Annotated in this window: 96 protein-coding genes, 1 pseudogene and 1 riboswitch (2 of these 98 cut by a window edge); of the genes and pseudogenes, 56 read left to right on the forward strand and 41 right to left on the reverse strand. The window is 55.7% G+C overall.

All coding sequences use genetic code 11. The features are described 5' to 3' along the window. The 9 genes from GOW48_RS12220 to GOW48_RS12260 form a co-directional block, all read right to left on the reverse strand. Positions 1-888, reverse strand: partial view of an ABC transporter permease gene (locus tag GOW48_RS12220; RefSeq protein WP_170754127.1) — the 5' portion only. 366 nt of this gene lie to the left of the window's left edge; 888 of the gene's 1254 nt are visible here — the first part of the coding sequence; it begins with the start codon at positions 886-888; its stop codon lies off the left edge, out of view. Next, positions 885-1805 carry an ABC transporter permease gene (locus GOW48_RS12225; protein ID WP_170355122.1) on the reverse strand — a complete coding sequence of 307 codons (921 nt, stop codon included), beginning with the start codon at positions 1803-1805 and terminating at the stop codon, positions 885-887. Before GOW48_RS12225 ends, GOW48_RS12220 begins: the two co-directional genes overlap by 4 nt. Before the next feature lie 10 nt (positions 1806-1815). Continuing rightward, positions 1816-2928, reverse strand: coding sequence for an ABC transporter ATP-binding protein (locus tag GOW48_RS12230; protein ID WP_170754128.1), 1113 nt, complete (start codon positions 2926-2928; stop codon positions 1816-1818). A gap of 115 nt (positions 2929-3043) precedes the next feature. After that, a complete protein-coding gene (locus tag GOW48_RS12235; protein WP_170355124.1) occupies positions 3044-4168 on the reverse strand; it encodes an extracellular solute-binding protein in 1125 nt (374 codons plus the stop codon). Positions 4169-4482: 314 nt separating this feature from the next. Beyond that, complete coding sequence (locus GOW48_RS12240) at positions 4483-5571, reverse strand: ABC transporter ATP-binding protein (RefSeq protein WP_170355125.1); 1089 nt, start codon at positions 5569-5571, stop codon at positions 4483-4485. A gap of 3 nt (positions 5572-5574) precedes the next feature. Next, a complete protein-coding gene (locus GOW48_RS12245; RefSeq protein ID WP_170754130.1) occupies positions 5575-7230 on the reverse strand; it encodes an alpha-glucosidase in 1656 nt (551 codons plus the stop codon). Positions 7231-7239: 9 nt separating this feature from the next. Further along, positions 7240-8388, reverse strand: coding sequence for a carbohydrate ABC transporter permease (locus tag GOW48_RS12250; RefSeq protein ID WP_170754132.1), 1149 nt, complete (start codon positions 8386-8388; stop codon positions 7240-7242). 4 nt (positions 8389-8392) lie between these two features. Further along, positions 8393-9400 (reverse strand): carbohydrate ABC transporter permease, encoded by a 1008-nt coding sequence (locus tag GOW48_RS12255; RefSeq protein WP_170754134.1) that lies wholly within the window; start codon positions 9398-9400, stop codon positions 8393-8395. Between the two features lie 63 nt (positions 9401-9463). Next, the gene (locus tag GOW48_RS12260; protein WP_170754137.1) at positions 9464-10732 is read right to left on the reverse strand and encodes an ABC transporter substrate-binding protein; all 1269 of its coding nucleotides are present in this window, start codon (positions 10730-10732) and stop codon (positions 9464-9466) included. A 214-nt stretch (positions 10733-10946) separates the two neighbouring features. Here GOW48_RS12260 and GOW48_RS12265 point away from each other — a divergent pair, with 214 nt between their 5' ends. From GOW48_RS12265 to GOW48_RS12290, 7 genes and pseudogenes are all read left to right on the forward strand, one after another. Continuing rightward, entirely contained in the window at positions 10947-11978 is a 1032-nt protein-coding gene (locus GOW48_RS12265; protein ID WP_170754139.1) for a LacI family DNA-binding transcriptional regulator, read from the forward strand. Positions 11979-11980: 2 nt separating this feature from the next. Then, positions 11981-13282 (forward strand): annotated as a pseudogene (locus GOW48_RS22440) (GH1 family beta-glucosidase); the annotation flags it as partial. Positions 13283-13324: 42 nt separating this feature from the next. After that, a complete protein-coding gene (locus tag GOW48_RS22445; RefSeq protein ID WP_234899487.1) occupies positions 13325-14314 on the forward strand; it encodes a glucokinase in 990 nt (329 codons plus the stop codon). Between the two features lie 26 nt (positions 14315-14340). Next, positions 14341-15267 carry a carbohydrate kinase family protein gene (locus GOW48_RS12275; protein WP_170754143.1) on the forward strand — a complete coding sequence of 309 codons (927 nt, stop codon included), beginning with the start codon at positions 14341-14343 and terminating at the stop codon, positions 15265-15267. A 15-nt stretch (positions 15268-15282) separates the two neighbouring features. Further along, positions 15283-15948 carry a D-lyxose/D-mannose family sugar isomerase gene (locus GOW48_RS12280; protein WP_170754145.1) on the forward strand — a complete coding sequence of 222 codons (666 nt, stop codon included), beginning with the start codon at positions 15283-15285 and terminating at the stop codon, positions 15946-15948. Between the two features lie 96 nt (positions 15949-16044). After that, the gene (locus tag GOW48_RS12285; protein ID WP_170355134.1) at positions 16045-16290 is read left to right on the forward strand and encodes a hypothetical protein; all 246 of its coding nucleotides are present in this window, start codon (positions 16045-16047) and stop codon (positions 16288-16290) included. Positions 16291-16300: 10 nt separating this feature from the next. Further along, a complete protein-coding gene (locus GOW48_RS12290; RefSeq protein ID WP_170355135.1) occupies positions 16301-16771 on the forward strand; it encodes a phage holin family protein in 471 nt (156 codons plus the stop codon). Here GOW48_RS12290 and GOW48_RS12295 read toward each other — a convergent pair whose 3' ends face one another. The 9 genes from GOW48_RS12295 to GOW48_RS12335 form a co-directional block, all read right to left on the reverse strand. Next, on the reverse strand, positions 16772-17941 hold the full coding sequence (locus GOW48_RS12295) for an acetate/propionate family kinase (RefSeq protein WP_170754147.1): 1170 nt from the start codon (positions 17939-17941) through the stop codon (positions 16772-16774). Continuing rightward, a complete protein-coding gene (locus GOW48_RS12300; RefSeq protein WP_170754149.1) occupies positions 17934-19328 on the reverse strand; it encodes a bifunctional enoyl-CoA hydratase/phosphate acetyltransferase in 1395 nt (464 codons plus the stop codon). Before GOW48_RS12300 ends, GOW48_RS12295 begins: the two co-directional genes overlap by 8 nt. 6 nt (positions 19329-19334) lie before the next feature. Then, the gene (locus tag GOW48_RS12305; protein WP_170754151.1) at positions 19335-21749 is read right to left on the reverse strand and encodes a DUF3141 domain-containing protein; all 2415 of its coding nucleotides are present in this window, start codon (positions 21747-21749) and stop codon (positions 19335-19337) included. A gap of 11 nt (positions 21750-21760) precedes the next feature. Next, on the reverse strand, positions 21761-22561 hold the full coding sequence (fabI, locus tag GOW48_RS12310) for an enoyl-ACP reductase FabI (RefSeq protein ID WP_414478931.1): 801 nt from the start codon (positions 22559-22561) through the stop codon (positions 21761-21763). Between the two features lie 131 nt (positions 22562-22692). Next, on the reverse strand, positions 22693-24021 hold the full coding sequence (glnT, locus tag GOW48_RS12315; protein ID WP_170754155.1) for a type III glutamate--ammonia ligase: 1329 nt from the start codon (positions 24019-24021) through the stop codon (positions 22693-22695). 71 nt (positions 24022-24092) lie between these two features. Further along, a complete protein-coding gene (locus tag GOW48_RS12320) occupies positions 24093-25421 on the reverse strand; it encodes an FMN-binding glutamate synthase family protein (protein ID WP_170754157.1) in 1329 nt (442 codons plus the stop codon). An 11-nt stretch (positions 25422-25432) separates the two neighbouring features. Continuing rightward, the gene (locus GOW48_RS12325) at positions 25433-26116 is read right to left on the reverse strand and encodes a GltB/FmdC/FwdC-like GXGXG domain-containing protein (protein ID WP_170754159.1); all 684 of its coding nucleotides are present in this window, start codon (positions 26114-26116) and stop codon (positions 25433-25435) included. Position 26117: 1 nt separating this feature from the next. Next, a complete protein-coding gene (locus tag GOW48_RS12330; protein ID WP_170754161.1) occupies positions 26118-27011 on the reverse strand; it encodes a class II glutamine amidotransferase in 894 nt (297 codons plus the stop codon). A 181-nt stretch (positions 27012-27192) separates the two neighbouring features. Beyond that, positions 27193-27840: a helix-turn-helix domain-containing protein gene (locus GOW48_RS12335; RefSeq protein ID WP_331251812.1), complete on the reverse strand. Its 648-nt coding sequence runs from the start codon at positions 27838-27840 to the stop codon at positions 27193-27195. A gap of 126 nt (positions 27841-27966) precedes the next feature. Further along, positions 27967-28170: riboswitch (cobalamin riboswitch) on the forward strand. Between the two features lie 102 nt (positions 28171-28272). Here GOW48_RS12335 and GOW48_RS12340 point away from each other — a divergent pair. From GOW48_RS12340 to GOW48_RS12410, 15 genes are all read left to right on the forward strand, one after another. Further along, positions 28273-28629, forward strand: a complete 357-nt coding sequence (locus GOW48_RS12340) for a DUF1636 family protein (RefSeq protein WP_170754165.1) — start codon at positions 28273-28275, stop codon at positions 28627-28629. Continuing rightward, positions 28629-29432: an ABC transporter ATP-binding protein gene (locus GOW48_RS12345; protein WP_234899475.1), complete on the forward strand. Its 804-nt coding sequence runs from the start codon at positions 28629-28631 to the stop codon at positions 29430-29432. The genes GOW48_RS12340 and GOW48_RS12345 overlap by 1 nt, the downstream gene beginning before the upstream one ends. Continuing rightward, positions 29429-30376, forward strand: a complete 948-nt coding sequence (locus tag GOW48_RS12350) for an ABC transporter substrate-binding protein (RefSeq protein ID WP_170754170.1) — start codon at positions 29429-29431, stop codon at positions 30374-30376. The genes GOW48_RS12345 and GOW48_RS12350 overlap by 4 nt, the downstream gene beginning before the upstream one ends. A 1-nt stretch (position 30377) precedes the next feature. Beyond that, positions 30378-31391 (forward strand): FecCD family ABC transporter permease, encoded by a 1014-nt coding sequence (locus GOW48_RS12355; RefSeq protein ID WP_170754172.1) that lies wholly within the window; start codon positions 30378-30380, stop codon positions 31389-31391. A gap of 192 nt (positions 31392-31583) precedes the next feature. After that, on the forward strand, positions 31584-32099 hold the full coding sequence (gene napF / locus GOW48_RS12360) for a ferredoxin-type protein NapF (RefSeq protein ID WP_170355148.1): 516 nt from the start codon (positions 31584-31586) through the stop codon (positions 32097-32099). Then, the gene (locus GOW48_RS12365) at positions 32096-32389 is read left to right on the forward strand and encodes a chaperone NapD (RefSeq protein WP_170355149.1); all 294 of its coding nucleotides are present in this window, start codon (positions 32096-32098) and stop codon (positions 32387-32389) included. The genes napF and GOW48_RS12365 overlap by 4 nt, the downstream gene beginning before the upstream one ends. Further along, a complete protein-coding gene (napA, locus tag GOW48_RS12370; RefSeq protein WP_170754174.1) occupies positions 32386-34878 on the forward strand; it encodes a nitrate reductase catalytic subunit NapA in 2493 nt (830 codons plus the stop codon). The genes GOW48_RS12365 and napA overlap by 4 nt, the downstream gene beginning before the upstream one ends. A gap of 27 nt (positions 34879-34905) precedes the next feature. After that, positions 34906-35724 carry a ferredoxin-type protein NapG gene (gene napG, locus GOW48_RS12375; protein WP_170754176.1) on the forward strand — a complete coding sequence of 273 codons (819 nt, stop codon included), beginning with the start codon at positions 34906-34908 and terminating at the stop codon, positions 35722-35724. Beyond that, positions 35721-36638 carry a quinol dehydrogenase ferredoxin subunit NapH gene (napH, locus tag GOW48_RS12380; RefSeq protein WP_170754178.1) on the forward strand — a complete coding sequence of 306 codons (918 nt, stop codon included), beginning with the start codon at positions 35721-35723 and terminating at the stop codon, positions 36636-36638. The genes napG and napH overlap by 4 nt, the downstream gene beginning before the upstream one ends. A 12-nt stretch (positions 36639-36650) precedes the next feature. Further along, entirely contained in the window at positions 36651-37088 is a 438-nt protein-coding gene (locus GOW48_RS12385; RefSeq protein WP_170754180.1) for a nitrate reductase cytochrome c-type subunit, read from the forward strand. Positions 37089-37117: 29 nt separating this feature from the next. Then, entirely contained in the window at positions 37118-37819 is a 702-nt protein-coding gene (locus GOW48_RS12390; protein ID WP_170754182.1) for a NapC/NirT family cytochrome c, read from the forward strand. Positions 37820-37832: 13 nt separating this feature from the next. Further along, positions 37833-38090, forward strand: coding sequence for a hypothetical protein (locus GOW48_RS12395; RefSeq protein ID WP_170754184.1), 258 nt, complete (start codon positions 37833-37835; stop codon positions 38088-38090). 105 nt (positions 38091-38195) lie between these two features. Then, positions 38196-41729 (forward strand): AAA family ATPase, encoded by a 3534-nt coding sequence (locus GOW48_RS12400; RefSeq protein ID WP_170754186.1) that lies wholly within the window; start codon positions 38196-38198, stop codon positions 41727-41729. A gap of 28 nt (positions 41730-41757) precedes the next feature. Further along, entirely contained in the window at positions 41758-42015 is a 258-nt protein-coding gene (locus GOW48_RS12405; RefSeq protein ID WP_170754188.1) for a DUF4242 domain-containing protein, read from the forward strand. A 77-nt stretch (positions 42016-42092) separates the two neighbouring features. Then, positions 42093-43508 (forward strand): FAD-binding oxidoreductase, encoded by a 1416-nt coding sequence (locus GOW48_RS12410; protein WP_170754190.1) that lies wholly within the window; start codon positions 42093-42095, stop codon positions 43506-43508. Between the two features lie 9 nt (positions 43509-43517). Here the strand turns inward: GOW48_RS12410 and GOW48_RS12415 are convergent, their stop codons facing one another. Together GOW48_RS12415 and GOW48_RS12420 are read right to left on the reverse strand one after the other, a co-directional pair. Beyond that, entirely contained in the window at positions 43518-44249 is a 732-nt protein-coding gene (locus tag GOW48_RS12415) for a response regulator transcription factor (protein WP_170754192.1), read from the reverse strand. Further along, entirely contained in the window at positions 44246-45436 is a 1191-nt protein-coding gene (locus GOW48_RS12420; RefSeq protein WP_170754194.1) for a GAF domain-containing sensor histidine kinase, read from the reverse strand. Before GOW48_RS12420 ends, GOW48_RS12415 begins: the two co-directional genes overlap by 4 nt. A 214-nt stretch (positions 45437-45650) precedes the next feature. Between GOW48_RS12420 and GOW48_RS12425 the strand changes: the two genes are divergently transcribed. Genes GOW48_RS12425 through GOW48_RS12445 form a run of 5 tightly spaced genes read left to right on the forward strand, consistent with a single transcriptional unit; the run spans position 45651 to position 50946 of the window. Then, on the forward strand, positions 45651-46664 hold the full coding sequence (locus GOW48_RS12425) for an ABC transporter substrate-binding protein (RefSeq protein ID WP_170754197.1): 1014 nt from the start codon (positions 45651-45653) through the stop codon (positions 46662-46664). A gap of 4 nt (positions 46665-46668) precedes the next feature. After that, positions 46669-48141, forward strand: a complete 1473-nt coding sequence (locus GOW48_RS12430) for a sugar ABC transporter ATP-binding protein (protein WP_170754199.1) — start codon at positions 46669-46671, stop codon at positions 48139-48141. Next, positions 48138-49064 carry an ABC transporter permease gene (locus GOW48_RS12435; protein ID WP_170754201.1) on the forward strand — a complete coding sequence of 309 codons (927 nt, stop codon included), beginning with the start codon at positions 48138-48140 and terminating at the stop codon, positions 49062-49064. The genes GOW48_RS12430 and GOW48_RS12435 overlap by 4 nt, the downstream gene beginning before the upstream one ends. Then, the gene (locus GOW48_RS12440) at positions 49061-50038 is read left to right on the forward strand and encodes an ABC transporter permease (protein ID WP_234899476.1); all 978 of its coding nucleotides are present in this window, start codon (positions 49061-49063) and stop codon (positions 50036-50038) included. Before GOW48_RS12435 ends, GOW48_RS12440 begins: the two co-directional genes overlap by 4 nt. Then, the gene (locus GOW48_RS12445; RefSeq protein ID WP_170754203.1) at positions 50035-50946 is read left to right on the forward strand and encodes an SMP-30/gluconolactonase/LRE family protein; all 912 of its coding nucleotides are present in this window, start codon (positions 50035-50037) and stop codon (positions 50944-50946) included. Before GOW48_RS12440 ends, GOW48_RS12445 begins: the two co-directional genes overlap by 4 nt. On the opposite strand, the gene GOW48_RS12450 is transcribed toward GOW48_RS12445, so the two are convergent. Next, positions 50943-53645: a DUF6493 family protein gene (locus tag GOW48_RS12450; protein WP_170754205.1), complete on the reverse strand. Its 2703-nt coding sequence runs from the start codon at positions 53643-53645 to the stop codon at positions 50943-50945. The two genes, GOW48_RS12445 and GOW48_RS12450, sit on opposite strands and share 4 nt — an antisense overlap. Further along, a complete protein-coding gene (locus GOW48_RS12455) occupies positions 53642-54898 on the reverse strand; it encodes an SWIM zinc finger family protein (RefSeq protein ID WP_170754207.1) in 1257 nt (418 codons plus the stop codon). Before GOW48_RS12455 ends, GOW48_RS12450 begins: the two co-directional genes overlap by 4 nt. 249 nt (positions 54899-55147) lie before the next feature. On the opposite strand from GOW48_RS12455, the gene GOW48_RS12460 reads away from it, so the two are divergent. The 3 genes from GOW48_RS12460 to GOW48_RS12470 all read left to right on the forward strand — a co-directional run bounded on the left by GOW48_RS12460 (position 55148) and on the right by GOW48_RS12470 (position 59237). Further along, positions 55148-56011, forward strand: a complete 864-nt coding sequence (locus GOW48_RS12460; protein WP_170754209.1) for a LysR substrate-binding domain-containing protein — start codon at positions 55148-55150, stop codon at positions 56009-56011. 143 nt (positions 56012-56154) lie between these two features. Beyond that, positions 56155-57921: a type I secretion system permease/ATPase gene (locus GOW48_RS12465; RefSeq protein WP_170754211.1), complete on the forward strand. Its 1767-nt coding sequence runs from the start codon at positions 56155-56157 to the stop codon at positions 57919-57921. Then, positions 57921-59237, forward strand: a complete 1317-nt coding sequence (locus tag GOW48_RS12470) for an HlyD family type I secretion periplasmic adaptor subunit (protein ID WP_170754213.1) — start codon at positions 57921-57923, stop codon at positions 59235-59237. The genes GOW48_RS12465 and GOW48_RS12470 overlap by 1 nt, the downstream gene beginning before the upstream one ends. A gap of 13 nt (positions 59238-59250) precedes the next feature. Here GOW48_RS12470 and GOW48_RS12475 read toward each other — a convergent pair whose 3' ends face one another. Further along, entirely contained in the window at positions 59251-61293 is a 2043-nt protein-coding gene (locus GOW48_RS12475) for a dockerin type I domain-containing protein (RefSeq protein ID WP_170754214.1), read from the reverse strand. Between the two features lie 155 nt (positions 61294-61448). Here GOW48_RS12475 and GOW48_RS12480 point away from each other — a divergent pair, with 155 nt between their 5' ends. The 5 genes from GOW48_RS12480 to GOW48_RS12500 are packed head-to-tail and all read left to right on the forward strand — an operon-like array spanning position 61449 to position 70972. After that, positions 61449-65321 carry a beta strand repeat-containing protein gene (locus GOW48_RS12480; RefSeq protein ID WP_234899477.1) on the forward strand — a complete coding sequence of 1291 codons (3873 nt, stop codon included), beginning with the start codon at positions 61449-61451 and terminating at the stop codon, positions 65319-65321. 59 nt (positions 65322-65380) lie between these two features. Then, the gene (locus GOW48_RS12485; protein ID WP_170754216.1) at positions 65381-66187 is read left to right on the forward strand and encodes a SapC family protein; all 807 of its coding nucleotides are present in this window, start codon (positions 65381-65383) and stop codon (positions 66185-66187) included. Between the two features lie 6 nt (positions 66188-66193). Continuing rightward, positions 66194-67534, forward strand: coding sequence for a TolC family protein (locus GOW48_RS12490; protein ID WP_170754218.1), 1341 nt, complete (start codon positions 66194-66196; stop codon positions 67532-67534). Then, entirely contained in the window at positions 67531-69678 is a 2148-nt protein-coding gene (locus GOW48_RS12495) for a type I secretion system permease/ATPase (RefSeq protein WP_170754220.1), read from the forward strand. The genes GOW48_RS12490 and GOW48_RS12495 overlap by 4 nt, the downstream gene beginning before the upstream one ends. Further along, the gene (locus tag GOW48_RS12500) at positions 69662-70972 is read left to right on the forward strand and encodes an HlyD family type I secretion periplasmic adaptor subunit (RefSeq protein WP_170754222.1); all 1311 of its coding nucleotides are present in this window, start codon (positions 69662-69664) and stop codon (positions 70970-70972) included. The genes GOW48_RS12495 and GOW48_RS12500 overlap by 17 nt, the downstream gene beginning before the upstream one ends. An 86-nt stretch (positions 70973-71058) precedes the next feature. Here the strand turns inward: GOW48_RS12500 and GOW48_RS12505 are convergent, their stop codons facing one another. The 3 genes from GOW48_RS12505 to GOW48_RS12515 all read right to left on the reverse strand — a co-directional run bounded on the left by GOW48_RS12505 (position 71059) and on the right by GOW48_RS12515 (position 75272). After that, complete coding sequence (locus GOW48_RS12505) at positions 71059-71760, reverse strand: response regulator transcription factor (protein WP_170355175.1); 702 nt, start codon at positions 71758-71760, stop codon at positions 71059-71061. Next, positions 71760-73625 carry a PAS-domain containing protein gene (locus GOW48_RS12510; protein WP_414478917.1) on the reverse strand — a complete coding sequence of 622 codons (1866 nt, stop codon included), beginning with the start codon at positions 73623-73625 and terminating at the stop codon, positions 71760-71762. Before GOW48_RS12510 ends, GOW48_RS12505 begins: the two co-directional genes overlap by 1 nt. A gap of 114 nt (positions 73626-73739) precedes the next feature. Beyond that, on the reverse strand, positions 73740-75272 hold the full coding sequence (locus GOW48_RS12515; RefSeq protein ID WP_170754226.1) for an alkaline phosphatase family protein: 1533 nt from the start codon (positions 75270-75272) through the stop codon (positions 73740-73742). Between the two features lie 241 nt (positions 75273-75513). Between GOW48_RS12515 and GOW48_RS12520 the strand changes: the two genes are divergently transcribed. From GOW48_RS12520 to GOW48_RS12535, 4 genes are read left to right on the forward strand one after another with little or no spacing between them, the layout of a single operon-like run. Continuing rightward, positions 75514-76638, forward strand: coding sequence for an ABC transporter permease (locus tag GOW48_RS12520; RefSeq protein ID WP_170355178.1), 1125 nt, complete (start codon positions 75514-75516; stop codon positions 76636-76638). A gap of 1 nt (position 76639) precedes the next feature. Further along, on the forward strand, positions 76640-77455 hold the full coding sequence (locus tag GOW48_RS12525) for an ABC transporter ATP-binding protein (RefSeq protein ID WP_170355179.1): 816 nt from the start codon (positions 76640-76642) through the stop codon (positions 77453-77455). Positions 77456-77459: 4 nt separating this feature from the next. Then, positions 77460-78776: an MlaD family protein gene (locus GOW48_RS12530; protein WP_170724616.1), complete on the forward strand. Its 1317-nt coding sequence runs from the start codon at positions 77460-77462 to the stop codon at positions 78774-78776. After that, a complete protein-coding gene (locus tag GOW48_RS12535) occupies positions 78773-79423 on the forward strand; it encodes an ABC-type transport auxiliary lipoprotein family protein (protein ID WP_170754228.1) in 651 nt (216 codons plus the stop codon). The genes GOW48_RS12530 and GOW48_RS12535 overlap by 4 nt, the downstream gene beginning before the upstream one ends. Positions 79424-79464: 41 nt before the next feature. Here GOW48_RS12535 and GOW48_RS12540 read toward each other — a convergent pair whose 3' ends face one another. From GOW48_RS12540 to GOW48_RS12550, 3 genes are all read right to left on the reverse strand, one after another. Next, entirely contained in the window at positions 79465-81402 is a 1938-nt protein-coding gene (locus tag GOW48_RS12540; protein ID WP_170754230.1) for a vWA domain-containing protein, read from the reverse strand. Beyond that, on the reverse strand, positions 81399-81938 hold the full coding sequence (locus GOW48_RS12545) for an RNA polymerase sigma factor (protein ID WP_170754232.1): 540 nt from the start codon (positions 81936-81938) through the stop codon (positions 81399-81401). The genes GOW48_RS12540 and GOW48_RS12545 overlap by 4 nt, the downstream gene beginning before the upstream one ends. A 61-nt stretch (positions 81939-81999) precedes the next feature. Continuing rightward, positions 82000-83475: an FMN-binding glutamate synthase family protein gene (locus tag GOW48_RS12550; protein WP_331251811.1), complete on the reverse strand. Its 1476-nt coding sequence runs from the start codon at positions 83473-83475 to the stop codon at positions 82000-82002. Positions 83476-83811: 336 nt separating this feature from the next. On the opposite strand from GOW48_RS12550, the gene GOW48_RS12555 reads away from it, so the two are divergent. Beyond that, positions 83812-84180, forward strand: a complete 369-nt coding sequence (locus GOW48_RS12555; protein ID WP_170754413.1) for a fluoride efflux transporter FluC — start codon at positions 83812-83814, stop codon at positions 84178-84180. Further along, a complete protein-coding gene (locus GOW48_RS12560) occupies positions 84177-84542 on the forward strand; it encodes a fluoride efflux transporter FluC (protein ID WP_170754236.1) in 366 nt (121 codons plus the stop codon). The genes GOW48_RS12555 and GOW48_RS12560 overlap by 4 nt, the downstream gene beginning before the upstream one ends. Before the next feature lie 32 nt (positions 84543-84574). On the opposite strand, the gene GOW48_RS12565 is transcribed toward GOW48_RS12560, so the two are convergent. From GOW48_RS12565 to GOW48_RS12580, 4 genes are read right to left on the reverse strand one after another with little or no spacing between them, the layout of a single operon-like run. Then, a complete protein-coding gene (locus GOW48_RS12565) occupies positions 84575-84901 on the reverse strand; it encodes a cytochrome o ubiquinol oxidase subunit IV (protein WP_234899478.1) in 327 nt (108 codons plus the stop codon). Continuing rightward, entirely contained in the window at positions 84894-85526 is a 633-nt protein-coding gene (locus tag GOW48_RS12570; protein WP_170754238.1) for a cytochrome c oxidase subunit 3, read from the reverse strand. Before GOW48_RS12570 ends, GOW48_RS12565 begins: the two co-directional genes overlap by 8 nt. After that, the gene (locus tag GOW48_RS12575; protein WP_170754240.1) at positions 85523-87613 is read right to left on the reverse strand and encodes a cbb3-type cytochrome c oxidase subunit I; all 2091 of its coding nucleotides are present in this window, start codon (positions 87611-87613) and stop codon (positions 85523-85525) included. The genes GOW48_RS12570 and GOW48_RS12575 overlap by 4 nt, the downstream gene beginning before the upstream one ends. Next, entirely contained in the window at positions 87610-88572 is a 963-nt protein-coding gene (locus GOW48_RS12580) for a ubiquinol oxidase subunit II (RefSeq protein WP_170754242.1), read from the reverse strand. The genes GOW48_RS12575 and GOW48_RS12580 overlap by 4 nt, the downstream gene beginning before the upstream one ends. 170 nt (positions 88573-88742) lie before the next feature. On the opposite strand from GOW48_RS12580, the gene GOW48_RS12585 reads away from it, so the two are divergent. The 7 genes from GOW48_RS12585 (at position 88743) to GOW48_RS12615 (ending at position 98213) form a co-directional block, all read left to right on the forward strand. Then, positions 88743-89978, forward strand: coding sequence for a lytic murein transglycosylase (locus tag GOW48_RS12585; protein ID WP_170754245.1), 1236 nt, complete (start codon positions 88743-88745; stop codon positions 89976-89978). Between the two features lie 401 nt (positions 89979-90379). After that, positions 90380-92008 carry a peptide ABC transporter substrate-binding protein gene (locus GOW48_RS12590; protein WP_170754247.1) on the forward strand — a complete coding sequence of 543 codons (1629 nt, stop codon included), beginning with the start codon at positions 90380-90382 and terminating at the stop codon, positions 92006-92008. 67 nt (positions 92009-92075) lie between these two features. Beyond that, on the forward strand, positions 92076-92999 hold the full coding sequence (gene oppB, locus GOW48_RS12595; protein ID WP_170754249.1) for an oligopeptide ABC transporter permease OppB: 924 nt from the start codon (positions 92076-92078) through the stop codon (positions 92997-92999). Between the two features lie 10 nt (positions 93000-93009). Then, positions 93010-93939 carry an ABC transporter permease subunit gene (locus tag GOW48_RS12600; protein WP_170355192.1) on the forward strand — a complete coding sequence of 310 codons (930 nt, stop codon included), beginning with the start codon at positions 93010-93012 and terminating at the stop codon, positions 93937-93939. Position 93940: 1 nt separating this feature from the next. Next, entirely contained in the window at positions 93941-95746 is a 1806-nt protein-coding gene (locus GOW48_RS12605; protein WP_170754251.1) for an ABC transporter ATP-binding protein, read from the forward strand. A 307-nt stretch (positions 95747-96053) separates the two neighbouring features. After that, positions 96054-96947, forward strand: a complete 894-nt coding sequence (gene galU / locus GOW48_RS12610; RefSeq protein ID WP_170355194.1) for a UTP--glucose-1-phosphate uridylyltransferase GalU — start codon at positions 96054-96056, stop codon at positions 96945-96947. A 189-nt stretch (positions 96948-97136) separates the two neighbouring features. Then, complete coding sequence (locus GOW48_RS12615; protein ID WP_170754253.1) at positions 97137-98213, forward strand: DUF2793 domain-containing protein; 1077 nt, start codon at positions 97137-97139, stop codon at positions 98211-98213. Between the two features lie 23 nt (positions 98214-98236). On the opposite strand, the gene fcl is transcribed toward GOW48_RS12615, so the two are convergent. Further along, positions 98237-99214, reverse strand: a complete 978-nt coding sequence (fcl, locus tag GOW48_RS12620; RefSeq protein WP_170754255.1) for a GDP-L-fucose synthase — start codon at positions 99212-99214, stop codon at positions 98237-98239. Positions 99215-99224: 10 nt separating this feature from the next. After that, positions 99225-100349 (reverse strand): GDP-mannose 4,6-dehydratase, encoded by a 1125-nt coding sequence (gene gmd / locus GOW48_RS12625; RefSeq protein ID WP_170754257.1) that lies wholly within the window; start codon positions 100347-100349, stop codon positions 99225-99227. 158 nt (positions 100350-100507) lie between these two features. On the opposite strand from gmd, the gene GOW48_RS12630 reads away from it, so the two are divergent. After that, positions 100508-101812, forward strand: coding sequence for a UDP-glucose dehydrogenase family protein (locus GOW48_RS12630; RefSeq protein WP_170754259.1), 1305 nt, complete (start codon positions 100508-100510; stop codon positions 101810-101812). Positions 101813-101820: 8 nt separating this feature from the next. Here GOW48_RS12630 and GOW48_RS12635 read toward each other — a convergent pair whose 3' ends face one another. Next, on the reverse strand, positions 101821-102705 hold the full coding sequence (locus GOW48_RS12635; protein ID WP_170754260.1) for a phytanoyl-CoA dioxygenase family protein: 885 nt from the start codon (positions 102703-102705) through the stop codon (positions 101821-101823). Positions 102706-102809: 104 nt separating this feature from the next. Between GOW48_RS12635 and GOW48_RS12640 the strand changes: the two genes are divergently transcribed. Next, positions 102810-103700: a LysR family transcriptional regulator gene (locus GOW48_RS12640; RefSeq protein ID WP_170754263.1), complete on the forward strand. Its 891-nt coding sequence runs from the start codon at positions 102810-102812 to the stop codon at positions 103698-103700. Here the strand turns inward: GOW48_RS12640 and GOW48_RS12645 are convergent. Genes GOW48_RS12645 through GOW48_RS12655 form a run of 3 tightly spaced genes read right to left on the reverse strand, consistent with a single transcriptional unit; the run spans position 103673 to position 106119 of the window. Then, positions 103673-104755: a helix-turn-helix domain-containing protein gene (locus tag GOW48_RS12645; RefSeq protein WP_462362597.1), complete on the reverse strand. Its 1083-nt coding sequence runs from the start codon at positions 104753-104755 to the stop codon at positions 103673-103675. The two genes, GOW48_RS12640 and GOW48_RS12645, sit on opposite strands and share 28 nt — an antisense overlap. A 48-nt stretch (positions 104756-104803) precedes the next feature. Next, positions 104804-105550 (reverse strand): anti-sigma factor, encoded by a 747-nt coding sequence (locus GOW48_RS12650; RefSeq protein ID WP_170754267.1) that lies wholly within the window; start codon positions 105548-105550, stop codon positions 104804-104806. Then, positions 105547-106119 carry an RNA polymerase sigma factor gene (locus GOW48_RS12655; protein ID WP_331251810.1) on the reverse strand — a complete coding sequence of 191 codons (573 nt, stop codon included), beginning with the start codon at positions 106117-106119 and terminating at the stop codon, positions 105547-105549. The genes GOW48_RS12650 and GOW48_RS12655 overlap by 4 nt, the downstream gene beginning before the upstream one ends. A gap of 48 nt (positions 106120-106167) precedes the next feature. Here GOW48_RS12655 and GOW48_RS12660 point away from each other — a divergent pair, with 48 nt between their 5' ends. From GOW48_RS12660 to GOW48_RS12670, 3 genes are all read left to right on the forward strand, one after another. After that, on the forward strand, positions 106168-107115 hold the full coding sequence (locus GOW48_RS12660; protein ID WP_170754268.1) for a c-type cytochrome: 948 nt from the start codon (positions 106168-106170) through the stop codon (positions 107113-107115). Between the two features lie 75 nt (positions 107116-107190). After that, positions 107191-108213, forward strand: coding sequence for an Ldh family oxidoreductase (locus GOW48_RS12665; protein ID WP_170754271.1), 1023 nt, complete (start codon positions 107191-107193; stop codon positions 108211-108213). A gap of 65 nt (positions 108214-108278) precedes the next feature. After that, a complete protein-coding gene (locus tag GOW48_RS12670) occupies positions 108279-110438 on the forward strand; it encodes a Tex family protein (RefSeq protein ID WP_170754273.1) in 2160 nt (719 codons plus the stop codon). Between the two features lie 80 nt (positions 110439-110518). Here the strand turns inward: GOW48_RS12670 and GOW48_RS12675 are convergent, their stop codons facing one another. Then, positions 110519-111361, reverse strand: coding sequence for a cytochrome P460 family protein (locus GOW48_RS12675; RefSeq protein WP_170754275.1), 843 nt, complete (start codon positions 111359-111361; stop codon positions 110519-110521). Between the two features lie 165 nt (positions 111362-111526). Then, positions 111527-112108 (reverse strand): YceI family protein, encoded by a 582-nt coding sequence (locus tag GOW48_RS12680; protein ID WP_170754277.1) that lies wholly within the window; start codon positions 112106-112108, stop codon positions 111527-111529. An 85-nt stretch (positions 112109-112193) separates the two neighbouring features. On the opposite strand from GOW48_RS12680, the gene GOW48_RS12685 reads away from it, so the two are divergent. The 3 genes from GOW48_RS12685 to GOW48_RS12695 form a co-directional block, all read left to right on the forward strand. Further along, on the forward strand, positions 112194-112928 hold the full coding sequence (locus GOW48_RS12685) for an endonuclease/exonuclease/phosphatase family protein (protein ID WP_170754279.1): 735 nt from the start codon (positions 112194-112196) through the stop codon (positions 112926-112928). Between the two features lie 201 nt (positions 112929-113129). Further along, a complete protein-coding gene (locus tag GOW48_RS12690; RefSeq protein ID WP_234899480.1) occupies positions 113130-113750 on the forward strand; it encodes a CDP-alcohol phosphatidyltransferase family protein in 621 nt (206 codons plus the stop codon). Beyond that, positions 113747-115343, forward strand: partial view of a sulfatase-like hydrolase/transferase gene (locus GOW48_RS12695; RefSeq protein ID WP_170754283.1) — the 5' portion only. It continues 17 nt past the right edge of the window; 1597 of the gene's 1614 nt are visible here — the first part of the coding sequence; it begins with the start codon at positions 113747-113749; its stop codon lies off the right edge, out of view. The genes GOW48_RS12690 and GOW48_RS12695 overlap by 4 nt, the downstream gene beginning before the upstream one ends.

A 115343-nucleotide genomic window follows, 5' to 3' on the forward strand; every position in this document is an offset into this window, starting at 1 on the left:
GCCCGCGAAGAAGCTGGGCAACTTGATCTTGCCCGCCAATTCCTCGACCGTGGCGTTCTTGCGCGCGGCGGCCACCAGCTCTTGCCGTTTCAGCTTGGCTTCATTCAGTAGAGCAAAGAACACAGTTAGCGCCACGATGATGAAGGCCAAAGCCGAGATCGAAGGCGTGATGCCGTACCGCACCTTTTGCGCCAGTTCGATGGTCAGCGTCGGGTATTCGCCAAAGGTGAAAGTGGTCGTGTTGTAGTTCTCGAACGACGCGAGGAATGCCAGCACTGCGGCGCTTGCAATCGCGGGTCGCATGAAGGGCAGCAGGATCTTGCGGAATGCCTGCGCATGGGTCGCACCAAGGTCCAGCGCGGCCTCGGTCAAGGCCACGTCGTATCGCTGCAGACGCGCCACCAGCACCAGCATGCAGTAACTGGCGATAAAGGTGGACTGGCCAATCACCGTCAGGAAGATGCCGTTCGACAACACACTATCCGCGCCCAGCCCGAGCATCCGGTTGATCCGGTCCCAGAACACCAGTGTCGAAATCCCCAGCACAACGCCGGGGATCAGGATCGGCGCGATGATGATAGTGTAATAAGTCGCGCGCAGCTTGGGCCAGATTTGGGTCAGCATCAGCGCCCCCGCCAGCCCCATCGCAACCGACAAAACCACCGTACCGGCCCCGATTATTAGCGAGTTCTTGATGCCGTTCAGGATACGCTGATCCTGAAACAGTTCTCCGAACCACTGGAAGGTCAGGCATTCCCACGGGGTCATCCGTGGGAATGCGGACGAGTTGAAGGCTGTGACTGACATGATCACCAGCGGGCCCAGCAGATACAGGAAGAAGATCGCCAGATAGACCCAGATGCTGATACGCAGGAAGGACAGGTTCATTTCCCGATATCCCCCATATTCACCTTGAACAGGCGCATCACGGCCAGCACGAACAGGATACAGGTCACCAGCAGCACGATGGCGTAGGCGGCCCCCTGCGGCCAGTCATTATTATCGTTGAACTGCTGATAGATCAGCTGCGTGAACCACAGCGAGGACGGCCCGCCCAGAATCTGCGGCGCGGCCAGCGCGCCAGCCGACAACATGAACACCATCGTACAGCCCGAGCTGATCCCCGGCTTGGCGTAAGGAATAACTACCCGCCAGTGAATACGCCACCAGGGCGCACCCAGATCCCGCGCGGCCTCGATCTGATTGTGGTCCAGACTTTCGATCACGTTATAGATCGGGAAAATCATCAGCAGGATGTAGGCATAGCCAAGCCCTGCATAGAGCGCGATATCGTTGCGGATAAAGTCAAACGGCGTATCCCAGATGCCCAGCCCCATGAACAAGGTATTCAGCACACCTGTCTCGCCAAAGATAATCCGCAAAGCAAAGGCACGCAGGATTTCGTTAATCCAGTAGGGGATGATCAGCATGATCGCAAAGATGCGGATGTGGCTGCCTTTGGACTGACCCAGATAATAGGCGATCGGGTAGCACAGGATCAGGTTGAAGATCGTCACACAGACCGCAGCCAGCAAAGTGCGGAAAAACACGCGCAGATCAACTGCGTTATAGTCCTGACTGCCGCCTTCGGGGCCGTAGATCAGGTATTTGTAGTTCTCCAGCGTATAGACATCCTTTGGCCCGCCAATCTCGGGCGGAGGCAGGTTGGGCCGGAATGAGAAATCCAGCATCGACAACTGAGGGAGGATGATCAGGCCGATGGTCCAGAAGATCACCAGACCCAGAATCGCCAGCCCCATGCCTGTGCCATTGCGGTTGAAGAATTCTTTCAGGAAACGGGGCATGTGATTTCCCCTATTCCGCAGCCAGCTCACCTGCCGGAACCAGAACCGCGTTGCGGGTCTCGTATTCCAGCCGGATGGTCTGGCCTGTGTGATCCTCGAAGGATTGCCCGACATTGGGCAGGGATACCTTGATCTCTTTACCACCGTCGCCTTCGGTGAAAATGTTGAAGACGTTGCCTTCGAATTCTTCGTGCTTCACACGTGCCGTAACGCAATGGTCGCCCGGGGCGTCATCGGAAGCGATAGCAAAGGCTTCGGGTCGGACGAACATCATTGCCTCATCTCCTTCGCGCATCTTGCCCTGATTTGCAGTGGAGATCCGCGCCACCAGATCGCCGGTGCGATTGGTCGAGATCACGGCTTCAGTCCCCATGACCCGCCTGATCTTGCCTCGGAACACGTTGTTTTCCCCAACGAACGAGGCCGCAAAAGCCGTGTTTGGGTCATTGTAAATCGTCTTGCCGTCAGCAATCTGGTCGATCACACCCGCCCGCATCACGGCGATGTTGTCGGACATGGTCAGCGCCTCGCCTTGATCGTGGGTGATGTAAATAAAAGTAATCCCCACACGTTGCTGAATCTCGCGCAGTTCGGTGCGCATATGCTGGCGCAGCTTCAGGTCCAGCGCCGAGAGCGGCTCGTCCAGCAGCAATACGTCGGGTTCGGCGCACAGGGCGCGCGCGATGGCCACACGCTGACGCTGGCCGCCTGAGAGTTCACTAGGCAGTTTGTCGCCCTGCCCCGGCAAGGCGATCATGTCCAGCAACTCATCCGCGCGTTTGCGGCGCTCTCTGGCACTGGCTCCTTTGATTTCCATTGAGAAGGTGATGTTCTCCCAGACCTTCATCAGCGGAAACAGTGCGAGGTTCTGGAAGATCAGTGCAGTGGGCCGTTTGTTCGGGCCGATCCCGCGCATGTCGTTGCCACCGATCAGAACCTTGCCTTCGCTGGGATCAAGAAAGCCGGAAACAGCCCGCAAGATCGTCGTCTTGCCGCAGCCCGAGGGGCCAAGGAACGAAAAGAAATCCCCCCCGTTGATGTTCACATTAGCATCCCGCACGGCGACGAAATCGCCGAACCGAATCCACAGGTTTTCCAGATCTACACCGACCCCTGCACTCATTTTAGGTATCTCCGTCTGGTGCGGATGGGGACCACACCGATATAGTGTCCGTCACGCCAAAGCGCACGGATGGATGGCCCCCCGCGACATCGCGGAGGGCGTCGTTTCAAAGCGATCAGGCGCTTTTGAACTTGTTGACGAACTCAGTCCGGGTTTCGGCGTACCACGGTGCCTCAGCCGGCCACGGGTTGAGGTTGGCCAGCGAGTCGCCCGGATAAGCCTCGGCAAAGTTCTTCTTGTAGGTGTCGCCCGAATATTGATCGGCACCCAGAACTGGCGAGTTATAGCCGTGGCTGTCGATCGCCACACCAGCCGGCTTCGCCTGATAGGCAAAGTCGATGAAGGCGTAGATCTGATCGATATTCGTCGCACCGGTCGGAATCGACATACCGTCAACCCAGGCCATCGCACCTTCAACAGGGGCTTGGTAGTGTACAGGCTCGCCTGCCGATTTCAACGCCAGCGGTGGGCCGTCCCAAGTCTGACCAACCACAACACCTTCGTTCAGCAGACCGTTTTTCTGAGTATCCGCGTCATTCCAGATCAGCTTGATCCGGTTCTTGCGCTCGATGCACCAGTCGGCGATCTGGCCCCAAACCTTGCGCATGGTGTCTTCGTCACCATAAGCGGCCCAGACCGAACCCGGCTCCATCTCACCCGAACGTTCCATGTAAAGACCTGCGCCCAGCATCATCGAATGCGCGCGACCCATGGTTTTGCCCGCGTTCTCCTCGGACCATACATCGCCATAAGACGGCGCATCGCCTTCGGGCAGCCATAGATCGGTGCGATAGGCAATGCCCTCGGTGCCCCAGATATGCGGCAGCCAATGCACGCCCGCGTCACCAAAGTTCCACGCATCCGTGCCAATCGCAGCCATCGCCGGGTTCACCAGATCAATCGGCACCTTATTCATGTCGAAGGGCTGCAACAGCTCCAGCGGTTCCCACTGCAAGGACCGGTTGTTGGTGGGCGAGACGATGTCAAAGCCCTGGCCTTTGGTGGCCTTCATCTTGTTGATGATCTCTTCGTTCGAACCAATACCAGTATAGTTGACCTTGATTCCGGTCAGAGTTTCAAACTCCTGCAGGAAGGACGGCGGCAGGTAGTCCGACCACATCAGGATGTTGATTTCACCCGACGAGGCCAGCGCGCTTTTGCTATAAAGCGGGGCAGCCAGCGCCGCCGCACCAGCGCCTTTCAGGACTGTCCGCCGGGACAGGGTCTTGAATTCAGTCATAGTTGTATCTCCCGTTTTCATTAGTTTTTTGTTTTTGTGTTTACACGCTAGACCTTTGCGAGACCTCTGTCAGTCCAAAAGTGACAGTTATCAGTTTTCATAGGTCCAGTTTGCGCTGCTCTCTTGCACGATCCTGTGCGCAATTCAGCAAATGCACGGCTCTGGCCCGAAAAACATCAAAATTGCAGAAACGTTAAAAATATGCCGCTTGATCCACATGCCGATAAATGAGGCAAAACGGAGCAGACCCGCTTACATGTCGAGTGAAGCAGGCAAAACCAGATATGAGAGTGCTTTAGTGATTTCCAGAAGAATCAGGATGTTGCGCGCATGCTTTTGCCATCATGGAACAAGTGAACTTTCTCAGGGCTAGCCGAGACTCCGACTGTTTGCCCTCTTTTGCCGCGTTGAATCCCTTGCAATTTGGCAATGACGGCTTCGGCGCCTTTACGACTCTCGAAATACAGCAAAGTCACCTCGCCCAATGCTTCTGTGAAATCGACAACGCCTTCGAACGCAGGGTTTTCATCGGTGGGTACAAAGTCTTCGGGCCGGATGCCGACATTGACCTGCTTGCCAATGTCTTGCTCTTGGGTCGCGATACTGCTTGTAACCGTTCCGCCTGAATCCAGATCAACCACCGTCTCGGAACCAGTTTGCACGATGACACCTGGCAACAGGTTCATCGCCGGAGAGCCTATGAACTGCGCGACAAACTCATTGTCGGGTGTTTCATACAACTCCAACGGAGTACCAACCTGTGCGATACCCTTGTTGGCCAGAACAACAATCCGAGTGGCCAGTGTCATGGCCTCAACTTGATCGTGGGTCACGTAGATCATTGTGCTGTCGGGCATCGCCTCTTTCAGGCGCGCAATTTCAATGCGCGTCGCAACACGCAGGGCCGCGTCGAGGTTCGAAAGCGGTTCGTCGAACAGATAGACCTTGGGATCGCGCACAATGGCCCGCCCAATGGCAACCCGCTGACGCTGCCCCCCGGACAGAGCCTTGGGCAAACGGTCCAGAAACGGTTCAAGCTGAAGTATACGCGCGGCGCGTTCGACAGCGGCATCCACATCCGCCGCAGGCATTTTGGCGATCTTGAGGGCAAAGGCCATATTCTCGCGCACGGTCATGTGGGGATAAAGCGCATAGCTTTGGAACACCATCGCAATGCCGCGCTGCGCCGGGGGCACATCGTTCATCACCTGCCCTTCGATCTCAAGCGTCCCGCCCGAGATCTTCTCCAGCCCTGCAATCATACGTAGCAAGGTGGACTTACCGCAGCCCGAAGGGCCGACGAAAACGATCAGCTCGCCCCGGTCAATGTCCAGATTGATGTTCTTCAGAACATCCACATGACCATATGTCTTGGCCACGTCCGTGAGTTTGAGTTCAGACATAACCTACCCCTTGTCCCGCGCCAGCAGACAGAATTGCGCAGCGTCGAGGGACAATGCCCCTTCCCCGTCGACGCTGCCCAACTCCTCCCCGATTATGTACCATTTTCCGTCCGGCAGAGTGACCTCAGCCGGGTCCGAGCCCAGGTTGAAGGCGCAGAAAACCTGCTCGGTCGGCGCGTCGCGCAGAAAAGTCAGAACAGGACCGATTTGGGTCATCTGCATCTGCTCCCCGGACATCAGTGCCGGATGCGCATGCCGCAGCGCAATTGCGCGACGATAGTGGCGCAGCATCGAGTTCGGGTCCTGTTCCAGCCTGTCTACCGCGCGCTCGGCTTGCAGCGGGCTGACGGGCAGCCAAGGACGACCGGCGCTAAATCCCGATTGCTCGTCCTGCGCGGTCCAGACCATCGGCGTGCGGCATCCGTCGCGGCCTTTGAATTCTGGCCAGAACTCGATGCCGTAGGGATCTTGCAGGTCTTCGAATGCCACATCGGCCTCGGGCAGGCCCAGTTCCTCACCCTGATACAGGCAGGCAGAGCCGCGAAGGCACATCATCAGAACCGCGTGCTGTCGAACGGCCTCGTCGCTTAATCCCCAACGTGTCGCGTGTCGCTGAACGTCGTGGTTCGAGAAGGCCCAGCAAGGCCACGCATCACCGGCCTTGTCCTCTAACTGATCGAAAACCTGTTTGGCATAAGTCGCCGTCAGCGCGCGTTTTTCCAGAAACTCAAAGGCATAGCACATGTGCATCCGCTTATCGCCGGTGGTGTATTCTCCCATGATCTCAAGCCCGCGCTGCGCGTCGCCGACCTCTCCCAGACAGGCGCGGCCTTCATATTCATCAGTCAGCGCGCGCAGCCGTTCGAGGAAGGCGATATTCTCAGGCTGGCTTTTGGAGAAAAGGTGATCCTGATGGTTGTAGGGGTTCACCATCGGCGCAATCGAGGCGTTGCGTTGATCCATCGGCAGGTCGGGGTTGTCGCGCAGCTGCTTGTCGTGGAAGTAAAAGTTGATCGTGTCCAGCCGGAACCCATCTACGCCCAAATCCAGCCAGAACCTAGCCACATCCAACAAGGCGTCCTGAACCGCTGGGCAATGGAAATTCAAGTCGGGCTGCGAAGTCAGGAAGTTGTGCAGATAATACTGCAACCGCCGCGAATCCCACTGCCAGGCCGAGCCTCCGAAGATCGACAACCAGTTGTTTGGCGGCGTTCCGTCCGGTTTCGGGTCCGCCCAGACATACCAATCGGACTTTTCGCTTTCGCGGTTGGACCTGCTCTCGCTAAACCACGGGTGCTGATCCGAGGTATGCGACAACACAAGATCGATCATCACTTTCAGCCCAAGCCCATGCGACTGATCCAGAAGCTCTTTGAAATCCGCCATCGTTCCGAACATCGGATCGACATCGCGGTAATCGCTGACATCATATCCGAAGTCCTTCATCGGAGATTTGAAGAACGGCGAAATCCAGATCGCATCGACCCCAAGCGAGGCGATATAGCCCAGACGCTGAGTAATCCCTTTCAGGTCGCCAATTCCGTCGCCGTTGCTGTCCTGAAAGCTGCGGGGATAGATCTGATAGATCACACCGCCACGCCACCAATCGGACGCTGCTTGGGTTGCCTTCGTTGTGTCCACAGTGTTCTGCACGTTCATCAGAAGCCTCTATTTGACGGATCCGGCCAGCAGGCCTCGGACCAGATATTTTTGCATTGCGAAGAAAACGATCAGCGGCACGGCGATCGATACGAACGCCGCCGTGGCCAGAATTTCCCAGTTGCCGCCCCGCGTGCCCAGCAACTCGACAATCTGGTTGGTCATGACGGTGGTCTGACCCGACGCGTCGATCAAAAAGACCTTGGCGACCAGCAGATCATTCCAAGTCCACAGGAACTGGAAGATCGCGAAAGAGGCCAGCGCCGGGAAACTCAGCGGAAGGATCAGTTTGGTGAAGATCTGAAACTCGGTCGCTCCGTCGACCCGCGCGTTTTCGATCAGGTCTCGGGGAAGGCCAGCCATGTAGTTGCGCAGCAGGTAGATTGCCAGAGGCATCCCGAACCCGGTATGGGCCATCCAAACCCCAAGATAGCCTTTCCCGATCCCGATATTGAGGTGGAATTTCAAAAGTGGGATCAGCGCCAGTTGCAACGGCACCACCAACAATCCAACTACGGCAGCAATCAGCAGGGCGCGGCCGGGGAAATCCATCCACGCCAACGCATAGGCCGCAAAGGCGGCCACCAAGATCGGAATGATCGTCGCAGGGATGGTCACAGTCAAAGTATTGAAGAACGCCCGCCCCATGCTGTCAGAGGAATCTTCGGCCAACAAAACCTTGTGGTAATTGGCCAACGTGAACTCGGGCGGCAATTCTGCGGTCACGAATACACGGGCGCCCCGGCTGCCGGTAAATTCTTCCGAATTCTCCATCCGGTAGTTGCCTTGCGCGTCCACGGTAATCGTACCACCCCGGCGCAGCTCAGCAGTGTCACCCGGAACAAATGCGTCCACGGCCCGAGAGCTGACACCCCATTGAGAGATCGTAGCCGTTGTGCCCGCGTCAAACAGGTTGCCTTCAATCACGTAAACCCCGTTTTCCAGAACCTGTGTGTCCGGCGCGGTGGACCGCAAAGTCAGGTTCTGTTCGGACGGGAAAAGCGATTTCCACCAGCCGCTTGTGGCAATTTGATCGGCCGTGCGAAAAGACGAGATCAACAGCCCAAGTGTTGGCACAACCCAAAGCACGACCAGAAATATGACCGAGGCATGGACGACCCAGCGCAGCGCCGGTTTGGTTCCTGCAATATCGCTCATGGCCTCACTCCATCTCTTTGCGCGCGTTGCGCACGTTCCAGATCAGGATCGGAGTGACCAGCAGCATAATCACCATGGCCGAGGCCGACCCCACACCCCAGTCATTGGCGCGGAACAGCTTGTCATACATGTAGTTGGCGAGAACCTGTGTCTCCCACTGGCCGTTGGTCATGGCAAAGACGATGTCAAAGACCTTGAGCACGGTGATGGTGATCGTGGTCCAAACGACCAGAATGGTGGTCTTGATCTGCGGCACCTTGATACGGAAGAAAATCTGGAACGGGTTGGCGCCATCCAGAATGGCGGCCTCGACGGTTTCCTCGGGGATGCCACGCAAGGCCGCGGACAGGATCACCATGGCAAAACCGGTTTGTATCCAGATCAGGACGACCATCAGGAAGAAACTGTTCCAGAACGGGATGGTCAGCCAAGTTTGCGGCTCGGTCCCGCCAAAGAAGATATAAAGCGCGTTCAGCATCCCGATCTGATCCTGCTCGGCTGGGCGAGTGTCATAGACCAGTTTCCAGATCACCGATGCACCCACAAAAGAAATCGCCATCGGCATGAAGATCAGCGACTTGGCGATATTGCCCCAACGAATGCGGTCGGTCAGTTGCGCAACCAAAAGACCCAAAGCGGTGGACATCGCTGGCACGATGATCAACCAGAACATGTTGTTGCGCATGGCTTCCCAGAATTTGGGCTCATTCGCCATCTGGATGTAGTTTTCCAGGCCCACCCATTCATAGCCCCCACCGGGCACCCGATCCGTAAGGGACAAGCGCAGCGTTTCAACCACCGGATAGGCCAGATACAGGCCCAACGCCGCCAACGCCGGGAACAGAAACAACCACGGACGGATCATGTTAGCGCGGTTGATATTGCGCCCTGCATTCGGGCCGCGCGCCGGGAACAGCACTTTGTCCAGAAATTGGTTGGAGAGGTAGAAATAGCCCACACACCCTGACACGCCGATGGCGATGGTCAGCAGGCCCTGTAATGCCGGATGCATGCCGCGTCTCCCTTGCGACGGTGGCAGGCAACCCGAACCAGCGGGTTGCCCGATCAGGAACGCTTAGTCCAGCGCGTCCCAGGAGGATTGGATTTCGTTGGCAACCTCTTCCGCCGAGGTCCCGCCAGCATAGTCGACCATGCCGGTCCAGAACGTCCCCGCGCCAACGCCGCCGGGCATTAGGTCAGACCCGTCAAACCGGAAGGTGGTTGCTCCCAGAAGGATGTCGTTCATCTTCTTCAACGTCGGATCCGAGAACAGCGAGGTATCAACGCCCTTATGCGGCGTCAGGAACCCGGTTAGCTGCATCCAGGTCTCGTGCGCTTCGGGGGTCTGCAGATACTCGATCAAAGCATGAGCGCCGGGGCTGTCATTGGTGATCGCCCAAAGCGTGCCCGCACCCAGAACCGGGCTGCCCAAGTCCTTGCTTTCATAGGCCGGGAAGTAGAAGAAATCCGCATCGTCACCCACGACCGTACCTTCCGGGAAGAATGCCGGGATGAACGAGGCCTGGCGGTGCAGATAGCATTGCGGCGGAGAGCTGAACATGCCTTTGGGACTGTCGCGGAAATCGGTTGTGGCCACGGCCCCTGCCCCACCGGCGACATAGTCGTCGTTGCGGGCGAAGGCTCCGAATTCCTCGATCGCTGCGATGACTTTGGGGTCATTGAATTTCATCTCATTGGCGACCCAGGCGTCATAATCCGCGGGCGATTGTGTACGCAGCATCATGTCCTCAACCCAGTCGGTCGCGGGCCAGCCGGTCGCCCCGCCAGACCCCAGACCGATGCACCAAGGCGTCTCGCCATCTGCCACAATCTGGTCCGTCAGAGCTTTGAGTTCCTCCATCGTGGTCGGCACTTCGTACCCGGCGTCCTCGAAGTTCTCGGGAACATACCAGACCAGCGATTTCACATCGACCTTGTAGAAAAATCCGTAAAGATTGTCTGCGCCGTCCGGGCCTCCGTAAGTCCCCAGATCGACCCAGGATTGGCCTGCAGCGTAATTGTCGCGAACCCAATCGGATGTGCCATCTGCCAAAGGCGTCAAGAATCCGGATTTGGCCATATCCGCTGCCAGACCGGGCTGCGGGAACACCGCAACGTTGGGGGCAGATCCTGCTTCCGCGTCGATGCGGATCTGCTGTTCGAAACTATCCGAGCCGACATAGGCGTACTCATGCCCAGTCGCAGCAGCAAAGCCGTCCAGCACTTTTTCGACATTTTCCTGATCCGGCCCCAACCAGGGGCCAAACACCGTGACCTTGTCGGCATGCGCCGCGCCCGCCATCAGGGCGAACGTTGCCGCGCCTGCGTAAAGCGAGTGTTTCATGAATTCTCCTCCCAACTCTGTTGCGCCCGTGAGACTCAGTTTTCAAAGCGCTTTGAATGACGGGTTTTATCCGCTAACATTCAAGTTCTGTCAATATTGGGTTTGAAATTCGTCAAAAAATTAATAAACACACGGCGTGTAGAAACAGGTTGACCCAATAGGAAAACCCACTCACAACAGTTTTGCCACCAATTTGAAGGCGCTTTGAAGCGAAATGAACCTAAAGCAGCTCTCAGAAATCCTTGGTCTTTCGCAGACAACGGTCAGTCGCGCGCTGAACGGATACCCCGAGGTGAACGAGGCCACGCGAGAGCGGGTTCAGGCTGCAGCGACCAAACACGGCTATCGCCCGAACAGCCGCGCCAAAGGGCTGGCCACGGGCCGTTCAATGGTGATCGGGCATGTGATTCCCAGCTCATCGCAACATGAAATGGTGAACCCGATCTTCGGGGATTTTGTTGCGGGGGCCGCCCGGACCTATGGCGCGCATGGCTATGACATGATGTTCACCAATGCCGACGATACCTCGATCGAACGCACCTATCGGGACTTGTTCCAACGCGGCGCTGTCGACGGGGTCGTTCTGCAAGGCCCCAAGGTCAACGAACACCGGATCGAGGTTCTGACTCGGATGGCGGTTCCGTTCATCGTCCATGGCCGCTCGACCGGAATCGAGGTGCCCTATGACTGGGTCGATGTGAACAACAAGAGCTCATTCCTGAGGGCGACCCGGTTTCTGATTGATCTGGGGCACAAACGTATCGCGCTGATCAATGGGTTAGAGGATATGGATTTCGCCCAACGTCGCCGCGAAGGATATCTGCAGGCTCTGCAAGAAGCTGATCTGACGCCCGAACCCGCCCTGATGCGCAGCGCCGAGATGACCGAGGTTTACGGCCATCACGAAGCCTGCGACATGCTGCAACTGGACACCCCCCCGACGGCCATATTGGTCTCGTCAATGATTTCTGCCATCGGGGTGCGGCGCGCTTTGAATGAGGCTGGGCTGAAAATGGGTCGCGATGTGTCCGTCATCGCGCATGATGACGACCTGTCCTATCTCAAGAATGGACAAGACGTGCCGATCTTTACCGCAACGCGATCCTCGGTCCGGCAGGCTGGGGAAATCGCCGCCGAAATGCTGATCGACCGGATCAAATCGCCGGACGACCCGGTTAAAACTAGATTGCTGGAGGCCGAACTGGTAGTTGGCGGCTCGACCGGCCCCGCTCCTGACAGGTTCTGAACATGAAGTATACCCGTGCTGATTTCCCCAAAGATTTCCTCTTTGGTGTCGCAACCTCTGCCTATCAGATCGAAGGCCACGCGCAGGGTGGCGCAGGTCAAACCCATTGGGACACGTTTGCGAACACGCCCGGCAATGTGGTGCGGGGCGAAAACGGAGACCTCGCTTGCGATCACCTCAACCGTTTCGATCAGGACTTTGATCTGGTGCGCGAAGCCGGTTTTGATTGCTATCGCTTTTCAACCAGCTGGGCCCGGGTTCTGCCCGAAGGACGTGGGGCCGTGAACCAAGCCGGGTTGGACTATTACGACCGGCTTGCCGATTCGCTGCTGGAACGCTGCATTCGCCCCTGTGCGACGCTCTATCATTGGGAACTACCCTCGCCGCTGGCGGATTTGGGCGGGTGGCGCAACCGGGATATTGCTGGGTGGTTCGCCGATTTCACCGAGGTCATCATGGGCCGCATCGGCGACAGGATGTTCAGTGTTGCCCCCATCAACGAACCCTGGTGCGTAAGCTGGCTGAGCCATTTCGACGGCCACCACGCCCCCGGCCTGCGCGATATCCGCGCGACGGCTCGCGCGATGCATCATGTTCTGCTGGCGCATGGCCGTGCGACCGAGGCGATGCGCGGTCTGGGCATGTCCAATCTGGGCGCGGTGTTCAATCTGGAATGGGCCGAACCCGCCGATGACAGCCCCGAGGCGCGCAAGGCGGCCGACTTGTATGACGGAATCTACAACCGGTTCTTTCTGGGCGGCGTGTTCAACAAAGCCTATCCGCAAAATGTTCTGGACGGGTTGGAACCCTATCTGCCAACCGGGTGGCAGGATGATTTCGACACAATCGGCGCGCCGGTCGACTGGTGCGGACTGAACTACTACACCCGCAAACTGATCTCGCCCGCCGACACCGCCTGGCCCAGCCTGCAAGAGGTCCCTGGCCCCCTGCCCAAAACTCAAATGGGGTGGGAGATTGAGCCTTCTGCCCTGACACGTTTCCTTACTCGGGCCGCTCGAGAATATACCGGCGATCTGCCGATCTATGTGACCGAAAATGGCATGGCCAGCTCTGAGCGCCAGCAGGATGAGGACCGGATCGACTACCTCAACCAGCATTGGGCCGCTGTGAAAGACGCGTTGGATCAGGGCGCGCCGGTCAAGGGCTATTTCATCTGGTCCCTGCTGGACAATTACGAATGGGCCCTAGGCTACGAAAAACGCTTTGGTCTGGTTGATGTGGATTTCGATACGATGGAGCGGACACCCAAAACGTCCTTTGAGGCGGTGAAAACTGCCCTCGCCGGTGCACAAGTTTCTGTCCCCCTGGCACAACCCGCCGGAGCCATGCATGAACACTGGAATCTGGTTGCCGATATCGGCGGGACCAACACCCGGTTGGGAGTTATCTCAAACGGGAAACTCACCGATCTGCGCAAATACCCAACGGGTCAGCTGCCGCAACTGCTCGAGGCGTTTCATAGTCTGCGCGACGAGATTGGCACCGATCCACGCGCTGTTGTCGCCGCCGGGGCCGGCCCGGTGCGAGATGGTACGATCCGACTGACCAACGCGCAGCTTGATTTGTCCGAGGACGACATCGGTCGTGCGACCGGCGCGCAGCATACCTTCGTGATCAATGACTTCACCGCAGCGGCGTGGTCTGTGGCCGAAATCGGTGCCGGTGACGTCGAAGTGTTGCAGGGTGCGGAAACCCCACCGGTCGGCACCCGCTTGGTCGTTGGGCCGGGCACCGGCCTCGGGGTTGGGTCGTTGCTCTATTCCGAGGGGCACTATCATACGGCATCCGGCGAAGGCGGCCATGTGGGCCTGTCCCCGCGCCACGCAGACGAGGTTGAAGTATTTCTCGCCGCCCGCCAGGTCGCGCCCGAGTGTTTCTTTGACGACTCGCTGACCCTTGAAGCCGAGATGTTCCTGAGCGGCACCGGCCTGCCCATCCTCTACCAAGCCATCCAACTCGCGGCCGGTCAAACCAACGCAGAAACCCGTCCTGCAAAGGATATCCTGCAAGACGCGCTGGCTCAAACAGACCCTCATGCGGTACGCGCGGCCCATATGTTTACCACACACTTGGGGGCCGTCATGGGCGATATGGCTGTGACCATGATGCCTGCGGGCGGTGTTTTTCTGGTAGGCGGCGTGGCTGAAAAGAACCGTTGGCTGTTCAAGGACGCCTTCCGAGACGCCTTCAACGCAGGGGGGCGGTTTAGTGAGTTGCGCCGGTCGATGAACCTTTATGTCTCCGAACAGGATGAATTTGGCATTGTTGGCGCTAACAATTTCTGCAAAAGTGCGCTCGCGCGTCGGATGGCCTGACGCGGCCAAACCGGAAAGGTCCCCGAATGATCTTGTGCTGCGGTGAAGCGCTGATCGACATGATCCCCGCCCCTACCACCGACGGTGGGCAGGGTTTTGTCCCCCATTCCGGCGGGGCGATTTTCAATACCGCCATCGCGTTGGGTCGTTTGGGCGCATCAGTTGGAATGCTCACTGGTTTGTCCCGCGATATGTTCGGCGATCAGCTTGTCGACGCCTTAACCAACAGCCAAGTAGATCAGACGCATGTCATTCGCTCGGATCGTCCCACGACTTTGGCATTCGTACAGTTGAAAAACGGCCACGCGACCTACTCGTTTAACGACGAAAACTCGGCGGGCAGAACGCTGATGCCCAAAGACATGCCGCCGCAGTTGGCCGGTGTTACGGCCCTTTATTTTGGCGGGATAAGTCTTGCTTGCGAACCCTGCGCTGATGCCTACGCTTCGGTTCTGGAGCAGCATTGTTCTGACCGCGCCGTGATGCTGGACCCTAACATCAGGCCAGGCTTCATCAGGGATGAGTCACGGTATCGAACGCGGTTGAACCGGATGATCTCGCAGTCGGATATTGTAAAAGTATCGGACGAGGATCTTGATTGGATTCTTCCCGGACAAAAAGGTACCGCTGACAAAGCCCGGCGATTGCTACAAGACGGACCTACCGCCGTGATTGTAACAAAAGGCAGCGATGGGGCTACGGGCTATTTGGCAGACGGAACAGAAATATCGACACCCTCCAACCCGGTCGAAGTTGTCGATACGGTCGGCGCTGGCGACACGTTCAATGCAGGCGTTCTTGCAGAGTTGCAGAAATCCGGCCACTTGACCAAGTCAGCCGTACGCCATCTTACAACTGATGCGCTAGGCGCGGCCCTCATCAAAGGGGCACAGGTTGCTGCGATCACTGTATCCCGCGCAGGTGCAAACCCACCCTGGGCGCATGAGCTTTGAGCTGAAGAGGCACAGATGAAACGATCTGAAATTAATTCCATCAAATCCGAAGCAGAGGCATTCATTCACTCTTTCGGCGCTGTATTGCCTCCGTTCGCCAGGTGGGCGCCTGACCGTATACGCAGCGATGATGCGCAAGGGATTCGAGACCGTGGTCTAGGCTGGGATATCACCGATTACGGGCAAGGCCGGTTTGATGAGCTTGGATTATTCCTTTTCACCTTGCGCAACGGCGACGTGACCGATCTGAATAAAGGCCGGGGGATGCTCTATGCCGAAAAGCTGTTGGTCTCCCGCGACAAACAGCTTTCGCCGATGCATCGCCACATCATCAAGGCCGAAGACATCATCAACCGCGGCGGCGGCGATCTTGTGATGGAGATTTATGCGTCGGACCCGGATGGCGGTATTGACCGTGACAACCCTGTCGTCGTCCCCAGCGACAGTTGTCCTGTAACCATCAAACCCGGAGAGCTATTGCGCCTGCAACCGGGAGAAAGCGTTACGCTAATGCCCGGGATATGGCACGCCTTCTGGGCGGAAAAGGGCGACTGCTTGATCGGCGAGGTCTCCACAGTTAACGACGACCGCACGGACAATGTATTCGAAGACCCTATCCCGCGTTTTGCAACGATCGAAGAAGATGTTGCGCCTGACTTCTTGCTGGTATCGGACTACTAGCCACATAAGTCCGTTTTACTAAACGGAAAAACTCGGTATCATTCTCAGGCGCACTGCAAAACTGTGATAGTATGTCAGCGGTGAAAGGGCCCGAGGATGGTAACAAAAGCCGAGTTGGAAGCAGAAGTTGCGGAGCTCCGTCGACAACTGGAAGATAGGTCCCAGACTGAAAACCCTGCCAAAAGCGAAAGCGTAACCGAACAGATTTCGGACACACTGGATCAATGGACCTCGCAGATTGACGAGGTGCTGACGGAATTTGAGGATATCCCTCATAAGAAATCGATTATGTTTGCCATCGGAATCTTCGCGGTTGGCTACCTGATGGGCCGTTCCCGGTAGGAGACCACACATGAGCCGCATTTCCCGAAACATTTCGATCATCCTGCGCGCCGAACGCCTGATTGCGCAACGGCAGGTTGCTGTCGCAGCGAAACGAACCGGCATCTACGCCGCGGCAGGATTTGCCATCGGTCTGGCTGTAGTGATGCTGAACATAGCCGGTTTCTTCTGGCTTTCGGCGACGCTGACCAAACCTGTGGCTGCTCTTATTCTGGCCGGGCTCAATCTGGTACTCGCCGTCTTGCTGGCATTGATCGCGAACTCGATGACTGCGTCGACGGATACAACCGCAGCCGTCGAGCTGCGCGATATGGCCCTGCAAGACATTGAGGTTGAAATAAAAGAAAACCTAACCGAAGCGCGAAATGTTGTCTCGGGCGTCCGGCGCGATCCAATAGGCGCGCTGACGCCAGAAATCGTCAGTGCGCTGTTGGGTTCCGCGCTCAAGTACGCTCGGAACCGCAAAACGAAAGCAGATTGATTACATCATCGCTGCAGCGGCCCGCGCGATCACCATCTCTTCATTCGTTGGGATCGACAGAATTCGGACTCGGCTGAAATCGGTCGACAGAACTGTACCGCCATCTGCATTGCGTGCGTGGTCCATATCAATTCCGATCCACCGCATCCCATCACATACCATTTGCCGAATTGGGGCTGAGTTTTCGCCAACACCACCGGTAAAGACCAGTGCATCAATCCCCTCCAGCGCGGCCGACAACGCGCCCAACTCCCGACGGATGCGGAACACGTAATAGTCAATGGCTTTGCGCGCATCGGGCGTATCCGCGGCCAGCAGAGTCCGCATGTCTGAAGAAATACCTGAAAGACCCAACAGTCCTGACTTGCGATACAGGACTTCAGCGATTTCATCGGCAGACATGCCGTCTTGCTGCATCATGTAAAGCACAACACCGGGGTCCAGTTGCCCGCTGCGCGTCCCCATAGGCAAACCATCCAACGCCGAGAACCCCATAGTCGATGCAATGGCACGCCCTCCGGACACCGCGCACATTGAAGCACCGTTGCCTAAATGCGCGATAACCACCCGGCCATCGTAAAGACCCGGTGCGATCTCTTTCAGCTTTTGTGAAATGTAGTCATAGCTAAGTCCGTGAAAGCCGTACCGACGCACACCTTTGTCGTAATAGCTTTGCGGCAGCGCGAAGGTGTCATTGACCCACGGGTGCGTACGATGGAAGGCGGTATCGAAACAAGCGACCTGCGTCGTGTTGGGGAAAGCCGCGCTGGCGGCACGAATGCCCGCAAGGCTGTATGGTTGGTGCAGCGGCGCAAAGGGGATAAAGCTGCTGAGAGTATCAATAACAGCGTCGTCGATGCGAACAGGCTCGGAATATACGGTGCCCCCATGCACCACGCGATGCCCGATCGCACGGACATGAATGTCAGGCAGATATTCCTGCGCCAGCTCCAGAAACGCATGGATTGCTTCGTCATGGCTTTTGGTATTGCTCAAAGGCCGGTCTATCGACCGCCCACCAGCGGATTGCGCCAGTAGACGCGGCGCGTCGCCCAAACGTTCAATCTGTCCACGCCACCGCATACTGGGGCGATTGTCATCCACCAGTTCATACAGCGCAAACTTGAGCGAAGAAGAGCCGGCGTTCAACGCCAGAACATGGTTAGCCATGGATTTTGCCTTTGGTTGCATTGGCGTGCAGCGCTGCCACCGCACAAGATACCAGGCGCGACGCGTCGTCGTCTGACCGGGACGTCAGGATAATGGGCGCTGCTGCCCCCAGAACGATGCCAGCGGCCTCGGCATGAGAGATGAAAGTAAGCTGTTTCGCCACCATATTTCCGGCCTCGATATTCGGAGCGACCAGAATATCCGCAGCGCCGCCGACCTCGGACGTAATACCTTTGGTCCGTGCCGCGTTCAGGTCAACCGCGTTGTCCATCGCCAGAGGGCCGTCGACCAAACCGCCTGTGATCTGACCCCGTTCGGCCATCTTGGACAGCAGCGCTGCGTCTACTGATGAGGGCATATGAGGGTTTATCGTTTCAACCGCCGACAACACCCCAACTTTCGGGGTTTCGATCCCTATCGAGTGCGCCAGATGAATTGCGTTCTGGACGATATCTGCCTTGGTCTCGAGGTCAGGCGCGATATTAACTGCGGCATCCGTTACCATGATCGGCCGCGACATGCCCGGTACGTCCATCACGAATACATGCGACAGTCGCCGCCCGGTCCGCAGCCCCTTTTCCCGACGCAGAACCGCGTGCAACAGCTCATCAGTATGCAGATACCCCTTCATCAAGGTTTCCGCCTTTCCTTCGACCACCAGGTCTACTGCCTTATGCGCAGCTACCCCATGGCTGGCGGCTTCGACGATCTCGATACCTGTCAAATCGGCACCCAGTTCGGCTGCAGCGGCTTCGATCTTGCCTCGGTTCCCCACAAGTATGGGCGTGATGATGTTGTTGGCATGGCCCAGCAAGGCACCGCCAAGCGAATTGGCATCCTCGGGGGCGACAACCGCTGTTGGCATCGGATCAAGCGGGCGCGCCTTTTCCAACAGCGCGTCGAAATGGCGATGGCGCTGAACAACAAGACCCGGAACTTCGACCGAGTCGAACTGCATGTGTTGGGCGGGTGGTGTTACCTGAACACTTCCGCTGAGGACCAGAATATTGTCCCCAACGCGGTGCACTTCGGTTGTGCAGATCAGATCGCCGTCTTCCAGCTTTTCCGCGACAGTAACAAAGGCCGTCAGCTCATCCCCCGCCAAGACCGGAACATGAAAGCTCAGATCTGCACGTCGGGTCTGCGTCCCTGCGCCCGGCAGAATATTTCCCAACACCGCCGCCACCAGGCCCGCAGGCCACAACGCAGGTGCGACCGCTTCGGGCCGACCGTCGCCATCACCATCATAAGCCGCCAGATGCAACGGATTATGATCACCTGATGCCGAGGCAAACGCGTACAGGTCGTCGACTGTACACAGTCGGGTCAATTGCGCCTCATCGCCAACTTCCAGTTGCGAAAACGTTCGATTTTCGAGGATTTTCATTCTGTATCAACTCTGCTTGATTTCAGCAGGCCGCTTTGCTGGTCTGCGAGTCTTTGATGTCCGAAGTGCTGCTGTCTTAGGCTCTGGCGCAGGCAGGTCAAGCACTTGTCGCAAGTCTCGAACCATAGCTATCAGCTCGGTTGTAGGTTGCGGAATATCTCCAACAATCCTCTCGATCAGATCAACAGCTTTGCTGCGCTCTTCCTCGGCGGGTAATAGATCAGACAAACTGTCGAGGGCGCCTTGTTCGTCAAACGTCGTTATGATCGTCTGTTCGTGCAAAAGGCGGCGACGCTGTTCAACCGTCAGGTCTTTGAACGGATCCTCGTGTTTAAACACATGAGCCCAACGATCCAATATTTCCGAGCGAAAACTTTGATTGCTGTAGGCCAGCAGGATCAACATGCGGACGACAGCTTCGGCGACGCCCCCTTGTTTCATATGGGCCAAAGCGGCCTGCACTTCGGGAAGGGCCTTCAGTCCTTCAGGGTCTGGCAAGGTTCGATGGGCCGCATTTTTTCGCCCAAACCACGTCGCCACCGGGCCGCCCCACATTGAAAAGAACGCGGCTTCGTACCAGGCATCGCGCAGGTCCCGGCCCAAGTCCATCATCTGCTCGATCCAGTCCCCTGTCAGTTTCTCCAATTGCAAAAAGGGATTGTCCTGCGCAGCAACCAAGCGGTTTTCCTTGGCCAAGTCAGCGGCCATTTTCACGGGCAACATCGCAGGCTGAGAGGAAGACGCCAACGCACGTTGCTGCCGCAAAGGATGAAGATCTTGCAAAGCCTGACCCGTGGTCGGCGTAACCGCAGATTGCACGAAAGGGCGGCCAAAGGTTTCGTAGATATTTGCCTGAGTTTCCGACATATGCGCTACAGCAGCAAAACAGGTCTCGTCCTGCTGCCCGTCATCCAGCGCTGCCACATCTTTCAGTGTCCGCTCCAAAAAGCGGACTTCGAATTTCTTGTCGAGCCCCTCGCCCTCGACGTTTTCGATCTTCATCTCATAAAGCCCCGGCGCCATGGCTTCGACCGTTTCAAGGGTCGAGGCAAGCTCGGTATGCTCTTTCCGCGCGACTTTGGACGATACGAAAATACCCAGATGCCCGACTTCGTCGTGCAACATGTAAACGATCCGCTGACCGCGCAGGCGGATTTCTTCTTCGTCGGTATAGGTTGCGGCAATCCAGTTCAGCGCCTGTTGAGGCGGTGTGATATTGTCACCCTGGCTGGCGAAAACAAATATCGGGCCCTTCACTGCCTTGATGTCGATTGGCACACCGGGCTCCAGCTGCGCCGTGTTCTTGACCAAACGATTGCCCACAAACAGCTGCTCGACGATCCAGTGGATTTCGGCTTCGTTCAAAATGAAGTAACCACCCCACCAGCGTTCAAAGTCCAGAAACCGCTGGCGGCCGCCTTCGGGATCACGATAGAGATCAAAGTACTTTCCAAAGTAATTCCGGCTGGGGTTCAGCTGTTCGAAATTCATCACCAGATTGGCACCGTCAAACTTGCCAGCACCCAGATCGGACCAAAACATCGGCTGCCATGTGCCGCCCAGAACTCCGGCATTGTACCGCATCGGGTTTTCCCCGACTTCGCCTGACCAAGGGGCAATCGGCGCTCCGTTCAGCACAAGCGGGCCCGTCAAATCGGGGTTGCAGGCCGCCATGATCAACGTGGCCCAACCGCCCTGACAGTTACCCGTGACAACAGGTTGAGGACTGTTGGGATGGCGGGCGCTTACCGTTCTGACAAATCCGGCCTCAGCATGCATGACATCGGCTAGGGTCTGGCCCGGCACCGGGTCACGACCAAAGCTGACAAAATAAACCGGGTGCCCCTTGGATAGCGCTACCCCGACCTGACTGTCGGTTTTAAATCCGCCTATTCCTCCACCATGGCCCGCCCTTGGATCAATGATCACATACGGGCGTTTGGTGTTGTCGATTTTGACACCTTCAGGCGGCACGATCTGCAACAGCTGATAGTTGCAAGGCCGCTTGAGCTGCGCGCCATCCACCACAACTTCGTAATCGTAAACCAATACGGGTGGGCACCCAGCAGCTTCGTGTTCAAGGAAAATATCGCCGCGCTCACGCAGCACATCCATTGTCAAAGCGACCCGCTGGCTTGCGTCCTTCAGGTAATCCGCCCAATCCTTCGCAATGAATGATGAGCCAGCAATTCGCGCAGACGCGTCTGCAAGGCCCTGAAGCAGGTTTCGCGTACGCTCGGAGTGATCCGCCGCGATTTTACTGGACTGCAGCGCAGCTGACTTTGACAACAAATTCCATTTGACCTGCGATTGTTCCAGCGCATTTTCAACGGCACTATAGGTTCTGTCATTTGCGACGGCTGCATCGCGGGCCATATCGGACCCGAACTGCAGAGACTTGGAATGTGTATTCGGTATCATGAGGGCATCCTTTAACCGACGATACTGTATCCGCCGTCGATGGGATGGACCCCACCGGTGACGTTGAATGCTTCGCGACTGGCAAGAAAAGCGGCATAGGCACCAACATCCTCGATCGTCGCCAAATGGTGCGTGGGTGCTCGGGCGGCGGCATCTGACAGCAGGGCATCGAATTCAGCCAGCCCAGAGGCAGCCCGTGTTTGTAACGGGCCAGGCGACAATGCGTGAACCGAGATACCCTTTGGCCCCAGCTCCGCAGCAGCATATCGAACAGCAGCTTCAAGCGCCGCTTTGACCGGGCCCATGATACTGTAATTTTCAACGACCCGGCTGGCACCCAGAAACGAGACCGTCATGCAGGTGCCGCCACGATCCATCAATGGTTCTGACAGACGGATCATACGCAAAAAAGAATGGACCGAGATATCCATGGCCAATGCAAACCCCTCGGCCGAGCTGTCCACAACGCGACCATGCAAATCATCACGCGGAGCAAACGCGATCGAATGCACCAGTGTATCCAGCCGACCCCACCGCGCGCCAATCTCATCAAGCAGCGCCTGCGTCTGATCTGGTTTTCGGACATCCAGCGGCATAACGATTTTTGCCCCGACCTGATCCGCGAGGCCTCGCACATGCGGTTCGGCCTTGTCATTGAGATAGGTCAATGCGACCTCGGCCCCTTGCGCATGCAGGGCGCGGGCACAACCCCAGGCAATCGACTGATCATTGGCCACGCCAATAATCAGCGCTTTCGTTCCATCCAGGCGGAACATGGTGCCGATCCTCTCGTTTTTTCTGCGCTGCAGCATAGGCGATTCCACCCAAAACCACAAAGTTTACGCTACGGCATAGCGTCCAAAACCGCCCATGCCGCAGCGCCGCATAACAAGAGAATGTAACAACCGCACAAGAGGTGTGCTGAATATCGGCGGGTTGCCAATCAGATGTCTAAAGTGTGCTCTTTCTCCCAGCGTGAGAAATGGCTGACGAAGGAATTCCATTCCTGATGCTTCATCTTCAGGTAGGCGCTGGAAAATTCGTGCCCCATCGCCGCCTTCAGCCCCGCGTCACTGTCATAGGCGCGCAGCGCGTCCAGCATGTTCAGCGGCAGTTTCGGTGCGTCGGTTACGGTGTGACCCTCAGCATACATGTCGATATCATGACGCGGGCCGGGATCGGCTTTGGAGCGCAACCCGGACAGCCCCGCCGCGATGATCACCGCTTGCAGCAAATAGGGGTTCGCAGCCCCGTCCGCCAAACGCAGCTCGAACCGGCCCGGACCGGGCACGCGCACCATATGGGTGCGGTTGTTGCCCGTCCACGTCACGGTATTGGGTGCCCAGGTCGCGCCCGACATGGTGCGCGGGGCATTGATGCGTTTGTAGCTGTTCACCGTGGGGTTGGTGATCGCAGCCAACGCGCTGGCATGTTTCATTATCCCGCCGAGGAAATGTTTGCCCTTTTCGCTAAGGCCCACTTCTCCGGTCGGGCCGTCACCTTCACCCGCGAATACGTTGGTCTTGGCATCAGCCCCCGGTGCATCCCAGACCGAGATATGGGCGTGACAGCCATTACCTGTCAGTCCCTCGACCGGTTTGGGCATGAAGGTAGCGCGAAACCCGTGTTTCTCGGCCACGGATTTAGTCATGAACTTGAAGAACGAATGCTTGTCGGCGGTGCGCAGAACGTCGTCGAATTCCCAGTTCATCTCGAACTGGCCATTGGCGTCCTCGTGGTCGTTTTGATACGGGCCCCAGCCCAGATCCAGCATGTAATCGCAAATCTCACGCACAACGTCATAGCGGCGCATCACCGCCTGCTGGTCATAGCAGGGTTTGGCGGCGGTATCGAACGGGTCGCTGATCTGTTCGCCATCGGGGGTCAACAGAAAGAACTCGGCCTCGACCCCGGTTTTGACATGCAGCCCTTCGGCGGCGGCCTCGTCGATCAGACGGCGCAGAACGTTGCGCGGGGCTTGGGCCACGTCTTCACCCTCCATCACACAGTCTGCCGCAACCCACGCAACTTCGGGCTTCCAAGGCAGCTGAATGACCGAGGACGGATCGGGCACCGCCAACATGTCAGGGTGCGCCGGGGTCATGTCCAGATAAGTGGCGAACCCGGCAAAGCCTGCGCCTTCGATCTGCATCTCGGCGATGGCTTGTGCAGGGACCAGTTTGGCCCGTTGTCCACCGAACAGATCGGTGAACGAGATCATGAAGTATTTGACGCCTTTTTCCTTGGCGAAAGCAGCCAGATCTGTCGTCATGGTCGGCTTTCCTTTCCCTGTTGAACCCAAAAGAAAAGGCGCGGCCCCGGTCAGGGTCGCGCCCGCTTGTCTCAGAACCCCGGCTTGCCCGGATACCAGTCTGTCCCCGCCAGAGGCACGCGCGCCATGGCGGCGGCCTCCATCGTCAGAGCACACAGGTCTTCGGGCTCCAGATTGTGCAGATCGTTGTGGCCGCAGGCGCGCGCGATGGTCTGCGCCTCAAGCGTCATGACCTTGAGGTAGTTGCGCAGACGCCGCCCGGCCTCGACCGGGTCAAGGCGCGCCGCCAGTTCCGGGTCTTGCGTGGTGATACCCGCCGGATCGCGGCCTTCGTGCCAATCGTCATAGGCCCCGGTGGTGGTGCCCAGCTTCTGATACTCGGCCTCCCATTTCGGGTCATTGTCCCCCAGCGCGATCAAAGCCGCCGTGCCGATGGCCACCGCATCCGCGCCCAAAGCCATCGCCTTGGCCACATCCGCGCCATTGCGAATACCGCCCGAGATCACCAGTTGCACCTCGCGATGCACACCCAGATCTTGCAATGCCTGCACGGCGGGGCGGATACAGGCCAGCGTCGGGATACCCACATGTTCGATGAAGACATCCTGCGTGGCCGCGGTGCCGCCCTGCATCCCGTCCATCACCACCACATCAGCCCCGGCTTTCACCGCCAGCGCCGTGTCGTAATAGGGTCGCGTCGCGCCGACCTTCACATAGATCGGTACTTGCCAGCCGGTGATTTCGCGCAACTCTAAGATCTTGATCTCAAGGTCATCCGGGCCCGTCCAATCCGGGTGCCGACAGGCCGAGCGCTGGTCGATCCCTTTGGGCAGGGTCCGCATCTCGGCCACGCGGTCGCTGATTTTCTGACCCAAAAGCATCCCGCCGCCGCCGGGTTTGGCGCCCTGACCCACCACAATCTCGATTGCATCAGCCTTGCGCAGATCGTCGGGGTTCATGCCATAGCGCGAGGGCAGATACTGATAGACCAGCTTGCTGGAATGACCGCGTTCTTCAGGTGTCATGCCGCCGTCGCCCGTAGTGGTCGAGGTGCCCGCAGCGGACGCGCCGCGACCCAGCGCCTCTTTCGCGGGGCCTGACAGCGCACCAAAGCTCATGCCCGCGATGGTGATCGGGATATCCAGTTGGATCGGGTTCTTGGCAAAGCGCGTGCCCAGCGTGACCGAGGTGTCACAGCGTTCGCGATAACCTTCCAGCGGATAACGACTGACCGAGGCCCCCAGAAACAGCAGGTCGTCGAAATGCGGCACCTTGCGTTTCGCGCCGCCACCGCGAATGTCATAAATGCCCGTAGCCGCCGCCCGCCGGATTTCCGCGTTGACCGGGTTGGAAAACGTCTCAGACTGTATCGGCATCGTGCGTGGTGTGTGATCGTCCATAACGGTCTTCCTCAGTATTCTGCCGCGTTGTCGACATCGAAATTATACAGCTGGCGGGCCGAGCCATAGCGTTTGAACTCTTCGGGTTTGGCATCTGCGCCTGCGCGCTCCAGCAGGTCCGCCAGCAGGGTCAGGTGTTCGGGGCGCATCTCTTTCTCGATGCAATCCGCGCCCAGACTTCTGACCGAGCCGCGCACGAACAGCCGCGCCTCGTACAGGGAATCCCCCAGCGCGTCGCCCGCATCCCCGCAGACCACCAGCGTCCCCGCCTGCGCCATGAAGGCGGACATGTGGCCGATATTGCCATGCACCACAATGTCGATCCCCTTCATGGAAATCCCGCAGCGCGAGCTGGCATTGCCCTTGATCACCAGCAACCCGCCATGGCCGGTTGCCCCGGCATATTGGCTAGCATCGCCTTCGACGATCACCGTGCCCGACATCATATTCTCGGCCACGCCCGGCCCGACCGAGCCTTCGACCCGAACGGTCGCCTGCTGGTTCATCCCCGCGCAGTAATAGCCGGTTGAGCCTTTGACCGTGACCTCAATCGGAGCATCCAGTCCGACGGCGATGGCATGGCTGCCCTTGGGATTCTGAACCTGCCACTGGGTCTGGTTTGTCTCGGTGCTTTGGGCCTGAAGGGCGGCGTTCAGCCCGCGCAGGCCCTGTTCTGCAACGTCATAGCTCTGCATGTCAGTGGCTCCAGAAATAGACGGTGGCGGGTTCGGGTTCCCAGACGCGGGCGTCCTCGATCCCCGGCAGTTTGACCAAGGCGCGGTACTCGCTGCCAAAGGCCACATATTGATCGGTCTCGGCCATTACCGCCGGTTTGCAGGCGATGGGGTCGCGAACCACGCCGAACCCATCCTTGGTGCCGACCACAAAGGTAAAGAACCCATCAAGGTCGTGCAGGCTGCTTTCCAGCGCTTCGCCCAGAGTGGCCCCGTTCTGCATTTTCCATGTCAGATAGGCCGCGCCGACCTCGGTATCGTTCATGGATTCGATCCGCACGCCTTCGCGCATCAGTTTGCGGCGCAGCGCATTGTGGTTGGACAGCGATCCGTTGTGCACCAAGCACTGATCCGCGCCGGTGTTGAACGGATGCGCCCCTTCTGTGGTGACAGCGGATTCAGTGGCCATGCGTGTATGGCCAATCCCGTGGCTGCCGGACATCGAGGTCAATTGGAACCGCTCCGCCACCTCCCGAGGCAATCCAACTTCTTTGTAAATTTCGATCGCATCGCCGTCGGACATGATCCGCAGGCCAGGGCGCAATTCCCTCAGGGCCTGCCGCGCAGCGCTGACTTTGTCGTTGGCCATGCTCAGAACCGCATGAGTGTCATTGCGACCCAAGCTGACGGGGCTGGTCAAGACATCGGCCAAATCTTCGGCCAAAGTCTGAAAATCCGCGTCCGGATTGTCGGATTGCACGGTGAGCTTCGCCTGATCTCCGACAGGTCCATAAATCGCGATCCCGGCGCTGTCCGGGCCGCGATCTGTCATTGTGATCAGCATATCTGTCAGCATCGCGCCCAATTGAGGCTCGAGCGTTTTGTCCTTCAAAAAAAGGCCGACAATTCCACACATGCGTCAGCTTCTCCTGTGTTGAGTTGGGCAGACGCTAACACCTGAACTTCAGGTTATCAACAAAGGGAAATTAATATTCATAAGGGGAATATTTTCGGCTATCTATTTCTCCCGCATTCAAAAATCACGGAGAGCAACCCCGCAAAACCTCAGCAGCGGTTTATCAATCGCCGAATCGTGACTAACGCGTCTGCGGATATGAGATGATCGACAGGTAGCGGGCTGGCAGTTTGCGCAGCACCTCGGGTCCATGCGGTGCGTCCGCATCAAAGAACAACGTATCACCCGGCTCCAGCAGGTAAATTTGATCGCCGTGTCTGTAATCGACTTCGCCTTCAAGCATGTAGAGCATTTCAATCCCGTCATGCTGGAACGTCGGGAAAGTGTCGGACTCTTCCGTCAGCGTGATCAGATAGGGTTCGACCACAACACCACTGGCATTAGACCCCATATGACCCAAAAGGCTGTATTGATGGCCTGCGCGTGTCCCGGCTCTCTCTGTTTCAACGCCCTTTCCCGCTTTGGTGTGGGTTGCGTTTCGGGTTTCTTCATATCTGCGGAAAAATGCAGTGATCGGTGTGCTCAGAGCATTGGCCAGCGATTGTAGCGTCGTCAATGAAGGCGATGTGTAGCCGTTTTCGATTTTTGACAGCATACTGATGGATAACCCGGTCAGCCCCGACAATTCCGCAATTGTCACGCCCTGCTGCAACCTCAACGCGCGGATTTCACGACCGATCGCCGTTTCGAGGTTCTTTTCACCGGGGTCCCTGACCTTGTGGGGATCCTGAGAAAACTGAGGTTTGGACCTATCGTTTGATGCTTTCACCAACCTATCCTTAACGCCTTTCGCTTCGTCGTTATCGCCTGCAATTTTCTTGAAGGGAAACATATTTTCAAAACTACATTCCTGCGCAACCTCCGGTGATTTGTGTTGACCGGCGATCTGATCTCGGGCAGTGACGCATTTGATGGTTCCCTGGGGCATGCTCCAGCGGTGAAAAGGGAATACGGTGAGGTTTAAGTGCCAAGTCCGTAACTGCCCCCGCAACTGTAGGCGGTGAGCGAAGCCAATATCCCACTGACATGAATAATGTCGGGAAGGGTGGCCAAGCCTCGACCCGCAAGTCAGGAGACCTGCCATCGCAACCGAAACCAACCCGGGGCGGGGCGTCCTGGAAGGAGGCTTGATGGTACCTCGTACGCCTTTATGCGCGACCGCGTTTCAGTACGGCCCCAGCGGCCGTGGAACAGACGCTTGATGGCCGAGCCCACTGATCATTTTGTTCTGATCTGCGCGACCTGTCAGGGTTTGGAGGCAGCGCAGCACATTGCGGATGCCTTGTGCCCTGAATTGCCTGCGGGTTTCGCAGTGCGCACAGTAGACTGTATGGCTGGATGCGATCACCCGGTCACTGTCGGATTTCAGGCCCTAGGAAAAGCCCAATACCTGTTTGGTGATATCGGCACCGAGCAAGAGCTGAATGCTCTTGCCCAATTCGCCGCGCAATACCTGGGCAGCGCAACTGGTTGGACAAAGGCCACAGACAGGCCGGCGCCTCTGATAACCAAGACATTGGCGCGCATGCCGGCGTTGGCTGTTCGAGGAGCTCGATGATGACCAGACCCTTCCTGCAGGCGCGTGGTGTAGCCTACTATTCTTTTCACGGTGACGTTCTGTTGCAAGACATCTCGTTCGACCTTGAAGAGGGGTCGGTTCTGGCCATTGCCGGTCCGAATGGCGCTGGCAAAACCACTCTGCTGAACTTACTTTGTGGCGCTGAAGCTCTGTCCGAAGGCGACGTTCTGGTGCAAGAGCAGAGCTTGAAGACACTGTCAGCGACGGAGCGCGCCCGAAAAATTGCCGTCGTCAGTCAGCAGGAATATCCCGATGGGCGCTTGCATCTGCGTGACTATGTGGCACTTGGGCAAATTCCAATTCGCTCGGACCGCTCCTCTGAAGATCACGCAAACGACTTGACGCGAATTCTGGACCTGACCGGCCTTTTGGAGCTTGCCGACAAGCGCATGGCAGTGTTGTCGGGTGGCGAACGTCAGCGCGCCCATATCGCGCGTGCGCTGGCACAGAACCCTACTCTTCTGTTTTTGGACGAGCCGACGAACCATTTGGATCCCGACGCCAAAGGGCGGATGTTGTCGCTGGTCGCTGGACTGGGGATAACCGTCATAATGATTGTCCATGACATTGTCATGATCCCCGAATTCGCCACCCATGTCGCGTTGATGAAATCTACCCGGCTGACCGGGTTTGGCCCTGTTTCCGAGGTCCTGACGACTCAACATGTGCGCGACACGTTCGGCGTCGACTACTTGTTCTTTCAGCACGACGGTCGGATGATCCCCGCGCTGGACATACGAAAAACCACTGTTTCCCAACCCTCCAGGAGATTTCCAAAATGAAACATATCTTGTCCGTGGCTCTGGTTATGGCCATGGCGGGCGGTGTTGCTGCGCATGAAGTGACCGTAGACAATTGTGGTGAACCGCTGGTGTTTGAAACCCAGCCCGAACGGTTGGTCGTACATGACATGAACATGACCGACATGGCCTTTGCGCTGGGTCTGCAAGACAAAATCGTCGGCCTCACGGGCATCACCGGCTGGTACAAAACCAGTCCTGAATTCGACACACTACGTGGAGATATCCCCGAACTGGCCCCGAAATATCCCTCGGTGGAAAATATTGTCGCGGTAGAACCCGATCTGTTCTTCGCCGGCTGGTACTATGGAATGCGTCCCGGTGGTGATGTAACGCCAGAAACACTTGCCCCGTTCGGGATCAAAACCATGATCCTGACTGAAAGCTGCGTTCATCTGCATAAAGACCGCCCCGAGGCCAGCATGGACCTTTTGTTTGACGACATTCTGCGGCTGGGCAAAGTCATGCATGTCGAAGACAAGGCCGAAGCGCTTGTATCTGGTTGGAAGGATGAACTGACCGCAATCGAGGCAAAAACCGCAGACTTACCGAAACCTCGAGTGTTTCTGTTGGATGGCCCAGCGGACGCTCCGTTCACTGCTGGGAAATACGCAATCCCCAACGCAATGATAGCAGCGGCGGGTGGTCTCAATGTTACCCGTGATATGGACACAAGCTGGGGTCGCACGTCATGGGAAACCGTGGCAGCCGCGAACCCTGAATTTTTAGTGCTGTTGGATTATCAAACCGGAAACGGAGCGGCGGATACGTTCAGGTTTCTGCAAGAACACCCTGTTATGTCACAAACCGACGCGGTCAAAAACGAGCGCTGGATCGGTTTGCGGTACGAAGAATTGACCCCTGGGCCGGCAAACATTCAGGCCATCGCAAAATTGGCAGCAGCCATGCGCACGGGCCTGAACTGATTTGGGCCGTCTGGGGCTGACACTTTTGATCGGGGTGGTCATTCTGGCCGCCCTTCTTCTGGTTTCGACAATATACGGAACCACATCCATTCCTCTGTCCGATACGGTCTCAGCTATTATGCTCGGCGCTGGTTTGGTCGAGGGAGACATGTCACCCCTTCACCGTATCGTCTTCGACCTGCGCCTGCCCCGCGCGCTTTTTGCCGCCGTGATCGGCGCTGGCCTCGGAGTTGTTGGAGTTGTGCTGCAAACGACTACCCGAAACGATCTGGCCGACCCGTTCCTGTTCGGTCTTTCCTCTGGTGCGGCGGCGGGGGCGGTGTTCGTCATTACGGTGACTGGTGACATACTGGGGTTCTGGACTTTGCCGATAGCAGCATTTTGTGGGGGTCTCGTGGCCTCAGGCATTGTGCTGGCTCTTGTCCACGGGCTGCGAACCAGTGCACCGGAAAAGCTCATCCTGGCTGGGCTTGCCGTGTCGTTTCTGTTCTCGGCGTTGACTAATTACCTGATTTTCGCAGGTGACAACCGTGCTGCGCATTCTGTCATCTTCTGGATGCTGGGCGGATTGGGTCTGGCGCGTTGGGAAACCTTTCCGCTCGTCTGCGCGGGTTTGGTCCTGATTCTGGCCTATTCACTATATCGCAGCCGTTGGCTGGACGCCTTGTTGACCGGTGACATGACGGCGTCGACACTGGGTGTCCCGGTCCAGTCACTGCGGTTCAAGATGTTCTTTGTTGCCGCTTTGGCTACGGCTGTATTTGTCTCAGTCGCCGGGGTGATCGGGTTCGTCGGGCTGATGGTTCCGCATATCGCGCGCGGAATTGCCGGACCACTGCACACCCACTTAATCCCTGCGGCCGCGGTGGTCGGCGCTGTTCTGCTGACCGGGTCCGATATCCTCAGCAGGCTGCTGCTGGCCCCGCAAGAACTGCCGGTCGGCATAGTGACCACCTCGTTAGGGTCCGTTTTCGTGTTCATTTTGTTGCTGAGAACTGCAAACGCGAAACGGTAGGTCACACGGAGCCTGTTCACTCATTCTTGGGCTGCAAACTGTGGTCACCTGTCAAATTCCGACATTCATTTAAAATATATCCTAGATCAACCTTAAGAGTGCCCAAAAAATGATCTAAATCAAAACCGGCTCGGTTCAAAAACGCTAAGCGGAAATTAGCAAACAAAAGAAACGACGAGAGCCAGGTCTAAAATGGACCAAGTGACGACCCGTCGCGCTTTCCTGCGCGCCCGATTTCAAGAAGAGGACGGCAAAATAGCCCGGCCTCCGGGATCGGTCGGCCAGGTCTTTTATGATCAATGCACAAAATGCCGAGACTGCGTCGTGGCTTGCCCCGAAGGCGTTCTTTCAATCGCGGCAGATGGATTTCCCGCGTTCACTCCAACCGAAAATCCCTGCACGTTTTGCGGCGCGTGCGCCGAAGCCTGCCCAACACCGGCGCTTGATATCAGCCGATTGGCCCTGTGGCCATGGCGCGCGTCGCTTGAAAAGCAAGCATGCCTATCCATGAACGGCGTCAGCTGTCGCATCTGTCAGGACAATTGCGAGCAGAACGCAATCCGATTTTCGCTCCAAACCCAAGGGCGCGCGGAACCCGCTTTGAATGTTGACGCGTGCAATGGATGCGGATTGTGCGAGGCGCTTTGTCCTGCTGACGCACTTACACTGAAGCATAACCCTCAACCTCAAATGGAAGCGATACAATGAACATCTGCGGTTGCCTTGCCCATGTCGCGCCGGACTATGCTGCCAATGCGGCGCAATCCATGGCCGCAACTCCGGGCGTCGAACTCCACGCCCAGACCGAAGACGGCCGTTTCGTCGTCGTTGTCGAAGATACCCCTGAACGCCTTGCGTCCGAGACCATCATGGATCTGCACCAGATCCCAGGGGTCGTGTCTCTGACGTTGACCTATCACCATTTCGAGGACCTCGCAGAGACCCGCCCGCGTCCCGATGCCCCAAGCCAAACCACCAGCCGGAGGCTCACGCTATGACACATTCTGAATCACGCCGGACATTCCTCAAGGCCACTGCGGCCACAGCCACAGCCTCGGCCGCCGGTATTCCGCTGGCCACAGGCGCAGCCGACGCTCAGGCGGCAACGCCGGATATCCGCTGGGACAAAGCCGCGTGCCGGTTCTGCGGAACGGGCTGTTCCGTTCTGGTTGGCACCAAGGAAGGCCGCGTTGTGGCCACTCAGGGCGACCCGGACGCGCCGGTGAACCGCGGCCTGAACTGTATCAAGGGCTATTTCCTGTCCAAGATCATGTATGGCAAAGACCGCCTGACCACTCCGTTGCTGCGCAAAACCAATGGTGAATACGACAAGAATGGCGAGTTCGAACCGGTCAGCTGGGACGAAGCCTTTGATGTCATGGCCGCCAAGTGGAAAGAGGCGCTGGCCAAGAAAGGCCCGACCAGCGTGGGCATGTTCGGCTCGGGTCAGTGGACGGTCTGGGAAGGCTATGCCGCCGCCAAACTGATGAAAGCTGGCTTCCGCTCGAATAATATCGACCCCAACGCGCGCCATTGTATGGCTTCGGCTGTTGTTGGGTTCATGCGGACCTTTGGCATAGATGAGCCGATGGGCTGCTATGACGATTTCGAGCACGCAGATACATTCGTTCTGTGGGGTTCCAATATGGCCGAAATGCACCCCATCCTGTGGTCGCGCCTGACAGACACGCGTCTGACCAAACCGGGCTGCGAAGTTCATGTCCTGTCAACATTTGAACATCGTTCTTTCGAATTGGCGGACAATGGCATCGTGTTCAATCCACAGACAGATCTGGCGATCCTGAACTATATCGCAAACTACATCATTCAGAATGGTGCGGTGAACGAAGACTTCGTCAAAAAGCACGTAAACATCACCAAGACGGCAACCGATATCGGTTACGGCCTGCGCGACGAAAACCAACTTCAGCAAGACGCGGAAAACCCGAACTCGGGCAAAATGGAACCCATCAGCTTCGAAGAATATGCCAAAGCTGTTGAGCCATACACTTTGGAATATGTATCTGAACTCTCGGGTGTTCCCGCTGACAAGCTTGAGAAACTTGCGAAGCAATATGCAGATCCAAACCGGAAAGTCATGAGCCTTTGGACCATGGGTTTCAACCAGCATACGCGTGGTTCGTGGGTGAATTCGCTGATGTACAACGTCCACCTTTTGGTTGGCAAGATTTCCGAACCCGGCAACTCGCCCTTCTCGCTGACCGGCCAACCATCTGCCTGCGGCACCGCCCGAGAGGTTGGCACATTTGCCCACCGCCTGCCCGCGGACATGGTTGTCGCGAATGACGAGCACCGCGAGATTTGTGAAACCGCATGGAAAATTCCCGAAGGTACAATCCCGCCAAAACCGGGCTTCCACGCTGTTTTGCAACACCGAATGCTGAAAGACGGGGTGCTGAACGCGTATTGGGTTCAATGCAACAACAACATGCAAGCCGCCCCGAATATCAATGAGGAAGGGTACCCCGGTTATCGCAATCCTGAAAACTTCATCACAGTTTCAGACCCTTATCCAACCGTCACCGCAGTTTCAGCTGACCTGATCCTGCCAACGGCTATGTGGGTCGAGAAAGAAGGCGCATATGGCAACGCCGAACGCCGCACTCAGTTCTGGCATCAACAGGTTAAAGCGCCGGGCGAGGCTAAGTCCGACCTTTGGCAGCTGATGGAATTCTCGAAACGCTTCACCGTAGAAGAAGTTTGGGGCGAAGAGCTGCTGGCCAAGATGCCAGAGCATCGCGGCAAGACGATGTTCGAGGTTCTGTTCCAGAACGGGAATGTTGACAAATACCCGCTTTCTGAAACCGCCGAAGGTTTCGACAATGACGAAGCAGAGCATTTTGGGTTCTACGTGCAGAAAGGATTGTTCGAAGAATACGCCGAATTCGGGCGCGGTCATGGGCACGATCTGGCACCGTTCGAAATGTACCATCAGGCACGCGGTATGCGTTGGCCGGTCGTGGACGGCAAAGAAACGCTTTATCGTTTCCGCGAAGGCTATGACCCCTATGTACCCGAAGGGGCCGACGTGAAATTCTATGGTCACAAGGACGGCAAGGCCAAAATTATCTTCGCGCCTTACGAACCTGCTGCTGAAGAGCCGGACAATGAATACGATTTGTGGCTTTGCACCGGCCGGGTCCTGGAACACTGGCATTCGGGTTCGATGACCCGTCGGGTTCCGGAATTGCACCGCGCCTTCCCGTCAGCTGTTGTTTTCATGCACCCCGACGACGCCCGGGATCGCGGTCTGCGGCGCGGTCAGGAAATTGTTTTGTCCACTCGCAGGGGCGAGGTGACCAGCCGGGTCGAAACCCGCGGGCGCAACAAGGTGCCACGTGGGCTGGTCTTCATGCCTTGGTTTGACGAGCACCAGTTGACCAACAAGCTGACGCTGGATGCAACCTGCCCGCTGTCGAAGGAAACCGACTACAAGAAATGCGCCTGCAAGGTTGAGCGCGCGTAAGAGACTGGCAAGGCAAAGGTAAGTCTCATGTCTGGTGTTGGCTCTCCCCTCTCGCCGCAGCGGCGCCGGTTCCTTCAGGACTCGGCGCGCGCCGCAGGCGGCTGCGTGGCGGCCGGGTCCATGTTGGCCTGGCTGGCACGCGACGCGCGGGCGTTACCAGCCGAGGCATTGCGTCCCCCCGGAGCCTTGCCGGAACAAAACTTCCTGTCCGCCTGTATCCGTTGTGGCCTTTGCGTGCGGGATTGCCCCTATGACACGCTGAAACTTGCCGAGCTTGGCGTCGATGCCGTCGCCACCGGCACACCCTATTTCACCGCTCGTGACGTGCCCTGCGAGATGTGTGACGACATTCCCTGTGTCGCCGCCTGCCCCACTGGGGCGCTGGACCCCTCGCTGGACAACATCGACGACGCCGACATGGGGGTGGCCGTTCTGGTCGATCAGGAAAACTGCTTGAACTTCCTGGGGCTGCGGTGCGACGTCTGCTACCGCGTCTGCCCCGTGATTGACGAGGCAATCACGCTTGAGACCGCGCACAACACCCGTTCGGGTCACCACGCGCTGTTCCTCCCTACCGTACACGGCGACCGCTGCACCGGTTGTGGAATGTGCGAGAAAAGCTGCGTTCTACCGGAAGCCGCGATCAAGGTTCTGCCTACCCGGCTGGCACGCGGTAGCAGTGCCGACCACTATCGCAAAGGCTGGGAAGAAAAAGCCGCCAAAGGCGCGCCTGTGGTCGAAGGTATCATCGACCTGCCCGACCGCCTGCCCGGACCGGGTACCGATAATCTGGTCACGCCGGGCGGCTTTGCGCCGGAGTACAATTTGCCGGGGGCCGGACAATGAGCACCCGCACCCATATGCCTGTCGGACAGGAAGCCATCGAAGTCAAAGGCTGGATCGGCGCGCACAAATACCTGCTGCTGCGCCGTGCCTCTCAACTGTTCTTTCTGGTTCTGTTTCTGCTGGGCCCGTGGTTTGGCATCTGGATCGTTCAGGGCACGCTGGCCGGGTCGCTGACCCTTGGCGTGCTGCCGCTGACCGACCCTCTTGTGCTACTGCAAAGCGTGGTTGCCGGGCACTGGCCCGAGCTTACCGCCCTGATCGGAGGCCTGATAGTTCTGGTCGTCTACGCGCTGATCGGCGGGCGCGTCTATTGTTCCTGGGTCTGCCCGATCAACCCCGTAACCGATGCCGCCCATTGGCTGCACCGCAAGCTGGATCTGCCGAAAGGCTGGCAACCCAAACGCGGTACCCGGCTGTGGATCCTAGCTACGGTGCTGATCGTCTCGGGTCTGACCGGCGTCATCGCATGGGAGCTGATCAACCCGATCACCATGCTGCATCGCGGGCTGATTTTCGGCGCGGGCTTTGTCTGGGCGATGATCGTTGCGATCTTCTTCTTCGACCTGTTCGTGTCACGCCACGGATGGTGCGGGCACCTGTGCCCGGTCGGAGCATTCTATGGCCTGATCGGCAGCAAAGCGATGTTGCGTGTCAGCGCGCACAATCGCGCAGTCTGTGACGACTGCATGGATTGCTTTGCCGTTTGCCCGGAAAACCACGTCATCTCACCCGCGTTACGCGGCAAAACCGGCACCACACCGCTGATCCTGTCGCCCGACTGCACGAATTGCGGCCGCTGTATCGATGTCTGCGCGGTCGATGTCTTCAAGTTTACTCACCGGTTCGACGACCAGGTCGCCGCGCCTTTCGATCCCGTTCCCGCGCCCGAGAGGCGCGCAGCCAGACCTACCTAAGGGAGTGCCAAGATGAACAAGCCAATCCTGACCGGCGTCACCGCCCTGATCCCCGTTTTACTTCTGAGTAGTTTCGCCTTTGCCCAATCCGCGCAAGTCGAAGCCCTGCGCGGGGCCGAGGTTGATGAACCCGTTCCACTCGATCAGGTCCACCGCACTATCGAAGGGCGTATGCAGAGGAATTACCGACAGCAACCTCCGCTGATCCCGCATTCAATCGACCAGTACCAGATTGATCTGCGGACCAACCAATGCCTGTCCTGCCACGACTGGACAAAGGCCGGTGAGCGCAACGCACCCACTTTATCGATGACGCACTACCTGGATCGCGAAGGACGTGAACTGGATCAAATCGCCGGTACTCGGTACTTCTGCAATCAGTGTCATGTTCCGCAGGCAGACACGCCCGCGCTCGTCGACAATGTTTTTGAACCTTCTTCCGGAAACTGATCCAACGCTTGACTGAAAGGAGCACCGACATGGCAGACTCCCCCGAAAAACGCGGCTGGATAGGCCGCATCTGGAACGCGATCTGGACACCGGCCGTCATGTTCAGCTCGGGTTTTCTGGTGCTGGCAGGTTTTCTGGCTGGCATCCTGTTCTGGGGCGGGTTCCACTGGACCCTGGAACTGACCAACACCGAGGAATTCTGCACCTCGTGTCACACGATGGAGACCAATCTGGGCGAATACCGCGAAACGGTTCACTATAACAACCACTCGGGCGTCCGGGCTATTTGTTCGGATTGTCACGTTCCCCATGAATGGAACCACAAAATCAAGGCCAAGATCATGGCTGTCAAAGACGTTTATCACGAGTTGGCTGGCACAATCAGTACGCCTGAAAAATACGAAGACCATCGTCTGAGTATGGCCTCGGCTGTGTGGAAAAAGATGAAGGCATCGGACAGTCGCGAATGCCGCAACTGCCATAATTTCGACTACATGGACTTCACTATTCAGGAAACCCGCGCCGCGTCCGAACACCAAAGGGCGATCGACAACAACATGACATGCATCGACTGCCATCAGGGCATCGCACACAGCCTGCCACCCGGATACCTGGAACAATACCAAGAGGTGACGGAAACTCTGGCGAGCAAAGCGTCTGGAACGCTGCAAGATCAGGTTGCTGATAGCAGCGCAGAAATCCGGTCATTCCTGACCAAGCAGGCCGACTGAGAAAGGGCACGATATGCTTGAACTTCTGGGAACAATCGGCGCCAACATTATCAGCCTGCCGGGCATCTTGGGCCTTGCGCTGGGTATGATGACCCGCAACCTGATGCTAGGCGCGGTTATAGGCGGTGTCGTCGGTGTGCTTGAAACGCTTATCTTCGCACACTGGTCCTTTGCCAATATCCAGACCATCGAATTGGTTATCGCAGTCGTCGTCGGCTTCTGCGCCGGAGCACTTGGATCGGCGATCCGCATCAAAGGTGCGACTGTCTAACCAAACGGTATCGGCGACGCGAACCTTCGCGTCGCCTACGCGCTTCCCGTTGCGCGCCTGAACGCTCAACTTGATCCAAATCCGTTTCCACCGCATGATCCTGCAATGGGTTTTGAAGTCGGAACATGGCTGCAAGAACTTGGGTTGGGTCAGTACACTGATGCGTTTCGGCAAAACGACGTCGACGCGCGTGCGCTGCCTCTGCTTACGAATGACGACCTCAAGGAAATAGGGGTGTCATTGGGCCACAGGAAAATCCTGCTGGCTGCCATTCAGGAATTCGATCAACAAGACCATGTCTATTCTTCGGCTACTTCTTTGCTTCCGGATCAAGCGGTCAAAAACGATGAGGCCGAACGCCGGCATCTGACGGTGTTCTTCGCTGATCTTGTCGGCTCGACAGAACTGACGAACCAATTGGACCCCGAAGACATGCGCCTGCTGTTGCAAACCTATCAGGACGCAGTTGCAGGTGCGGTATCACGCTATGGTGGCTTTGTCGCCAAGTATCTTGGCGATGGATTGCTGGTCTTTTTTGGTTGGCCGCGTGCATTCGAAGACCACGCCTTGCGCGCGGTTAAGGCCGGTTTAGAGGCTATCTCCCGGGTTCAAAAGCTCCGGACGCCTTCCGGTCAACCGCTGGCCGCACGTATAGGCATCGCAAGTGGCGATGTAGTTGTTGGCGATACAATCGGCGAAAACACACATGAAGAAGGCGCGATGACGGGCCCAATCCTCAACCTTGCTGCTCGGTTGCAGGAAAAAGCCCCGCCGAACACGGTTGTTCTGACCCAAGAGGATTCGCAAGCGATGCTACATCGTATTTTCGAATTCTCGTCGCTTGGGCGCGTCGACCTTAAGGGATTTGAAGACCCCCGAGAGCTCTTGCAGGTGGTTAGTGAAAGGCAAGCTGAAAGCCGGTTTAAAGCAGCACATCGTGATGACGGATCAAACCAGCTTGTTGGGCGCAGTTCCGAAAAGGGTATCCTGCAACAAACCTGGCTTCGCGCCCGCGCAGGACAGGGTGAAGTCATTCTGCTGACCGGAGAAGCGGGCATAGGAAAATCACGCCTGACAGAAGAATTTCTGAACGACGTTACGAATGCAGGTCAGGCTGATATCATCAGACTGAATTGCTCGCCATATCTAACCAGTAGTCCGTTCCATCCTGTAACCGAGCGAATATCGCAGGATGCAGGAGTGGAGCCAGGCTTCGACGACGACCAGGTGTTGCGCCACGTCCGGGCCATGCTCGAAGCGCGGCAAGGCATCGACTTGGATCAGGTTCTTCCCGTTTTTGCAGCCTTGGTCGCCCCAGCAAGCGCATTGGCTCGGGATATTCTGGACCTGTCTCCGCAGGAACAGCGCGACATAACCGTGCAAACGTTGATAAAAACGGTGCAGGCGCGGTCGCAGGTTAAACCGGTCGTTCTGTGCGTCGAGGATGCGCATTGGATCGACCCGTCGACGAACGCCTTGCTTGATCGGTTCCGGGCGATCTGCGCAGATTTGCCGCTGATGATCCTGATCACGCACCGCCCTGGCTGGGAACTACAGCGCGACGCCGGTGATGCGCACGTCCAGACCTTGCACCTGCGTCGTTTCAACTTTGAACAGGTTGAAAACCTGATCCGAAACATATCGGGCCATTCACCAGACGCGTCATTGGTTCGCCTGATCATGGAAAAAACCGACGGCGTGCCTCTATTCGTCGAAGAACTTACCAGCGCATATATGGAAGCCGGAGAGGAAAATCTGGCCGTTCCGTCTTCGTTGAAGGGCGCATTGATGGCCAGGCTCGACGCCGTGTCGCCAGAGGCAAAGCAAATGGCGTTGACAGGCGCGGTCATCGGTCGCGAGTTTGCGCTGGACCTTCTGGCGGAGGCAATTGATCTGGAAAGACCGAACCTGCAGTCGGGGCTGGCAGAACTGGTGGAAACGGGACTTGTTTTCGAAAGCGGACACAGCCGCGGCCAATTTGTTTTCCGGCATGCCCTGATCCGCGATACCGCATACCAATCCATGCTGTCTGCGACCCGAAGAACCCAACACGCAAACGTAGCCAAGGCCCTGACACGTCTGCGATCGGCCGAGATTGCGCGCCGACCTGAATTGGTCGCAAGGCATTTGACCGAAGCGGAAGACTGGCAGATTGCGTTCACGCAATGGAAATTGGCAACAGAAATGGCCCTTGCCCGGTCTGCCAGTCAAGAAGCGATGGCCAACGCGACCGAGGCACTTCATGCTGCAGAGAACCTTGGAACGCAAAACAGCGCCGAAACAATCACGGCGATGGTTCTGGTTGGGCGCAGCTACGACAGCCTTGGGGATCTGCCTCAAGGGATTGCCAAGCTCAAACAAGCCTCCGACGCGGCCCGAACACTGGGACATGCCGAACTGTCCGCAGACATCGCGCAGCACTTCGCGGATTCGTGCATGATGTCCAGCCAACGTCACAATGAGGCGATCTCATTGTGTCTTGAGGCACTGAATGGTCTGCCCGAAGACGACGAAAGACGCCAGTGCCAGTTGATGAGCCAACTCGCTCGGGCCTATATGTTTATCGGTCAGTTTAGTGAAGGGGCGGAGTACGGCCACCGCGCCATGAAACTGGCGGCAAATCTCGGTGACTACAAATCGCAGTTCTCAGTCATGATGATGCGTTTTGGTGCCCCGTTTGTGGCTCGGCAGGATGAAGAGGCGCGAAATTGGCGGCAAAACCTGCAAGCCATGCACGACGTCGCCGAAAAACTGGGCACGATTGACCAAGGGCGCGACCGGACCCTCAGCCTGTTTGTTGGGGCCGAGATGGCTGACAGGGTTATGCTTGACCGCTCGCTCAAGCTGCTGACAGAGGTCTCGCAAAAGGACAATCACCTGCAGCTTTACTGGGTTCAAATCCACGCGCGCGCGATGGTTGCCATCATGGAAGGCGCTTGGCAACAAGCCGAAGCATTCGCGACTGAGGCTGTAAAGATCGGCCGAAAAACCCACGGTAAACACATCGAAGGTGTTTTCGGTGTGCAGATGTTCACGATCCGACGCGAACAGAACCGGCTTCACGAGGTCGCTGCGGTGATCAAGAAACTGATGGAGGAAGACCCCGACGACATCACTTGGAAACCTGGCTTTGGTCTTATCGCCGCCGAGTTGGGCTATTCCGACCCGGCCGAACGGATTCTCGACGAATTGGCGGCAAACCGGTTCGACCTACCGGCAGATGCCATGTATTCAACTACGCTGTCATATCTTGCGGATATTTGTGTCGCGGTTGGCAGGCAAGACCATGCGCAAACGCTGTTTGACCTGCTTTTGCCCTACGAGGACCTGACGATCACTGCTGGTGCCACCACCGTTTGCACCGGGGCGGCCGCACGCCGGCTAGGCAATCTGGCAACCTTGCTGGGCGATCGCGACATCGCGGAACATATGCTGACCAAAGCAATCGAGATCGACACAAACATGGCCAGCCCACCTTGGATCGCGCACAGCAAGGCTTCATACGCGTCTGCTTTGCGAAAATTCGGGCATAAGCAGAACCTCGAACATGCGTTTCACCTAGAGGCCGAAGCGTTGGCAATCGCACAGAATTTGGGTATGATTTCCCTTATGTCTAAGCTTGAAGGAACGGTCACTTAGTTCATAAACGCATACCCTGGGGGTGCATATGCCAAGATATATTATAGAACGCCATTTCGCCGAACAGCTGAATATCACGGACGACGGCAAAGCGCACATCAAGGAAATCAACGATGAGGAGGGGGTCGAATGGATCTTCTCGTTCCTTAGTGCCGATAAACGCAAAACCTATTGTCTTTACGAAGCGCCTGACGAGGAAAGCCTGAGAAAAGCAGCCGCGCGCCTGAACATTCCGGTAGATGTTATAACTCCGGTAGATCGGATAGATCCGGGAGTTTTCGCGTAAGACGCAATAATTGAAACTCCAATTTCTATCAGAGGCAAGTGGCAAGAGACCTTCCATTATTAAGGAAGGCATCGATTATGTTCGACGTAAAAACTCTGCATGGGACTTCGGCCCAAGTTGACCAGTCTTCACTGGATGATCTTAGTGCGGCTTTACGCGGTGGCGTGTATTGCGAAGGTACTGCGGAATACGACGCAGCACGCACAACCTGGAACAGTATCGTGGATCGCCATCCTGGATTCGTCATTCAGGCTTTGGGTGCAAGCGACGTACAAAAGGCAGTGAATTTTGTAAGGGACGCTGGTCTGGTCATGTCAGTTCGATCGGGCGGACATCAGATCGCCGGTCACGCTGTTGCTGACGATGCGGTTATGCTGGACTTGTCCCAGATGCGATCGGTCCACGTAGACCCGATGGCCAGAACCGCTCGAGTCGCACCTGGCGCCTTGCTGGGCGACGTTGACCGCGAGACGCAGGCCCACGGCTTGGCCGTTCCGCTCGGGATCAACTCGACAACCGGTACAGCCGGATTGACCCTGGGTGGAGGTTTCGGCTGGACCACACGCAAGTTTGGCATGACTATCGACAACCTTCTTTCAGCCGAGGTGGTCACAGCGGAAGGTATGATCGTCACTGCATCACCGTCCAGCCACCCCGATCTATTTTGGGCAATCCGTGGTGGCGGGGGGAATTTCGGCATCGTCACCTCGTTTGAATTCCAACTGCATCCTCTCGGTCCTCAGGTCCTATCCGGACTGATTGTTCACCCTATCGAAGCCGCGCCAAGCTTGTTGGCCGAGTATGTGCAAATAGCGGATTCTGCACCCGATGAATTGACAGTCTGGAGCGTGATGCGCAAAGCGCCCCCTCTGCCCTTCCTGCCCGACGAATGGCACGGGCGGGAAGTTCTGATCTTTGCCGCCTGCTATGCCGGCCCCATGGGAGATGGCGAGGACGCCATGAAGGAACTACGCGGGTTGGGCTCTCCGATTGTGGATGTCATTTCGCCCCACGCCTTTGTGGACTGGCAGGCGGCGTTTGACCCGCTTTTGACACCGGGTGCACGGAACTACTGGAAAAGTCACGATTTCAGCACGTTGTCATCAGATGCGATAACGGGGTTGCTGAATGGTATCTCCAGCTTGCCCGACCCGGCATGCGAGGTGTTTATTGCGCATGTGGGCGGTGCCATGGCCCGCGTGTCTTCCGACGCCACCGCATATCCGGAACGGTCCGCGCATTTCATCATGAACGTCCATACCCGGTGGGAGGACCCGCAAAAAGACGACGAATGCATTGCATGGGCACGCGCGCTCTATGATCGTATGACGCCCCATGCCACCGGCAGCGCCTATGTCAATTTCATGCCCGAAGATGAGGCCGATCACATGGCCGGTGCCTACGGTGAAAACGGGATGAGGCTGGCCAAAGTCAAGGCGCAGTATGATCCGGAAAATCTGTTCCGGCTTAACCACAATATTCTGCCCGCCTGACGCGTGGCGCTATACGTGAAAAGACGATCGGGCCAACCAGGTGCTGAGGTCTTTCTCTGCTGCTACGATGGCTTCGTTGTTCAGAATCTGAGACGTCATTGCTTTTGATACGGCGCGTACACGTTTGTTGATCGCGACATCGCCGGTATCAATCAGCAAATCGTTCACATCCAGTTTTTCGTATATCGAAAGCAGTCGGTTTTGTATCGTCCGCAGCGCCAGTTTACGACGGGCAGCAATCGCCTTATCCGGCAAGCCAAGCGCAAGATCGGTCAGAATGGCTAGTTCAACCTCGGTCAGGGCTTCACCGGACCGGCTCTGATCCCTTTGAATCTGATGGATCTCGCGATCCACCATGATCTGGGCTTCAAGCAACACCGCCCGCAGAGCCAGATGCATCCGGGATGGGCTGGCCGTCTTTAGGACATAACCATAAGCCGCCTTTTTCGGCACAATCCGGGCAATGCCACGCAGGTAAGCCTCATCCGAATAGTTCGACCAGAATAGAATACGCGTGTCAGGTCGTTCTGACCAAATGGTGCGCGCGGCCTCGATACCATTGCGCTCTTTCATGCGCAGGTCCATGACAATAGCTTCAACGGCGTCCTGACGGGCCTGAATTTCTCCGTCCCGGCCATTTGTCGCCAGACTCACTTCCGACGCCTCGGGCAAAGCTTCTTGAACCAATTCCTTCAAGTAATTGGCATGCATCGCGTCGTCTTCGACCAACAGAACTTTCATGCACTCACCTTTCTGTTGGGGCATTCGGACACCGGAAGACAAACGCTGATTTCAGTGCCTTCAGAACACCGTATGTCAAACTGCGCGGCGATCAATCTGGCGCGTGTGCGCATATGGGTCAGACCTCCAGACGCCTTTTTTGTCTCGAGTGCGGAGGCGCTTGCGCCATTGTCCCTGATCCGCAAGTGAAGCCCTTCGCGACATTCGATCTCGACCAAGATCGAAGAAGCATCCGCATGACGTACAGCATTGTTGATGGCTTCTTGTGCAATCCGAAACAAAGCGATCCGCTTGGTTTGTGGCAGGTCATCTATAAGACCATCAGAAAAATCACGCACGTCGATCTCGATGTCCTGATCGGCGCCTACCGCGCGCTCTAAATGAGTCCGGACGGCGTGTTGAAAGCCAAACAGTTCCAACAACGATGGAATAGACGTGTCGATTATTTCTCGCAGACCCTGGATGCAGATCTGCAAATTGCCGCGTAGCGCTTCGATGTCTTTAACTGTCTTACAGCGCTCCAACTCACGACTGATACGAGTCATGTCGGCCAAAGTCTGATCATGCAAGTCCATGCCGATCCGTTGGCGCTCCAGTTCCAACGCATCTGTCAGGCTAAGTGCACCTAGACGCAACCCTTCCTCACGGGCTTGTAGTTCCGCACGCATGATCGCTTCGCGCCGTGTTTGTTCATTTGCACGCAAGGCATAGAAATATGGGGCAAGGATATCTGCGATATTGCGGACTTGTTCCAAGGCCTGTTCATCGTAGAAATCCGGCTTTCGGGAAGAACAGTTCAGTGCCCCGATCGTACGGCCAAGCACCTTCATCGCAACATTCACACGGCTGCGCATTTCATGCCTGATGATGGGTCCGCAATCAGCGCCTTCGAAGACGTATCGCGGGTCCTCTAAGGCATTTCCAGTGAGTAGACTGTCACATTCGCCGCGCAATATATCGCGTACCGGAGATACCTCTACAGGAGCCCGCGTACGGCTCCAACTCGTGCGAAGACCTACTTCGTAGCTTGTGTTCCAGTATCCTTTGTCGTCGATGAGACAAACATCCAAATGATCGACCTGCAGAATGCGGTCAATCTCGGACTTGACCGAGCGCAGCGCGGATTTGATGTCCAGGTTTCCCGCCAGGTGGTTGGAAATTCTAAGGTAGTAGGCAAGATCAGCCATCGACGCACTTTCGGTAAATTGGCCGGCACACCAGAGTATAGAAGTCTGCCCCGATCCTGTCATGCGGATTACCGCAACAGTTTTGCGGGAACCCGCAAGCTTTGCGCGCATCCTACTCTTAACCTTTCGGACCTGCCGGGGAATCTTTTCGACATCGTCCCGGAGGAGCGGGCGCGGTATTTGTGCGGCGGATCGGCCGCCGAGGGAGGAAAGAATGACACTCAAGGCCATTATGCTCGGCGCAGCCGCCGGGATCACGGTATTCGCAACCACTAACGTCGTGGCGGACACATCGGACAAGCGCATCGCCTTGTCCAACAACTATGCCGGTAATTCATGGCGCCAAGCGATGCTGGAAAGCTGGCAAAAAGTCGGAGAGGCCGCGGTTGCAGACGGTAAAGTTGCTTCCGCTGATGCCTTTACGACGTCCGAAAACCAGGCCACCGAGCAGGCTGCGCAAATTCAAAACATGATCCTGCAGGGGTATGATGCGATCGTGATCAACGCGGCCTCGCCCACAGCGATCAACGGCGCCGTCAAAGCTGCCTGTGACGCCGGAATTACCGTTGTATCCTTTGACGGTATCGTACAGGAACCCTGCGCATGGCGCATCGCCGTCGATTTCCAACAAATGGGTCGCGAACAGGTCAAATACTTGGCTGAACGCTATCCCGAAGGCGGTAACCTGCTTGAAATCAGGGGCTTGGCAGGCGTTTTCGTGGACGATGAAATCAGCGCCGGCATCCATGACGAAGTGAAGAACTCCAACTTTGAAATCGTGGGTTCGGTCCATGGCGATTGGGCTCAAGATGTGGCTCAGAAAGCCGTTGCGGGTATTTTGCCCAGCCTGCCCGAGATTGTCGGTGTCGTGACCCAAGGCGGTGACGGCTATGGAGCTGCACAAGCCATCGGAGCCACCGACCGGGCAATGCCAACCATCGTCATGGGTAACCGGCAGGATGAGCTGCAGTGGTGGTCAGATGAAAAAGCCGCGAACGGTTATGAAACGACTTCGCTGTCGATTGCACCCGGTGTCAGCACCCTGGCTTTCTGGGTGGCGCAGCAGGTTCTGGACGGAAATGAGGTGCCCAAGGACCTTACCGTTCCCTTCCTGGCTATTTCACAGGACGAACTCGAAGACGCGTTGAAAACCACGCCGAAGGGTTCGGTTGCGAATGTCGAATACTCCTTGGAAGATGCCAAGGCCGTGATCGCTTCGTCCAAGTAAATCGATGACAGACATGCAAACGATATCCGGCGCACCTGATGCGCCGGTTGTCGCGCTGGACGCGGCCCATATGTCATTTGGGCCAGTTCAGGCGCTTCGGGCCGCGTCGATCGAGATCAAGGCCGGGGAATGTGTTGGTCTTGTTGGCCACAATGGCGCCGGGAAATCAACGCTGGCTAATGTGATCAACGGGCGGTTAACCCCAACAGAAGGTGCGGTTCAGTATCGGGTCTCGGACCCCGCCCATAAAAACAGTGAAAACGCGCAGGCGTCCGGAGTGCGTAGCGTGTTTCAGGAACTATCGCTTTGTCCAAATCTGACGGTCCTGGAAAACCTGCGGATCCCGTATCGCAATATGCCGCGCAAAGGCTGGCGCAAAATCGCGTCGCAGAAAATGTCGGACGCGCTGGACCTTGTCTTTCCCGGCCATGGCATTCGCCCTCGCGCCACAGTTGGCGATCTTAGTATTGCCGAACGCCAAATGGTCGAAATCGCCATCGCTTTCGCCGACCGCGACAGCGAGCCCAGTCTGGTTATTCTGGACGAACCAACCTCGTCGCTGGATGCGGCAATCGCTCAGCAGTTGCTGGACCATATCAAGCGTTACTGCTCCGAGGGCGGAGCGGTTCTGTTCATTTCGCACATGATGGGCGAAATTTTCGACGTCTCAACCCGCATCGTGATCATGAAAGACGGTCAGATCGTGGATGACAACCCGGCACAGGCGTTTACCCGTCAATCCATCGTTGACGCAATGGGGCATGTCGCACCAGATGACGACGCGCAGGGCAGCGCGCGATCCGAACGGGAGCTGGGACCGGTCCTTGTCAGCTCTGCTATAGGGCTGAACGCGCGCCGGGGCGAGATTGTGGGTTTGGCCGGTCTGGCCGGGCATGGGCAAGCCGAAGCGCTGGCTCAGATCTTCTTTGACCATTCCTCCGTCTGGAAATCAGGCAAGCGCCCCGAGGTTGTTTTCGTGGCCGGTGATCGCGCCCGAGACGGTGTGATGCCCCTATGGTCCATTTTGCGGAACCTATCTTTGACGACCTTGCCAGAGTTCAGCAAGCGCTGGATGGTAGACCGACCGGCCGAGTCGGGGCTGGTTCAGAAATGGAAAGACAGGATCGGAATTCGAACAAACAACCTGCTGAACCCGATACTATCTTTGTCCGGCGGCAATCAGCAAAAGGTCCTGTTTGCCCGTGCCCTTGCATCCTCGGCCCCTTTGGTCGTGATGGACGATCCGATGCGCGGCGTGGATATCGGAACGAAAAAAGAAGTCTATCAAATGATTCAGAACGAAGCCGCCAAAGGCCGCAGCTTTCTTTGGTACTCGACCGAGACCGACGAAATCCTGGAATGTGACCGGGTCTTTGTGTTTCGCGCTGGCGAAATCGCTGCAGAACTGGTCGGTGATGAGATCAGCGAAGAAAACATCCTGCATGCCTCATTCGAAATGCAGGAGGCAGTGAAATGAGCGGCGATCGTCTACGCCTGGCCCTGCCGGTTTTGTCGCTTGTTGTATTGTTGGGGGCCGTCTTCTATCTGCAGCCCCGCGCGATGAGCTATTTTGGTCTGAACCTGCTGTTCAATCTTGCCATACCAGTGGCTTTGGCCACTATCTCCCAGATGATGATCATCATGGTCAACGACATCGACCTTTCCATCGGGACGTTTGTCAGCTTTTGCGCCTGCGTTACGGCGACATTTGTCCATGACACCCCTGTTATTGGCTATATGATCCTGGCCGCAGCCATCTTGGCTTACGCGCTGCTGGGCGCATTGATCCAATTGCGCGGATTGCCCGCCATCGTTGTTACACTGGGCATGTCCTTTGTCTGGGGAGGCCTAGCGGTCTTGATCCTGCCATCCCCCGGTGGAGCGTCGCCGGAATGGCTGAAAACACTAATGAGCCTGAAGACTCCGCTGGTTCCGATCGCCGTTGTTGCACCACTGGTCATTGCATTGGCCGTGCACTTTTTGATCAAGCGATCTTGGGTCGGAGTGATCCTACAGGGTGTCGGCGGAAATGACCGTGCAATGGAACGTGCAGGATGGTCGTTGGTGCGGTTGCGAGCCTCGGCCTACGGGCTGGCGGGGCTGTTTGGCGTACTTGCAGGGATGTCTCTGGTCGGGCTGACAACCGCCGCGGATGCCAATATCGCGCTGCGTTATACGCTGTTGTCGATAGCTGGCGTGATTCTCGGCGGCGGAGAATTCGTCGGCGGTCGCATTTCTCCTTTCGGGGCCGTGATTGGTGCTTTGACTTTAACGCTGGCCGCCAGTTTCCTGTCGTTTCTGCGCCTGTCACCGGACTGGCAGATTGGCGCGCAGGGCGCGATCCTGATCCTTGTTCTTGCCGTTCGGCTTGTCTTCATCCGCAAAGGGGCCGTTGCATGACCAACAACGCATCAGAACCGATGACCGCTGCAACTCCTGTCCGCGCGTTACTGAGCAAACCCTGGATTTGGGCATTTCTTGCGGCTGCCATTACCTTCGGCGCCACCAGTCTGATCGCCGGATCCGGGGCCGGATCGTTGTTTTACGCCGCCCTGACCTTTGCGTCTTTTTCGGCCATTGTAGGCATTGGTCAGATGTTGGTTATCACTTTGGGGCCCGGCAACGTGGACCTGTCCATTCCAGCTTCGATGACCTTGGCAGCCACGCTTGCCTTGAAATTCATGGACAGTGAAACCGCGATGATCTTGCCCGGGCTGCTGGTCGCAATCGGGGTTGGTATCGGCTGCGGGGTCATTAACTTTGGCCTGATACTGTTGCTGCGTATCCCGCCCATTATCGCCACGCTTTCAGCCTCGTTCCTGTACCAGTCGCTTGCGATCTGGTCGAACCGGGGCCTGCGGATCAAACCGCCCGAACCGTTGGCAGAATTCGCAACCGGTGGCGCACTTGGTATTCCGAACATCGCCGTAGTCGGCATCCTGTTGGCCATCCTCGCATGGGTCGTGTTAGAGCGCGCAATTGCCGGCCGCTGGATTTCCGCAATCGGTCAAAACCTGCGCGCCGCCCGTCTCAGCGGAGTGCCCGTCAACGCGGTACGTTTTGGCGTCTACGTGAACTCAGCCGTCTGCGCTGCACTTGCGGGGTTTTTACTCGCCAGTTTCTCGGGCGGGGCCAACCTGAACATGGGAACCGAATACATGTTGATGTCGATTGCCGTGGTCGTGATCGGAGGATCATCCATCGGTGGCGGCAATTCAAATGTGCCCGGTATCTGGGGTGCCGCTCTCTTTATGTTTTTGATCGTCTCAATGCTGAACTCGTACGGGCTAGGGGCCGGAATTCGGTTGATCCTGACCGGTGTCGTTATCGTCGGGGTCGTCGCATTGGCCAGTCGCAAAGGATACGATGTATGACCCTTTCGCAGACATATGAAATTATACGCCCGGAATTTCGCGATCTGATCCACACTAATGTAGGGCTTTCCCGAATATCTGCGGGACATATATGGACTGAAGGTCCTGTTTGGTTTCCTGCTCATAATCTGCTGCTGTTTTCAGACATTCCGAACGCGCGGATATGTCAGTGGACACCCGACGGAGGGGTAAGTGTTTACCGGCAGCATTCGGACTATGCCAACGGCAACACCCGCGATCCGATGGGTCGTCTGGTAACCTGCCATCACGGAACCAGATCGGTGATCAGGACCGAGCACGACGGCAGCAGGTCTGTGATTGCAGATCGCCACGCGGGGAAACGCCTGAACTCTCCCAACGACGTGGTCGTGCGACAGGATGGTTCCATTTGGTTCTCGGATCCAACCTATGGCATACTGTCAGACTTGGAAGGGTACAAAGCCGAGCCCGAACAGGACGGCAGTTTCGTGTATCGTGTCGATCCCAATTCGTTTGAAATCACTGCGGTGACGAAAAGCTTTGTCCAACCAAACGGGCTGGCATTTTCAAAGGATGAAACCCGTCTTTTCATCGCGGAGTCCGGCAGCAGCCACGATCCATCTGTACCGTCTGTTCTTCGCGTTTTTGATGTGGGTGAAGATGGCACTCTTGCGAACGGCGCTGAGTTTTGTGAGATTGATAACGGCCTTCCTGATGGGCTGCGTGTAGATCGACACGACAATATCTGGTGCTCGGCAGCGGACGGGGTTCATGTATTTTCTCCTGACGGTGATCTGCTAGGAAAAATCAGAGTGCCCGAAACCGTTGCCAACCTGACTTTTGGTGGCGCGCGGGGAAATGTTCTGTTCATCACCGCATCGACGTCCGTCTACTCGATCTTTGTCAATTCGGCCGGAGCCAGACCCTAGTCTATAGGGCCTATAAAACCGACCAGCTTTTTGGCGAACTTACCTGTTTTGCCCGCAACCTTGATGTTGTTGAGGGCGACGACGGTGTCTGTGTTCTCAAGACCCGTGCCGCTCGCGGTACACAATTCGTGCAGCAACTCAAGCAACCCACCCAAATCTCGTGGCACATCGTCGGGCAGGTCCACCAACATCCAGGACAAGGCCCGTCTGACCGCCTTGCCATGCTGAGCGGACACACCTGCCACCTCGGCCAAACGCTTGGTCCATCGCCGCAGCGGCAACGCTGCGAAAAAGACAAGCTGACGGGCGGCGGTAGCGAATTCGGTCGGACTGAACATCCTCTGCGCGATGATCGTCGCAAGCGCATCAACCGAGCTTGTTCCGATCCCTTCATCGGCGCTAGCCAAATACCAAGCCAACATTGCGTGAGACATCGGACCGGTGTTTAGTCCAGGTCTGAAGAAAGGGTCCAAAAACATCAGACAGAAATGGTTGGTTAACTTCTGGTCGAGTTCCAACTCGAAGATACCAGACAGAAAAAACAGCTCTGATTGCGAGGGTCTAAGTAAACCGACCCACGGGCTTGGGTGAGTGAACCAACTGACACCTGGATCACCAAGATATGTGTGCGCAAGCTTTGCCGGCACAGCAAAACCCAATTCTCGGGGTAAATGCTTGGGTATCTCAGGCGAAATGTCCACCCGCGGCATAGGCCAGAAAAATTCGTCGATCCGACGAATTTCGGCGTGGAACGTATAAATTGCTGGTACACCCGCTCCGGGAATGGAGTTTCCGACTAACTTCTGGACTGCGGGATCAGGTCTACATGGCAGCCGTGAAGCCCAGGCAAGCGCCCATAATTGCGGATCTTTCTCGGGAATGTGATCTGCGCCCATTGCGTAGGCCAGGGCTCTTTCTTCCTCGGTTTCGGGCGTGAAATCCAAAAGGGCCGCTTCGCGATCCTCTGGCGCGAGTCGCATTAGCGCCAACTTAAAATCCGCCTGCCCCGGAACCAACTTCTTCTGCCGGTACTCATCCATACGCTGGATCAGCTGTTGCGGAGCCAGGTATCCACGATTGTCGGTCGGAGCAGACAACATGGGTACCGATAGACCGGCCTGCACAAATGCCAGCAGTTCAGCAGAACGCGCAGAGAACATACCAACAAAGCTGTTTGGATCGGTTCCCAAAGGAATATGACCCGAGTATCGGGGCTGCAGGGAGGGTTCTATTTCCGCCACAAAATCGCTACAGCGCGCCCACGCGAGGGCCGTAGCTGCAATAGGAATCTGCAGATGGCTTCTGCTTTCAAGCCCAGCATCAATCCCGCGCGCCCTCAACTGGTTTGCCCGCTTGGCCAACGGATTCAGCAAGGGCTCTGCTGACGCTCCATAACGTGCCATGCCATCCAGAGCACGCTCGGTCAGTACTGCATCATCGCAGTGTTCAAGCAGCGCCAAAAACGTTTCAACAGCTTCTTCCGCCGACGCAACTGGAACGACGTCTTCGAGCACTGGAGTTGGGTAAAGGGTTTCATTGGTTTGGACAGGAGCGTCTTGCAGATGAGCGGCAAGTCGAGTTTGAACAGTAGGGGCTGCCAGCTCCAGGTAATCCCTCATCCGAGACTGTATTTCGGCATCTTTCACCTGATCCAGTTCTTCGACCAAATCAAGCGCCAGCGCCTGAACCTCTCCGGCCTCAGAGATCAGGGCCGAAACGGCGACTTTGGCCACGTCACGCATGCTTTGGGGATGCCGTTTGGCACTGCTTTTCAATAGCCTTATCGCCAGTTTTGCCGATGATTTTTGCCTACTTTGAAGCGCCGGTTCGATAGAAGTCACAAGCAAAGTCGGGTCCACCCCCCCATTTGTGTCCATCCGTTTCAGAAACTTCAGGGCGAATGCAACAGTGGGTGGAACAGGGCTGCTCAGCAAGTCGAGGTAACGGTTTGCCCGGTTTGCAATCTCATCTTCCGTGGGGTCCATGGCGACGTGGAACCGGGAATACCACCCAGCCCTGAACTGGCCAAAGTCCCGCTCTAACGCATCCAAGGACGCATCCAGAAGCCTTTGCCTGTCTAAAGTCCCGTCCCGGCTGAGTTCAATCAGTAAGTTGGCCCATGAAACATTTCGCCCACAGTACTTGTCGCATGCGGCTAGGCTGAGGTCGCCGCCGCCTTCGACCTCAAAAAACCGCCAGACATCCTCGGCAAGAAATTGTGTGCGGGCCAATTCCGGTATGCCGGCCTGTCCAGCATAATAACCAAGTATGTAAGCATCAGTTTTGGGGATGGTGCAAAGCCCCTTGTTAACAAGGGCGTGGATTGTGGTGATCAATCGAGGGTTATCTTCGACCGCAGCTTCGGCCCACGCGTTCATCCAGCTTGGGTTCAGTACGGCAAAAACCTCCTCCAGCGGGATCGAACTTGGCAGAATGCGCCAATCGCCGCAGCTGTATTCGGACGGGCGCGCCGTTGCCAAGACAGCCACGCCTAAAGCCTCCAAATCCTTGGCTAGATCAACTGGAGGTTTGAGACCGTTAAACCGAACGTCCCAGGCTGCTTTCTGCTGACGCTTTTGAACTTTCAGCGCAGTTGGAGCAAGTTTACGGCGGTCTTCTTCGGAAAGATCGGCCAGTGCCTTCAGGACACGCTTGGCCGACTTTGTCGTGACCAACCGGATGAAATCCGTTTCGTTCAATGCAAACGCTCCAACTCCATCTCTACTGCAAGAACATGCTTGCAGGGCCCCCGCGTCGTCTGATGTTTGGCGTACCACGGACAAGTACAACTGTATCCGTCTTGAGAGAGACGCACGCGGTGAGTGACGTTTTCACTGACTACGTCGGCGCCAGTTTGCGACAACGTCACAGCCTTGCTGTCAAAAAGCGCCCGCGCAGACTTGAGACGAGGGTTGAGCGCCTGCAGACGCTCCAGACCAAACGGGAGCTGCCGGTGGAACCAGGCGTTTCGAGAAAGGTCAAAACCAACTTGGCCAATTGCCGCCAGATGTGAGATCGCCTGACGAATGTCTGCGCCGGATACGCCAGGTTCATGCCCCAAAAACGCTAGGTCGAGACTATCTTGCCAATTCAAATGGGCGCGAATGATCGGAACGCAGCTGTTCGAATGAACCAAGTCAGACAGCAACCGTCCATCCCCCGAAAAGCCGCGCCAAGGCTCTGCGTTCAATACCAACGTGAATCTCTGAGAGCCGAAATCCAACTCCCAGGCAGAACTTCCAAGTGACGGGTTTCCATAAACATTCAAATATCGCGCTCTACTCGCCAGAGTCTCCAAAACACGTAAACGATGCGCCCCACGCAAAGGTACACTATCAGCGCTTTTGCGCGTCATCGTTCGCACTCGGTTTCCCGCGGCAGAAACCCAGAGCAAATGATCGGCTTTTGAACGCGGCAACGTACGCAAAAACCTTTGTGCCGGTACGGATGGAAGGGAAAAAACCTTCTCCATACCTGCAAGATGCCCTTGTACTTCGGCGAACCCTTTCAGCCAGCGCAATGGCAGCGGAACTTTGCGTTCTGTCACGCAGCCTTTTTCATGCGCTATATCTACAAAGGATGAACCGATTCCGATTGTTAGTTCGCTGCTCGGTTTCACCTGCGCCAACAGAGCACGCAATTCAGGCCCAAAATCTACATTCGTCGTGCCAGTTCTCCGCTTTTCCACCTCAAGCGACTCATGCTCGAGGTCCAGTCGCGCATACACACTGCAACAGGCGGAAAACCCTTCAAACCGGACACATTCTCGCCCGACGGTCGCAACCGGATCAGCTTCGCGCAGGATTCGCGCCAGCATGGCGGGCGGAACATAGAATCGTGAACCAACAATTTCAGATATCGCGCGCAGAGCTTTTGCGGTCAGGTCCGGCTGAATGGCTTTCGCTTTCAGATAAGTTTGCGCGCTTTCTGGCTGGCCTTTGTCCGAAGCCAATCGCAGAAACTTGGCTTGTCCGGAACCCGCCAAGGACGAGCGGCCATCATAGCTATAGATATAATCGATTCCGCTCATTCCGGAGCCCTAAAAACCTGTCAAAGGATGTAAATACTTTAAGCAATGGTAGCTAGCTGAATGAAATCTTTGCAACCATCGCAACTCGGGATTTGGTCTTTTCTTTCAAATAACTCGAGCTCAATATATACACCTTTCTAATAAATGCGGATGTAAATTCAGGTTTTCTCAATGCTCAAATCCGAGCTCAGATCTTTCCATGCGGTTGCGACATTCCGAGGATTCTCGGCTGCCGCGAGGGAGCTCAACATCACGCAACCTACGCTTTCGACACAGGTAAAAGACCTCGAAAGCCGCTATAATATTCAACTTTTCAACCGCGTTGGGCGTGAAGTACATCTGACCAATGCAGGCGAAGAATTGTTAGCCATTACATCGCGATTGCACCAGGCTGAGATTGACGCCGAAACGCTGCTGGAGTCGTTTCGGGGATTTCACGCCGGTCGTCTCAGTATTGCCGCGGTCGGGCCTTTTCATGCAACGGATATGATCGTTGCCTTCAAATCCAAATACCCGGCGATCGACATTGAGGTTTGGTTTGGCAATTCGCAAAGGTGTTTTGATCGGATTCTGTCCTACGACGCTGATGTCGCCATCCTGGCCGAAGTTCAATCTGACCCCCGAGTGACAACTCAGCTCTATAGCACACACCAGGTAGTGGCGTTCGTAAATTCCGACCACCCTTTTTACCATAAGGAAAGTATCTCAATTGCCGACCTTCACCGACAACGCGTAGTCCGACGCGAGGTCGGTTCCACCACGCGGCTGGCCATCGAAACCGAAACGGAAAAACGAGGAGTCGTTCTGGATCCAATTCTGGAGTTGGGAAGCAGGGAAGCTATTTGGAAAGCTGTAGAACAGGGTATCGGAATCGGCTTCGTCGCCGATTTCGAATTCGTTTCTCACCCCAATCTGCGCGCAATTCCGCTTAGAGATGCAAAGGTTGAGACCCGCTATTATCTGGCACATTTGAAAGAGCGCGGAGACTCTCGACTTGTCCAATCCTTCTTTAAAACAGCATTAGAAGCCAAGTGACGCTGGCTGCTTCCAAACCATTTCGGCTGGCTCATTTGTTGCGAACACCACGCTGTTTTCTGGCTTCAGCCTAGACTGGCATTTTCTCTTTCTGACCATCAGTCTAAGATGTGTCAAAGCTCTCAGGACCCAGGGTTCCGTTCGTGAAAAATGACTTAGTACCACCACCTGCCCCTCGCGAGGAGCTTAGAGCCGCGCGCAATCAGGGTGCAAAATTCTTGGCGCTTGCTTTCCTGTTCAGTGTGTTTGTTAACCTTTTGATGCTCACTGGCCCTCTTTTTATGTTGCAGGTCTACGACCGGGTGCTTGGTTCACGCGCGGTGGAAACCCTGGCAGCGCTTTTTTTGTTGGTCGCTCTGCTATATGCCCTGATGGCCATGTTAGACTATGCCCGCGGTCGGATTGTTGCGCGGTTTGGTGCACGGTTCCAATCCCAGTTGGATGAACGGGTGTTTGACGCCACTATGCGCAGATCTCTGCATCCACAAATCCGTGCAGCTCCGGCAACGGCCCTGCGGGATCTGGAATCCATTCAAAACCTATGCTCATCACCGGTATTGCTTGCTGTGATGGATATCCCGTGGACACCAGTCTTTCTGGCGGCCATTTTCCTTTTTCATCCGCTGCTAGGGTGGTTGGCCATCGCAGGAGGTGCGGTTTTGGTCGTCATCGCTCTGATGAACCAACAACTGACGCATCGCAAAATCGCCGCCGCACAATCTGCTTCGGCCAAGGCCAACTCATTTTCGGAACATGCCCGCCAAGCCGCTGAGATTGTGCGCGCTCAGGGTATGCAAACCGACATCACCAACCGCTGGCAACGACAGCGGACGGATGCATTGCGGCAAACGATTTCCGCCAGTGATTGGACAGGCAGCTTTTCATCTCTGACAAAGTCCCTCCGTCTGTTTTTGCAATCTGCCATGTTGGCCCTTGGCGCGTTGCTGGTGTTGCGCAACGAAGTGACGCCAGGTGCTATGATCGCCGCGTCGATCCTACTGGGCCGAGCTTTGGCCCCGGTTGAACAGGCTATAGGACAGTGGTCGATGGTTCAGCGCGCCAGAACTGCATGGGGTTCATTGAACGAGTTCCTGCAATCTACGCCGCCCGACGCTCTGCGCACAAAACTGCCCACACCCGAGGCCAATTTAACGGCCAAGACGGTCACGCTCATTCCGCCTGGCGCGGAAAGTCCGACATTGCGCAATGTGTCCTTGTCTTTGGAGCCGGGAAAAGCGCTCGGCGTGATCGGGAAAAGCGGGTCAGGAAAGTCAACACTGGCAAAGGTGCTTTTGGGCCTTTGGCGTCCCGTAAATGGCGAAGTCCGCTTGGGCGGGGCAACCTTGGATCAATACGAATCCGGCGAGTTGGGACAGCACATTGGATACCTGCCGCAGGATGTGACGCTGTTCAATGGAACCGTCTCGGAAAACATCGCGCGCATGTCCGAGAACCCGGATGCTCAGGCGGTGGTAGACGCCGCCAAAAAGGCAAATGCTCATGATCTGATTTTAACGTTGCCCAAAGGCTATGACACGTTTCTTGATGGCAATGACAGCCAGTTATCAGGTGGCCAGAAGCAACGTATAGCTCTAGCACGCGCGCTCTATGGAAATCCGGTTCTGCTTATATTGGATGAGCCGAACTCGGCCTTGGATGCCGATGGAACCGAGGCACTGAACGCGGCAATTCGCGGTCTCAAGTCCGAAGGAAAATCCGCCATCATAATGACCCACCGCCCGCAAGCAATTTCAGAATGCGACGACCTGGTCGTTATTGAAAAAGGGCAGGTCGTGAAGTCCGGAAATCGGGACGAGGTTTTAGGAGCTATGGTACAAAATGCCAATGTGATCAAACGCGACCTTAGCAAAACGACTGTCAAGGTAACCCGAGAAAAGGCGAACGACTGATGCCGGACCAGGACGCTAATAATATACGGCCTGTCTGGCGCATAACTTTCCCTGCTATCGTCGGGTTTGTTGCCTTGGCGATCCTAGTTGGAGGGTTGGGTATATGGTCGGTTCGTACACGGCTTGCCGGTGCCATCGTTTCCCAGGGTACCATCGAAGTAGAGAGCAATCGTCAGGTCGTTGAACATCCTGACGGCGGCGTCGTCGGAGAGCTTTTTGCCCGCGACGGAGATGCGGTGGATAGCGGCGACTTGCTGGTGCGGCTTGATGATACTTTCCTCACCTCTGAAAAAAACATTGTCGAAGCGCAGCTGTTCGAGCTTCTGGCGCGCAGAGCCCGTTTGGAAGCCGAACGCGACGGTGTTTCTATCGACAACCTTGCGGCGCAATTGCAAGAGCTTAAAATGCAAGAAGGTTTGGCCGATGACCTTGTCTACGGACAACAGCGTCTGTTCGAAGCGCGCCTAGAAACGCTGACACAACAGACCGGACAATTGCGCAACCAACTTGTTCAGATTGAAAGTGAGATCAAAGGCAACGAATCTCAACTGGCTTCCCTGCGCCGTCAGATGGAGCTGATCAACGAAGAACTGGAAGACCAGCAAAGCCTGTTTAAACGTGGTTTAACCCCTGCAAGCCGCGTTCTGGCCCTGCAGCGTGAACAGGCTAGCCTGACCGGGGAAATCGGACGTCTTGAGGCATCCATCGCGCGACTTCGGGGGCAGATCGCTTCGACGGAAATCGAAATAGTCGAGTTGACCGCGACACGGCGAGAGGAAGCCATCGCAACCCTGAGGGACATTCAGGCCCAGATCGCAGAACTTGCGGAAAGGAGATTGTCGTTGACAGTTCGCTTGTCGCGCCTGGATATTCGGTCTCCGGTCACCGGCACCGTTTATGGCAGCGAAGTATTTGCCTTGCAATCGGTGATCCAGGCAGGTGAGCCTATGATGTATATTGTGCCACAAGACACACCGTTACTGGTTGCAGCAAGAGTGGATGCAATCCATGTGGATCAGCTGCATGTCGGGCAACCCGTTCTGCTGCGCTTCACAGCCTTTAACCAACGTGAAACGCCGGAAATTGCGGGCAAGGTGATCAATGTGTCAGCAGACACCTTCACTGACGAGGCAACAGGTCAAACCTTTTACCGCGCTGAAGTAACACCCGATGACGGCCAGGTCGAACGTCTGAATGGCCAGGAACTGCTACCGGGTATGCCTGTTGAGACTATGATCAAGACGGACGAAAGAACGCCCCTTTCCTTCCTCGTCAAACCGCTATCAGACTATTTCAATCGAGCATTCCGAGAATGACCTGGGAACGGGCTTAAACTGACTCGAGGTTACCTAGAAGAATTGAAGTCATGTCAGCAGCCAGAACATTGTCGACCACAACGATATCTGTGCCCGTCTCGTAACTGACATTGGTTCTGGTGACAGCTGAAAGGTCGGCATCGGCGTCTATAAAAACCCATTCCGCCTGGTGTGAAGAAGATTGCCCAACTGCCACTTGCAAGACCGCAAGCGCATCCAACGCGTTCACTGCACCGTCCCTGTTGATATCTGCCGCAATCAGATTTTCCGCGGTAGCCGGCCCCCATGTTGGGTCAAGCCCAACCGCAATACGAAGAACCTGAAGAGCATCAAGGGCTGTAATGTCTCGTGACGCCGTTGAATACCCTTTCACGATATCCAACTCACCCGTGAAGGTTCCTGATGGCAGGCCCAAGTCGAACACGCCATCGTCGTCAGCCCGCACGCTCACGGTCCCGCCTCCATCTATCGAAAAGCGGATCTCAGCGTCGCTTAACCCCGCATTTGTAGACGTAGAATCAATCGTAATGTCGCCCTGAATGCCGTCCGAGCTGCCGGGATCAAGCCCACCGAAGTCGCCAAAATCGACGGGAATGTGGTCCGGCCCTCTAAGTCCCGCCCCGAACACCTGTACAAGCGACAACGGGCTACCCGTGTTCGAATTCACCTCGATCGTTTCATTCAGGTACTCTATTACCGCACCTGTTGCCGTGGACGTAAAGGTCAATTGTTCGGGCGTTCTGAGTAGAGGGTAGTCAAACACGTCCAACCGATCGACTCCGACCTGAAAATCGGTGATCGTGATGGGGTCACTTCCGTATTGGGCAACGAAAATGTCCGCACCAGCCCCGCCCGTCATTGTTGTCGCTCCGGTGCCCGCAATCAGGATATCGTCCCCTGCTCCACCGTTCAAAGTTGTTTCCAGAATGCTGCCGCTGAGGATGTCGTTCTGACTTGTTCCGTTCACAGTACCGAACCCGTCACGTACGACGCCCAAATTGGACACATCGACGGACAGCTGTGTCAGTCCCGCATCCTGCTGCGAGGCTACAAGTATCTGCAACTCATCACCCACATGTGCAACGCTGAAGGCTTCTACGTTTTGCAGACCGCTTTGAAGCGTATCTTCGAAACTGTCTTGGTGAACCAGTTGTCCGTCGGGCGTCATGGTGAACAGTGTAATCCCGTCATCCCCTCCGCCGGCGACAACGAAAACATGACCGTTCACCTCGACAACCTCGAGATCCTGAACGTTGCCAAACCGCGTGTGCAAAGAATCCAGCACATGATCTGTGGGGGTCAAACTGCCGTCACTGCCGAGCATCATGACACTCAACGAGTTGCTCTGGGCACCGGCAACCACAACCCAGGACTGACCATAAGCCTGAACGACTTCCACTGCGGTCGGTGTCGCAATTCCCAAGGTACTAAGCGTGTCAGTATTATCCACTTCACTGATTGCGCCTGTTCCGTGATTGATACTGAAGGTTCCGACTGTCCCGGAGGTGGCATCGCTTGTCACCAGAATCGAACTGGACGCAATCTGTATCACTTGCATCGAATCAGCTTGGCCCGTGCTTGACCCCGCAAGACGCACAGTCCCATCGCCTTTAAGGTTATAAGTTGCAATCTCCCCGGTGGATTCATGAGCTACAGCCAAAATTCCACCAGACAGCTGGACCACGGCAGAGACATCCCCGCCTCCCACAAGTGTTCCTGTTTCTTGTAGCGCCCCGATTGTGCCGTCTGGATTCAGTTCATACCCAACCAAACCGCTGGCCGAGCGCACATCCAACACCAGTTGGACCCCGTCAGCAAAGGAAACGGGTGTTCCAATACGTCCAACCTGAAACGAGATCGAACCCGCAAAATACTCGGTGTCTTGCACTTGCGGGATCGCGCCGTCGATCAGTTTCCAAACAACCACGCCGCCGCCTGGACCCGTCACGCTGTACAGATACGTATCTCCGTTAAACGTTTTTAAAGCCGTATCGCCGATACCTGAATCGAGCGCTGCACTTCCCGTTGCAACCACTCCTTCGAACTGAAGCATCATAACCATCACCCCACGCCACACCTGGCTTCGTGAATAGGATGACCTGATGCCCAGTCCGAAACAAAAGCGCGAATGTGGTGAAAACGAGGAGTTCAGTTTCAGATTAACACAAATTTTTCAGGTCCGACCGCATGAGTCACAGATGGGAAAGACAGATGAACAGCAACTTGCCCCATCGGGCGGACGCGGACACCACATATGAGGGTAAGATGACCAAAGAACCTGAATCCAGAACCCGTACGCACGAATTGCAGGCGGACGCAGCTGACAAATCCAAACTACAAAAGTGGATTGACGGAAAGATGCGCCGTTGGGCCGGAACAGGGCTTGCCGGTGGTCTTGGTTCGACTCTGTTGGCATTGCCCGCACTTGCTCAGGCCACCGTCGAGGAACTCTACGCCTTCCAATTCGCGGAAACCATTCCAGGTGTTCGATCGGTCAAGTTGTTAAAAGACGGAGATGTTCTTCTGAAATTGGCCAATGGTCAAACGATAGTCGTTGCCGCTGAAAAAGTTCAAATTCTTGAAAGCGGCGCCATTATGATAGCCGAGGATGCGGTGGCCGAAATTGCACAATTCAGCCTAGCGGCCGAAGCCGGCGGCGCGGCTAGTGCCGGTGGCATCAGCGGCGTAGGAGCCGCACTTGGCGGGCTTGGGCTGGCAGGGGCCGCAGCAGCCGGCGCAGGAGGAGGAGGCGGTGGCGACTCTGCTCCTCCCCCAGCTCCGACCTACCCTCACCTGAACCTTTCTGGTGTACAATCCACTGCATTGAGCAGTGCCGCATTGAACATAAACGCGGCTGAAGGCGCCGAGTCAGTCCAAGTTGCTATTGGAAGTTTTGTCGCGCCGGCCACCTTGAACAGTGATGGAACCTGGAGCCTGTCTTTGTCGCCTGCACAGGCAGCCAACCTACCTCAAGGCGTGACAAATGTTGTCGTCCGCAGCCTCGACGTTGATGGGAACGAAATCTCGACCGAGACGGTCACTTTTGACATCGATACATTGCCACCAAACGTGGCAATTTCAGGACTCTCAGCTGGGAACGTGATGAACGCAGCCGAACAGGCAACTGACCTGATAGTCTCTGGCACGACAGACGCGGAAGATGGACAAACAATTACGGTTACCGTCGGAGGTCAAACCTATACCGGATCAATCTCAGGAGGACAGTGGGCCGTCACGGTTCCCAGCTCGGATCTGACTGCATTGTCCGATGGTTCCACCATTACTGTTACCGCGGACGTCCAGGACGAGGCCGGAAACCCGGCCGTTCAGGCTACAACCAGCATCGAAAGCGATTTCACCGCACCGGCGGTCACTTTAGATCAGGTTGCAGGTGGGTCGATTGACCTTATTGATGTAGGCAGCGACTTGTCACTGACCGGCACGACCACCGCCGCCGACGGGGAAGCAATTACGGTAAACTTCAACGATCAAACATACTCGACAACGGCCTCGAGCGGCAGCTGGAGCGTTTCGGTTCCGGTCGCCGATCTTTCGGGATTAACGACGGGAACGTCGGTATCTGTAAACGCGGTTGCCTCTGATGCCGCCGGTAACGTTTCACCTCCGGCCTTCAGTTCTGTACCCGTGGACCTTACTGGCCCCACTATCGCTATCTCACCACCGCCCGTTGGAAGTGTCATCAATGCCGCTGAAGTTGGGGCAGATCTGACCATCAGTGGAACAAGCGGAAATGTACAGGATGGACAGCAGGTTACAGTAACAGTGAACGGGCAGACATATACCGGCAATATCACGAGTGGCAGCTGGAGTGTAACCATCCCGACAGCTGATCTGGTCGCCCTCAGCGACGGTGGCTCATTCACGATTACGGCAGACGTGATGGACACAGATGGTCTTAATGCCCCTCAGGCCAGCGCGACTTTAGACAAAGACGTGACCCCCCCGACCCTGAGCATCGACAGCTTTTCTAGCGGAACCGTTTTAAACGCATCCGAGCGGGGAACTGATTTGACGGTTACTGGATCGTCGACAGCGGAAGACGGCCAAGCTGTCACTGTTGAAATCAATGGGCAGACATACATTGGAACCGTGTCCGGTGGCACCTGGAACGCCACCATCCCTGCGGCACATCTGTCGGCGTTGACTGATGGCGCTACGATTTCTGTCGCTGCCAATGTTTCGGATGCAGCGGGCAATCCTGCATCCGAGGCCAGCAGCAGTTTTAACACGGACTTTACGGCTCCGACGATCAATATCACCGGGCTATCCGATGGCGCTGTCCTAAACGTATCTGAGCAAGCCACCGACATGACAGTTTCTGGGACATCGGATGCTGCAGACGGCACGGTTGTCACTGTTAAAATCGTTCGCCCAGACGGAACCGTGGATGTTTCCGGGACGACAACGGTCTCAGGCGGCACATGGAGCTATACTGCCTCTTCAACGGCGTTGGGTACATTGCAAGATGGGGTCACGTACAATGTCACATCGACGATTGCGGACGCAGCCGGAAATGTTTCCAGCGACACCGGGACTTTGCAAACCGATTTTAGCGCACCTTCCATCACGTTGGATGCGCTGCCAATAGGGCCAATCCTAGATATCAATGAAGCAACCAGCGATCTTGTGGTCTCGGGGTCGACCAGTGCAGAAGACGGACAGATTGTTTCAGTCACATTGAACAATCAAACTTACACAGCTGTTGTCACCGGAGGGACTTGGTCCGCGACAATCCCAACGCTCGACCTTTCATCTTTGTCGGACAGTACCGGATTCACCTTGTCAGCGACGGTCAGCGACACAGCAGGCAACTCGGCGACGCCAGCTACGACAAGCCTTACAACTGATTTACGCCCGATTTTGACTATAAACCAGACGGGATCAAATAGTGCGGTTGACCTTGGCAGCGCCCAGAGCTCGGGCGTTACAGTTTCCGGAACATCAGTTGGTTTGAGTTCAGGACAAAGTGTTAACATTACGCTGAACGGGTCTCCGGTCGGGTCTGCGTCTGTGGCCGCCGATGGCAGTTGGTCTTTGCCGGTCAGCGCGACAGCTTTCACCGGCATTGATGCAGGGGACAATTTGAACTTTCAGGCTTCGGCAACAGTAAGCGGAGGTTCTGATCCTCTTCCGGTTTCGGACCAGAACAATGCTCACGAACCTGGAGCGTATACGATTGTCCAAACAGACAACAACGGCTCAACTATGACTTTTGAGATTTACGCAGACCCGGGTCGAGATATATCGAGTGGCTTGGCAATCACTGCAGAACTCGGGTTTGACCCATCGGTCGTAACGTTCGATTCCGGATCGGATGTTGAAAACGGGGCTTTTGACCTGTTTCTCACCAATCCGGTTGGAGCATCGGCAGTAAGTTTCGGCGGAGCAGCCACTGTGTTCACGGATCTCTCCCAACCTTTAGTAACTTTCACCATGACGGTACAAGACGCCAGCCAGCCTGTAGTGTTGTCCGTGACAACACCTGACGGTGGTCCAACAGTTTATCACTTAGGCACGGACGGTGACGAAACCCTCACGGCAACCGATGTCGACAACGTTTTGCGCGGTCAGGGAGGCGACGATTCGATCGACTTGACCAGTACGGGACGAGACCTTGTAGTGTTTGAAGCCGACCCAGCGGAAAACGGGGTGGACACGATTACAGGTTTCACTTTGGGTCCCGTTGCCGACGTCACCGACGCATTGATGTTCAGCGGTCTCAACGTAAGTTCCTTGCGCGGCAATGGAACCGGAGTTGAGACCCTCGGCGCAGGGGACGCTTTGGGCGGGAATACCGGCGTTGTGGGCTTCACGACTGTCTTGTCAGATCTGACAACTGGCACCATCGAAACGGCAGTTGAAAGCCTGACTGGTGTACAGAATGGGGACGAGATCCTCGTACTCGCCACCGACGGCACGGACAGCGTATTGGTCAAGGTTGATTATTCGGCTCCGGGATCGGCAACGGTCGATACTGTCGCTCAGTTCACGGGATTGAATGATCTAAGCGGACTGAGCGCGGACAACATCCTACATACCGACCCGACCGGCGCGTCGGTTTAAATTCCTGCCACGCTGCCGGCAATTATTGCTGGCAGCGACTCCAGAACGGAAGTCCGCACATGTCAAAAACTAACTTGGCACCAGTGACCTACTGTCGCCACAAAGACAAAGGTTGGTCTCGTTTCAAGACCTACCACTTCGCAGAAAACCTTACGCATTGCTCTGTTGTTCTCCAGGAAATTTTTCAGGCAGCGTCAGCATATCCAATTGTTTTCAGACAAATTGGTCAACACATCATGCCGGTCGCTCTGCTTTCAATGAGCGAAACACAGACTTCACCTTTTATCGCGCCGGATGGTCGCTGGCTTGCAAGCTATGTGCCAGCTGCATTGCGCTGCCCCCCTTTTGAGGTGGAAGTAACAGACCCGAAAACCGAAGACTACAGACTAATGGTCAACGAGCGTTCCGAGTTGATTGGACTAAAATCCGACGGGGAACCTTTTTTCGATGACAAAGGTGAACTGTCGCAAGAATTACGCCGCGTTCTAGTCTTTCTAAAAGCCTGCGCGATCGAGACCAACAAAACACGCAAGCTATGCCAGATGATCTCTGATCTCGGTTTTCTTAAGCCCATAGAAATTTTCGAAAACGTTTCACTACCTAAGGGCTGCTTTGGTGCATCGCTTCCAAAAGTACGAGAAATGCCATCAGAGACCTTAGCGTTTTTATACGAAAGCGGTGCTCTGCTTTTGATTCATGCACATAAGGTTTCTATCGCTCACTGCACCTGGATTTCGCGCGCTCAAGAAAAATTGACCTATGATCGCTTTGCAAAACCATTCACAGAAAATTCAGAAGTCTCTGATTTCATTCAAGCATTAGCATGCGCCCAGTCGGATGAAATGATAGAAACCGGTGAAATGTGAACTGTAATGTCAAATCTCAGATTCACCCCCATCACAAAACTGCTCTTTGTTCTTTGTTGCTTATCAGGATGTGCTTCCGCACCTGACCTGGCGTTTGTTGAAAAGTCTTTTGAGCACGGATCGGTCGGCGTTGGCGCAACCGCGCCTTCACCTGAATTGGCAAAAAGTGAGTTCGGTCAACTCGTACGTTCAGCCGTTCAAAATAGTCCCTCCAACGCACGTAGCGCAAGCAGATATGACCTGGCAATTGCAGATCGCGACTCCACCCGGGGCGCATTTCTGCCACGCGTTTCAATGGGGATTAACGCCAGATCCGAACGCGTGGACAGCGATATAGCAGGTGTGACGCCCTTCGTTCGGATATCGCAACTAGTATATGACGGCGGCGCTGCGTCCGGAGAATTGACTGCCGCGAAAGCCCGAATTCTTGAAAGTCGCGGCGATCAACTGCAAACTGCCGCTGCCATCGCCCTAACCGCAATTGAGGCATATGTCTCAGTTACTAATCAAAGAGAGATTCAAAGAATCTCCCTTGAAAACGTGGGCGTCCATGAGGAAATAACGCGCCTAATTACAGAGCGTTTTGAACAGGGCGCCGGTTCAAATGCCGATGTATTGACCGCGCAGTCCCGCATGGCAGACGCGCGGACACGGTTCGCAGATGCCAGAGCCCGCACAGATCGTGCTGAAGCTCAGTTTCATGAAGTGTTTGGCCACGAACCTGGCACCTTATCACCAGCGATAGAAGCTCCAAGAGTGCCAAGAACAGATGCACAGATCATTGCCGAAAGCCCTCAGGTTCGCCGCGCTGATGCTTCTTTGCTGGCGGCTAAATCGCAACAGTCAGCGGCGATTGCAAGACGTCAACCCGACATAGAAATTGCGGCATTCACGGATCGCGATGACGACAATGATGCGAATTTCGGCGTTGATCTATCGTTCAGCTACGAACTTGACAGCACAGGCCAACGAAAAGCGGCGATTGCCTCAGCAGAAGCTCAGGTCAAAGAGGCAGAATTTGCAAGAGAAGATCTGGTTCGTCAACTTCGCCGTGAGTTAGAATTCGTGCGCTCTGACCAAATGGCGGGAGCGGAAAGACTACAGGCAGCTCGGATTGCAGCCACCGTTAATGCTGACAGCGTTAAAGCTGCTCGCGCTCAGTTCACCATAGGACGGCGCAGCCTGATCGAAATCCTCGACGCACAACGCGACTTTGTCAACGCGCAGGAACGGCTAATCCTCGCCGAACAGAGTTTCTTTCTGACAAACTATGTGGTGCTCAGTTTGACAGGGGACATCCTTGATCTGTTGGGAATCCAGACGTTTGAACATGGAGCAAATCAATGATCGACCTGCGTTCCCTAACCAAAAGGACAGATTTACCTGATCTGGAAACGTGTTTGATTCACGTGGCTTCATCTTTGGAAAGATCGATTTCAGTAGCCAGTTTGCAGGCTGCAAGGTCCGGGGTATCGGGGAACTTAACCATTCCCCACGCGATTCAAGTTGCGCAAAATGCTGGACTCCAAGCTGGTTATGGCGCTTGGACGCTCTCGAGTTTCGACAATACGTTGGCTCCTGCCCTGTTATTTTTAAAAGACGATCGCGTCGTGGTTTTTCATGGGCGCTCGACCAGTGGCAGGGTCTTAATTTATGATCCAAGTCTGGGTGATGAGATTGGTGAAGTCTTCGAAAACAATCTCCAAGATGTTTATACCGGTTATGCGATCGTATTTCGCCGGTCTCAATCCGAAGATACAAAAAACAGCGGGTACCCTACTGCGGGCCATTGGTTCTGGTCCGCGATGGCAGCAAACCGTTGGTCCTATTTTCAGGTTGTCCTGGCGGCCTCGATTGCCAACCTGCTAGGTTTGTCCACCTCTGTTTTCATCATGGTCGTCTATGACCGTGTTCTACCTAACGAAGCCAAGGAGTCACTAATTGCCCTGACAATAGGCGTTGGGTTGGCTTTGCTGTTCGACTTCGCCCTCAAGTTGTTGCGGGCAGGGTTCATTGATCAGGCTGGGCAGAAAGCCGACTTGATCATCGGGCGTCGGATTTTCAATCAATTGGTTGATTTGCGCATGACTTCTCGTACCGGTTCAACCGGCGCTATGGCGAGCACAGTTAGGGAGTTCGAAACTCTGCGAGAGTTCTTTACTTCGGCAACCCTCGTCGCCTTAGTGGATTTGCCGTTCATTGGCTTGTTCATATTTGTAATTTACTTGGTCGGGGGCCCTTTAGCACTTGTGCCCGCTTTGGCAGTGCCGGTTGTTCTTATGACGGGTCTGATTGCTCAACCAATTCTGTCACGGCTGGCCGAGCAGAATTTTTCAGACGGGCAATCCAAGCAATCCGTACTGGTCGAAACTGTGTCAGGGTTGGAAACCATCAAAACAACGGCGGCGGCACAACAAATGCGTGCCCGTTGGGAAGATGCATTGGAACGGCAGTCTTCCCACGGCGTGAGAAGTCGTGCAGTTACGCAATTTGCACTAAATTTGACGGGTTTCACGCAACAGGCGGCCCAAGTGTTGATCGTGTTCTACGGAGTTTTTCTAATTGCCGATGGTCATGGAAGTATGGGTGCGCTTATAGCTTCGGTTATGTTGACAGGACGGGCATTGGCGCCGCTTGGGCAACTGGCCCAGACACTTACACGGATCAATCAGGCCCGAAGTGCCTTTAAGAACCTTAACGCACTGATGAACGCCACGAATGAACGACCTCAAGGTCAAAAGTGGATACGTCGACCTGAATGCCAAGGCCAAATAACATTCAGAAACGTAGAGTTCACTTATCCAGAGCAGGCGGATGCTACTTTGTCTGGCCTTTCCTTTGATATCAAACCCGGAGAAAAAGTCGCAATTCTCGGCCCAATCGGCTCGGGGAAAAGCACAGTCACACGGCTGTTGCTTGGGCTGTACCAACCCCAGTCCGGGTCTGTGATGCTTGACGGAGTGGACATTCGCCAGTTGGACCCCGGGGATCTGCGTCGAAACATCGGGACTGTTCTACAGGATATCTGGCTCTTCTCAGGGTCGATACGGGACAATATTGCAAGTGGCAGCACCAGGCCTCGCGACCGGGACATTATCGAAGCCGGTAAAATTGCAGGTGTAGAAGATTTTACCGCCGACCGATCCGGGGGGTATGACTTAATCCTGTCAGAACGTGGCGAGGGTTTATCAGGTGGGCAGCGGCAGTCCATTGCCCTAGCCAGGGCTCTAGTAACTCGACCTCCAATATTGTTGTTGGATGAGCCGACCAGTGCGATGGACGTCAAAACTGAAGCGAAAGTTATAGACCGCCTCAAAAAAGCGACGACAGACACTACGATGGTCATCGTTACCCATAGAACCAGCCTGCTGTCTTTAGTGGACCGTGTCATTGTTATCGAAAATGGACAGGTCAGCGCCGATGGTCCCAAGAGTATCCTAACTAACCACACCCTTGCTCAGCGGAGGCATCTGAATGTCGCAGCATCATGATTTTGCGTCATTGGCACGGGAAATGCGCGGGCGGTCACCTCTTAAGGGCTCTATCCTGTTATTGGTCATATTGGCGTGTCTTATCAGCGCGGGTTTGTGGACCTATCTTACAGAACTGGACGACGTAACACGTGTAGACGGCAGGGTGGTTCCATTGGCGGACGTCCAGCTGATCGAAGCAACAGAAACTGGTGTGCTGCAGCATCTGCACGTGAACGAAGGTCAATTCGTGGAAAAAGGCGCGTTGCTGATGGAGTTCGACACGACGCAAATCGATAGTCAATTCAGTCAGGAACAACAGCGCGCTTTCGGATTAATGGCGCGGGCGGAACGGCTGATGGCCGAAATTGAAGACCGTGAGCTCTTTTTTTCCAAGGAACTGATGGAAGGGGCGCCGGACGTGGCCCGATCGGAAACTGCTTTGTACCAAGGTCGTCAGTCAGAGCTCATCGCTGAAATCGCGATCCTCGAGCGTCAACGGGAGCAGAAACAAAGGGAGTATGAAGAAGGGCTGGTAGACAAGTTAACAGCCGACGAAACTCTTAAGATCCTAGCTGAAGAGCGCGCCATCATGACGCCGCTTGTAGAAAAACGGATGGAACCCGCCACGACGCTGTTGACTCTGCGCCGTAATGAAGCCGAGTGGCATGGGCGCAGAACACGTGCGCAAGCTGTGACCAACAGACTGCAGACTGGCCTCGCAGAGATTGACGACCGAATTCGTGCGACGCGCAGCCGGTTTCACACTGCAGCCTTGACTGACCTTGCTGTTACAACGGCGGAATTGGCAGCGCTAAAACCCGTTTTGCCGGCTTTGCAGGATCGCGCAAGTCGCGCGCAAGTTAGATCTCCGGTTCGAGGCGTGGTCAACCGGATTCACAGAACCACGATTGGTGGGTTGGCCCGCAGCGGAGAGGAATTGATCGAGTTAGTTCCACTCGGGGACAATTTGCTTGTCGAAGCCTACGTGCGTCCAGATGATATCGCGTTTTTGCACGCCGGACAGCCGGTGAAGGTCAAAATCACCGCTTATGATTTCGCTCGATACGGTGCGCTGGATGGGGAAATAGTCCGGATCGGTGCAAACACCATAACGCGATCAGAACGAAATGACGAAGAAGTTTTTGTCGTTGAGATTCAAACCCAACAGTCTTTTCTGGATGCCAACGGAGTGGCAGTTGAGATCATTCCCGGCATGATCGCTGAAGTCGATATTCTAGCGGGGCGAAAAACTGTGATGGAATACCTGATAAGACCCGTCGTCAAAGTCAAAGAGCAAGCTCTGCGGGAATAGAAAGGGGTTCTGAAGGCGGGCCAACCGAACTAATAACCTGAAATCACTTGGCGGCCGTGGACTGAAAAACTCATAATGCCGATCGCTTATTGCCAAACGACATCTCCCAGAAAAATGTAGCCTGCACCATAAATCGTTTTGATTAATTTGGGGTTTTTGGGGTCTTCACCCAATTTGGTACGCAGTCGGGATATTCTGACATCCATCGCCCGATCAAAACTATCCCCTGCGGCACCGCCCAATGTCTCTTGCATATGTGCGCGACTGATCAACCTTTTTGGGCTTTCCAGAAACAGCCGCAAAACTTCCCCTTCGGCGTGGCTGAATGGGGTCTCGGTCCCTGCGCCATCATCCAGGATGTAGCGATCGAAATAGGCAGTCCAACCGTTAAAATGCGCCACATCAGAATGAGTTGGTCGCGCCCGCGGCGCTCGCAACCGGGCCCGTATGCGCGCGACAACTTCGGCAGGATCAAAGGGCTTGGTGATATAATCATCAGCACCCAATTCCAAACCGGTAACCCGGTCCTGTACCTGGGCTCGGCCCGAGATGATTATGACCGCTGCGCCTTGCTCTAGCGCCAAGCGATGCACCAGCGCCAGACCATCTGTGTCAGGCAATGAAAGATCCACCAGGCACACGTCTGGAGTAACACGTTTCAACGAGGCTTCAAACTCGCGCGCACGAGAGAAACTCTGGGTCCGGAAGCCTGCCTCCTCCAAAGCATCGGTCAATATCCGTCGAATTTCAGGTTCGTCATCAACGATCGTGACCAGCGGTTGGGTCATCAGGCGGTCTCGGTTCTGATCAGGGCGCAAAGTTGAGCGCGGGTGAATGGCTTGCGTAAAACTGGTGCTCGGACAAGCGCTTGTTTGTGCAATGGATCGGAATAAGGCAGCGAAGTCATTAGAATGCAGGGCACCGATGCGTTTATGCCGTCCAAAAGATTCAACCCGGTCTCCTCTCCCTCCAGGCGGATATCCGACAGCACCAAGACTATGTCCTGTAAATTTTGAACCAAAGCCAAAGCCTCGGATTTCGAAGTTGCCTCGATCACGGAAAATCCCAGTTCGACCAGCATGTCGCGGAATTGGCTTCTGAGCGCGTCGCTGTCTTCGACCAACAGAACAAGCCCCTCTTGCACGGGCGGAGCCGGTCTGTACGGCAAACGCAGCACCACAGAGGCGCCAGACGGTGTGTTGCGCAGATCCAAATCGCCGCCAGCCAGTTTGACCGTGTCATAAACCATTGGCAAACCCAGCCCAGACCCCTTATTCCCCTTGGTGGTAAAAAACGGGTTGAGTGCTTTGTCCAATGCTTCAGGCGAAAAGCCGGGGCCAGTATCGGAAACCGCGATTTCCGCCCAGATGCTACCCACCTTATGAGCGCTGATGGTAATCTGACCTGTTTCACCACAGGCATCGCGCGCATTTAACACAAGGTTCAGCAGGGCATCCTGCACCATGCCTGAATCCAGCATCAAGGCGACGTCTGGCAGTGTATTGACCACCGATAGCCCAACACCGCGCGGCAACGACGGCGAGGCCAGAATGCGCAGGTCTTCAAGTAACCCACGCATATCGGTTGCCTTGGGTTGAGGAGTACGATTGCCCGTCATATCCGCTATTCTGTTCAGCAATTGGCCCCCGCGGCGGGCGGTCTGTTGCGTGGCGGTGACCAACTCACGGGCATATTCCGGCAAGTCCATCTTTTGCAGTCGGGATTGCATTCCAAGAATGATCGTCAAGAGGTTCGAGAAATCATGGGCAAGGCCGCTGGTCATCTGGGCCGCCATGGCCCGACGGCGCGTTTGCTGCAAGGCGACCCGGGCTTGTGTTTCTTCGGTGATATCGACTGACATGACATAAACCCCGCCTTCTTTGTCTGGCGTGAAAGAAACACGAATACGTCGCGAACCCTGGTTTTCAGTGAACTCGAAAACGGATGTTTCCCCGTCATACGCTTTCTGAAGGTGCGGCTCGACTTTGTCATAGGCCGCAGCACCCAATGCCTCAGAAATATGCATCCCGATTATATCGGACGGACGGCCTGGCATCACTGAATTCAGACGTCGATTGGAATAGTCATATCTTCCTTCAATATCCAAATGCGCTATATGAGCAGGCATCATTTCAGTCGTCATGCGCGTGCGGGCTTCGGTTTCGGTCAACTGCCGCTTGGCTTCTTCCAATGCCGAATTTGTAGAAGCGAGCTTTCGGTTCGCTGCCGACAGTTCCTCGGCCCTGTCCAAAAGTTGCCCGGACAGTTCTACCGAACGGGCGCGCAGCAGGGCCTCAGCCTGTTTGGTGCTTGTGATATCTGTATAAACTGCAACCCACCCCCCCTTGGGCAATGGCGCGCCCTCGACCGAGATAACCTGACCGTTGGCTCGAACGCGTTCAAGGTAGTGGGGTTCAAAAGTCAAAGCCTGTCGGATTCGGCGTTCGACAATCTGGTCAGCATCGGCATCGTCGCCATACTCACCATGTGTCGCCAGATAGTGGATGGTATCCCGAAACAGCGCACCGGGTTTGACGAGGTCATCGGGCAGGTCAAACATCACCTGAAACGGTCGATTGCTTACAACCAGTCGTAGCTGACTGTCATAGATCGACAACGCCTGACCAATCAGATTCAACCCGGCCGACGTCATCGCTTTGATCTGTTCTTCGGTGATGTCCAATTTCACCCTCCCCGAGTTATATCCGTAACATCGGAAATCTCGCAGGTGTAGAGGCGTTAGCGCCCAAGGCCACGCAGAATTCGATCAATGCCTAGAGCGAGACTTTGGGCCGTCGGATGTAACCGCACATAATGACAGCGTGTGGTCCATATTGCGCATTCGGTGCCGCAACATTTGGCGCGTAAGCCGGGTCAGTTCGGGTGCGTAGTCGGGGTTGAACGCCACGTTTTCAAACTCTCCACGGCCCGTGTGGTCAAAAAGCATAGGAGGTAGGTCCGCAGCGAACTCGACCAGAGTAAAGCGGTCATCCCGCAATATTCCAAGGGATGAATCGCTGGGATCAGTCCCTAGCTGTTCCTGCCAGATCGTGGGGTTCAAAGGTTCGGAAAAGTCCAGCTCACTAAAGGAATAGCTGCGCCAGTCCTCGGGCAGGTTCCCACGCAGCAAAGGCAGCAGAGACCGCCCATCCATCGAATTTGGAATGGATTGCCCAATCCAGTCGAGAATAGTCGGGGTAACATCGATGGATTCGGTCGGAGCAGAAATCACGGAACCCGCTTGGTCTCGATTGCCAGGCAACCGGATCAAAAGGGGTGTGTGATAGGCCGCATCATAGACGGTCATTTTACCCCAGCTGTTTCGATCTCCGAGCATTTCTCCGTGGTCAGCAGTGATAATGATCAAAGTGTCGTCATACTGGCCACTGTCCTTCAGGAACTGGACGACCCGTCCGATATGGTGGTCGACTTCCGTCGCCAACCCCAGATAAACAGACCGCAGAATTTGGATATTCTCAGGCGTCGGATCAACGTTCTTAAAACCCAGGACGAAATCAGCAGCAGTCTGTTTTTGCATAGTAGGTGCAAAGAACGGATGAACTTCGGCCTCGCTGTTCGCGCCCCCAAGCCCGGCAGGCAGAGGGAGCGACGTCGGGTCATACATGTTGTTGTAGGGGGCAGGTGCCACAAGGGGTGGATGCGGGCGGATATAGGTGAGATGCGCAAACCAATTCTGCCCAACAAGCGGCGCCATACTATTAAGGAATACATCCGTCAAAAACGCGGTGTCACTGTCTTTTGCCGCGTACAACGCTGGGTCATTCAGTTTGACCTGCCCACCGGATTCAGAGACCGGTGAATGGACATCCCAATAGCTGTCAAAGGAATAGCCTTGTTTCATCAAGTGCGACCGCCATGGATAAGACTCTTCTAGTCGCATCTCGACCACTTCTTCGAACCCGGCCATGGGTTGTTCATAAGACCGAAGAACAGGGTCATTTGGGTCGTGTATCCTAGGGTCGGCCGTCGTGTCGGTATAGCCAAACAACAAAGGCGAATAGCCAGCCTTTCGCATTTCACTTGCTATGGTCGGGGTGTCGTGGCGCAAAGGTGTCCCGTTTCGCACGGACCGATGGTTCATCGCGTATTGCCCGGTCAGGATAGAGGCGCGCGACGGGCCACAAGGGTTGGTCACTGAAAAATGCCTGTCAAACGTCACCGCCTCTTGCATGAAGGCGCGCATGTTGGGCAGGTCGACATGTCCCGCCAGTGCGCCGTTCAGACAATCGGCCCTAAGCTGGTCAATAATGATAAAAAGGACATTCCCGGCGCGTTGCATCCCAATTCCTCTGATCCTGCTGGCTTGGCTTTTGATGCGGACATTGTCCGGGTTCTACCCAAGCAGCAACAGATTCGTCACACTTGGCCTTAGTTAAGATCAGACTTGAAACGTGTTTGTCAGCTTGATCGATCAATCCTGCGTCTGAAACTGTCACACATGCGCTATTGAGAGGAGAGAATAACCCGAATCTTTCGAAAAATACGTTGCAGCGCACGCGTGTTTTAAATCACATACGCTCATGACCCGACCAACTGTAAATTTGAACCATGATGCTGAAGGCATCAGCATTCTAGTGTCGGGTGAACTGCTAACCCAAACCCTAAGCAGTATAGAAGCCGCATTCACATCCTTCACGCCTACGGGGAACAAGGTCGTTGTCGACCTGTCAGACGTTCAGGCAATGGATACAAGCGGCGCATGGCTGGTCGCCGATCTGACCCGCCGGGTACAAAAGGCAGGGGGTGAGATTGATCTTCATGGTGCGTCACCTGCCTATTCCGACCTGATTGCGACTGTGTCCAAAAGCATCCCCGATGACCCAGTAACTGAAATTCACCATCGCAGCTTTGGAGACTGGGTGGAAAGCGTCGGCAAACGGACGGCGGGCGGGTGGAAAGACACCCTGTCGATGCTGGACTTTCTTGGCCTGACGCTGCACCGACTAGGCCGGACCCTTCTGAACCCACGCAGGCTACGGCGGGCGGCTCTGGTCTCGCAGATGGAAGAGGTCGGTTTCAAAGCCATTCCGATCGTTGCCTTGATGGGTTTTCTGATTGGCGTCGTTTTGGCATTCCAAGGTGCAACCCAGTTGAAACAGTTCGGCGCCGAGATTTTCGTAGTCGAACTGATCTCGATCTCGGTTTTGCGGGAATTGGGCATCCTTCTGACGGCTATTATTGTGGCAGGTAGGTCCGGTTCGGCTTTCACGGCGTCCATAGGCTCGATGAAAGTGCAAGAAGAGATTGATGCCATGCGCACCTTGGGCCTGGACCCGATTGAGGTTCTGGTCATCCCGCGGGTGGTCGCCTTGCTGATTATGTTGCCGATCCTTGGCTTCATTTCCGATATCTCCGCCCTGATTGGCGGTGGACTTATGAGCTGGATCGACCTCGACGTCAGCCCCGGAATGTTCGCGACGCGGTTGAAGGAAAACACAGGCATCTGGCAATTTGCGATCGGCATGATCAAAGCGCCGTTCTTTGCACTGGTCATCGGTGTTATCGCCTGTTGGCAAGCGTTGCAGGTCAAGGGGTCTGCTCAAAGCGTCGGGCAGAGGACAACCTCGTCTGTGGTTCAATCCATTTTTATGGTTATTGCACTGGACGCTTTGTTCTCGATCTTCTTCTCGGTTATGGGGGTCTGACATGGACGGAACCGTTCTGCAGAAAACAACCCAGGCCGACACCCAGCGCGAGGCCGTCATTCGGGTACGTAACCTGACCAACCAGTTTGGGCCGCAGGTGGTTCACCAGCACCTTGATCTGGACGTCTGGCGCGGTGAGGTACTGGGCATTGTCGGCGGGTCAGGTACTGGTAAGTCCGTTCTGCTAAGGACAATTGTCGGGCTGAACAAACCTACAGCTGGCAGTATTGAAGTTCTGGGCGTCGACGTGTTGAACGGTCCCGAACAGGAGCGTCGAAGGATTGAACAGCGTTGGGGTGTTGCATTCCAGGATGGGGCGCTGTTTTCGTCACTTACCGTTTTGCAGAATGTCATCGCTCCTCTGCGCGAACACACTGGTATGAGTGAAAGCCTAATGTGCGCACTTGGCAGTTTGAAAATCAGCCTAGTCGGTTTGCCTCAGCTCAGTTGTGGCAAATTTCCTTCGGAACTTTCAGGCGGGATGCGCAAGCGGGCTGCGCTGGCCCGTGCGTTGGCAATGGATCCCGAAATCGTTTTCTTGGATGAGCCCACGGCCGGGTTGGACCCGATCGGAGCCGCCGCTTATGACGATCTGATCGGAGAACTGCAAAATGCGCTGGGATTAACTGTATTCATGGTCACGCACGATCTGGACAGCCTGTATGCCATTTGTGACCGTATTGCCGTGCTCGCGGAAAAACGCGTTTTGGTTGAAGGGCCGATTGAAGAAATGACCAAAGTCGATCATCCTTGGGTGCAAGAATATTTCACCGGCCCTCGGGCGCGCGCAGCGCAAGAGAAAGGGCAAAGCAGGTAGAACCATGGAAACCCGAGCGAATTATATCTTGATCGGCGCCTTCACCCTTGCGGGCATACTTGGTGCTTTCGGGTTCTTTCTGTGGCTCGCCAAATTCGAAATCTCGCGGCAATACGCTTATTATGATGTGTTGTTCGAAAATGTCTCGGGCCTATCCGCTGCTGGTGGAGTCAGCTACAATGGCCTGCCGGTAGGTCAGGTGATTTCTCTGAATCTCGATGAAAATGACCCTTCAAAAGTACGCGTTCGTCTGGAAGTTGACGCTGAAATCCCGGTTACGACAGAGACAATCGCTCAGTTACAATCGCTTGGTGTAACAGGTGTCAGCTATGTCGAGCTGACCGGTGGTTCGCCCACAGCCGAGCGTCTACCGCAGGATAGCCTCATTAAAAGTAAACGCAGCGCGATACAATCCTTATTCGAAGGCGCTCCGCTGCTGATGGAAAAAGCAATAACGTTGCTAGAAGACATCAATGAGGTCGTCGACGACAAGAACCGGCAGGCGGTTTCGGATATTCTGGAAAACGTCGCCTCGGCCACTGGTCGCCTAGATAAGACACTGTCAGACTTTGAAGGCCTGTCGTCTGATCTGGGTGGAGCAGCGCGTGAGATTTCTGCTTTCTCAAAACGGCTTGATAATCTGGCCGACACGGCGGAAACAACGCTGGAAACTGGTACGGACACTTTAAAAAGCGTTAGAACAGCGTCCGAATCCGCCGCTGCTGCCTTGGACAGTGCAAAGGTTACTTTTGAAACAGCGGATCAGGTCATCCAACAGGATCTCAAACCATTCATTGAGCAAGCCTCGTCTTTGGCTGAGAACTTGTCGGGCCTGTCGGATGAAGGCAGCGTCGCGCTGGCAACCGTTTCCGAGACTTTCCTGAATGCAAACAAAACCCTTGGTACGATCACAGGTGCGATGGAAGCGGCCAAGGGAACCCTCACCTCGGCCGAGCGTGCCTTTGACTCGGCGAACCGAGTGATTAACGAAGACGTGGGAGAGGTGGTTGCAGACATTCGTAACGCAGCCAATCAGGTGGCGAACACGGTCACACGGGTAACCGACCGGCTGGACGAAATATCAGCTGATGTTCTCAGTGCTTCAAAGTCCGCTTCTGAATTGCTAGGCACGATTGACGGCATCGTTCAGGAGAACCGCCGTCAACTTTCTGATTTCATGCGAGTTGGCTTGCCCCAATTCACTCGCTTTATCGAAGAATCCCAACGGCTTGTCGTTAGCCTCGATCGGTTGGTCGACAAGGTCGAACGCGATCCTGCACGCTTTTTGCTGGGAACCCAAGCATCGGAGTTTCGCCAATGATCAGGATATTCCTTGCTTTACTGGCGGTTGCGGCCATCGCGGGCTGTACAGGGCTGGGAACGCTTACGCAGGCGTCTAAACCGAACGATCTCTACTTGCTCACGCCCAAAAGCACATTTTCAACGTCCTTGCCACGAATCCAACGACAGATTGTAGTGGAAGAACCGACCGCAACCGCGGCGGTCAATACGGATCAGATCGCGGTGCAACCTACACCGCTTCAGGTGCAATACCTACCGCGGGCGCGTTGGGTGGACCGGGCACCTTTGATTGTTCAATCCCTGCTGGTCGAAAGCTATGAAAACAGCGGAAAAGTCGCTGCAGTCGGACGGTCCATTGTGGGTTTGCGCGCGGACTATGTCATAGTCCCAGACCTACGCGAATTTCAGGGAATCGTCGTAGAACAGCCCGACGGCTCATCAATTGTACGGGTCGAAGTCAGAATGAATATCAAAATCATCGATGAGTTCGAGGACAAGATCATCGCGTCGGACTCGTTTCAAGAATATGTCATTTCAGAAAGCGACCAGACACCCGATCTGGTCAATGCCTTTGACGTCGCATTGGGCAAGACCATGCGCGACGCTGTCGAATGGAGTATTCGGAGAATACACACCCACGCCAGCAACAACCCTAGGTCTTTCTGATAGAGGTTATTGGGTGCCGCGTAGGACGGCACCCGTTGTGACTAACGTTCAAGCGATTGCGCGAGGCGCATCAGCGTCACAGCTTCTGATCGATACCCAAACGTATCATCGCCACGGGATGTGCTGGCCAATGCGATGGCTTCATCATAAGACCAGCCATTTAGATATTCACCTCGGCGTAGCAACTGGCCGAACCCTGCAATGGCATATGAGAAACCAATATCTTCGGTCACGTCGCCCTGCCCGGAGAAAATCGGTTCCTGGATCAATTGGCTTTCTTCTGAGCCCGGTGCTTTGAAGCGCAGCTTCAAGTAGCCAATCTCTTCAGACGCGTCGGACACCACGCTGTCGGCATAGCGAAGAGGTTGGTTCCTAATGGCTTCAGACCCCACCGGCGTCACTTCGTATATCGCCGTGACCGAATGCCCTGCCCCGATATCTCCGGCATCGACCTTGTCGTTTGCAAAGTCCTCGCGTCGGAGGCTTCGGGTTTCATAACCGATCAGGCGGTATTCAGCGATCTGAGCGGGATTGAACTCTACCTGAATCTTCACGTCATTTGCGATCGGGAACAATGCACCTGTCAGTTGGTCGACCAGAATTTTACGCGCCTCGCTCAAGGTGTCGATGTAAGAGGCCTGACCGTTCCCATTCTGAGCCAGCGTCTGCATGACCTCATCGTCAAGATTGCCGCGCCCAAACCCCAGAACGCTGAGATATGTTCCGCTGTCTCGCTTGCGAGCAATAAAGTCCCGCAGCGCTTCGGGATCAGCCATCCCAACATTGAAGTCACCATCTGTCGCCAAAAGGACTCGGGTAACCTCACCTTCAGCAGACATAGTTTCCGCCACTTCATATGCTTGCTGTAAGCCGGCCTGCCCTGCAGTCGAACCACCAGCTTCAAGGCGCTGAAGGGCAGCTAGGATCTTACCTTGATCAGAGGCAAATGTCGGCTCCAAAACTTGTCCAGCGCTGCCTGCATAGGTGACGATGGACACCTGATCCTCGGGCCGCAACTCAGCCAGCATTAAGCGGAAGGACTTCTTGAGCAGCGGCAGTTTATTGGCGTCCTGCATCGAACCCGACGTATCGATCAGAAAGACAAGGTTAAGCGGCGGGCGTTCCTCAACAACCGGCGTCGTACCTTGAATTGCGACATGGACAAGCTGAGTCCCATCGTTCCAAGGGGTTGGGCTTACAGTGATCGAAGGTCGGAAAGGCGCTTGACCGTCGGGCAGAGGATAGGCGTAGGGGAAGTAGTTTATCATTTCCTCGATACGCACCGCATCACGCGGGGGCAATTTGCCATTCAGCAACGACGACCGAACGATTGAATATGAGGCCGTATCGACGTCGATCGAAAATGTGGACACGGGATCGTCTGCTGTAATTTTCAGCGGGTTTGTTTCGGCAGTGGCAAATGCCTCAGTATCCCTTTCGAGGGACAAGCCATGCAGGCGCGACAGCTCAGGTGGCGTGCTGCCGCCCTCATCCGCAGTCAGGGCATTACCGTCTACGACGGATTTCTGGTCTGTAGCCCGCTGGTTTCTCGGCTCGGACAATGGGGCGGCGAGTTCGGCCAACACTGGGGCTTCAAACCCTGGCTCACTGTTACCGAGAGCGTCTTCAGCCTCTGCCACCACATTTTGTGGGACATCGGATTGGACTTGTTTCCAAGACGTCGGCTTCGGCACATAGTCACGAGTCTGCGGCAGGATCACAACCAGAGCAACGGCTGCAACGGCTGTCGTGGCCGTCAGCAGACCACGGTGTGAGAGGGCATTCAACATGGATTTCGCTCCTTTTGTCACGCGGGCCAATAGGCCTCGCCTGACATTGGGACGGTCCAGGGCGGACGATGCTTGGAGCGCCGCAAAGTTTTTTTGCGCCAGTTTCATATTGGCGGCTCGACGGGATGCGTCTGGACCGGGGGTCGAGACGTCCATTACTTTCTTCAACTGCTCAAGATCATCGGTCATTGCGCCAACTCCTCTTGTCGCATTGCACGCAGACGCTTTCGAATTTCAGCAAGACGCCATGATACGGTACCTTCGGACACTCCCAATACTTCACCCGCCTGCGCATGCGTCATCTCATCTTCAAGGGTCAGGGCCAGCGTCTCCTGCAAGTCGAGCGGCAACAACCGCATCGCTGTTTGCAGCCACTCGACGGCTTCCGCTACCTCGGCTGCTTCGGCGCGGCGCATTTGCTCAACGTCGCCCCACCCAAGCGCGGCTCTGCTGCGCGTCGCCTGCCTGCGGCGTGTGTCCTCGACGGCGTTCACCACAACGCGATACAACCAAGTGGTAAATTTCGACCGCGCTTGAAACCCGGCAATCTTGGACGGCAAACCGGCACAGATATCCTGAGTAATATCCTCGGCCTGTTCCTCGCGGCCGGTCAATCGATAGGCCAGACGGAAAATTCGATCGTAGTGACGCTCCAGAAGGGCAGCAAACGCCTCAGCGTCCCCTTCAATCGCGGCTTGAGCCAAGTCTTCATCCGACGTTTCCATGCGCATCACGATGAGTAAGACGCATCTGAAAGGTCAATCCTTGGCGGCATTCGTAAAAAAATCAGAAATGTTCGGATGTGGCTTGTTCCCAATCAGCCGCATACTCATCCGGAATGGAACCTGAAAGGAAGGCACCGGAAGCCACCAGCGTGTATTGATCAGCATAGGAATTCTCACGCTCATCTGCGGTACGGCGCCGGATATCTGATGGGTGCAACTCGGCGGCGGTTTCTTTGCCCATAGCCCCCAGAATTTCTACAAAGCTTTCCACAGTCGCATCATGGTAGCGCTGAACACGCTTGCGTTTTTGCGGTACGTTCACCGCTCTCCCCCTGATCGGGTCTTGGGTCGCCACGCCGGACGGGCATCTGTTTGTGTTGCAGTGCAAGGCCTGAATACAACCTATCGCGAACATCATCGCCCGGGCCGAGTTGCACATATCGGCACCCAACGCGAATTTCTCGATCATGTCATATCCCGTCGCCACTTTGCCCGAGCAAATGATCCTAATCTGATCCCGCAACCCTACACCGCGCAGGCAATTGTTGACGAAGATCAGAGCCTCGTTCAGAGGCATCCCCAGTCGATTGGTAAATTCGACCGGGGCCGCGCCGGTGCCACCTTCGGCACCGTCAATGGTGATGAAGTCCGGCACAATCCCTGTTGCAAGCATCGCTTTGCAGATTGCCATGAACTCAGACGGGCGTCCAATACACAGTTTAAACCCGACCGGCTTACCACCTGATATTTCGCGCAGATGCTGCACGAAATGCATCAGGCCCGTTGGCCCCTCAAACGCAGAGTGCACCGGCGGAGAAATAACGTCCTGATGCACCGGCACACCCCGGATTTGAGCGATTTCTTCGTCAACTTTCGCGGCAGGCAGCACACCGCCATGAGATGGCTTGGCCCCTTGCGACAGCTTGATTTCAATCGCCTTGACAACTTCTGTACCGGCTTTTTCGGCAAATTTGTCCTTGTCGAAACCGCCATCGGCCGTCCGACACCCAAAGTAACCGGTTCCAATCTGCCATATGATGTCTCCGCCTTCGGCCAAATGGTGCGGAGACAACCCGCCTTCACCAGTATTATGGGCGAATCCACCATCCTTAGCGCCACCATTCAAAGCTCTGATCGCGTTTGCGCTCAAGGCACCAAAACTCATGGCAGATACATTCAGTCGCGAGGCGTTGTAGGGCTGGCGGCACTGGGGGCCACCCAGCAAGACACGCTTTTCACTTTCATCCACATGTTTGGGCGCGAGCGAGTGGTTGGCGCGGTGATACCCAACAGTCAGGATATCGTATTGCGTACCAAACGCCTGCGTATCCACCTGCCCCTTGGCGCGGGCATAGACCAACCCACGGATGATACGATTAAAAGGTCGGCCACTTTCGTTGGTCTCAACGAAATACTGACGTATCTCGGGGCTGACGAACTCCAACATATATCGGAAGTGACCTAGAACCGGATAGTTGTTGAGCACATTGTGCTTGGTGGTCAGAACGTCATAAAGCCCGATCACTGAATATGGCACCAAGAATATCAACAACCAATGCGCAGGAGGCCAAAAGAGTCCCCAAACAACCGTCAGCGGCAGACACACATAACTGAGAAAATAAAATAGTCTGCGGACGATCATCCTAGCTCTCCAAATCAGATGGCGGGTCGATCAAATCGTGGGGGCATTTGGCGTTTGATTGCAAGCAATTGTATCAGTGCATTTAGATGACGGTGATTTTGAGGGCAGGGCTTCACGGTCGGCTCATAGTTGATCCTACTTTAGTCACACGGTATCCAACTCGCACGCTTGAAACGGACGAAACCATTGGCCCAAAAATCTACCCACCCGAAGGTTTCAGCCACAGCGTGGATGTTTTTGGCTGTTTTCGTGGGTGGCGCAGCAGGGTCGTTGTTTCGAGAGGCTTTTTCTATAGAGATCCCCGGCATTCGGATCCTAACAACAACCTTCGGGATTAATATTGCCGCCTGTTTTGTCTTGGGCTGGCTATATTCCATAAGACACCGCGTACATGCCCATGTCCTGCACCTTGGCGCTGTCGGGTTTTGCGGCGGGCTATCTACCTTTTCCTCTTTTGTTGCAGACTTAGACATGTTGGCCGCTATAAACCCCTGGTACGCCGCAATGGCTGCTGTACTTGAGATCGCATGTGGCCTGATTGCCGCCCTCGCGGGCGAAGCAATAGGTCGCCGCGTTTTCAACACGAGGTCCGGGTGTTGAGCGAATTTTACCAGCATATAATGTTTGGTTTAGGCGGAGGTCTAGGTGCGGTCCTGCGCCAATGGGTGGCTTTGAAAATCAATCACGATCTGCCTTTTGCGACGTTGATCGTAAATGTTGCAGGAAGTTTCATTCTGGGCCTCTGGATCGGGTACCTCGGCGGGGTAACTGAGATAAGCGAAGAACAGAAACACCTTGTTTTCGGGTTCTGCGGTGGCTTCACGACCTTTTCAAGCTTTGCTTATCAGTCGCTGGAGTTGCGGCGCAGGAACACATTTGCCCTGGCTGCGGGCAACATATGCCTCAGCCTTGCCTTATGCTGGATAGCGCTTGGATTTGGTCTTTTATTGACGAGGCTTTGAGTGCCGAAGAGTTCGCGTTTCTAACTTGGTCACTACATTGGAAACGTGTGCATGCGCACCGCCAAATTTCCCATGATCCAGATTGTACCGACTATGATGATCAGCAAAACCAGCGTTGAAAACAACACAAGATCCAAATCTTCACGGCTACTGCGCCTGCGATCAATGTGAAGGAAGTAGACCAGCTGTAAAATCAATTGCGCAAGCCCCAGCAATCCAATCGTCAAATAAACGCCCTTGGTCGCAATACCGAAGACAAACGCTGCCAAGAAGACAGAAATGGTCAGAAGCAGTGAACCGCCATATCCTATAAGATAACGGCGGCGTTCCCGACGGTGCATTTCGCTGCGCTTATCCATAGGCAAGCCCTCCGAAATAAACGATCGTGATGATCCCGATCCAGATCAGGTCCAGGAAATGCCAAAACAAGGCCAACCGCACGACCCGCGACATAAGCAGGTCTGTCAGACCAAAAACGCGAAGCTGGATGCCAAGCACGATCAACCAGATGCAACCGGCAGCAACGTGCAGGCCGTGCAGTGGAACGAGGCCATAGAAAGCGGACAGAAACCCGCTGCGTTGGGGAATGCCTCCCTTTTCAGCCATCGCCATAAAATCACTCATTTCAAGAACCAGAAAACTCAACCCTAAAACAAGCGTGACGCCAAACCACATCACAATGCGTGAGCGTGGCAGGTTGTACTTCAAGGCCAGCATCGCCAGCCCCACAGTCAAGCTGCTCGTAAGCAAGATGAGCGTTTGGGCAAAAATGCTCTTAAGGTTGAACAGCTCATGCGGACCGGGTCCACCGGCCTGCGCATCTATCATGGTGATGTAGATCGCGAACATCAGACCAAAATAGACAAGGTCGCTCATTAGAAAGACCCAAAAACCGAATGTGACGACTTCACTGGCCTTGTCCGCTTCGGGATGCCTGCGGCCCAGATTCAATCCGGGGTAACTGTGGGTTGGAGCGCGCTTCATGTTGTGGCCTCCATATCTGGTCGCGCGAGACCACGGTTTTCAGGTGCGCATTCATGGTCGCGATTGACAGGGTCCGAATTGCGCACGATCTCAAGCCATGCTTCATGCTGTTTGCGCACCTCGGTGGCCGGTATGACCACTTCGGTGTCCGTTTGGAACGTCCAGGCGATGAACGCCACGACGATAAGGACGCTCATCAACGCGGCCAACCACCAGATCCACCAGACAAGCGCGAACATCCAAACACCACTGAAAACACACAAAACGAAACCGATCGCGGTATTGCGCGGCAGCAAAATATCCTCGTAAGCCTCAGGCTGCGGGTAAGCTTCATTTCGTTCCTTGGCCGCAGCAAAATCATCCCGCTCGGTCACGTTGGGGATGATAGCGAAGTTGTAAGGCGGCGGCGGCGCCGGCGTCGACCATTCCAGTGTGCGGGCATCCCATGGGTCGCCAACCGGCACGCGTGTTTTCTCGCGGTCTCTGATACTGATCCATAACTGCGCAACGACCGCCAGCAACGCTGACAGGAGCACCAGTGATCCAAGCGCCGCAACGATCATATAGGGGTGGAAGCTGGGGTCCTCCCAACTGAAAGACCGTCTGGGCATCCCCATCAAACCGACGAAATACAGCGGCAAAAAGGTCAACATGAACCCAACTGTCCACAGAACAACCGTCAGTCGCCCCCAAGCTTCGTTCAAACGAAACCCAAAGGCCTTGGGGAACCAGTAGTTGTATCCAGCCAGCAACCCAAACAACACCCCGGGCAACAACACGTTGTGGAAATGCGCGACAAGAAACAGCGTGTTGTGAACCTGATAATCCAACGTTGGATTAGCCAGAAGAACGCCACTGAGGCCGCCAATCACAAACAGCATAAGGAATGCGAGGCCATACAGCATCGGGACCGAGAAACGGATTCGGCCCCGAAACAGTGTGGCCATCCAGTCATAAACCTTCACTCCGGTCGGAATAGCGATCAGCATCGTCGCAATCCCAAACACCGCATTTATCAGCGCGCTTTGACCCATCGTGAAAAAATGGTGCAGCCAAACCGTGAACGACATAACCGCGATCGACATCGTGGCGATGACAAGCGAGTTGTAGCCGTACAGTCGTTTGGCCGAAAAGGTTGCGAAAATCTCGGAATAAATCCCATACGCGGGAAGGACCAGCAGATAGACCTCGGGGTGGCCGAACAGCCAGAACAGATTGGCATAGTTCATCATGTTCCCACCAAGGTCGTTGGTGAAAAAATGGAAGTCCAGATATCGATCCGCCGCCAACATCAGAGCCGCCACGCCAAGCGGTGGCATTGCGAAAACGATCAGGATCGAGCTGCAGATGATCGTCCAACAATACATCGGCAGACGCATGAAGGTCATACCGGGCGCGCGCAATTTATAGATCGTTACCGCGAAGTTTATGCCTGTCAGAGTTGTTCCGATACCCGACACAACAATGGCCCAGATCCAGTAGTCCGGTCCTACGCCGGGGTTAAAGGCTGCACCAGTATAGGGTGGATAGGCCGTCCAGCCACCGGTCGAGAACTCTCCGACCACCAATGACACCATCAGCATCATGCCTGCGGAGACCGTAAGACCAAGGCTGATCTGGTTCATGACCGGAAAGGCGACATCTCGTGCACCGATCATCAGGGGAACCAAAAAATTCGCAATGCCGAAAACGAAAGGAACCGCGACAAAGAAAATCATGATTGTGCCATGGGTACTGAACAGTTCGGCAAAGTGTTCAGCTTCCAGAAAACCTTCACCTGGGCCTGCGGCCTGCTGAGCGCGCATCACAACACCTTCAAGAACGCCCCGAGCCAACATGACGATTGCAAAGACGATGTACATGATGCCGATTTTCTTATGATCTGCGCTCGTCAGCCAATCGCGCCACAGAGGGCCCCAAAGACGAAACCAAGTCAGTAAGCCGATAACGGCTATTGCTCCGACTATCACAATCGCGGCGGCGGCGTTGGCGACAATCTCATTGGCGTTCGGAGACTGGATCAGCCCCGCAATCGGAAAAGATTCCCAACTCAGACGGCCGAATATTCCGCTGTACTCAATCGTCATTGCCCGCTCTCCTGACCATATGAAACGGTCCCGGGCTGTTGCGCTACCGACAAAGGTTGACCGCTGTGGTAACGGTGCAGAATAGAATGAAACAAGTCGCCGTCATCCAGTGTGAAATACAAGGCGTTCAGAGGCATCGTCGCGGTGCCCAACGCAGCCTGAACTTCGTCCCTGTCGGTGCGCATTGCCAGTGTTTTATAGGTCTCGGTTGTTAGCGGAATGCCGTTGGCTCGCACGCTGTTTACCCACGCATCGAAATCCTGCAACTGCATGGCCTGTGTCAGGAATTTTTGCTTGGTAAAGCCCCTGCCATTGTACTGCGTGTTTTCACCCTGCATGGTCTTTGGCGTGTTGGCGACGAGATGCAGTTGAGTGGTCATTCCCGGCATCGCGTAAATCTGGCCGGCTAACGCAGGGATCATGAAAGACTGCATAACGGTGTCAGTCGTCAACGTTATCGCGACTTGTTGCCCTACAGGTATCCCGAACTCTCCCACAGTGGCGATGCCGTGGTCAGGATAGATAAACAACCATTTCCAATCTAAGCCTACGACCTGCACATTGATGGCAGGCGCTTCACCAAATGAGTTTGCATAAGGATCCAACCGGTGAGTTGCCTTCCACAGATAGAAAGACAAGACCGCGACGATCACGACCGGAACGCCCCACATCAAGAACTCCAGACGCGCCGAAAAGTCCCAGTTCGGGGCATAAGCTGACTGACTTTGTTTGCGCCTCCGATACCTGATTGCGATCAAAGGTACGAGGCATAAAACCGGCACAACAGCAATCAGGATCAACAGCGTTGCTCGCACCAGATGTGTTTTCTGAACGGCTGCGATGGGGCCTTGCGGCTCCAGAAAACTGTCGGCAGCATGGGCCACATGTGCAAACAACCCCGCGGTCAGAACCAATGCAGCGATTGGCAACACAGCGGATGACACTCTGAAATGGGCCACGCCTGTTCGCCCTCCTACGGCATATGGTCTGGCTGAACTATCAACAGAGTCGGGCGATTTCTCAAGAGTTTTCCAAAACCCCAAATTGTTCTTATTCCTTTGCGATCAACCCCTGCCTTATACAAACGAACTATTGACTTGCGAACCACGTAGGTTGAGACAATTCGGAAATGCATTGGATTGTTTGTTTTCTTGCTCTTCTACTTTGCACGACTGTTGCGCGGGCTCAGGACCGCGCTGCCATCGAACACCAATTTCAAGCGTGGATTGATGAAACCATATGGCCGAACGCAAAAGCCAAGGGCGTTTCAAAACACACTTTTCAGCGAGCATTTGACGGTGTGATGCTCAACTGGGATCTTCCCGACCTGGTTCCACCCGGAACACACAGGGTGCAGCCGACGCAACAGAAACAGGCCGAATTCGGTGCGCCTGCCCGCTATTTCAACCCTGGCTCAGTGCAAGGTGCAACCTCGGTTGGGCGTAAGATGGCCCGCCGCCATGGCGCGGTGCTTGCCCGAGTTGAAACTGAAACCGGTGTCCCTGCCCGCATATTGTTGGCTATTTGGGGACGAGAAAGCGGATACGGTCAAGTGCCCATCCGGCATGACGCCATACAGGTTCTGGCTACCAAAGCGTTTATGAGCACGCGGACGGAACTGTTCACCAAAGAACTGATCGCAGCGCTCGAGATTGCCGAGGCGGGCCACGCCCCACCTGGTAGGATGAAAAGCAGTTGGGCCGGAGCTCTTGGGCAACCCCAGTTCATGCCCTCGAATTATCTTGAACATGCGGTTGACGGAAACGGAGACGGACGCGCAGACATCTGGACCTCGGTTGACGATACTTTGTCGTCAATTGGGTACTATCTTGCGCGGCATGGCTGGGTGCCGGGCCGCGATTGGGGATTTGAAGTCACGGTTCCCCTATCTGTGTCCTGCGCAAACGAGGGGCCTGATCAGGGTAAACTTATTCGTGATTGGGCTAAACTGGGCATTCAGCGAGTGTCGGGGAAACCATTCCCACAGCATGAACTGCCCGAAGAAGGATATCTGATGATGCCTGCTGGTCGAAACGGACCAGCATTTCTGGTTACACCAAATTTCTATGTGCTGAAGCGATACAACAACAGCGATCTGTATGCACTGTTTGTCGGCCACGTAAGCGATCGCATCCAGTACCAAATCGGCGACTTCAAGGGACGTTGGGGTGCGATAGACCCGCTTTACCGATCAGACATTGTAGCAATGCAGAAAGCATTAGAAGCTCAAGGGAACGACGTCGGCGGAGCGGATGGTTTACCTGGATTCAAGACGCGCCGTTCTATCGGTAGGTGGCAGGAACAAACTGGCCGTATCCCGACCTGTTTCCCCGCGGCTTCAATGAAAGCGACTCTGGCCAAATAGCGATTCGCTGTTTTCACAGGCTATGCTTGAGCCATTACCAAGCGTAAAGCGTCAACCTGTTTCCAAGCAGCTTCACAAAAGTGTCAAGAAGCGCCTGCGCTAAATTATTTTATTGCCGGATAGGACCCGTTTTCATTCACAATTGACGTTAGATTGCCCAATTTGCAGGCAAAGGCTTTAACCTTTTTTGAAATAATGCCAACGTCAGCCCCAGTGAAGGGCGACTTTCGCAACCACGTTTCCGACTGCAACCGAAAGACTGCGACGCGGTGTTCATTGCGATCTGACAAAGCAAACTGTGAACCCGTCCCGAGCTCGATCCGAGCCGGACAATCAGAGAGGTCAGCGACCGCTCTGACGGGCTATGCGTGTGTCGCCCCCAAAAACGGGAGAATACAAACATGAACAAATATATTCGAACTTCGCTAGCAGGTCTGTTGACCTCGACCATGATCACCGGCGCGGCTTTTGCCGCCGGGACCCACCCGACCACGGGTGAAGCGCTGGCCGATGACCAGACGTTCACATATCGCATTCTGGACGAGCACAGCTCGGTCGATCCGCAGGTAGTTGAGGATGTTTCGGGCGCCGAGATCGTCCGCGATCTGTTCGAAGGTCTGATGAACCAGGACGAAGACGGAAATCTGGTTCCAGGTGTAGCAACGGGCTTTACCACGAATGACGCCAAAGATGTCTACACCTTCACCCTGCGAGACAACGCTAAGTGGTCCAACGGCGATCCGGTTACAGCAGGCGATTTCGTTTTTGCCTGGAAACGCGCCGTCGATCCCGCTCTATCCTCGCCCTATGCGTGGTACATGGAGCTGATGTCGATCGAAAACGCGTCTGAAATTATCGCAGGCGAAAAGCCGGTTGACGATCTGGCCGTCAAAGCCATCGACGACCACACGCTGGAAGTAAAGCTGAGCGCACCGCTGTCCTATTTCCCGCAGATGACCACGCATGCGACCACCTTCCCTGCCCCGCAGAAAGTGATTGAGGAGTTCGGCGACGCCTGGACCAAGCCCGGCAACATCGTGTCGAACGGTGCTTATGTTTTGACCGAGCATCTGCCGCAGGAACGCTCGGTTCGCGAGCGCAACGAGATGTACTGGGACAACGACAACACGATTATCGAAAAAGTCGTGGCCTTGGTCATCAACGACGAAAACGTGGCCCTGACCCGCTATCTGGCCGGTGAGCTGGACCGCACCGAAGTGCCCGCAGGCCAGTTCCCGCGCCTGCAAAAAGAGCACCCGGAAGAGGCGATCAGCTTCCCGCGTCTGTGCAACTATTACTACACGTTCAACCTGTCCGAAGGTGGTCCGGAAGCGTTCAAAGACCCGAATGTCCGTCAGGCCCTGTCGCTTGCCGTAGATCGTAAGATCATCACCGAGAACATCATGGCAGGCGGTCAGCCGCAGGCATATACTTTCGCGCCCGAAGCAACCGCAGGCTTCACCGTTCCGGACGTCGAAATGGCGTCTATGTCGCAAGCCGAACGGGACGAGCTGGCCAAGGAACTACTGGCCGAGGCCGGTTATGGCGCAGACAATCCGCTGAGCTTCGAGATGGTCTACAACACGTCGGAAGCGCACAAGAAAGTTGCCGTGGCGCTGAGCCAGATGTGGAAACAGAAACTGGGCGTGAACGCCGAGCTAGCCAACATGGAATGGAAAGTGTTCCTGGAAGAACGCGGTAACCAGAACTTCGATCTGGCCCGTGGCGCATGGTGTGGCGACTACAACGAAGCCTCAACCTTCCTGGACCTGTTGCAGTCGGATTCGGGCTATAACGACGGCAAGTATAACAACGCCAAAGTTGATGAACTGCTGGCCTCTGCCAAAACCGCGGACGATGCCGCGCCGCTTTATACCGAGGTCGAGCGTATCATCGCGCAAGAGACCCCCGTCATCCCGATCTATCACTACGCTGGCGTCTACATGATGGACAGCGATGTGGGGAACTGGCCGGTCAATAACGTAGAGCAAAACTGGTACTCCAAAAACCTCTACAAAACAGCCGAGTAATCACCTTTAGATCCCGCTGTGCCCCATGAACCGCTTTTGGGGCACAGCCAATAATTGGGGGCATGAAATGCTTGCCTATATCATCCGGCGGCTGTTGGTCGCCGTTCCGACGATCTTGTTGTTGATCGTCGCTTGTTTCTTTTTGATGCACTTCGCGCCCGGTGGGCCTTTCACCTCGGAACGGCCTCTGCCGCCTGCGGTTCTGGCCAATATTGAGGCACGCTATGGGCTGGACCAGCCGCTGTGGAAGCAGCTTTGGGACTATCTGTATAACATCGTGGTGCATTTCGATTTCGGGCCGTCCTTCAAGTTCAAGGACCGCGACGTGAATGACATCATCGCCCAAGGTTTCCCGATCTCGCTGACTTATGGATCGCTGTCGTTCCTGTTTGCTACCACGATTGGCGTAGGCCTGGGGATTGCGGCAGCCATCAAGCACAATAGCTGGATCGACTATTTCGCTGTCGGTCTGGGCATTGCAGCTCAGGCGCTGCCGAACTTCATCATGGGCCCGATCCTGATCCTGACCTTTACCCTGTGGTTGGGCTGGTTGCCGGGCGGTGGCTGGAATGGGGGGCAATGGCCATACCTGATCATGCCCGTCATCGCGCTCGCGACCTCATATGTCGGCTCGATCGCGCGGATCACACGCTCGTCGATGCTCGAGGTTCTGAACTCGAACTTCATCCGCACCGCGCGGGCCAAGGGCCTGCCGACCAGAACCGTGATCTGGCGCCATGCGTTGAAACCGACGCTCTTGCCCGTCGTCTCCTATTTGGGCCCGGTCTTCGTCTATGTTCTGACCGGTTCGGTCTTCGTGGACATCTATTTCTCGACCGGAGGTCTGGGGCAAGCCTATGTCGGCTCGGCCCTTTCACGCGACTACGCGGTACTTTTAGGGGTCACGATCCTCTATGGTGCGCTGACCGTCATCGTGAACCTTTTGACCGACCTGGCCTATGCCTGGTTCGATCCGAAAATCCGGTACTAAGGGGCGAACCATGCTTGGAAAATCTCAAAAAGCCGCCCACTTGGCCGAAGATATCACGGATTACACGGTCATTCAGGGGCGTTCACTGTGGCAGGACGCGCGGATGCGTTTTGTGCGCAATAAGGCTGCGATGGCCAGCCTAGTCATTCTGGCGCTAATCGTTCTGTTCACAATCATCGGTCCCTATTTCGCGGTCTGGAACAATGAAGAGATCGACTGGAACGTCATGGGTGACGTCCGCGGCATGGGGATGCCCTCGGTTGAGACGGGGCATTTTTTTGGCGTCGATGATCTAGGGCGCGATCTGTACAGCCGCGTCATACAGGCCACCACCACATCGCTGCTAGTCGGTCTGATCGGGGCGGCCACGGCGCTAATCGTGGGCACCTGCTATGGTATCGCCGCAGGATATATCGGTGGCCGGACCGACAGCGTCATGATGCGCTTTGTCGACATCTTGCTGGCGATCCCGGCAACTCTGGTGATTATTCTGCTGCTAGTCGTGGCAGGTCGATCCTTCTTCATGCTGTTCATCGCACTTGGCGCGGTCGGCTGGCTGACCATGGCTCGGATCGTACGGGGTCAAACCCTGACCCTGAAAAACCGTGAGTTTATCGAGGCCGCCCGCGCCGCAGGCGTCAGCGAATTCACGATCATGTACCGCCATATCCTGCCCAACTTGCTGGGCGTGGTGATCGTCTATGCCTCGCTTCTGGTGCCTGAAATGATCCTGACCGAGAGCTTTATCTCGTTCCTTGGGCTGGGGATTTCAGAACCTTACACCTCGCTGGGTCGTCTGATCGCGGAAGGGGCGGGAACCATGGGGTATGGCACCCTGTGGCAATTGATGTTCCCGCTGACATTCTACGTCGCCATCATCATCACGATGTTCTTCATCGGGGATGGTTTGCGTGACGCTCTGGACCCAAAGGATCGCTGATATGAGTCTGTTTTCCGTAAAAGACCTGAAGGTCCAGTTCGACACGCCCGATGGCGTGGTCGAGGCCGTCAAAGGCATCAGTTTCGACATAAACCCCGGCGAATGCCTTGGCATCGTGGGTGAAAGCGGGTCGGGCAAAAGCCAAACCTTCATGGCGGCCATGGGCTTGCTGCCACCTGCTGGTCGGGCGCTTGGGTCAGTCAAATTGAACGGCACCGAAGTCCTGAACCTGCCCATCAACCGCCTGAACAAGATCCGTGGCTCAGACGTGGGCATGATCTTTCAGGACCCATTGACCGCGCTGACCCCGCATCTGCGCATCGGCCAGCAAATGCGCGAGGTTCTTCAGGTGCATGAGGGGCTGCAGGGTTCCAAAGCGCGGGCTCGCTGTCTGGACTGGCTGAACCGCGTCCGCATCCCCGAGGCCGCGCGGCGACTGGATCAATACCCGCACGAGCTGTCAGGCGGGATGCGCCAACGCGTGATGATCGCCATGTCGATGCTGTGCAATCCCAAACTGCTGATCGCGGATGAGCCGACAACGGCGCTGGACGTGACCGTTCAGGCCGACATTCTTGACCTGATGGTGCGCCTGCAAAAGGACGAAGGCACCGCGATTGCCCTGATCACCCATGATATGGGCGTAGTCGCCCGTATGTGCGACCGCATTCAAGTCATGCGCATGGGCGAATTTGTTGAGGCCGGAGACACCCGCGAAATTTTCCGCAACCCGCAACACGACTATACCCGCACCCTTCTCGAGGCGATGCCACGCATTGATGCGGGCGATGCGCCCAAGGCGTTGGAGAAGGTCGAAGAACCGCTGCTCAAGGTCGATGACGTCAAGGTGCATTTCCCGATCAACGTCAAAGGCGGGCTGTTCGGGCGCAAAGTGCCACTCAAAGCCGTCGATGGCGTAAGCTTTGACATCCGCAAGGGTGAAACTCTGGGCGTTGTGGGCGAATCCGGCTGCGGCAAGTCCACGCTGGCGCGCGCTGTATTGCAACTGATCGAACCCAGTGGCGGAAATGTCAGCTGGTTGGGCCATCCTATTGTGGGTCTGAAACGCGCCGAGCTGAACAAGTACCGCAAGGACTTGCAGATCGTCTTTCAAGACCCATTGGCCAGCCTCGATCCGCGCATGACAATCTCGGCTTCGATCGCCGAGCCGCTCAAGACCTACCGCCCTGATCTGACGGACCGCGAGCGCAAGCAGATGGTCAGCGAAATGATGGAGCGTGTGGGCTTAAACGCCAACATGATCAACCGTTATCCGCACGAGTTGTCAGGCGGTCAGAACCAACGGGTCGGCATCGCGCGCGCGATGATCAACAAACCCAAGCTGATCATCTGCGACGAGGCGGTCTCGGCCTTGGACGTGTCCATTCAGGCGCAGATCGTTGAATTGCTGCGCGAGTTGCAGCAGGAGTTCGGCCTTTCGATGATCTTCATCAGCCACGATCTGTCGGTTGTACGTGCCGTGTCGAACCGGATCATGGTGTTGTACCTGGGTCGGATCGTGGAGCTGGGGGATGGCGAGGTGATCTGCTCTGATCCGATCCATCCCTATACCAAGTCTCTGATATCGGCTGTTCCGATCCCTGACCCAGATGTGGAACGGAGCCGCCAAAGGCTGAAAATCCCCGGTGAGCTTCCCTCGCCGATGGATCCGAAGGCTGCCCTGCGGTTTCTCCCCAGTCGCCTGTCCGCTGGCCAAGAGGACTATGTCCCGCAACTTAACGAAATTAGGCCCGATCACTTCGTTGCGGAGCATGATCCACTGGAAAGCATTGTGGCCAATGCATAGTACAAACCTCAAAGCCAGATTCTGGCTTTGAGGTATTAACCAACCCGCCTGTTTTTCCATCAATTAGGCGCTTTTTTGGAAACTATCTCGCTCTAAAATATAAATTAGTTTCCTAATATAGCACGAAAGGTAAGGTTTCATTCGCATGTGACAATGGATCGTTTTGACTTCCCTGTATTGGGATGGCACGATTTCTCCTGTTTCCCTAGCGGTCTCGCGATGTCATTGAACATTCCGGGTTCACGGCCTAAGACAACGTTCCGAAGCCTCTGGACTTCGGTGCAAATTTTAAAAACTGAGAGGTACAATGGTACGCAAGGTTACCAAAGCGATTTTCCCGGTTGCGGGACTGGGTACCCGCTTTCTGCCTGCGACGAAATCCGTCCCCAAAGAGATTATGACTCTGGTCGATCGTCCGCTGGTCCAATACGCAATTGACGAAGCGCGTGCGGCTGGCATCAAGGAATTCATCTTTGTCACATCGCGCGGCAAATCCGCGCTTGAGGACTATTTTGATCACAACCATATTCTGGAGCAAGAACTCAAGGCCAAGGGCAAAGACGAGCTGCTTGAAGTGCTGGATGAAACCAACATGGAAAGTGGCGCAATCGCGTATATCAGGCAGCACAAAGCTCTGGGCCTGGGTCATGCTGTGTGGTGTGCTCGCCGATTGATCGGGGATGAGCCCTTTGCCGTCATGTTGCCTGATGACGTCATCGCCGCGGACAAACCGTGCTTGCAGCAAATGGTCGAAGCCTATGAGGAAACCGGCGGAAACATGGTGGCTGCGATGGAGGTTCCCCAAGAAAAAACCAGCTCCTATGGTGTTTTGGACGTAGGTGAGAATATCGGACAAGTTGTCCGGGCTCGTGGCATGGTGGAAAAGCCCAAACCGGATGAGGCGCCTTCAAACCTCGCAGTGATCGGTCGCTACATTCTGGGCCCATCGGTTCTGTATAATCTGAACCAGAAGAAAAAAGGCAGCGGTGGTGAGATTCAGCTGACGGACGCGATTGCCGAGGATATCGGGAATGGTGTGCCGGTATTTGGGCACAAGTTCGAAGGACAACGTTTCGACTGCGGCTCGAAGGCTGGATTTCTACAAGCAACCGTGGCTTTTGCATTGGCCCGACCCGATCTGCGCGACGACCTGCGGGAATATCTGCACGATACGATGGCGACTGACCAAGCAGCCCAATAATTTCCGCCCCATAATCTCAGTACAAAGGCACCCGGTTTTGGGTGCCTTTTCTTTTTCGGGCAACATGACAGAAAACTTACCACTTCCTTTTGGACGCGTTCTGCCCGCTTAGCGTGAATTCATCCATTTGATGGCAGTTTGGCGCGCAAATCAATTGTCGGACCAGCATCTTCAGGAGGACACGCCCCAATGCCACAAGTTTCACCCCGCTTGGATTTACCATTCATTCAACCCTCGCAAGCACAAAAGCACGTCACTCATAACGAAGCCTTAAGGCAATTGGATATGATTGTTCAATTAAGCGTCGTGGCAACCGATGCATCAAACCCACCAGTGGCCCCAGCGCAGGGTGAAGTTCATGCCGTAGGTGAAGCTCCGATTGGTGAATGGTCAGGTCAGGAAAACATGCTTGCGGCATGGTTGGATAATGCGTGGCACTTTGTAGCGCCAGATATTGGCTGGAGAGCGTGGGACATCAGCGCCGGGCGTGTGAAAGTCTGGACAGGCTCGAATTGGGTTGTGCCGGCAGGGGCAACGCAGAATCTGGACGGGATAGGCGTCGCAACGACCTGGGACGCAACAAACCGCCTCTCGGTTCGTTCTTCTGCCACATTGCTAAGCCATGAGGGCAATAGCCACCAGTTAAAGATCAACAAGGCAAGCGCGGGGGATACCGCTTCGCTTTTGTTTCAATCCAACTGGACCGGTCACGCCGAAATGGGACTGGCAGGCTCAACTGGTTTTTCAATCAAGGTTTCGGCAGATGGGAACACATGGACAGATGCCCTTGTTTTCGATCCGACAACTGCAATTGCAACTGGTGCAGCGATTCAAAGCAGTGCTTCGGACGTAACTGCGGGTCGTTTGATGCGGGCGGATTTTGGCTATAGCCCCGGCAACGTGCTGGGATCTGTGTCACAAACATCAGGCACGCCGACAGGCGCAGTGATCGAGCGGGGCTCGAACGCAAATGGTGAATTTGTTCGTTTCGCAGACGGCACTCAAATCTGTACAGTCAATCTGAGCGCAGTAGGCTGCACCATCGGCGAAGGCGCGATTTTTTCAAGCGGGCAAAACAGTTGGTCCTTTCCAATTGCCTTTGCCTCTGGGACCAAACCTGCCCTAAGCGGCAGCGGTGGATCGGTCTCGCGATTTGTCGGGTTTGATGCGCCGGCAGCCACAAATGTGTCCTACCAAGTACTATCAACGGTTTCTGACCCTGCGCCTGTCGCTCCGACCGCAACCGCCACAGGACGCTGGTTCTGATCAGAGGTTTTGTGATCTGAGCTTTACTTTGCCCGCAATTCAGCATCTGACTGTTCCAGAAACCACGCATAGGTTTCGTGGATGCCGTCTTGCAAGGTGATCCGCGCACGCCAACCCATATCCGCCAATCGTGACACATCCATGAGCTTACGCATTGTGCCATCTGGTTTGCTGACATCCTGAGTGATCCGCCCGGTGTAACCCACCGTGCGGGCCACCAGAGTTGCAAGCTCCGCGATCGAGATATCCTCGCCACAGCCGACGTTGATATGGCTCAGCATGGGTTCTGTGTTGGCTTCATAAACATCGCGTGGCAGATCGAGCACAAACAGAGACGCTTTGGCCATATCGTCTACGTGCAGAAACTCTCGGCGAGGCTTACCGGTTCCCCAGATGACTACCTCGTCCAGACCGTCCCGCTTGGCTTCGTGAAAACGACGGATCAAAGCCGGCAGAACATGGCTGTTTTCAGGGTGAAAGTTATCACCTGGGCCGTACAGATTGGTTGGCATAACTGAGCGATAGTCAACGCCGTGCTGCCGGTTGTAGCTTTCGCACAGCTTGATACCTGCAATCTTGGCAACTGCGTACGGCTCATTTGTCGGCTCAAGCACTCCAGTCAGCAGAGCATCTTCTCGCATCGGTTGCGGTACAGCCTTGGGATAGATGCATGAGCTGCCAAGTTGCAGCAGGCGCTGGACTCCCACTGAAAACGCCTGATGGATAACGTTGCATTCGATCATCAGGTTTTCGTAAATGAAATCTGCCGGGTATGTATTGTTCGCGTGAATACCTCCGACCTTGGCTGCCGCCAAAACGACAACATCGGGCCGTTCGGTCTCCATGAAGAGCCGAACTGCGGACTGATCAGTCAAATCCAGTTCCGCATGAGTGCGGGTTACAATGGTCAGTGCCTCACCTGCCGCCCCACGATCTTGCAACTGCCGTAGTATGGCCGCACCGACCATACCACGATGACCGGCAACATAGATTTTCCGCATTGCGCCCACCTCAGCCATTTTCCAGGCTTACTGGCAAATCGAAGCCGTGCTCTTTCAGCAAGGCATGACGTTTGGCGGTCTTGAGGTCTTCGCTTACCATTTCAGAACACATTTCCTGAACGGTCAGTTCCGGCACCCATCCAAGTTTGGTTTTGGCCTTCGAAGGGTCGCCCAACAGGGTCTCGACCTCGGCGGGCCGGAAGTATTGCGGATCGATACGCATGACGACGTCCCCGGGCTTAAGCGCGGGCGCATTTTCGCCCTTGACCGCTTTGACAGTCGCAACTTCCTGAACGCCTTCACCCGAGAACTCCAGCGTAACACCCAGTTCCGCAGCGGACCACTCGATAAACTGACGAACGGAGTACTGTACGCCTGTCGCGATAACGAAGTCTTCTGGCGCATCCTGCTGCAGCATTAGCCATTGCATCCGCACATAGTCTTTCGCGTGCCCCCAATCGCGCAGACTGTCGATGTTGCCCATGTACAGGCACTCCTCAAGCCCCTGCGCAATATTCGCAAGACCCCGTGTTATTTTCCGCGTCACGAAGGTTTCACCCCGGCGCGGGCTTTCGTGGTTGAACAGAATTCCGTTGCAAGCATACATCCCGTACGCCTCACGGTAATTCACAGTAATCCAGTATGAATAAAGCTTGGCTACGGCATATGGGGACCGGGGATGGAACGGTGTGGTTTCTTTCTGAGGAATTTCCTGCACCAAGCCATACAACTCGGAAGTCGACGCCTGATAGAAACGTGTCTTCTTTTCCAGGCCTAAAAACCGTATCGCTTCCAGCAATCGCAGCGTCCCAATCGCATCGACATCCGCTGTGTATTCCGGCGATTCAAAGCTGACGGCAACATGGGATTGCGCGCCGAGGTTATAGACCTCATCCGGCTGAACTTCCTGAATGATTCGAGTCAGGTTGGACGTGTCGCTGAGATCACCATAGTGCAAGTGGAGTTGAGGGTTCGGATCGTGCGGATCCTGATAGATATGATCAATGCGTTGCGTATTAAACGACGAGGCGCGGCGCTTGATTCCGTGAACTTCATACCCTTTCTCCAAGAGAAACTCGGCCAGATACGATCCGTCTTGCCCTGTAATGCCGGTTATTAAAGCAGTTTTTGTCATTGTCTCGTTCCACAAAACTCAATCTGGCTGGTAGGACTCTCAGAAACAGCAAGAACACCCAGAATGCAACCCGGCGGCAGGAAACGGCATTGAAACCCGTTGAACTTTGCGAAATGCTGGCGCGCGTTAAACAGTCTTTTGTTGAAGGACATTGAAAAATGCGGATAGCGATGATCGGCACAGGTTATGTTGGCCTTGTGTCGGGCGTTTGCTTCTCGGATTTTGGCCATGACGTTATTTGCGTCGACAAAGCCGAAAAGAAAATCGAGATGTTGCAAGCTGGCCAAGTTCCCATCTACGAACCGGGACTTGATGTCCTGATGGCCAAGAATGTAGCAGCAGGGCGGTTGAGTTTCACGACCGATCTGGCTGCTGCCGTGGACGGTGCAGACGCAGTTTTCATTGCCGTTGGAACCCCAACCCGGCGCGGCGACGGGCACGCTGATCTGACCTACGTGATGGCCGCCGCGCAAGAGATTGCTCAGTCGGTCACCGACTACACCGTGATCGTCACCAAATCGACCGTGCCCGTCGGCACCAACAGAAAGGTGCACGAGGCTGTTCTTGAGGCCAATGCGGATGCAGATTTTGACGTCGCTTCAAATCCTGAATTCCTGCGCGAAGGAGCGGCGATTGACGATTTCATGCGCCCCGATCGTGTTGTCGTTGGCGTTGAAAGCGATCGCGCCGCCGAAGTTATGGCCGAGATTTACCGGCCGCTCTATCTGCGAGACTTCCCGATCCTGACGACGGATCTAGAAAGCGCCGAGATGATAAAATACGCGGCAAACGCGTTTCTTGCGACCAAGATTACTTTCATCAACGAAATCGCCGGCCTGTGCGAACGTGTGGGCGGTGATGTCAAAGAAGTCGCGCGCGGCATTGGTCTGGATGGTCGTATCGGCAACAAGTTCCTGCATGCTGGTCCGGGTTATGGTGGCTCGTGCTTTCCTAAAGATACCGCTGCTTTGGCGAGGATCGGTCAGGAACACGCTTATCCGATGCAGATCACCGAAACTGTTATGCGCGTGAATGACGGTGTCAAACACCGCATGATCGAGAAAATTCGCGACGTATGCGATGACAGCTTTAACGGTAAGACCATCGCGGTTCTGGGTGTTACGTTCAAACCCAACACAGATGATATGCGTGATGCCCCTTCGTTGACCATTGTCCCCGCACTGATCGGCGGAGGCGCAACGGTTCGGGTTGTGGATCCGCAGGGCCGAGCCGAGGGATTAGCCTTGTTGCCGGGCGTGGAATGGTGCGACGACCCTTATACCGCAACCGCCGATGCGGATGCGGTCGTATTGCTGACCGAATGGAATGAGTTCCGCGCACTGAACCTGTCGGACATGGCACGTTCAATGAAGTCCCCCCGGATGGTGGATCTGCGGAACATCTATTCGAAATCGGCTGCCCGGAAATCGGGATTCGAAACCTATATCGGTGTGGGCCGCTGACCGCCGCTTTAAGAATTGGCGTATAGCGGCACAGAACTGTCTGCTCCCTCAGCCAGGGCCTTGCTCTGATCTTGCCGTACCTGCTCGTAAAGCGCCAACGCCTCGGGTGAAAACAGCGTTTCGGGCGCAGGTACCGGCACGAAATTGCTTTGCGTATCTTCGCCCCGTGCCAACAGGGCATAATCGCGTTCGGCCACCAATTGCTTTGCATTCGGGTTCAGATAGCGGATGGCCAGACCAATCCGCCGGTCATCCGAGCGGTTTGGTCCAGAGCCGTGGATGGTCAACCCGTGGTGCAGCGACATCTGACCCGGTGCCAGCTCGATATGGGTTTTATCCTCATCCGCGACCTCTACCGCGATCTCCTGCCCGCGCGACAATAAATTCGTATCCGAATAGGTGTCGTTATGCGGAAGGATCGGGTTCTTGTGGCTGGCGCTTACGAAATCCATACATCCGCTGTCACACGTTGCAGGAGACAGCGCGATCCACGCGGTCACCTGATCCGGCGTTTCGCCCATCCCCCAATAGGTCAGATCCTGATGCATACCGACTGTTTGGCGGGTGTGCGGTTCCTTAACAAAAAACTCGGCCGACCAAACCATGATATCCGGCCCCAGAATACCCTGAACGATATCCAGCACCCGAGGGTCCGTCGCAAGGCGCGCTGCCAGCGGCATAACAAGATGTGCGTTGACCCGTTTATAAGTATTCAGGGGTAGCGGAAGATCTGCGCCAAGCCAGTCTTTCTCGATCTGTTCGAACTCTGCCCTGATCTCGGACGTTTCCTGTTCCGAAAACGTAGTGAGCGGGTACAGATATCCGTCCTCCCAATAGCTTTCTATCTGCTCAGGCGTCAGACTGCCAATCGGCGCGGAATTCAATGCAGACATGCGTGTCTCCTTCTCAGGCATGTCTTCAAAGCTTAGACGTTATCCGAAGTAAGGCAGAATGTTGTGTCTTGCCCGTGAGGATAAGTTGAGCTTAGCCTGAATTCATGTCGTCCCGCATCCCATCCCTCAATTGGCTTCGTGTCTTCGAGGCTGCGGCCCGCACCGAAAGCTTTGCGCGCGCGGCTGGGCAGTTGAACATGTCTTCAGCCGCCGTCAGTCAGCAAGTCAAAGCCCTGGAAAATCAACTGGGAACGCCCCTGTTCCATCGCCATGCCCACTCTGTGACACTGACCGAGGCAGGTCGCGCCTATTTGCCTTCGGTCCAGCAATCGCTTTTGATGCTGGAAACGTCGACCACGGGTCTTTTTGGCGAAACGCGCGGGCAACGCTTGTACGTTCAGTCGGTGCTTTTGTTTGCGCATGGTATTCTGGCCAGCGGGTTGCCAACGTTTCAGGACCTGTACCCCAGGATCAACCTGTCTTTGACGACCGGTAATCTGACGGCAGACTTTGCCAATCGATTTACCGATCTTCAAATCGTTTTCGGAAACCCGACACTTTTCGGCACTGAGGGCGACGAATTGTTGCGCGAACGCCTTTACCCCGTCGCTCCGCCAGATATCGCGGATCGCATCCATAGCCCTGAGGACCTGTTTCAGTTCACCCTCATCGAAGTTTCAACCCATCGCGCCAGCTGGCTTCATCTGTTCGAAACACTGCGCCTTCCAGCTGGGCGGGCCCGGTTTTTCTTTGCCGACAATTCCATAATGGCGGCTGAGCTATCCGCCAACCGAGGCGGTATTGCCTTGGCGCGTGCCCCTGCATCTGACCGGGTCATGGCCCTGTCGGGCCTTGTTCCCTGCCTGCCCGGCATCGACGTTGCGGGGCAAGAAGCCTATCACCTGATTTACCCGTCCAAATCTGCTTTGCGACCCCCCGCCCGAGACTTTCGCAACTGGATCATGGATTACAGTGCTGCGGTCCAGACACGGTAACGTCCCTGCCCTGTCACCTCGCGGATCAAACCGCGTGACGTGAAAAGGTCAATGTTACGCTGCGCGGTCGCTCGTGACGCCTTGGTCAATTCTTCAGCCAAAGGAACCGAAACCATTGGCCACGCGGCTAGCACATCAACCAGCATTGGCGGGGTTTTCCCACTCAGATCGGACGTAAGATCCCGAGCACGGAGTTCCCACGCGCTGACACGGTCCAAGTGAAGTAATGCAGCCAAAACGGCCTGACCTAACCCCTTGATCCATGCACTTAGCTTATCGTTGACCTCTCCAACCCCACGTAAAGCACCCGGTCCAGACAGTGCAACCGGCATGAAAAGGGCGCCTCCCCGGCCCATCGTTGCCGCGTGTCGGGCGGCAATGACCGCAGCCTCTGTGTCTTGTCCCATGCCCTGAGACAGAGCGCGCCATGCGTGGAATGCAATCGCTGCTTGCGTAACCGGGTGCAGGCTTGCAACCCTGTCCATCACGTCCGCCAAATCAGCAATCGCCTCGGGGACCTCGTCCATGTCAAGCGCCATACGATCAAGAAATGCGGTCAATCCAGTGGTCCAGCCACCCTCGGCCGGGCCAGCTCCGGTTGTCAGGCGTCTGACGGCCCAACCTGCCCGAAACAACGCCTGAACGTCATCTCCGGTCGATCCGATCCGCAACCCTGTCCACAGCGCCAGACGATCAACGCCAATCCGGTCACCGGTCCACCAACCTAGGTCTGAAACATCCATCAGTGCCAACCGATGCGTCCATCCCTCTGGACCTGCTCGTAGTCTCTCGTCCAGAGCCCCGAAACTTGCCGCAAGATCCGCCAGTTCATAGGAGAGTTCGGCCTGCGCGGCCCGCCAATCTCTGAAGTCGAACAGTGTTCTGCGGTCGGCCTTCGGACCCGGTGGCAGAAAATCTTCGTCAATCTCGGCGTCGGCGGGCAGAAACCACAGATCGTCTTCCTCTGGCGGATCAGCATCATAGATGCTGCGCGGCCCCAGCGAGTCGTCGTCTTCCGGGTCTGGCCTGACAGGTTTAGTGGTCATACCCGGCATATTTCGGGTATTTCCACCAGTTCACAAGGCGTTTCTGCAGCGGATGGATCAGCTGGCGAAACTTGCGGTCAAAATATCCAGCTGCCCTTCCAGAGGTGTCTGCGGATTGCTGCCAATCAGCATATAACCATAGCCACCTTCGGACCATGTCGCCGTTGCCAGACCGCTAAGCTCGGCAAGATTGACGTCCTTACTGGGGGCACCCTCACCTTGTCGGATGATACAAAAGGCGAATGGTTGGCCTTGTTCGTCGGCAAATACCACCTGAACCAGCGGTTTGCCATTGAATGACAAAACCTGCGCGCGTTTCAGTTCCATTCCTGGCAAAGCTTCAAGCGTTTCGCGGTTCAAGGACCGTCCCAGCTCTGCCTCTGCCAAATCGAACTGCATTTTCAGCGCCTGTTCCGAGTTGTCCAGCGACGCAATCGTGTCTGGTACATAAAGCGACTGATAGATCGCCGCCTGCTGCGCCCAACCCAGAGGTTCAGGCCGGGTTGTCCAGAACGTTGCTGACACAGCGACAACTGCCACCGAAGCCGCAACGGCCATCAGGCGCCACGGTCCGCCTGAAGATTGCGAAGATTCCACCGGCTGCGGCTCTGGCAGCTCAACTTTCGGCGCCTCGGCGGGCACCTTTTCAAATACCGCCTGCACCATAGGTGCGAACGGGTCCAGCGCCATAAGGCGCGCCTCGAGCTCAGGGTCGTCCTCGACCGCGTGTTCAATCGCGGTTGCCTGGTCGTCATCCACTGTGCCTTCCAGATACGCTATCAGCGTCTCATCGGAAAACTTCATTTGCCACTCCGTCGAACGGCGTCTGCAGCACTTAGCTGCATCACGGTTTTAAGTTTCTGCCGGGCGTTAGACAACCGGCTCATAATGGTTCCAATCGGCACATCCAGCATCGCAGCCGCTTCGCGGTAGCTATAGCCCTCAACGAACACAAGCATGACCGTTTCCCGCTGCGCTTCAGGCAGGTGCATCACTTGAGTAAACACCTCAGCTGCGAAAATATTCGTTTCCGAGTCAGCTTCAGGCGAAATTAATTCTGCTTCGGGTGTGACCGACAGCGCCTGCGCCTTCCGAACCGAGCGCGCCCGGACTTCATTCAGCCAGATCGAGCGGCAGATCGTCATCAGCCAACTGTCCAACCGGTCATGTGATGTCACTTGATGATGGCGCTCGAGCGCGCGAAGGCAAGTGGATTGCAATAAATCGTCGGCTACGTCGGAGGCGCCGGACAAGGCCAGCCCAAACCGCCAGACGCGTTTTGAATGCGTCTGTATCGCGCCGCGTACGGCTTGTTCGGAACTAATTGCACCAACCATTGAATAAATAGTGACCTGTGTGTGTTTGACATTCACGAGCCGGGCCCGCCTGGTCAGAATTGACATAACCCGTGGAGGAAAGAAATGAAACTTCTGTTGAAAGCAGTCACGATTGCGTCGGCAATTGTTGCAACGCCAGTACTGGCCGAGCATTGGACCCTGTCGCCTGAAAACTCTCATTTGGCGTATGGTACCATCAAGAAAGACACCGTGGGCGAGGTCAATTCCTTCACCAACCTTTCCGGTCACGTGGGTCCAGATGGCAAGGCCGAGATCGAAATCGATCTGTCGTCGGTCGAAACGAATATCGACATCCGTAACGAGCGGATGATCGAGCACGTCTTCCGCAAAGCGGGCACTGCCGCCCTGAAGGCCGAGTTTGACATGGCCGAGGTCAAGGCGCTTGGAGTAGGCGAAACCGCGGTAATTGACGTCGAAGCGGTACTTACGCTGGTGGGGACAGACGTGGAATTCGAGGCAGAAATGTTCGTTGTCCGCGTATCCGAGACGTCGGTTATGGTGTCAACCAATGACATGGTGTTTATCAGCACCGAAGACGCAGGCGTGAATGCAGGTGTCGACAAGCTGATGGAACTGGCCAGCCTGCCCGGCATCACCCGCACCGTACCAGTCACTGCGCGCTTGTTCTTCAACATGGATGAAAACAAAGCCGAGGCAACACCCGCTGCCGCTGCAACCCCGGTCGCCGTCGCTGCGGTGGAAGGCGACATTAAAGCCGGTAAGAAAGTCTACCGCAAATGCAAAGCCTGCCATCAAATCAAAGAAGGCAAGAATGGCGTTGGACCGTCATTGTACGGAATCGTCGGTGCACAAGCAGCACAAGCGGAAGGGTTCAAATACTCGGATGCTCTGAAGGCGTCAGGGCTGGTCTGGAACCCTGAAACTCTGGCTGCCTTTTTGGCTGACCCCAAAGGCGCCCTGCCCGGCAACAAAATGCAGTTCCCCGGCCTGAAGAAAGAGGAAGACATCACCAACGTGATTGCCTATTTGCAGGACGAGGCGCAGAGCTAAGGCTCAAAACCGTTTCCCTCACCTGCCCCGCCGCGCTATGCCTGTCATAACCAAATGACAACGCAGGGGCGGGGCATGAACGAGACGGTCAAACTGGAACTGGACGAGATTAAGGCTCTTAGCCTCAACATCTTGACAAAATCCGGTTTTGGAACGGACCACGCTAACGCAATTGCAGGGATGCTTGCGACCTGTCAAATCGACGATTGCCAGTCTCACGGGTTGTTCCGCCTGTTCATGTGCAACGACACCATGAAAGCGGGCAAGATCGATGGGCGTGTCGCGCCGGTGTTGGAACATTCTGACAATGCCATCGTTCGGGTGGATGCGCAGGACGGCATGTCCTTGCTGGCCTTCGAACAGGCGCTGCCGGTACTGATCGAGAAGACGCGAACCCACGGTATTGCCGCCATGGCGATCAACCGCTGCTTTCACTTCTCGGCGCTCTGGCCCGAGGTCGAGCGCTTGTCTGCGGTTGGCCTGGCCGCGATGGCGATGGTGCCCAGCCATTCCTGGGTCGCCCCTGCGGGGGGCACGCGCGGTAGCCTCGGCACCAACCCGCTGGCCTTCAGTTGGCCGCGTCAGGGGCAAGACCCGTTTACATTCGACTTTGCCACCAGTGCCTTCGCCCGCGGTGAAATTGAACTCTATCGACGCGCGGGCAAGCCCCTGCCCGAGGGTGTGGCCATCGACAAGGACGGCCAACCCACGACCGATCCACAGGCGGCGATGGAGGGCGCAATGCTGACCTTTGGCGGCTATAAGGGCTCGGCCCTGTCGATCATGATCGAGCTGATGGCAGGCCCTCTGATCGACGATTTGACCAGCCTTGAAAGCATGGAATACGCCGAAGGCGCGGGCGGCGCGCCCTATCACGGCGAGATCATTCTTGCTTTTGATCCGGCCCAGTTCAGCGGTGGCCGTTTGGCCGCAAATGATACCCGCGCCGAGCGTTTGTTCGCCGATATCATCGGTCAGGGCGCACGCCTGCCCTCGCAAAGGCGCTTTGCCGCAAGGGCCCGCAACACTGAACGTGGTTACGTCGAAATTGCCAAAACGCTGCACGACGATTTGCAGGCGCTAGCCGCTCAGGTGTAAGGCCTCTTTCCCTTCGGCATATGGCTGGCTAAGTAGGTCCTCCGGATAATACTCAGGAGGCCCCCTTGGACCGCATCGCCCGCACCATCGCCACAGAGATCAGCGCCCGCCCCGAACAGGTCGGTGCTGCGGTGAAATTGCTGGACGAAGGGGCCACCGTTCCCTTTGTCGCGCGGTACCGCAAAGAAGCGACAGGTGGGTTGGACGACACTCAACTGCGCACGCTGTCTGACCGGCTGACCTATCTGCGCGAACTTGAAGCGCGGCGCGAAACGATTCTGGGCTCGATTAAGGATCAAGGCAAACTGACCGACGATCTGGTCAAGTCCATTACTCGGGCGGACACAAAGGCGCAGCTGGAAGATATCTACCTGCCTTACAAGCCCAAGCGCCGCACCAAAGCCATGATCGCGCGCGAAAACGGGTTGGAGCCGCTGGCCGATGCGATCCTGACAAACCGCTCGGCCAATCCGGAGGCACTGGCCGAGCGTTATGTAACCGAAGCCGTGCCCACCACCAAAGATGCCCTGAACGGCGCGCGCGACATCATCGCCGAGCGATTGACCGAGGATGCAAGCTTGTTGGGCGATTTACGCGGCTTCATGCAACGCGAAGCGTATCTGACGTCCAAAGTCATCGACGGCAAACAAACCGAGGGTGCCAAGTTCAGCGACTATTTTGACCATGTCGAGCTTTGGGCCAATACGCCCTCTCATCGCGCGTTGGCGATGCTGCGCGCGTCCAAGGATGGTATTGTTACACTTGATATCGCGCCTGAACCCGAGACCGGAGTGGCGCGCGCCGAGGCCATAGTTGCTGCGTGTTTGCACACGCGCAGCGATGCACCCGGAGACGTGTGGCTTCGCAAGGTGGCGGGTTGGACGTGGCGGGTTAAACTGTCCCTGTCCCTTATGGTTGAATTGATGGCCGATCTGCGCAGCAGGGCGCAGGATGACGCAATTCAGGTGTTCTCGAATAACCTCAAGGATTTGCTGTTTTCCGCACCAGCAGGTGCCAAGGCAACGCTGGGATTGGACCCCGGCATTCGTACCGGTGTGAAGGCGGCTGTTGTCGACCCAACCGGCAAAGTCATTGCCACCACCACGCTGTATCCGTTTCAACCGAAAAACGACCTGAAGGCCACGCAGTCAAGCATTCTGGCCATGATCGAAGCGCATCAGATCGAGTTGATCGCGATCGGCAACGGCACAGCAAGCCGCGAAACTGAGAAGATGGTCGCCGACACGTTGAAACTGCTGCCCAAGTCAGTGAAAGCGCCCACCAAGGTGGTGGTTTCCGAGGCAGGCGCTTCGGTATACTCGGCCTCGGAACTCGCGGCGCGTGAGTTTCCCGATCTGGATGTGTCACTGCGCGGCGCTGTTTCAATCGCACGGCGCCTGCAAGATCCGTTGGCCGAGCTGGTCAAGATCGAACCCAAATCAATCGGAGTGGGCCAATATCAGCACGATGTGGATCAGCACCGGTTATCGCAGTCGCTGGCATCCGCCGTCGAAGATGTCGTGAACGCCGTTGGGGTGGACCTGAATACCGCCTCTGCCCCGCTCCTTTCACACGTCTCGGGCCTGGGGCCTGGCCTTGCCGAAGCCATCGTGTCACATCGTGACATCAACGGCCCGTTCGCCACGCGGTCCGAACTTTTGGACGTCGCGCGGTTGGGTCCACGCGCCTATGAACAATCCGCAGGGTTTCTGCGCATCCGGGACGGCAAAGAGCCCCTGGATGCATCCTCGGTGCATCCCGAAGCCTACGACGTAGCCCGGCGCATCGTTTCTGCCTGCGGGCGAGACATTCGGCAGATCATGGGGAATGAACAGGCCCTGAAACGGCTGAAACCGCAGCAATTCGTCGATGCCAGATTTGGCCTTCCGACTGTCCAAGACATCTTTGCCGAGCTTGAAAAACCCGGGCGCGACCCGCGTCCAAGTTTTGTAACCGCGACTTTCCGCGAAGGTGTCGAGGAGATTTCCGATCTAAAGCCCGGAATGGTTCTGGAAGGCACCGTGACCAACGTCGCTGCCTTCGGCGCGTTTGTCGATATCGGTGTTCATCAGGACGGGCTGGTGCATGTCAGCCAGTTGGCCGACAGGTTTGTCAAAAATCCCCATGACGTGGTCAAAACCGGCCAGATTGTCAAAGTGGCCGTCGTCGATGTGGACACCAAGCGCAAACGCATTGGTTTGAGCATGCGCAAGAAAAAGGGATAGCCTTGGGTGCGTTGCACAAGCAAAAAACCCCGGCAATTCAGCCGGGGTTTTCAGAAATCTACAGTGCGACGAACGCCCTTTTACTCGACGATCTTGTGCGAATAGCCAGCCGTTTGTGACGCGTGGAAGTCTTCGACCCAGTCAACGGTAAACGCGTAGTCATCCTCGGTCAGCGGCTTGTGGCAGGCCATGCACGGAGCTTCGTTCACACCAGCCTTGTTCGAGCCGTCGACTTCAAAGACCGAATAACGCCAATCGTCATTCTTATAGATTTCAGGGACATCATCCCCCCAACCGTCGCGCTTTTCCATTGCCGTAAAGAGCTTACGCTCGCCAGCAATCAATTTACCCTCAGCGTCCTTTAGCAGATTACCATCAGCGTCTTTTTTAGCGTCGTAAATCTCGACCAGGAAATACGAACCAGGTTTGAACGGCAGACCGGTCTTGACCCCTTCAAGCGCCAAATCGTTACCGCTGAAGAACCGAACCTGTTTACGGTCGTCATAGTCTTTGCGGTGATAACGGGTGAACGTGGTTTCATGATCCTTCGGGAACGCCATCAACGATCCGTCAAGACCCGTTTCATTGCTGGCAACCGCCCCAGCTTCGCCCCCGGGCAGGCTGGCGAAATAAGCGGCCAGATTATCGATCTCTGCATCGGACAGGTTCGCTGCGATGGCGTTCATCAAATCATCCTTGCGGCTTTCGGTTTTGAACGCCATCAACTGCTTTTTGATGTAGCCTTCTTTTTGACCGGCAAGGTTTGGGAAGTTGTCGGCCGTACTGATACCAGCACTACCGTGGCAGGCGGCGCATTGCGCGGCCGTTTCACTACCAGCCTGGATATCTCCGGCATTCACAACGGTCCCTAGCGAGGTGCCAACTATGGCGGCCCTTAGTGCCGCTTTTACCAACGATTTCATCAAATGTCCTTTCACTGGCTGGCAGCCGCCCGAAACATGACAAACGGCGATGCTTGCTGTGGTCAGGACATTAGGCACATGAACTACGCACGCAATGGATGCACCGTTCACAAACGCGCACAAAAAAATGAGACCATTTTTAAGCTTGGTGCAGGCCGAAACGGGTCATTCGATCCGCATAGCTTCGGTTTCGATTTTTATGTTCACAAGGTCACCCACAAGGCCATTCTCGACCGCGTAAGTCATGCCATAGTCGCTGCGTTTGATGGAGGCTTCTATCGAAAGCCCAAGCACAAACCGTTTGTGCCCAAATGGGTAGGGTTCAGCCTTGTTCAACGTCACGTTCAGTGTCACCGGCTGGGTCACGCCCAATATCGTCAGGTCTCCGGTCACTGTGCCCGCATTGTCTGTGGCGGCTGTACCAGACTCTGCGACAAAGGTGATTTCGGGGAATTCCGAGACATGCAGAAAATCCTTGTTTTTAACGTGCCCGTCACGCGCCTTGTTAAAGGTGTTGACGCTTTTGGCGTCGATCGCGACTTGAACATTCGCCAGTTCCTGCGTCTCGGTGTCATAGTCGAAAATACCCTGCACATTGCCGAATATCCCCAGCGTGTCGGCGTATCCAATGTGTTCTATGGTAAAAAACACCGTCGTATGTTCGGGGTCCAGTTCGTAGCTCGCCATTTCGGCGGCCGCTGCGATTGGAGAGGTTGCGATCAGAAAGCTTAAAGCAATATTGCGCATGGCTGGTCCCTTGACGATTGTCGAACTAGATAAAGGTAGTCAAACAACCATATAGCCCGCGCCCTGCACCGACAAAGTAAACTAAATGCGCTTAACCCGTCTAACTTGTGCCACTTGGAACATTCACCGCGCCAAGGGAGCGGACAAGCGGGTTGATCCCGATCGTATCCATCGAACCATCGCTGCTGATCTGGCCCCTCTTCGGCTGGACGTTTTAGCCTTGCAGGAGGCCGATGGCGAGTGCCGGCCACATGCGCGAATTTTAGACATGCGCCGCATACAGGCCGACACCGGCTTGGTTTACCAGCATGATCAGCATGCGATGCGATGGGGATCACAAAGCGACGGATTCCTGGGAACCATTCTATTTCTTCATCCGCTTTTTGAGGTGACCCACCGCGATGTTGTCGATCTTCCGGGGCATTGCCACCGAGGCGCGGTCGTGGTCGAGACCCTGCGAGACGGCGTCGATATGCGAATTCTCTCAACGCATTTATCGCTGTTCCAACCCTTGCGCGTCATACAAATGCGTATCATCGGGCAATATTTGCGGCGCCGCCCTAAGATGCAGACAATTCTTCTGGGTGACTTGAACGAATGGCGGCCGTGGGGTGGTTTGATGTTTCACAGACGTCTTGTTGGGCAAAAGCTTGCAGGACCTGCGCGGGCGACCTTTCCGTCACGCCGCCCTTTGTTGCCTCTGGACCGAATTATGACTGATCGGCCTGATGGGGTCTTTGATGCACAGGCTATGTCGACGCCGAATCTGCGCATGGCGTCAGACCATTTACCATTGATTGCTTCGGTCAAGGTTTCGTGATCACCTGAATAATGACGCTCGGCATTTGTTAAGAGATTAGTCAAAAGGGAAATCTACGCTAGATCACAATAGATTATGACACTGCAAACCAAAGCCCAAACGTCACAGCGCGTGACAGCGGATCGCCAGTCTCTCTGGCTGATGTCGCCCATGACCTCCTTTTGGCTTCAGGTAGGTTTGATTGGGTGTGGGCTGACAATCTTGGCATGGTTAGCCCTGCCAACCGTTTTTTGGGTTCTGCTTGCGTTCTTCGTGGCCTCGGCCCTTGCCGGGCTGGGGTTGGCAACTTCGTACCCTCACAGGTTGCTGGGCCTTTGCAATACCGTAACCTTGCTGCGCGCGGCCCTTGTGGCGTTCCTTTTCGGCACGCTTTTTGTCGCCGACACTGTGTCGGGCTGGGTGATATTCTGTATCGGAACAAGTGCATTTGCGATGGATGGCCTGGACGGCTGGCTGGCCCGTCGCTCGGGACTGAAATCCGATTTCGGCGCGCGGTTCGACATGGAAACCGATGCGGCCTTGGGTGCAGTGCTTGCGCTGTGGCTGATGCTATCCGGAACCACACAGGCCGAAGTTCTGATTCTTGGTTTTGCTCGCTATGCCTTTGTTGTTGCTGGTTGGGCAATACCCCGACTGCAAGGAGGGCTTAGGCCATCCTTTCGTCGCAAAACCATCTGCGTGGTACAGATCGCGGCACTTTTGATCCTCATTTGCCCGTTGGCACCTCACTTTCTGATCGCGCCGATTTCCATCAGTGCGTCAATCGCGCTGAGTTACTCATTTGGCGTGGATATCCGTTGGCTGCTGAGCCGCAACTCATGAGGTTATCTTTCGCACTTGTCCTCGGCGCTCTTTTGGTCTTTTGCGCTTTGGTCCTGCCGAACCATCCCGGCACAATGAATTGGTCTGCGGTGAACCGCTGGCCGCTGGAATTGCCCGTGATCCTTCTATTCATGATCGCATTCGGAAGGATCCCTGGGGTGGCGTCAATTCTGGCGGCCCTTTTGATCGCAGCCAGCCTGATGAAACTCGCTGACTACGCCACATTCACCGCGTATAACCGCACCTTCAATCCAATCGTCGATACATTTTTGATCGAGGCAGGTTTTGGCTTGTTGCAAGACAGTGTTGGCAGGCCCTTGGCCATAGCGATGGCTGTGACAGGCGGCGCGCTGGTGGCCATCTATTTCGTATTGCTGCGATTTGGGTTGAAAGCCTGGGGGTCTCTGTCACCCCCCGTTTGGGCGAAGACGGCTGCGGTGCTTGGCATAATGATCACAGGATCCTGGGCCGTGGCGGACGCCGGGCATCACCTTAAATACTGGCGTTTTGATCAAAGCCCTCCGGGCACGGCGTGGACATCCCGGCTGGTGTTCAAGCGTGGGACCGAGATGCAGGCAACCGTTGACGATCTGTCTGTGTTCCGTCGCGAGGCGCGGGCAGATCCGATGCGCCAAGCGCAAGGTTTGCTGGATAGGCTTTCGGGCCGCGATGTTCTACTGATCTGGATTGAAAGCTATGGCCGCGCGAGTTTTGATAATCCACTGTATTCCGAAACCCACCTGCCGACGCTGCAAAGTGCCGAGACGGCCCTTACGCAAGCGGGATTGTCCGTCAAAAGCGGCTGGCTGACCTCACCCACGGCAGGTGGCGAAAGCTGGCTGGCACATGGCGCCTTGTCGACCGGACTTTGGACGTCGGATAACGGACGCTACAACGCAATGCTGGTCAGCAATCGAAAGTGGTTGTTCCACTATGCGCGGGATGCCGGCTATCGCACGGCGGCGATCATGCCTGCGATTACGCTGGCCTGGCCCGAAAGCGCCGTGATGGGGTTCGATCACATATTTGCAGCCGCGGACATTCCTTATCGCGGAAAACGTTTTGGCTGGGTGACTATGCCTGATCAGTTCACTCTGGCGACCTATCAGGATTTGCTACCGCCCGACCCACGGCCTGATTTCATTCAAGTTGCGCTGATCTCGTCCCACGCGCCATGGACACCGATCCCGCAGATGATCAGGGATCAGGACCTGGGCGATGGAACCGTTTTCACACCGATGGCCGAGCAAGGCCCCCCCGCGCGGGAGTTATGGAAGGATCACGATGATGTGCGGGACGCCTATCGCCGCGCGGTCGACTACAGTTTGCAAGCAGTGTTTTCGCATGTGGCAAAACTGGGTAAGCAAGCACCACTGGTTATTGTCGCAGGAGATCATCAAGCCGCAGGTTTTGTGGCTGGCAGTGACAATCGCGATGTCCCGATCCATGTTATCGGCCCCACAGATGTTCTGTCTTTGATTAACCACTGGGGCTGGGCTGACGGTCTAGCGCCCGCCGCAGATGGCCCGGTACGTCGGATGGATACGTTTCGCGATGATTTCCTGTTAGCCTTCACTTCTTCGGGGCAATTAG

The sequence above is a fragment of the Ruegeria lacuscaerulensis genome (assembly GCF_013033355.1).
Classification (GTDB): domain Bacteria; phylum Pseudomonadota; class Alphaproteobacteria; order Rhodobacterales; family Rhodobacteraceae; genus Ruegeria; species Ruegeria lacuscaerulensis_A.

Coding starts and splice junctions, on each gene's coding strand:
- GOW48_RS12225 (WP_170355122.1), bottom strand. CDS start 1,805: ATGCCCCGTTTCCTGAAAGAATTCTTCAACCGCAATGGCACAGGCATG.
- GOW48_RS12230 (WP_170754128.1), bottom strand. CDS start 2,928: ATGAGTGCAGGGGTCGGTGTAGATCTGGAAAACCTGTGGATTCGGTTC.
- GOW48_RS12235 (WP_170355124.1), bottom strand. CDS start 4,168: ATGACTGAATTCAAGACCCTGTCCCGGCGGACAGTCCTGAAAGGCGCT.
- GOW48_RS12240 (WP_170355125.1), bottom strand. CDS start 5,571: ATGTCTGAACTCAAACTCACGGACGTGGCCAAGACATATGGTCATGTG.
- GOW48_RS12245 (WP_170754130.1), bottom strand. CDS start 7,230: ATGAACGTGCAGAACACTGTGGACACAACGAAGGCAACCCAAGCAGCG.
- GOW48_RS12250 (WP_170754132.1), bottom strand. CDS start 8,388: ATGAGCGATATTGCAGGAACCAAACCGGCGCTGCGCTGGGTCGTCCAT.
- GOW48_RS12255 (WP_170754134.1), bottom strand. CDS start 9,400: ATGCATCCGGCATTACAGGGCCTGCTGACCATCGCCATCGGCGTGTCA.
- GOW48_RS12260 (WP_170754137.1), bottom strand. CDS start 10,732: ATGAAACACTCGCTTTACGCAGGCGCGGCAACGTTCGCCCTGATGGCG.
- GOW48_RS12265 (WP_170754139.1), top strand. CDS start 10,947: ATGAACCTAAAGCAGCTCTCAGAAATCCTTGGTCTTTCGCAGACAACG.
- GOW48_RS22445 (WP_234899487.1), top strand. CDS start 13,325: ATGCATGAACACTGGAATCTGGTTGCCGATATCGGCGGGACCAACACC.
- GOW48_RS12275 (WP_170754143.1), top strand. CDS start 14,341: ATGATCTTGTGCTGCGGTGAAGCGCTGATCGACATGATCCCCGCCCCT.
- GOW48_RS12280 (WP_170754145.1), top strand. CDS start 15,283: ATGAAACGATCTGAAATTAATTCCATCAAATCCGAAGCAGAGGCATTC.
- GOW48_RS12285 (WP_170355134.1), top strand. CDS start 16,045: ATGGTAACAAAAGCCGAGTTGGAAGCAGAAGTTGCGGAGCTCCGTCGA.
- GOW48_RS12290 (WP_170355135.1), top strand. CDS start 16,301: ATGAGCCGCATTTCCCGAAACATTTCGATCATCCTGCGCGCCGAACGC.
- GOW48_RS12295 (WP_170754147.1), bottom strand. CDS start 17,941: ATGGCTAACCATGTTCTGGCGTTGAACGCCGGCTCTTCTTCGCTCAAG.
- GOW48_RS12300 (WP_170754149.1), bottom strand. CDS start 19,328: ATGAAAATCCTCGAAAATCGAACGTTTTCGCAACTGGAAGTTGGCGAT.
- GOW48_RS12305 (WP_170754151.1), bottom strand. CDS start 21,749: ATGATACCGAATACACATTCCAAGTCTCTGCAGTTCGGGTCCGATATG.
- fabI (WP_414478931.1), bottom strand. CDS start 22,561: ATGCTGCAGCGCAGAAAAAACGAGAGGATCGGCACCATGTTCCGCCTG.
- glnT (WP_170754155.1), bottom strand. CDS start 24,021: ATGACGACAGATCTGGCTGCTTTCGCCAAGGAAAAAGGCGTCAAATAC.
- GOW48_RS12320 (WP_170754157.1), bottom strand. CDS start 25,421: ATGGACGATCACACACCACGCACGATGCCGATACAGTCTGAGACGTTT.
- GOW48_RS12325 (WP_170754159.1), bottom strand. CDS start 26,116: ATGCAGAGCTATGACGTTGCAGAACAGGGCCTGCGCGGGCTGAACGCC.
- GOW48_RS12330 (WP_170754161.1), bottom strand. CDS start 27,011: ATGTGTGGAATTGTCGGCCTTTTTTTGAAGGACAAAACGCTCGAGCCT.
- GOW48_RS12340 (WP_170754165.1), top strand. CDS start 28,273: ATGGCCGAGCCCACTGATCATTTTGTTCTGATCTGCGCGACCTGTCAG.
- GOW48_RS12345 (WP_234899475.1), top strand. CDS start 28,629: ATGACCAGACCCTTCCTGCAGGCGCGTGGTGTAGCCTACTATTCTTTT.
- GOW48_RS12350 (WP_170754170.1), top strand. CDS start 29,429: ATGAAACATATCTTGTCCGTGGCTCTGGTTATGGCCATGGCGGGCGGT.
- napF (WP_170355148.1), top strand. CDS start 31,584: ATGGACCAAGTGACGACCCGTCGCGCTTTCCTGCGCGCCCGATTTCAA.
- GOW48_RS12365 (WP_170355149.1), top strand. CDS start 32,096: ATGAACATCTGCGGTTGCCTTGCCCATGTCGCGCCGGACTATGCTGCC.
- napA (WP_170754174.1), top strand. CDS start 32,386: ATGACACATTCTGAATCACGCCGGACATTCCTCAAGGCCACTGCGGCC.
- napG (WP_170754176.1), top strand. CDS start 34,906: ATGTCTGGTGTTGGCTCTCCCCTCTCGCCGCAGCGGCGCCGGTTCCTT.
- napH (WP_170754178.1), top strand. CDS start 35,721: ATGAGCACCCGCACCCATATGCCTGTCGGACAGGAAGCCATCGAAGTC.
- GOW48_RS12385 (WP_170754180.1), top strand. CDS start 36,651: ATGAACAAGCCAATCCTGACCGGCGTCACCGCCCTGATCCCCGTTTTA.
- GOW48_RS12390 (WP_170754182.1), top strand. CDS start 37,118: ATGGCAGACTCCCCCGAAAAACGCGGCTGGATAGGCCGCATCTGGAAC.
- GOW48_RS12395 (WP_170754184.1), top strand. CDS start 37,833: ATGCTTGAACTTCTGGGAACAATCGGCGCCAACATTATCAGCCTGCCG.
- GOW48_RS12400 (WP_170754186.1), top strand. CDS start 38,196: ATGGGTTTTGAAGTCGGAACATGGCTGCAAGAACTTGGGTTGGGTCAG.
- GOW48_RS12405 (WP_170754188.1), top strand. CDS start 41,758: ATGCCAAGATATATTATAGAACGCCATTTCGCCGAACAGCTGAATATC.
- GOW48_RS12410 (WP_170754190.1), top strand. CDS start 42,093: ATGTTCGACGTAAAAACTCTGCATGGGACTTCGGCCCAAGTTGACCAG.
- GOW48_RS12415 (WP_170754192.1), bottom strand. CDS start 44,249: ATGAAAGTTCTGTTGGTCGAAGACGACGCGATGCATGCCAATTACTTG.
- GOW48_RS12420 (WP_170754194.1), bottom strand. CDS start 45,436: ATGGCTGATCTTGCCTACTACCTTAGAATTTCCAACCACCTGGCGGGA.
- GOW48_RS12425 (WP_170754197.1), top strand. CDS start 45,651: ATGACACTCAAGGCCATTATGCTCGGCGCAGCCGCCGGGATCACGGTA.
- GOW48_RS12430 (WP_170754199.1), top strand. CDS start 46,669: ATGACAGACATGCAAACGATATCCGGCGCACCTGATGCGCCGGTTGTC.
- GOW48_RS12435 (WP_170754201.1), top strand. CDS start 48,138: ATGAGCGGCGATCGTCTACGCCTGGCCCTGCCGGTTTTGTCGCTTGTT.
- GOW48_RS12440 (WP_234899476.1), top strand. CDS start 49,061: ATGACCAACAACGCATCAGAACCGATGACCGCTGCAACTCCTGTCCGC.
- GOW48_RS12445 (WP_170754203.1), top strand. CDS start 50,035: ATGACCCTTTCGCAGACATATGAAATTATACGCCCGGAATTTCGCGAT.
- GOW48_RS12460 (WP_170754209.1), top strand. CDS start 55,148: ATGCTCAAATCCGAGCTCAGATCTTTCCATGCGGTTGCGACATTCCGA.
- GOW48_RS12470 (WP_170754213.1), top strand. CDS start 57,921: ATGCCGGACCAGGACGCTAATAATATACGGCCTGTCTGGCGCATAACT.
- GOW48_RS12475 (WP_170754214.1), bottom strand. CDS start 61,293: ATGATGCTTCAGTTCGAAGGAGTGGTTGCAACGGGAAGTGCAGCGCTC.
- GOW48_RS12480 (WP_234899477.1), top strand. CDS start 61,449: ATGAACAGCAACTTGCCCCATCGGGCGGACGCGGACACCACATATGAG.
- GOW48_RS12485 (WP_170754216.1), top strand. CDS start 65,381: ATGTCAAAAACTAACTTGGCACCAGTGACCTACTGTCGCCACAAAGAC.
- GOW48_RS12490 (WP_170754218.1), top strand. CDS start 66,194: ATGTCAAATCTCAGATTCACCCCCATCACAAAACTGCTCTTTGTTCTT.
- GOW48_RS12495 (WP_170754220.1), top strand. CDS start 67,531: ATGATCGACCTGCGTTCCCTAACCAAAAGGACAGATTTACCTGATCTG.
- GOW48_RS12500 (WP_170754222.1), top strand. CDS start 69,662: ATGTCGCAGCATCATGATTTTGCGTCATTGGCACGGGAAATGCGCGGG.
- GOW48_RS12505 (WP_170355175.1), bottom strand. CDS start 71,760: ATGACCCAACCGCTGGTCACGATCGTTGATGACGAACCTGAAATTCGA.
- GOW48_RS12510 (WP_414478917.1), bottom strand. CDS start 73,625: ATGACGTCGGCCGGGTTGAATCTGATTGGTCAGGCGTTGTCGATCTAT.
- GOW48_RS12515 (WP_170754226.1), bottom strand. CDS start 75,272: ATGCAACGCGCCGGGAATGTCCTTTTTATCATTATTGACCAGCTTAGG.
- GOW48_RS12520 (WP_170355178.1), top strand. CDS start 75,514: ATGACCCGACCAACTGTAAATTTGAACCATGATGCTGAAGGCATCAGC.
- GOW48_RS12525 (WP_170355179.1), top strand. CDS start 76,640: ATGGACGGAACCGTTCTGCAGAAAACAACCCAGGCCGACACCCAGCGC.
- GOW48_RS12530 (WP_170724616.1), top strand. CDS start 77,460: ATGGAAACCCGAGCGAATTATATCTTGATCGGCGCCTTCACCCTTGCG.
- GOW48_RS12535 (WP_170754228.1), top strand. CDS start 78,773: ATGATCAGGATATTCCTTGCTTTACTGGCGGTTGCGGCCATCGCGGGC.
- GOW48_RS12540 (WP_170754230.1), bottom strand. CDS start 81,402: ATGACCGATGATCTTGAGCAGTTGAAGAAAGTAATGGACGTCTCGACC.
- GOW48_RS12545 (WP_170754232.1), bottom strand. CDS start 81,938: ATGGAAACGTCGGATGAAGACTTGGCTCAAGCCGCGATTGAAGGGGAC.
- GOW48_RS12555 (WP_170754413.1), top strand. CDS start 83,812: ATGTTTTTGGCTGTTTTCGTGGGTGGCGCAGCAGGGTCGTTGTTTCGA.
- GOW48_RS12565 (WP_234899478.1), bottom strand. CDS start 84,901: ATGGATAAGCGCAGCGAAATGCACCGTCGGGAACGCCGCCGTTATCTT.
- GOW48_RS12570 (WP_170754238.1), bottom strand. CDS start 85,526: ATGAAGCGCGCTCCAACCCACAGTTACCCCGGATTGAATCTGGGCCGC.
- GOW48_RS12575 (WP_170754240.1), bottom strand. CDS start 87,613: ATGACGATTGAGTACAGCGGAATATTCGGCCGTCTGAGTTGGGAATCT.
- GOW48_RS12585 (WP_170754245.1), top strand. CDS start 88,743: ATGCATTGGATTGTTTGTTTTCTTGCTCTTCTACTTTGCACGACTGTT.
- GOW48_RS12590 (WP_170754247.1), top strand. CDS start 90,380: ATGAACAAATATATTCGAACTTCGCTAGCAGGTCTGTTGACCTCGACC.
- oppB (WP_170754249.1), top strand. CDS start 92,076: ATGCTTGCCTATATCATCCGGCGGCTGTTGGTCGCCGTTCCGACGATC.
- GOW48_RS12600 (WP_170355192.1), top strand. CDS start 93,010: ATGCTTGGAAAATCTCAAAAAGCCGCCCACTTGGCCGAAGATATCACG.
- GOW48_RS12605 (WP_170754251.1), top strand. CDS start 93,941: ATGAGTCTGTTTTCCGTAAAAGACCTGAAGGTCCAGTTCGACACGCCC.
- galU (WP_170355194.1), top strand. CDS start 96,054: ATGGTACGCAAGGTTACCAAAGCGATTTTCCCGGTTGCGGGACTGGGT.
- GOW48_RS12615 (WP_170754253.1), top strand. CDS start 97,137: ATGCCACAAGTTTCACCCCGCTTGGATTTACCATTCATTCAACCCTCG.
- fcl (WP_170754255.1), bottom strand. CDS start 99,214: ATGCGGAAAATCTATGTTGCCGGTCATCGTGGTATGGTCGGTGCGGCC.
- gmd (WP_170754257.1), bottom strand. CDS start 100,349: ATGACAAAAACTGCTTTAATAACCGGCATTACAGGGCAAGACGGATCG.
- GOW48_RS12630 (WP_170754259.1), top strand. CDS start 100,508: ATGCGGATAGCGATGATCGGCACAGGTTATGTTGGCCTTGTGTCGGGC.
- GOW48_RS12635 (WP_170754260.1), bottom strand. CDS start 102,705: ATGTCTGCATTGAATTCCGCGCCGATTGGCAGTCTGACGCCTGAGCAG.
- GOW48_RS12640 (WP_170754263.1), top strand. CDS start 102,810: ATGTCGTCCCGCATCCCATCCCTCAATTGGCTTCGTGTCTTCGAGGCT.
- GOW48_RS12645 (WP_462362597.1), bottom strand. CDS start 104,755: ATGCCGGGTATGACCACTAAACCTGTCAGGCCAGACCCGGAAGACGAC.
- GOW48_RS12650 (WP_170754267.1), bottom strand. CDS start 105,550: ATGAAGTTTTCCGATGAGACGCTGATAGCGTATCTGGAAGGCACAGTG.
- GOW48_RS12660 (WP_170754268.1), top strand. CDS start 106,168: ATGAAACTTCTGTTGAAAGCAGTCACGATTGCGTCGGCAATTGTTGCA.
- GOW48_RS12665 (WP_170754271.1), top strand. CDS start 107,191: ATGAACGAGACGGTCAAACTGGAACTGGACGAGATTAAGGCTCTTAGC.
- GOW48_RS12675 (WP_170754275.1), bottom strand. CDS start 111,361: ATGAAATCGTTGGTAAAAGCGGCACTAAGGGCCGCCATAGTTGGCACC.
- GOW48_RS12680 (WP_170754277.1), bottom strand. CDS start 112,108: ATGCGCAATATTGCTTTAAGCTTTCTGATCGCAACCTCTCCAATCGCA.
- GOW48_RS12685 (WP_170754279.1), top strand. CDS start 112,194: ATGCGCTTAACCCGTCTAACTTGTGCCACTTGGAACATTCACCGCGCC.